Origin of the sequence: Tenacibaculum sp. (genome assembly GCF_048269885.1) — a bacterium.
Lineage (GTDB): Bacteria > Bacteroidota > Bacteroidia > Flavobacteriales > Flavobacteriaceae > Polaribacter.
This window is the reverse complement of sequence record NZ_JBLWTZ010000001.1, coordinates 230,687-311,570: the sequence shown is the minus strand read 5'-3', so window position 1 is coordinate 311,570 and position 80,884 is coordinate 230,687. Positions and strand designations below refer to the sequence as shown.

Genomic DNA, 80,884 nt, shown 5'->3' with positions numbered 1-80,884 from the left:
TACTGCCTGATTTCTCTCCACCAATACCACAGTTGTCTGTCCACGTAGTGCTTACCACTTCTGGCCATGCTTGGTTACATTCCTCTAGCATGATATCCTCTTGATCGGCAATTACCGGAGCTTCATCATCTGGTGTAACTGTAAATGTTCTTTCACAAGAAACCACTTGTTCACATTCATCAGAAACCTCATATTTTAAAACGATACTTCCTCCACAAGCATTGGGTGCTTGAAGAGCATTTACATCGACTTCATTTTCACCTATGTAATATTTCTCTACTACTGTTCCATTTCCTCCTGAAGTTGAAAATCCAGATAACCAAATACCAAAAGCATTATTAATATTTGCTTGTGATGTACATTCTGGTATTGTTTGATTTTCTGGACAAACTTGATTTAACGGTATTAAAGGCTCTCCATTTACTTGAAATACATCTTCTGCTGTACATCCTACAACACCTGGGGCAAATTGTAATGTTGCTGCTACTTTATAAGTTCCTGCTTCTGTGACTTGCAATGTACCTTCTGTTTCTCCATTTATCTCTACATCGTCTTTATACCATACATACGTAAAAGTATTTCCTTCTGGTGTTGCGTTTGCGGTTAGTGTTATACTTTCTTCTGTACAAGCTATATCTTCCCCTTCTATTACCACGGTTACTTCAGGTGTATCTGCTAAACTAAACGGTCCTGCTAAATCTTTTAGCTCAGCAGTAAATGAATCAGAAGATCTTGTTTTTACAATTACACTTCCTAATGGGCTAATACAATCTATACCAGGAGAACTACTAGAATCAAAACCTAATGCTGATGCGTTAATTGCTATTTCTGCAAAAGTATTTTGTTGATAATCGGATACTATATTTCCTCCTTTATTAATTGTCCCCCAAGGGCCAGCTGTTACAGAGCCTCCATCATTCACTTGAGAAAAAACTGCTTCAGGTGCTCCTTGTCTTAACTGTATTTCAGCATACCCATAATTTCCTGCTCCATTTCCTCCATCATATTGTATATATCCGTTTTGATCTTTCTTAAACTCAAATGGTCTAAAAGGCAAGGTGTTGTGTGTATCAAAATAAGAGTCTGGAACCCCTACTAATTCAACCCAAACATATAGTTTAATAATCGCATTTGCTCCTCCATTAGCATAATTCACAGAAAGGATAATATCTCCATGTTGTAACACCGAACCATCAGGGTTAAACACATATGGAGTTCTTCCTCCTGTAGCTGATAAGTCCACCACTGATTGAATAGTACCTCCTACTAAATTTACTTTTTCTCTAAAATATTCAAAGTCTAAATAACTATCTCCGCTATCATTTCTTGTTGATGCCCCTAAAAAAGCCCATTCATCTGTTCCTACTGTAGCTCCTTCTCTTCTTAAATGTCCAAAAACATCTATAATGTCATTTTTTTGAGGCACAGAGGCATCAGTAATTGTCCAAGTATTCGGATTGTCATTATTTTTATCTGACCCTCCTGTAAACACATTTGAATCTGTATTGTTACCTTGAGCGTTTTGATCTCTAATAAAAACAGCATCGATCCAAAGTCTTCCATCAACAACTGTATAAATAGGAACACTCATTCTAATTTCAGCAGAAGCATTATCATCTACTAATAAATTTGCTGTTACTGCTGTGGAAGTTTCGTCTATTACTCCTTTCCCTGAGTCTCCTAAAAACCAATCATCAGTTCCAAATGGGAAGACTGCTCCATTTGGAAAAGATACTATTCCTGAATACACATCAGCATCAACACCAAAGTTGGCTTGAACTGTAGTTTCTGTGTTCACTAATTGTGCATTCACTGCATTTGTTGAAAACAAAAAAAGCACGACAAGAAAACCTGTCATACTATATAGGCGCCTTTTAAAACCTTTATCAATGCAGTTTTTTAACGTTTTTAACCCTCTCCTTTTACAGGCAGGTTCTGTATCATTAAGCAACATATTGTAATATTTTACATGGTATTATTCTTTAATTTTTTGTTATTAAAGGGGTTACACATCTAACCAACATAAAAACAAGCTGGTTGTAAAATATCTAGTAAAGAGGTTATCAAATAACTAAAAGTATTTTTTTAGCTTAAGAGAGGTTACAGAAACAAAGAGGTTAAAGGGATATTTCGTTGAGAGATTAAAACTCATATAAGAATTATGAGTTAGGGAAGCAAAGTTAATCAATTAACACTTATTTAACAACCATCCGTATTGATGCTGATAATAAAAAAGGGGTTTTCCCCCTAGGATCTAATGCCCCCCATAAAGTTATTTAATCTCTACGGAGCCATTTTTTGCCGAAAGAAAAAACAATTCTTTTTTCAGGTAAAAAACTTAATTACTACAGGTTTTAATTAAGGTTTTTATACACTTTTACTAGTTCCTCAGCTTCTCTTTGTGCGCTCCATTTTTTTTCGATTTCTCTTCGAGCGCAATCTCCTAAATGAGGAAGTTTCTTATGTATTAGGTTTGCAATTATTTTTTGAAGTTCTGTTTTATTTCCCGGGGTAAACAAATAGCCAGACTCTGAGTCTGTTATTAACTCTGAATGCACTCCTACATTCTTTGTAGCCACAACTGTATTTGCGCATGCCATTGCTTCAGCACAAACTAGAGAAAAACCCTCTGTAAAAGAAGGAACCACCGAAATTTTAGCTGCTTGGTAATAAGAAATAATATCTGATGTTTCATCAACAAAATAAACTTGGTCTTCAACCTTGTTTTTTTTAACTATTTCTTTTAATTCTTCTAAAAACGAGGGGGTGTCTACTTTACCAACTACAACCAATGCCCATTCTTTGGTTTCGTTTAATTTGGGTGCTACAGCTTCTAGTAATATTTTTTGTCCTTTTGCTTTTCTAACTCTACCTGCACAAAGAATAATATTTTTTTGAGCAATATTGTTTAATTTCTTTTCTGGATTAGAAATAAAAAGGCTTGTGTCTACACCATGTGGTACCATTACGTTAGATATCCCTAAGCTCTTATGCATCGAGCTTGTTAGCGTGACAACCTCATCTGATTTCTTCAATAGAAACTTGGTAAATCCTGACGGCTCTGTTTCAGCATGTCGTGTTGCTACTAATTTGAACTTTGCTCCTAACACTCGATACCATAGCATTTTTAAAATTTCATTGTTACGATGACAATGAACAATGGTGTTTCCTTTAGAAAACAATAACTTTTTTAACTGAGAAGTTGTTATTTTATCTCCTTGAATACCATAACCATACAAATAGGTTGTACACAGTTTTTTTAATTGAGGAAGTACATTTTCAATACTTCTTGTAACACCAGTTCTTCTGTTGTGAAAGTGTGTATGTACAACTGTAAAGTTAGAATCCATCTATGCAAATCTTCTTTCAATGATCTCTAACAGTCTATTTTCATATTCTTCTTTTTCTGACCAATCATAATCAGGTTTTATCATTTTATTGATAAATTTTTTTGCTTCTTTTTCTGTTTTAATGGTATTCAGTTGAGAAATAACTCTATTAAAATCGTTTTGATCTCCATCGAAAAGATGTTTTACAAAAGCTATTCTATCATTTAAGTCAATTTGAATGGTCTTTTGAAAGTAATCATTAATCGTTTTCTTAGGTGCTGCTTTCGTAAACAAATCTGTCATAATATCTACTGAAATCGTATCTTGTAACTCATCTTCTAACGTTGGCGTTTTTCTTTCTCCAACATCTTTCACATCGTTTTTAGTAGTTTCAACCTCACCGTGCAATAATTCTTCTAACTCATCAAAAGGCTGTTCTATAATTTGATTCGAGATTACTTCTTCATTAATTCCTTCAATTACTTTTTCAGCTATTTCATCTGCTTCTTGCTCAAAACTATCTTGTAAATCTTCTTCTAAATGGTGTACTTTTCTTTCTTCTACAAGTTCTTCTTCCTGTGCTATTTCTTCTACTTCTTTTTTTGTAGGTATTTCTATTTCTTCTTGAACTCGTTCTTCCTCCGTTTTAAAATCATCGATAGTTTCTTTCTCTAACTTAATTGCTACTTTTTCTTCCGTAGATGAAACTTCTTCAACAACAGCTTCTACCTGTTTTTTCTCTTCAGCTAACAATACTTCTTGCAACAACTCCTCCTTAGTTTTTGTAGGATTTGGAGTATTATTTATATACTCTTCCACATACGCTAAAACCGAAAGTTTTTCATAAACTTCATATGCCTTTTGCTTTAACTCAAACACATTTTCTTTATTTTTCATTTGTAAAATACTGTGTGCTAAACTGGTTAAATCTGATGCTAGTTTTTTGTGCATAAGTTGTCGTTTGATTTTAATTTTTGCTGTTAAATTTTAATAAATTTGTTCCTCATTCGAAAGTAATACAAAAATCAATAATTAGAGCTTAAAATTACAAAATGTTTCTTGAAAATACAGTAAATCATACAGAACAATTTGGTTGGATTGAGGTAATTTGTGGCTCAATGTTTTCGGGTAAGACCGAAGAATTAATTCGTAGACTTAAACGTGCACAATTTGCTAAACAACGCGTTGAGATATTTAAACCAGCAGTTGATACTCGTTATAACGATGAGGAAGTAGTATCACACAACAAGAACAGCATTCGTTCTACACCAGTTCCTGCATCTTCTAATATTAGGTTATTAGCTAATGATGTTGATGTTATTGGAATAGATGAAGCTCAATTTTTTGACGACGAAATCGTAGCTGTTTGTAATGATCTAGCGAATAGAGGAGTTCGTGTTATCGTTGCAGGTTTGGACATGGATTTTAAAGGAAACCCTTTTGGACCTATGCCTGCATTAATGGCTACTGCCGAATATGTTACGAAAGTACACGCTGTTTGTACTCGTACGGGCAATTTAGCTCATTACAGCTACAGGAAAGCACAAAGTGACGATTTGGTATTTTTAGGAGAAACCCAAGAATACGAACCATTAAGCAGGGCGGCTTACTATAAAGCCATGAAAGAGCAACAAACTCATAACAAAGAAGAAGAAAGCAACAATGAATAACAATCACGTTACTGTATTAGAAATCGACTCGGAGGCTGTATTACACAACCTTGCTTACTTTAAGCAAAAACTACAACCACAAACTAAAATCTTGGCTGTTGTTAAAGCCTATGGTTACGGAAGTGAATCTGTTGAAATTGCTAAAATTGTAAAAGATCAAGTTGATTATTTTGCTGTTGCCTACTCTAACGAAGGCATTGCACTACGTGAGGCAGGAATAACAACTCCTATTTTAGTGTTGCAACCTCAAATTCAAAACTTAAAAGAGCTTGTAAAATACCGCCTAGAACCAAGTCTATACAGTTTTAAAATTTTTGATGCTTTTATGCAACTTGCTGATGAGACTCCTTTGATGAATTACCCTATTCATATAAAGTTCAATACTGGATTAAATAGGTTAGGGTTTTGGCATACAGATGTACCAGCTTTAATTACTGCATTAAAAAAATCTAACAATGTAAAAGTTGAATCTATTTTTTCACACTTAGCAGCCAGTGAAGACCCTTATGAACAAGAGTTTACTGTTGGTCAGATTAACAATTTTGCCTATATCGTAAAACAAATTTATTCGCATCTAGGGTATGAACCTATGATTCACATTTTAAACACTTCTGGCATTATCAATTATCCCCAAGCTCAATTTGACATGGTTCGTTTAGGAATAGGATTGTACGGTTTTGGGAACGATGATCAAGAAACTGCTCAATTAAAAAATACGCATACTTTAAAATCTATCATTTCTCAAATTCACTTAATTCAACCAGGTGAAACAGTGGGTTACAACAGGGCTTTTGTTGCCAACCAACCTACAAGAAGTGCTACGATTCCTATTGGTCATGCAGATGGTATTTCAAGAAGACTAGGGAATAAAAATGGTTTTGTTTTTATTAACAATCAACCAGCTCCTATTATTGGAAATGTTTGTATGGATATGATTATGGTAGATGTTACTCAAATTGATTGCAATGAAGGTGACGAGGTTATTATTTTCAACCATCAACAACATGTGGAATACATGGCTCATAAGAGTGAAACTATCCCGTATGAAATACTCACTGCTTTATCTCAACGTATAAAAAGATTGGTTAAGAGTTAATTTTTTTATACTTTTCAATTCATTTAACTATTAAAATTCAAATATATGGGAATGCTTAAAGAATTTAAGGATTTTGCAATGAAAGGAAACTTAGTTGACATTGCAGTAGGTTTTGTAATGGGAGCAGCTTTTAAACAAGTAGTAACTTCTTTTACAGGGGGAATTGTATCGCCGTTAATTGGGCTTATATTCAAAGCTGACTTTAAAGATATAAAATACGTAATAAAGGAAGGAGTTGCGGATGAAGCAGGTAAAATAACAGGGGAGGTTGCTATTATGTATGGCGAGTTTTTAACCCATGTTATCGATTTTATTATTGTAGCTTTTGTAATGTTTACGGTTGTGAAAGCGGTAAATGCCATGAAGAAAAAAGAAGAACCAGCTCCTGAAGCTCCAAAAGGGCCTACTCAGGAAGAATTATTAGCCGAAATTAGGGATTTACTTAAAAAATAATTCTTATAAATACTTACTACCAAGGCTCGCAATTGCGAGCCTTGGTAGTTTTAATAATTTTAGTTACACATGTTTTCCTTTGTTCCATCCATGTTTTCCTAAATATTGCTCACCACTTTCAACAGCTCCATCTTCAATACTTGTTCCCATAGAGTCATTCCAACGATTTAAATACCCGAAAAGAGAAATCACACCTAACATTTCAACTATTTCTCCTTCATTCCAATATTTATACAATTCTTCTTTTATTTTTTCATCTACCATATTTGGAACCATCGAAGCAGCTAATGAAAAATCTAACGCAGCACGTTCAGCATCAGAAAATGCAGAGTGAGTTTTATACTCCCATATATTATCTAATTGTTCTTGTTCTGCTCCATAACGCTCTGCTGCACGAATTGCATGTGCTTGACAATAACGGCAACCTGTAGCGTTACTACTTACCCAAGCAATCATCCTTTTTAAAGCAGAAGTTACACGACCATGGTTAGCCATTACCGCTTTATTTAAATTAATAAATGCTTTGGATATTTCTGGACGACGTTGCATCGTTAAAACCGAATTCGGACAAAAACCTAAGGTTTCATTATAAAAATCAGATAATTGTTTCGTTTCTACATCATGATTCGGATCTAAAGGAGTTACTAAAGGCATAGTTTTATTTTTTAAGTTTTTAATACTAACTTTTTACTGTAAGTTTGTGTTATTATTTAAATAATTAAGTCGGAATACACATTGACTTGCTTACGCAATAAACAAAAAAATATCAAGATATGGCAACAAACACAGTTACAACCGTTTGGAAAGAAAACATGCAATTTGAAAGTGACAATCCTAGTGGGCACTCAATAGTAATTGACACTTCTGAAGAGCATGGTGGCAATAATACTGGATTACGCCCCAAAGCTATGATGCTTTCATCGTTAGCAGGTTGTTCTGGTTTAGACATTGTTCCTATGCTAGAAAAAATGCGTGTGAAAATTGATGATTTTAAGATTGTTGTTACGGGTGAATTAACTGAAGAACACCCAAAGTATTACCACAAAGTTTTAGTTGATTATCATTTTTACGGAAGTGATTTAGACGAGAAAAAAATTAATAAAGCAGTAGACTTATCGATAGAGAAATATTGTGGTGTTATGGAAATGTTTAGAAAATTTGCGGATGTAACTACCGCTATTCATTTACATAACAACTAATTTATTCTTGATTAAATTGCTATGCGCTGGACATTAAAACCACAACCAGACACTATTAAAGTAAAAAAATTGGCTAAAGAATTAGCTGTGGATACAACCTTGGCTAAAATCTTAGTACAACGTGGTATAGAAACCTTTGATGAGGCAAAGCATTTTTTTCGTCCTTCGTTGAGCGACTTACACAATCCTTTTTTAATGAAGGATATGGAAATTGCTGTACAACGCATAGAAAAAGCCATAAGAAACAACGAGAATATTTTAGTTTTTGGTGATTATGATGTTGACGGAACCACAGCGGTTTCTTTACTGTCTTCTTATCTAAAAACAATTCATTCTAAGATTGCAACCTATATTCCCGACCGATATAATGAAGGGTATGGAGTTTCTTTTCAAGGAATTGATTTTGCTGAAGACAATGGATTTTCTCTCATCATAGCTTTAGACTGTGGAATTAAAGCTATTGATAAAGTTGCCTACGCTACTGAAAAAAATATCGATTTTATTATTTGTGATCACCACAAACCTGGGAGTAAAATTCCTAAAGCAGTTGCTGTTTTAAATCCTAAGCAAGTAGATTGTAGCTATCCGTATGATGAATTATGTGGTTGCGGTGTTGGTTTTAAGTTGATTCAAGCATTAGCTTCAAAAAGAAACCAAACGATTGAAGACTTACTTCCGTATTTAGATTTAGTAGCTACAGCAATTGCAGCCGATATTGTTCCGATGACTGGTGAAAATAGAGTGTTAGCTTATCATGGATTACAAGTTATTAACTCTCAACCTCGAAATGGTATCAAAGCCATTATTCATCAGTTACAAAAAAAAGAACTCACTATTACTGATGTAGTTTTTATCATTGCTCCGCGAATAAATGCTGCTGGTCGTATGAAACATGGAAACTACGCTGTCGAATTATTAACCGAAATGGATTTTGACTCAGCAGTAGAATTTGCTTCTGCAATAGAAAAATTTAATTCCGACAGAAAAGAATTGGATAGAGCTATCACCCAAGAAGCTTTACTTCAAATTGAAAACAACAACGAGCAAGAAAATTACACCACAGTTGTTTTTGATGAAAATTGGCACAAAGGCGTTATTGGTATTGTAGCTTCTCGTTTAACCGAAACCTACTACAGACCTACTTTGGTCTTTACTAAAAGTGGCGAAAAATTAGCTGCCTCTGCTCGTTCGGTAAAAGGATTTGATGTGTATAATGCCCTAGAAGCATGTTCGGAATTTATTAAACAATTTGGCGGACATAAATATGCCGCAGGTTTAACCTTATTACCTGAGCAATATGAAAACTTTAAAAAGAAATTTGAAGAAGTAGTTGCTTCCACAATTGACAAAAATTTGTTAACACCAGAGATTACCATTGATGCTGAAATTGACCTATCAGAAATTACTCCCAAGTTTTTCCGCATCATCCAACAAATGGCTCCATTTGGTCCACTTAATATGAAACCTATTTTTACGACTACCGCTGTGAGAGACAATGGTTACGGAAAACAAGTAGGAGCTGACAGTAGCCATTTAAAGTTGAACATCATTTATGGCTCTGACCAAAAAACATACAACGCTATTGGATTTGGTTTAGGCACTAAAATATCAGCTGTACAAAACGACTTTGACATTGCTTACACATTAGATGAAAATACTTGGAACGGTTATACCTCTATACAATTAATGTTAAAAGATTTAAAATAGTAAAAACCGTATTTTTTTATTTAGAATAATTCCAAATAATACCATATATTTGTTATCATAATAGACAGTTATGGACGGAATTACTAAAATATACAACAACAACATAGGTATTTCTTTTCATTGGAAAGAAAACAATTCAAACTTAATTCAATTAATATTTAGAGACACTGGGTTTCATCTAACCGAACAAGAGATCGAATTATTTTTAGACAAGGTAACGGACTCTAAACTTCAAAGAAATTGTGCCACTTGTAGTAATGGAAAAGACTGTAGATCTATTCTACTTCAAACTCCCTCAAATAAAGTGAGCATGGCAGTATCATCAGTTGAACTATGGCAAATTGACGACCTTTTAAAAGGTACTTTGTTTCAACTAAGAATGAATACTTACCTAGATGACGTATGTAAAAATTAAAAGGCTTGCAAAATTGCAAGCCTTTTATATTATTTATCTTCTTTAATTAAGTACATATATACTGGGTAATGATCACTATACCCTCCAGTATATCTCCCATAAGAAAAACTTCTGAAAGGATACCCCTTATAGCGTCCACTCTTTTGGGTTAAAAAACGCTTATTAAAGATACCTGACTTAAACATTTTGTATGTTGAAAAATCTTTTTTCCCTTTGTCTAATAACGGAGAGGTAAACATAATTTGATCAAACAGGTTGATATTATCTCTATAGCCTAATGTATTAAACCCACGACGAAACATATCTTCGTATGGATTATAAATATCTCCTTCTTTTACATTTTTTTTCTTGCTCTTCGTTTGTAAAACTGTTTTGAAGCTCGAATTGATAGGATCGTCGTTAAAATCTCCCATTATTAACACTTTTGGGTTGGGATCGCTTTCTTTAATTTTTTCTATAATTTGCTTTACTTTATACGCTGCTTTTTCACGTAAAGGCCTACTTTTTGCTTCTCCTCCTCTGCGGGATGGCCAGTGGTTAACAATCACATGTATTAATTCATCATCTAAATAACCTGATACTAGCAAAATATCGCGCGTGTATACTTTTTTATTTTGATCGTAAATATTAGGATTGAATGCCTCGAAATGAATAGGTTTAAAATACCGTGGTTGATATAGCAATCCTACATCTATCCCTCTTTTATCAGGAGAATCAAAATGAATAATACTATATCGTTTCTTGTTTAACTTTTCAGACGCTACTAAATCTTCTAAAACTTTTTTATTCTCAACCTCAGCAACTCCTAAAATTGCAGGACTGGTCTTAGCCTTTTCTGCTCCCAATTGAAAGATAACCTCTCCCAATTTATCAATTTTATCCAAATAAACCTCTTCCTTATCCCCTTTCATTTCCATTATCGGACTTGCTTCATCATTCTTTTCAGGATCATTCTTAGTATCAAAAAGATTTTCTAAGTTATAAAAACCAACAGTTCTTATTTTGTATTTTTTTGCCTCTTGTTGTGCATGTGAAGAAAAAACACCAAGAGTTAAAACTAAAAGTAAAGCTATATTTCTCATTTAATAAATTTTACGCGACAAAAGTAAAAACAATTTTCAAGCCAAAACCTATAATTTACACAAAACTAAGTTTCATAACTTTAACTTAATATTAACATAACTATAATTTTCGTAATTTTGCCTCCCTTTTGCCGTATTTTCGGCCTGGGGAATTAATATATTCAAATATTTTATAAACAATCATTTATGAGAAATTTTACGATAACAATGTTATTGCTTTTTTCAGGTTTATTTGGCTTGAATGCGCAGAATATTGTAAAGGGGATCGTAATAAACGGCGATTCTGAAAATCCTATGCAAGGTGTTTCTGTAAGTGTAAAAGAAGCAAACGTCTCGAGTACTACAGACGCTAGTGGAGCTTTTACACTGAATGGTTTACCAAACGGAAGGCAAATTGTAACGGTATCATTAAACGGGTATGAGACCCAAAACTTTCCAGTAGAATTATCTGGAAAAACAGTAGATTTAGGAACAATCTTTATGTATGAAGATTTGTCTGAAGATCAAGATTTAAGCACCATCACTATTACAGATGATGAATTAAATGATGATACAAGTGCTGCTGATAACATTTCTGGTTTACTACAAGCCTCTAGAGATGTATATTTACGTACTGCTGCTTTTGAATGGAGTGGCTCTTTTTACAGAGTACGTGGTTTAGATTCTGAAAACGGTAAAGTTTTGATTAATGGAATTGAAATGAACAAGCTATACAACGGAAGACCTCAATGGAGTAACTGGGGTGGCTTAAACGATGTATTGCGTAATCAAGAATTTAGCAATGGACTGACTCCTTCAAATTACGCATTTGGTGGTGTTTTAGGTTCTACAAACATTAATACTAGAGCTTCAGAATACAGTGAAGGAGGTCGTGTTTCTTATGCATCCTCTAACAGAAGTTACAACCACCGCTTAATGGCTACATACTCTTCTGGTTTGTTAGCTAATGGATGGGCAATAACTGTTTCTGGTAGTAGGAGAGCTGGTAACGAAGGCTATGTAGATGGTACTTTTTACGATGCCAATTCTATCTTTTTATCACTTGAAAAGCAAATTAACGAAGCTCATAGTTTAAACTTAACAGTGATTGCCGCTGAAAATGAGAGAGGAAAATCTTCACCAAACACTCAAGAAGTTTTTGACATTAAAGGAATTCGTTATAATTCATATTGGGGGAAGCAAGGAGATAAAAACAGAAACTCTAGAGTTAAAAGGTTATACGAGCCAATCGTTATGTTAAACCACTATTGGAATCTTTCTGATAACACGAGATTAAACACGAATATTGGTTTTCAATTTGGAGAAATTGGCAACAGTCGTTTAGATTATAACGGCGCTAACAATCCTGATCCTACGTACTACAGAAAATTACCAAGTTGGTATTTATCAGACCCTAATGGACCTGATTATGAAAATGCCTACAAATCGTTAACTGGTTTTCAAAATGATGGTCAAATTGATTGGGATGAATTATATATTGGAAACGAAGGTAGTCCTGAAAATGCTCGTGTAATTTTATATGAAGATAGAAACGACGATCAACAATTAACTGCTAACATGATTTTATCTTCAGAATTAAATGAAAATATTACATTAACAGCTAGTGGTGAATATAGAAAGTTAAAGTCTGAAAATTTTGCTTCTCCAATAGATATGCTTGGAGCTACAGGTTATTTGGATGTAAATACTTTTGGCGATAATTTTGATCAACAACAAAGTAACCTTTTAACTCCTAATAGAACAATTGGCTTAGGAGACCGCTTTAAATACAACTATATCTTCAATTCTGAAGTATATGGTGGTTTTGCTCAATTACAATTCAAATACAACAAAGTTGATTTTTATGTTGCAGGACAAGCGAACAATACCACCCATCAAAGAGAAGGTTTATTCCAAAACGGATATTTCCCAACCAACTCTTATGGAAAATCAAACAAATTAGATTTCTTTAATTATGGAGCTAAAGGTGGATTGACTTATAAAATCTCTGGTCGTCATTTAATTGATGTAAACGGAGGTTATATAACCAAAGCACCATCTTTACGTAATTCTTTTGCTAACTCAAGAGCTAACAATGTAACAGTAGCTGATGTGGCTGAATTAAATAGTGAAAAAATATTATCTGGAGATATTAGCTATGTATTTAGAAGCCCTTTAATTACTTCTAAAGTTACAGGTTACTTTACCGATATAAAAGATGCTACCGAAATTTCTTTCTTCTTTGCTGACGGTATTGGAGGAGATACTTCTGCATTTATTCAAGAAATCTTAACAGGTATAGACAAAAGACATTTTGGTGTTGAATTAGGTATTGAAGCACAAGTTACTCCTACTATTAAATTAAAAGGAGCTGCAAACATTGGGCAGTACACCTATAACAACAATCCTAATTTGGTTATTACAACTGAAAATGCTTCAACCCCTGGTTTTACAAATGGTAAAAGAGACATGGGAGCAGCTTCTCTTAAAGATTATAAAATCGCCGCAGGACCTCATAAAGCATACTCTTTTGGTTTTGAATATAGAGATCCAGATTATTGGTTTGTTAGTGTAACAGCAAATTATATGGATGAAGCTTATGTAGATGTTTCTCCTATTAGAAGAACTAGTAACTTTATTAGCGACGCTGATGGAGCTGCTTTTGCAGATTACGACCCTGTGTTAGCTAGACAACTATTAGCTCAAGAGCAATTTGATGACTACATGGTTGTGAATGCTATTGGAGGAAAATCGTGGAAAGTAGGCGATGGTAAATACATTGGTTTATTTGCTAGTGTTAGTAACCTATTTAACGAAGAATACAAAACAGGAGGTTTTGAACAAGGTAGAAATGCAAACTACCGTGAACTACGTGATGACAACGCTAACGGAACACCTACCTTTGGAAATAAATATTGGTATGGTAGAGGTACTACTTATTTCTTAAACTTAAATTATAGATTCTAAAAAACACTCAAAATGAAAAAAATAAATTTATACAAGATTTTTGCAATACTTTTTATTGCAATTTCTGCTTCATGTGTTGACAATAACGATTTTGAATTACCAACTATTGGACCAGATAAACAATACGAAAACTTAAAGTCTTTAGACGAAATTATTGCCCAGTACAATGGTGACCCTGTAGAATTTACCGAAGACGTTACTGTTTATGGTTATGTAATTTCTGACGACAGAGAAGGAAATTTTTTCAAATCAATCATAATTCAAGACAAACCAGAAAACCCAACTGTTGGTTTAGAAGTAAGAATAGATGATACCAATTTAGGAGCTCGTTATAATGTAGGTAGAAAAGTTTACATTAAATTAAAAGGACTTGTTTTAAGTAAATACTTCGCCTCTTTTCAAATAGGTGTTTTAAACGGAAGTAGTACGGATAGAATTGACGCAAACGATTATATCAATTTTATCGACAGATCTTCTGAAATTACTGAAATAGTACCAACCAACTTAACAATTGGAGAGTTAACTGATGCTCACATCAATACATTAGTTAAAATTGAAGGGTTACAATCTGAAGAAAAAGGACTAACTTATGCTAATCCTGATGATACTTTTTCTGTAAACAGAAACTTCGTAAGTTGCGAAACTTTTGAATCTATTATTATGAGAACTAGTGGTTTCTCAACCTTTAAATCATACCCTATTCCAGATAAAAAAGGAAGTATTACTGCTATTTTAGGAAAGTTTAGTAGCGACTACCAATTATATATTAGAGATACAAACGATGTTGATTTTACCCAAGAATACGGTTGTAATAACAACCCTACAGAGGCTTCATTAGCTGAAGTAAAAGCATTGTATACTGGTAGTGAAACTACTGTTACTCAAAACTTAAAGTTAAAACTTGTAATTACTTCAGACCTTTCTACAGAGAATATTTCAAATCAAAATGCTTTTGCTCAAGACGCAACAGCAGGTATTGCTTTACGATTTAGTGATGCTTACGATTTAAAATTAGGAGATGAAATAGAAATTGCTGTTGGAGGAGCTAAACTAAGCGAATATAACGGTTTATTACAATTAAACATCTCTCCATCAAGTATTATTAACACAACTGCTGGAACGTTACCTACCCCTGAAGTAATTACGATAGCTCAAGCGTTAACTGGTGATTACCAAGGAAAATTAGTACAAATTGAAGGTGTACAGTTTAAAGATATTACAGGAACTTATAATGGTTCTAATGTTTTTACCTCTGATTGTACCGATGAATTAACAACTTATGTTAGACCTCAGGCAACATTTGCTAGTAACTCTGTAAGTGATAAAAAAGGAACCCTTACAGGAGTAATGAGTGATTTTAACGGAGCTCAAATTTACCTTAGAAATGAGGCTGATGTTAATTTTACTGAAGATTACGCTTGTGGATCTACAGGTGGAGGTACTGGAACTGCAGCAGCATTATTTTTCTCTGAATACGCAGAAGGAAGTAGTAACAACAAGTATTTAGAAATATACAACCCTACATCTGAAACTGTAGATTTAAAAGATTATGCATTTCCAAATGTATCTAACGATCCATCAACTGTAGGAGAGTACGAATTCTGGAACACATTCCCTGATGGTGCTACAATAGCTCCAGGAGCTACTTATATTATTGCTCACGGTAGTGCAGACCCAACTATTTTAGCAAAAGCTAATCATACTTTTAACTTTTTAAGTAATGGTGATGATGGTTTTGCTTTAGTATACGGAACAGAAACTAGCTATACGGTTTTAGACTGGCTAGGTGATTGGAATGGTGACCCAGGTTCTGGATGGGATGTAGCTGGTGTAACTGCCGCTACAAAAGATCACACGCTTGTTCGTAAAGCTTCAATAACTGAAGGTAACCCAGATTGGGCAGCAAGCGCTGGTACAGATGCTGCTTCTTCTGAATGGGAGGTTAAAGATATAGATGATTGGACCTCGTTAGGAGTTAGGTAATTCACAACTCGTTGATAAATTAAAAAAAACCCAAGTTTTAAAACTTGGTTTTTTTTTATTCTCTTTTTTAACCTACTTTTTTACTAATTGTTTAGTATACTTTTTCCCTGTGTTACTAAGAGATACAAAATAAATCCCCGCTGATAACTTTGAAACATCTATATTGTTATTTCTAGAACTCATTTTTACTTTTTTAAGTAATTTTCCATTTGTATTGTAAATAGTAACATCTTTGCTTTTCCACAATTCATTATTAACCTCTAAAGCAATAAAACTTCCTTCTACAGGATTAGGTGAGCAAACGATTACATTTTTGTCATTTACTAAAGTTTGTTTTGTGTTTGACTTAGTCGTTTTAGCGCTTCCACAACTTCCAATAGTACGCCATCCGCTTGAAGTTCTCTCGTATAAAACATCAAAATAAACAACTCTATCACCTACCTGATAGCTTTGAGAAGAATCATATTGAGCTACACCATCGCAAATATTTGTACTCGTCCCTCCATCTCCTTCAATAATATGCACAGTATAATCTTCCACCTCACCATAATCAAACGTTCCACAAGAAGAGGGTGTCGTATTATATCGCATAGACACTCTCATTCTTGTGTTCCCTAATTTTGCACTAGCAGGAACAGTAAAAGTACCGTTGACTGAACCATCAGAAGAAGCACTTTTAACCCATACCTGCTCTCCACTATCCTCAAAATCAGAATCCTGATTATAGTCAATCCAAACAGCATATCCTTCATTATAAACTGTACCTGTCCATTTTGGGGTAACGGTAATCGTGTTGGAACTTCCTTGCTCCAAGTTAGTGGAAATACTAGTAAAATCTTGATATCCATTTGTAGCTCCTGAGCTGTTATTAATACTCCCTAATGTGACCTTCTGTATATATTCATCATTTACATTATTTCCTTTTGAATCGCAATAGGTTGGCACACTAACACTTCCCTTGCTTTTGGCCACTTCAATGATATACTCTAAACCAAGTTTTGCAAATTTTGCTGCATGGGTAGCATTTGCCGTTGGAAACCGATCAGATGTGTCGTTCACCGTATGAATATAAGGACTTGAACCATTAAACGATGCTTCAAAAGGGAAAGCTGCATCATATCCTTGTTGTGCCCAACTGTAATGATCGGAACAACCGTAATTACATCGTGTATAATCGTAAGTAAATTGATGACTTCCTGATGCGTTATAATGATCCATAAGACTTGCTAAAAAAGCATTAAGAGTACTACTGTTATAACTATCATCAGAAATATAAACATCTTTTGGTGATCCTTTGTAATTTGTCATATCAAACTGTACATACGACAACACATTAACATTTCTGTTTTTATAATCTTGCGCAATCTCTTTTGAACCTCTTAATCCAACTTCTTCTGCTGCAAAGGCCATAAACTCTATAGTTCTTTTTGGTTGAAAGTTCATTTCATAAAGCACTCTTGCCATTTCTGTAATTGTAGCAATTCCTGATGCGTTATCATCAGCACCAGGTGCATTGGTTTCTCTTTCTGGGCTAACAGAATCAATATGGCCACCTATTAGTACATATTCATTTGGTAAATCGCCACCTTGTATTGTCATAACTACAGAAGGCATTCCAGTACTACTATGGTTAACTATCCTAACACTTACGTCTGACCTACCATTTGCCATAGCTTCCCATTTTTGTTTTAAATCTTGAACAGCTTGCGTTGCTTTCTGAGTTGTGTGATACCTGGTCCCATAGTTTTCAAGTGCTACAATATGATTCGCAATATTTGTATTATTCACCAAACTTAAACTTTGATTTACAAGTTGATCTTCACTAATAGTATAGGATGCTCTTTGTTGATACGCTTTTTTACTTTGTAAATTTTGAATTGTTTGTAAAGCACTTTCTTCAGAAGGTTCATAAATAAACCCTGGGCCATGAGTTAAAATCATGTGATGTAACTTTTCTGCTGCATGGTGACTTAACTTTACAGCACTAAAACCATTTGTGGAAGAAAGAATTTCAATGTCGGAGGGGGCTACTTTTTGTAATTTTAAGGCATCGTTGGTTTCAATAGTACCATAAAACATTTTTTCTTGACTGTAACCATTAGAAAAACTAAGGCACACCAATAGTAACGAAAGTAGTAAATACTTTTTTTTCATTTTTGAAGGGTATTAATGTTAATTATAAATTCCTTTGTAAGTTATTAAAAATTAACATTATACAGGTAAAATATTTTTATCCTCTTGTTAAATTATAAATCAACAGTGAGCTTTTTTATTCTTATCCTCAACAAGTTTTGTGATACATTTTATTTTTTCGCATCTTTATATGGACATAAATTTTCACCATAAATGTTTTCAAAACATAGAATAAATAAGGCTTTTAAAAAAGCAAAAAAACTTCCTTTAAACAAAAACTCTAAATACATCTTATTTTCTGATTGCCATAGAGGTGATAACAGTTTTGCAGACGACTTTGCACATAATCGAAAAATATATCACTATGCGTTATCTCAATACCTTCAAAGTGAATTTACTTATATTGAGTTGGGTGATGGAGATGAGCTTTGGGAAAATAAATTTATAAATATTTTCAATACGAATAAAAACATTTATTTATTACTTCAAAAGTTTCATCAACAAAACAGGCTACATTTTATTTGGGGTAATCATGATATGAATTATAGAAAACCTAAAAACGTTGCTAAGAATTTTAATTTTTATTACGATACTATTGATGGAAAAAAGAAAGAGTTAATGCCCAATGCTTCTTTTTCAGAAGCAATTAAATTGATACAAGAAGATGGGAAGTCTATTTTTTTACTCCACGGCCATCAAGCTGATTGGTTCAACTATACTTTTTGGAAATTAAGCAGGTTTTTAGTTCGTGCTTTATGGCGACCATTACAAATACACGGAATTAAAGACCCTACCAGTCCTGCTCAAAACTTTAAAGAATTGATAAAGGTAGAACGTCGTTTAGAAAAGTGGATTTTAAATAACAACCAACAAATGATTGTTACAGGACATACTCATCGTCCTAGATTTCCTTCTGAAAATGAACTTCCTCATTTCAACGATGGTAGTTGTGTACACCCTAGATGCATTACTGGTTTAGAAATTGAAAACAATGAAATTACTCTTATCAAGTGGCATGTCGTTACCAACGAAGATGGTACCATGCAGATTACAAGAACCGTTCTTGAAGGGCCTAAAAAAATAGCAAACTTTATCTAACTACTTAACCCTTTCTTAACTTAATCTCGTACTTTACATAACAGTTTATTAAAACATACTTAATACTTGCGTTAAAAAAAGAGAATACCTTTGACTTACCTCAGTTTAGAGGTGTAGAGTCATTATAAATTTATTAGTTTTTGTCGACTATTTATGTGACTTACCACATACTGCCTTGAAAACAAGGCAGTTTTTTAATATTCACTTAACTTTAAATTAACATTAGGGTTGGTAATTTGCCGCGACAAAAACTAATAAATTACCCTTAATGTATTACAAAAAAATACTTACCCTTGTAAGTATATTTATGTTGACGTATACACATGCACAACACGAAAAATCCACAAAATTTGGTAACGGCTTACTTAATATTATAGGAAAAGACAGCACTTGGTCTATGAAAATGAGTGCCCGAATGCAATTTTTAGCAACAGGAGAATGGGATTCTAACAAAGATGGTTTGTACAACCCATCTTCTTCTATGTTAGTGAGAAGAGCACGTTTAAAATTTAAAGGATTTGCTTTTTCTCCTAAGTTAAAGTATAAAATGGAGCTTGGTTTATCTAATAGAGACATTAGCGGTGCTTCAGAACATACAGGAAATGCTCCAAGATATATTTTAGATGCTGTTTTAAAATGGAATTTCTACCAAAACTTCGAACTATGGTTTGGACAAACCAAACTACCGGGCAACCGTGAACGAGTTATCTCTTCAGCAAACATGCAATTAGTAGATCGTTCTTTATTAAACAAACGATTTAATATTGATAGAGATATGGGAGTACAGTTAAGACACCATTTCAATTTATCTGATAATTTCATAGTAAGAGAAGCTCTGGCTTTTTCACAAGGAGAAGGAAGAAATGTTACGATAGGAAACTTAGGAGGTCATCAATATACCGCTCATTTAGAACTTTTACCTTTTGGAAAATTTGAAGGAAAAGGAGACTATATGGGAGGAGACTTAAAAAGAGAACAAACACCTAAACTTGCTATTGGTATGAGTTATGATTTTAATAACAATGCTGTAAAAACAAGAAGCAACCAAGGAACGTATATGGTTACTGATGACGGGTATTATCAAACAAACATTTCAACCTTTTTTATAGATACTATGTTTAAGTATAAAGGGTTTTCTTTTATGGGAGAATATTCATACAGAAACGCAAAAGATCCTATTGCAAAAAACTCAGATGGAACTCCTACAGGAGAAATTGTGCAAGTAGGAAGTGGTTTAAATCTACAGTCGGGATATTTATTTACTAAGAACTGGGAGGTATCTGGTCGTTTTACCAATATTTCTTTAGACGAAAACATTACAGGTAAAGGAACTGAAAATCAATACACAATAGGATTATCAAAATACATTGTTGGTCATAAATTAAAGGTTCAAACCGATATCAGCTACTTAGACATAGCAGCAGCTACAAATCAATTAATGTATAGATTACAAGTAGACATACACCTTTAAATGATAACATAAACATAACATGAGAGCATTCTTGTGTAACTAAATTTGCAAAACTTAATTAAAAACTAAAAAATGGGAGATCCATATATTTTGATGCTAGTCGCTTTAGCTGTTTTAGCTATTGTTGACTTGGTTGTTGGAGTTAGTAATGATGCTGTAAACTTTTTAAATTCAGCAATCGGTTCTAAAGCAATTAAAGTAAGAAATATTATGATAATTGCGAGTGTTGGGGTGTTTTTTGGGGCAGTTACTTCAAGCGGAATGATGGAAGTAGCGCGTAAGGGTATCTTTAACCCTAGCATGTTTATGTTCCAAGACATCATGTTTATTTTCATGGCAGTTATGATTACTGATATTTTACTGTTAGATATCTTTAACTCATTAGGAATGCCTACCTCAACAACAGTTTCTATTGTATTTGAATTGTTAGGAGCTGCTGTATGTGTGTCATTAATTAAAATTGCAGCCAACGACACCCAATCAATTTCAGACATTTGGAACTACATTAATCATAAAAAAGCTATTCAAATTATTAACGGAATACTGCTCTCAGTAGTAGTCGCTTTTTCTGTTGGAGCTGTAGTGCAGTTTATTTCTCGTTTAATTTATTCATTTAACTTTGAGAAAAGACCTACATATATTAACTCATTATTTGGTGGTTTTGCAATTACTGCTATTACGTATTTTATCATTATTAAAGGAATGAAAGGAACTCCTTTTTATAGTGATATAAAACACCTTATTGAAGGCAATACTTTGCTTATTATAGCTGGAAGCTTTGTTTTTTGGAGTGCGGTATCTCATCTTTTAATACAGTTCCTAAACGTTAATATTTTAAAATTGATTATTGGTATTGGAACCTTCTCTTTGGCAATGGCCTTTTCTGGTAACGATTTGGTTAACTTTATTGGAGTACCAATTGCTGCGTGGAACTCATACCAAGCTTGGGAAGTATCTGGCATTGCTCCTGACGCATTCTCTATGGGGATTTTAGCAAAGAAAGTACCTTCTAACGTATGGTTACTATTATTAGCAGGAGCGATTATGGTTATTACTTTATGGACTTCAAGCAAAGCGAGAAATGTTATTAAAACAGGTATCGATTTATCTCGTCAAGGTGACGGACATGAAAAATTTAAACCAAATCCATTATCAAGAGTGGTAGTAAGAAGTGCTATGGGGATTAACTCTGTTGTTAATTTTGTTGTTCCTAAAAAAGCCTTAACCTTTATAGATTCTAAGTTTCAAAAACCTGTAATTGAATTACCAAAAGACAAAACTTATGAAATGCCTGCTTTCGATTTAGTAAGAGCCTCTGTAAACTTAATTGTTGCTGGTATTTTAATCTCTATTGCAACTTCAATGAAATTACCATTATCTACCACTTATGTAACATTTATGGTAGCAATGGGTACCTCTTTAGCTGATAGAGCTTGGGGACGCGAAAGTGCTGTTTATAGAGTTGCTGGTGTAATTAATGTTATTGGCGGATGGTTTTTAACAGCCATTACAGCTTTTTTAACAGCTGCTTTGGTAGCTTACTTAATTAGCTGGGATATGGTAATGATTCCTGTATTGTTATTAGTAGTGGCTCTTTTAATTGCAAGAAATACATTACAACACAGAAAAAAATCTAAAGAAGAGAAGAAACAAGTACATATGGAACGAGCAGAATTAATCACTATTAATGGTGTGATTGAAGAAAGTTCAGATCATATTGCTGGTGTTGCTAATCGCATTAACAAACTATACTCAAGTGTGGTAAAAGACCTTGCTACACACGATTTAGTGAAGTTACGTAAAACAGATAAACACGTTACCAAACTAAACGATGAAATTGACAGTTTAAAAGACGGTGTATTCTATTTTATTAAATCATTAGATGACACTTCGGTACAGGCAAGTAGATTTTATATCTTAATTTTAGGGTATTTACAAGACGTTGCACAATCTATTAGCTATATTTCAAGAGCAACATACAAGCACGTTAATAACAACCATAAACACCTTAAAAAAGGACAAATTAAAGATCTTAAAAGTATTGACAATACTCTTTCTAAGTTATTAGATGATATTGCTAATACATTTGAAAATAGAAGTTTTGATAATTTAGAACATATTATTAACGAAAAGAAAGAATTATTAAAGGATGTATCTAAATCTATTGAAAAGCAAGTAGATCGCATTAGAACAGACGAAACAAGTCCGAAAAATACTACCTTATACTTTAGTATTTTAATTGAGACACAAGATTTAGTCTCTGGATTAATGAGCTTACTAGAAACCTACGAAGAGTTTCATATCAGTACCAAAACAGCTGAAATAGAAGCTTAATCAAACAAAAAGCCGAGTTAATTAACTCGGCTTTTTTATTTCTTATCTAGATTAACTAGTACTTTTTTTCATGGGACGCATTAAACCTTCTTGTGCTACCGAAGCAATTAATTTACCTTCTCTAGTATAAATATTTCCACAAGCAAAACCTCTTGCTCCATTAGTATTAGGACTTTCTACCGAGAACAACATCCAGTCATTAAAATCAAAGTCACGGTAAAACCACATAGAGTGATCTAAACTTGCCATTTGTGTATTCCCAAAATTGGCTACACTGGCATTTGGATTTAAACATGCGGTTAAAATATTATAGTCTGATATATACGTTAATATTTGCTGTTTAATTCCTAATGGCAAATCAGAAGCTTCTCCTTTTAATTTAAACCAAACATCAACCACAGGAGGTAAATCTTTTCGATCTAACGGATTTACAATTTGTACAGGCTTAAAATCAATAGGGCGCTCAATACTTAAAAAGTCTTTCATTTTCTTTGGTAAAAAAGCTCCAAATTGATCTAACATATCTGTCCAGCTCAACAACTCTTCCGGTTGTTTTAAGTCTTTTTTTATAGGCATTTGATGCTCGTAACCTTCTTCTTTTTTATGAAAAGAACAAGACAAAATAAAAATCGTTTTATCTTTCTGGTGTGCCGTTACTCTACGTGTAGAAAAGCTTCCTCCATCACGAATGATTTGTACATGATAGGTAATTGGTAACTCTAAATTCCCTGCTTCTAAAAAATACGAATGCAACGAGTGTAAAATACGTTCTTTAGGAGTTGTTCTATATGCTGCATTTAATGCTTGTGCCAATACTTGACCTCCAAAAACATTTGGACTTCCTATATCTCTACTTACTCCGTTAAAGTTCCCTTCACCTAAATCGTCAAGAGTAAGTATGTTTAATAATTCTTGTGTGTTTTTCATTTCTTACTGCAATAAAGATTCAATTCTTTATACTTTTGTTTTAAAAGGTCTTATACGCCTAAATTCTGTGGGCTGAATTCTATTCAAAAATAAGCTTAAAATACGATTTGGAATACTTTTTCTATGTCGTAGATAAATTGTTAAATCTTGTGGTACTGCTCCTACCGAACTTTTTATTTCACTGGCTGTTCTTCCAAAATTAATGGTTTGTATATTGCCATCAATAGCCAATGCTATATAATCATACAACATTCGTTGGTAAACGGCATGACTTCTATTAACAGTATAATCAATACCTACAAAGTGGGCATCTAGCGAGTGTTGATTTATCATTCCAGACAAAAAGCCAACTAATTTATCTCCTAACCAATATACTTTTATAACATAATCATCTTTTAAGTTTTCCTTTAAAGATATGTAGGTTTCTATATTAAAGTACCCAAGATTAAAACTCGCCTTATTTGAAACATTCTTATATAGTAACATCATCTCAGGTAATAATTGCTTTAAAGACTCGAAAGTTAGGTCTTCCGTTCGTAGATCCTTACTTTTATCTAAAGCTTTTTTAGCTTTAACTCTGTACTTAGTTTTTAAAGCTGCTAAATAATCATCAAAAGTATTCCAACTACTGTCTAGTGTCAACACCATATTAGGATCTACATTAAATGAATTGTACCCTACGCTATGAAGTGCGTCTGTAATAAAAAGAGAGGCATTTACAAAATCTTTCAGCATAAAAGCATCAATTGTTTCTTTTGAAATGTCTTTTTCAAAAGCCACAATAGCTTTTGCTAATTGTTTTACAACTTCTTTTTTATCTTGATTTGGTTTGATAAAAATTCCGTGTTCTCCACTTACAAAAGTATTACCACATGTAAGTATTTTAAAAGGTTTTTGAGAAGACAACAACTGTAATTTCCTGCCCATACATCGCATCCATTCTACAACCGATTGTAAATTATTTTGAACACTGTGTAAGTAAAAATCGATTAGCTTAATGGTAGCAAAGGCTATTGCTTCTTTATTTTCATCAAACAATACAATATAAGAGAATTGTATTTGCTCATTATTCTTTTCTAAAGCTTCTAAATACGCAGGTTGAAAGTACAAGTTGCTTGTACATTCAAGCTCTTCCCAAACCTTTATTGGTACCTCTTTTACTGAAGAGAAGTAACATGTATTGGATATTTTTTTTTTACAGGATAAAATAATTGTGGTTTTTTACGATTTGTATTTGTGTAAATTAGTAAAAGTTTGTCAAATACCCTATAAATTATTTTAAACAACTCCATTATTCCAAACAGGCACTTTTAAAAACCGACTTATTTTCACCATATCACTTAACAGATACTCTTTATCTCCATGGTTTAACAAGTTATGGCGTTTGCCACTTTGAGTAACTAAATTTACCTCGTAACAATAATACCCTCCAGAGTTATTTCCTTGGACAAATTTTGACAATACTTGTAATGCATATACTTGTTGAAAAGCTATGATTTCTCCATCAATCAACACCTTTCTTTTTTGCGAGTTTAGCTGTACCTTAGTGCCAAAAGAAAACAACAAAAAGATTCCTATCAATAAAAAAGGACCTCCAGAGGTAAAAAACATTTTTCCTCCCTGCATAAAGGTTAATGATTCTTTTGAAAACTCAACAAACTCTATATAAGACCAAGCCACATAGTTTCCCCCCATTAAAAAGAAACTCCAAGCTATAAACTTCATATAAGAGCTAGAGGTTATTTTATAACCAGAAGTTGTTTTTCGTAAACGTTCACTTAAAAAATTACTTCCTGATCCTTTCAGCGCATCCCATGAAATATGTTGTCCAATAGCATCGGCTGTAAAGTCGTCAAAAGAAAACGCTATTTGTTTATTGGTTGGTAAGTTTTTCTTCCTTTTTACCCAATAACTAGCACCAAACATGCCAATAAACATAAAAGCCAATACTGCTAACATTCCACCTGTTTTATAGTAAGTGTATCGTTCTTTTCTTATACCTAACTTTTGAATTGGAACGCTTATTTCAAGGCGTTTGATAGTATTTAAATCTCTTCTGGCAGGATTAGTAATCTGTTGTAACGAGTCTAGCTCTCGTATACTTTGCTGGACTTCTATTTCCCTTTTGTGAAAAAACTCATAGGTATTTTGTAACTGAGGTAGCACCACAAAAACAAAAATTCCGATTGGAATTATTGCAAAAAACCAAGCATTATTGAGGGATACTTTTTTCATATTTTATTTTTTGGAAAGCAAATTTGAGAAAAGTTTTTAATCTTTTACATAAAAAAAGCTTTTACGTTCAGGTAAAAGCTTCTTACATTGATATTGTTTTTTTGTACTACTCGCAAAAAGGAACTGTAAAAAAGCCCTCTATTGAGTTATCGTTACTTGAAGTTGCCTTTATTTTTAACGTAAGTTCATTGTTTGTAAACCTAACAATCTCAACAACTCCTTGAAGGTAGTTTAAAGGAGTGGATCCTTTCTTATTAAAAACTACATTCACATTATTATAAGTTCCTAACTCTGCTTTCACATAAGTTGTAATTTCTAACTCATAGTCAAAAATATCTGAACTGCAAGCTGCTTGAATGTTGGTAATATGTACCGAAAGCTCATTGTTTCCAGACATGAATGCTTTCCCTCCTTCAGCCGTAAAACTTGTTCCAAATACTTTTCCTGATAATTTTGTGTTTGCGATTCCTGCTGGATCATTATCGCTGTCAGAACAGCTGCTCATCACTAAAGTTAGGGACATCAAAACCGCATAGCTAATTTTAAAAATCTTTTTCATTCCTTTAAAAATTTAATTTGTTTTTACTGGCTGCGAATTTAGTTTAAAAATAAAGACCCACAAACAATTAATTGTTTGTGGGTCTTATATATTTTATAAGGTGAGTTTACCCTACAATGTTTATAATTTTTCCTGGAACGACAATCACTTTTTTAGGCTCTCTTCCTTGTAATTGTTGTTGCGTTTTTTCGTGTGCCATGACCGTTTTTTCTATTTCGTCTTTGCTCATATCTAACGGTAGCTCTAAGGTAAAACGCATTTTTCCATTGAAAGATACTGGATAGTTCTTAGAACTTTCAACCAAATGCTTTTCTTCAAATTTTGGAAAAGCTACGGTTGCAATAGACTCACTGTGTCCTAACTGACTCCATAATTCTTCTGCAATATGTGGTGCATACGGAGAAATTAGCACTAATAATGGCTCTAGTATTTCTCTTTTGTTACACTTTTGAGCAGTCAACTCGTTTACCGCAATCATAAAGGTAGAAACTGACGTATTGAACGAGAAGTTCTCTATATCTTCTTCTACTTTCTTAATCGTTTTATGTAAGGTTTTTAACTCGTCTTTCGTTGGTTCTGCATCAGAAACGTTGATACCATTTTCATCCGTAAATAATTTCCATAATTTCTTTAGGAAAGAATACACTCCTGAAATCCCTGATGTTTTCCATGGCTTGGTTTGCTCTAACGGACCTAAAAACATTTCGAATAAACGCAAACTGTCTGCTCCGTATTCTTCACAAATCAAATCTGGATTTACAACGTTGTATTTCGATTTCGACATTTTTTCTACCTCGCGTCCCACAATGTATTTACCATCTTCTAAAATGAAATCAGCGTCTTTAAAATCAATGTTTAATGGATGATTTTTAAATGCTTCAATATCTAATTCATCAGAGGAGTTTACTAATGAAACATCTGCATGAATAGCTTGTACTTTTTTATCACCTACCAATCCTTTAGAGACAAAAGTATTCGTTCCTTCAACTCTATACACAAAAGCAGAAGTTCCTAAAATCATACCTTGGTTGATGAGTTTTTTAGCAAACTCATCTACTGGTAACAGTCCTCTATCAAACAAGAATTTTTGCCAAAAACGCGCATATAACAAGTGTCCTGTAGCGTGTTCAGAACCTCCAATATATAAATCTACCTCTTTCCAATACTCTACCGCTGCTGTGCTTACAAATTCTCCTTTGTTATTTGAATCCATATAACGGTTAAAATACCAAGAACTTCCTGCCCACCCTGGCATGGTGTTTAGTTCAAGAGGAAATACAGTTTCATTATCTATTAACTCATTACTCACTACTCTATTCTCAATACTATTCCACGCCCAAACCTCAGCATTTCCTAGTGGTGGTTTTCCATCTTCAGTAGGTAAGTATTTCTCAACTTCTGGTAATACGATTGGTAAATACGCTGCATCAATCATTTGCGGCATTCCGTCTTTGTAATATACTGGGAATGGTTCTCCCCAATAACGCTGACGACTGAATACTGCATCGCGTAAACGATAGTTTATTTTTCCGTAACCAAATCCACGTTTTTCTAATTCGTAAATCACGGTTTTCATTCCTTTTTTATAGTTTAAACCATCTAAGAAGTCAGAATTTGCCAATTTGATTCCGTCTTTAGCATCGTTTGCTTTTTCTGAAATATCAACATCTACAAAAATATTCGGAATCTCTAATCCGAAGTGTTTTGCAAAATCGTAATCACGTTGGTCACCACATGGTACCGCCATAACAGCCCCAGTACCGTAACTTGCTAATACATAATCACCAATCCAAATGGGCACTTGTTTTCCTGTAAATGGATGCAACGCATACGCACCCGTGAACACTCCTGAAATGGTTTTTACATCTGCCATACGATCACGTTCTGAACGTTTTGCTGTAGCCTTAATATATTCTTCAACAGCCTTTCTTTGCTCATCAGAAGCGATTCGCTTTACCAAGTCGTGCTCTGGAGCTAAGGTCATAAAAGACACTCCGAAAATAGTATCAGGACGTGTAGTAAACACGTCTATTTTAGCATCGTGTCCATCCACATCAAAAGAAACCATGGCTCCTTGCGAGCGACCAATCCAATTGGTCTGAGAATCTTTTAATGGTTGTGGCCAATCGATATTTTGTAATCCGTCTAATAAACGTTGTGCATACGCAGAAATTCGCATAGACCATTGGGTCATTTTTTTACGCACTACTGGATGCCCACCACGTTCTGAAACTCCGTTTACAATTTCATCGTTTGCTAACACCGTTCCTAGTGCTGGACACCAGTTTACTTCGGTATCTGATAAAAATGTTAAGCGGTATTGTAAAAGTATTTCTTGTTGTTGTTTTTCAGAGAAGTGTTTCCATTCTTCCGCAGAAAACACTCTAATATCTTCATCAGAAACTGCATTTACATTCGCATTTCCTTCTGCTTCAAAGGTCGCTATTAAAGTGGTAATATCTTCTGCCTTATCGATGTCTTTATTGTACCAAGAATTGAACAGTTGAATAAAAATCCACTGTGTCCATTTATAATACTCAGGATTTGACGTACGAACTTCACGAGACCAATCGAACGAAAACCCAATATTATCTAACTGACGACGGTAAGTTTTGATATTCGTTTCAGTAGTAATTGCTGGATGCTGTCCTGTTTGAATTGCATATTGTTCCGCAGGCAATCCGAAAGAATCATATCCTTGTGGATGCAATACATTAAACCCTTTATGACGCTTGTAACGAGCATAAATATCAGATGCGATATATCCTAACGGATGCCCTACGTGCAATCCTGCTCCTGATGGATAAGGAAACATATCTAACACGTAGTATTTTGGTTTATCAGAATTATTTTCAGCTTTAAACGTACCTTGATCTGCCCAGTACTTTTGCCACTTTTTTTCTATCTCTTGGTGATTGTATTGCATTTGTAATCGCTTGTTTTAAAGGATGCAAATTTACAGTTATTGTTGGTAAGTAAAAAGTTTAGTTCTTTTAATACTTTGTAAAGCTTTAAATAAGTACAAAAAACCTCACAAGCCTTAATAAAAGGTTTGCAAGGTTTAAAATTGAAATAAGAGAAATTTTTCTATTCTGCTAGTACAGGGTTTGTTAAAATTACTTGTAACGTTCCTCCACGCCCAGATCGTTGAATATTACAAATTCTTTCTGTTTGTGCAGGCCCTAATGGTAAGGTAGAACAAGGTTTATTACCTACCAACTGAATACAATCGGTACAATTTACTGGAAATACTCCTGGGTTTCCTGAGTTTTCTTGCAGTCCTTTGTTGTAAATTTTTGTAATGGGTGTTTTGTTTGGTCCATAATTCCAACCTCCATCTTTATCTACTTCCATCGCTATGAAGCTATTTACACCATTAACACAACTTATATCAAAAGCTTCTGCACATGGAGTATTGGGGTTTAAGGTAAACTCTGCGATACTTGTTCCTTGTGCCCCATGGTTAAAATCAGCTCCCGATACTGGACATTGTGGCTCTATATAAAAACAAATATTTCCACTAAAACATTCTCCATTTGGATCAAACTCTTGTGTTTTTCCTGCTCCCAATTCAAATTTTCCCATGAGTTTATTTACATTGGTTAAAAAACCAAAATCTGATACTCCAACCGGGGATGGACAACATTTATTGGCGCTATTGGAAGCGGCAAAAGTTACATAAACTTCTACTGGTTTTGGCGTTTGATTGGTAACAGATAATTTGGTGTATTTTGTAGACATAAGTATGTTTTTTAAGTTTTTAATTTGGTTAAAAGCAAGTGTAATAATTGCTTATTGTAAAGTATTAATTGTATAGTTACGAATGCTTGAAAATGCCTTTACTGATTGTTTTTTAGTAATGAGCGGTTCATTTTAAGTTTTTAAAAACATTTGTGTAAACAGGTTTCTTTTTTTATAACTGATTGTATTTTTATAATTTAGGAAACTTAACAACAAACCAAACTATGAACGAAAACAAAACTGCTTTTAATATTAAAAGAAAGGCCTCTGCTTTACTTAAAACGCCCATTAATCAACCAGAAATTAAAACCTTAATTGATGATGTATATTCTTATTTTAAAGAATTAACTCAACTTACGGGATTTGATCAAAAAATAGAACATTTAGCAGCTGTAACAACTGCAAAAGGGAAAGCATTAGGATTAAATCATGCAGCACAATGTTTATTAGATTATAAACGCACTGCGAAGTTTTTAAAGGCTCTGGTTAACGCTATTAAAGAGCAACAACAAAAACATCCAAACGAAACTATTTATGTTTTTTATGCTGGTTGCGGACCGTACGCTCCGTTTGTTACTCTAATTGCTCCGATTTTTAGCCCTGAAGAAGTACAGTTTTCTTTACTAGAAATTAATGATAAGTCTCTAGAATATGCCAAAACCCTTATTCAAAAATTGGAACTTACCAATTATGTAACAAGCCACTATACTGCTGATGCTGTTACTTTCAAAATCCCTGATGCTAAAAAGTATCATATCCTGTTTAGTGAAACTTTAGATGCCTTGTTATACAGAGAGTGTTATGTTCCTATTTTATTTAACCTATTACCTCAACTATCAGAAGATGTCACTGTAATTCCAGAAAATGTGTTGGTAAAAATGAGCTTATCAGTTGATCCAGTTACTGACTCCAAACACATAACTGAAGAAATTGACACCATTATTGATGTTAGGAAAGCCATTTCGTTAAACAATACTGATACAGTCCCTAGTCAACTTCCTGATAAAAAAATAGCTGTAAACTCAATTAACATTGAGCAATACAACTACTTAATATTAGACACATTGGTACATGTTTATGACGATATTTGGTTGACAAGAAATGAATCTTCCCTAAGCATTCCTCTTGAAATGGGAATTGAGCATCCTTTTCACTTTAATTCAATTGTTTACACTTATCAAATGGATCCAAGCATTGAGCTAAAATACTCTTTAGAAAAGTAGATACTGTTTAATAAAAAAACCTCTCAAAAGAGAGGTTTTTTGTATTGTTAAAACTGGTATCCAACAGAAATTTGAAAAGAACCGTTTTTAATATCCGGATTTTCTTGAATTGCCGTTAGTCCTAAATTATATCGTGTTTGTACAAATAAACCTTGTTTAAATTGGTAACCTAAACCAAGGTTTGCGCTTAAATCATAGTTTTCTATATCTGGGTCTAAGCTTCCACCATCATTTGTTTTTACAACATCATCTACTAAAAAAGATATTTGAGGACCTAGCTCAAGGGAAAAACCATCAACAATATAATATTTAGCCATGACTGGCAACGAAATGTAATCTATTTTTAATTGATTAGCATCGTTTTCTGTACCCATTTGTGAGTACAGAACTTCTGGTTGAATAGAAAATGAATCTGATAATTTCAATTCCACTAATCCACCTACATGAAGTCCCAATTTCGAATCGGTATTTAAGTTTTCTCCATGAATCGTAGCAACATTTAACCCTGCTTTTACTCCAAATTTAACTTGTTGTGCTTTAACTCCTGAAAATGCGATTATGCATAAAATCACAAGTACTGTTTTTTTCATCATCATAATTTTAATTTATATAGAGAGACTTTGGAACAATCATCATGCCAACTTTCTTAATGTTTTGTTGAAGCTTGGGGTATCTTTCTTTATGAACTTCAATATAACCCACAAAAAAACAGGCATTTAAAAATGCCTGTTTTTTTTATATACTTAATTATATATTATCCTTTTATAGGAACCGTAACAATAACATTATCCCACCCGATGTACATATTAAATGCATCGTCTTCTCCTTCAAAAACAATAGAAAAAGCTTCAATTGTTTCGTCTGATTTAGAAGTAGGTGCGATTACTCTAGCTACATCTTCTCTTTCATTATAAAAGTAAGATCCCCAAACATTTTTGGCAGTATTTAAAATAAGAGTCCACTCTTTTTCTCCTGGAATCGTAAATAGTGTATATGTTCCTGCTTTTACTTTTTGGTCTCCAAAAACTACATCTTTATAAAATGTAATTTCAGCCGCTTCATTAGCACCTGTTCTCCATACTTTTCCCATGGGAGCTAATTTTGCTAATGATCTTCCTTTTAATTGAGGACGACTATAAACAACTTTTACTTTCTTATCTGAAATCCTGTAACTACTTGGATAGGCAGCCACATCCATAGGACTTTTATCTAAGCTTACAAATTTTTGAGCCGCTGCATCGTTTGTAAATACTAGTGCTACAGCAAATATGATAATTGATAAAATTGATTTTTTCATGTTCTTATTTTTAATTATTAACTGAGGATTCGTCACCAAATTTAAGAATCCTTACGTAAAATCTATTATTTTTTTAAAACAATGATCGCTTTAACTCCCAAGATAACAAAGAACAGTCTTCTTAAAAATTGTAATTCAGGTAAATAGCCGACCTGTACTTTACCTCTATGGTTCCTTGTGCTAAATTTTGCTGAATTGGATACATTGCTAAGACACCTATTGTTAATTTTTTTGCATTGTATTCTGCTCCTAAATTAGAAAACAATGCATAACCTTCTGTATCTTTCACTTTTAAACCTATCGTTTTATTACTAGCAAAAACCTCTCCAGAAATTCCTACCGATGGCACAAAGCTATTTTGCTTACTATCTTTAAACATATAAAAAAAGGTACTGTTAAAGTTAAATTGATTTCCAAATCTGTATTCCTCTTTATTTGTTGTTTTTATATAGTAATTAAAATAATTTGTAATTCCAAAATCGTTTCTTTTATACACATATTGAAAGTTGGTAATTATATCTATACTTCCAGTTCCCAACTGAAAGCTAGGATTAATAGAATTATTTATTGCCTCGTTGTACGTTCCGGTAGGCAGTTTCATTCCAGCTCCAATTTTTAAGAGATGATTAGAAGAGATGATCTTATCTTTTTCTTCTTTATACTTCCCAGTAGTTTTATTCAAAAATGTATAATTAATTAAGAAAGAAATATCTCCTAAGCCTTCAATAGCTGTAGTTTTATCGATATAGTCTCTTGTATGAAAATGGAAAGGCACAAAAACTTGTGCTTCTAAATACTCGTTGATAATAGGAATTCTAGACCATACTTGTACTGTATTAAAATACTCGTTGATAATTGGTGAATTCTTAAAAATCCCGTCTTTAGACTGATATTTTTGATGTAGGTAACGCACTCCAACAAAGTTATTGTCGATAATTCCTCCCATTCCTAAACTACCTCCACTATTACTGCATCCACAAGCATCACAATCTAAAAATAGTTCGTAACGCTCTGGGAAAGGGGTATTGGCTTGTATTTGTACTGAAATAAGTATTCCTAGAATAAACATTCCCTTATTCAGCAAATCTTTTGTCTCTGATAAATTCTTCATCTGTTAGTGTTTTTAAAAAGACTATAATATCTTCCTTTTCTTGTTCGTTTAAGGGTATTCCCCATGTTCCATCTTCCTTTTTAAGGATTGGGTCTACGTTTTGAGTTTCTTGAACTCCTGTTGCATAAAAATTCAATACTGATTTTAGAGATCCAAATCGACCATCGTGCATATATGGAGCGGTAAGCTCAATATTTCTAAGACTTGGTACTTTAAACTTGTATTTGTCACCTTCCAACAAGGTTACTGTCATTCTACCTATATCATTAAGTGCTGGATTAATTGGTAAACCATTATTTCTAAAAGCATCATCCGTAAACAAATCTGATACGTGGCAAGAGGCACATTTAGCATTGAAAAGTTCTAATCCGTTTTTTTCTTGTTCAGAAAATGCTCCTCCCTTTTCCACTCGAACATATTTATCGTATTTTGAATTTGCAGAAACCATCATAAGCATGAATTGAGACATCGCTTTAAATGTATGATCTGCATTGATTTGTCCATCTTCGAAGGCTTGACTAAATAATTTTCGGTACGCTGCATCTTGCCTTAATTTTTCTAAAATATTAGTTACGGTTTCATCCATTTCAACAGGATTGGTAATGGGTATTATAGGAAACATATCTAAATGAAAAGCTGCTCCGTCCCATGAAAACTGTTTTTGAAATGCCATATTTTGAATTGGTGGTGTATTTCTTGTTCCTTCTCTATCTTCTACTCCGTGACTTAACTGATGTCCGTGATGAGTAAACGCAAATTTTTGTTGATGACAAAAAGCGCAAGAAACCACGCCATCAGAAGATAATTTTCCATCATAAAAAAGCTTTTTACCCAACTCAAAACCTTTTTCTGTAATTGGATTTGATCTTAGATTATAATGAGGTGTTGGAAAATTGCTAGGTTGTTCCAATACTAGCTCAACATTTGTATATACATCTTCTTCTTTACAGCCATACAAAACACTTACGAGCAATACAATCATTAATTTTTTCATTACGTACGGTATTAAGAGTCAATTGAAAACAATTGACTTGTTATACTTAAAAAAACTAAAGAACAGTGTTTTACCACTATTCTTTAGACATCCTTAATTATTAATGATGATTGGTATGGTGTACATGATGTACCATAAACATGTTCGTATAATTTTCGGCTATTAAAGAGGCCTTATCTCCCCCCATAATTGTTGCACCTTCAGATAACTTAACCTTAGAAACTCCGTCTAGCATTGTATTTGCATCTACTTTAATATGTAATTGAGGTGATTGTTCCTTACTAACAATAGCAACATCCATTGGTAATACTACCTCTTTGTATAAATCAACTGTTGTTCCTCTACTTGCAATATGCAACATAAATGGGTTCTCATCAACAGCCGCTGCTTCTTTGTAATTTCCTTCTAAAACGACAAACTTGTATCCAGCTTGCCAGTTCCAAGTTAAGTTATAGCTCTCAGCCAAAGTCCAAAAATCTTGCTGTACAGCTTGCCCCTCTTTAAATCTTTCTTGGTCAATTCCAATTCCGAATTTAATTTGTGTATACTTACCCGCAGGTACCTCTTTAAGCGATATTTGAACTTTTTTTACCTTATCTCCTCCTCCTTCACTTATTATAAAGTAACTTTTTTCTTTAGGATATACATATTCTTCTCCTTCTTCTGTTATGAGCACAAAATTACTTACGATATAATCGAAAGAGTTTATTGTTAATGTTTCTCCGTTTCCGTTTGTGTAAGTTGAAGTTCCTAACAAAAGTTTGTCTTCAGCAAAACCATTATCAAACTCTATTACTACCTCATTTTCCCCTTCTAATTTATCGTTAATCATCTCATCATCACTACAAGAAGTGAACGCTATAGCCAAAGCTATGAAAGCTAATATTTTTTTCATCTTTTAAATTTTATGTACTACAGTACTTCTTTAACAATGCGGAGCATCATTAAAGATTTTACTTGTAAATTGTTTTAATCTTGTTTTTATTTTACAATAGTCTACCATTTTGATTACGTTATTTGTAACCAATTAGTAGTAATTATAGCTAAGTATGAAGATTAAATAATAGGAGGATGAAATACTTTTTGATTAAATAGGTAGTAATAGTTTTTCTTATAAGAAAATAATTCTTTTTCTTTTACAAAGTGTTTTTCTTCTAAATCTAAATTTAAGATTGAAACAAACCCTATCGGATATTCTTCCATTGCAATTCGCAACGATTTAAAATCATCGTCTTGTTGCTTTTCAAGTTCCATCATTAACTGACATTTACCATTACAGTTTAACTCTGGTTTATCTTTGTTAATACACAAAACTTTTGAGATATAATCATAATTTATTGCGTACTCTACAAAAGGAGCTATTGGGCGTAACATGGCTATCATGTACAATGCAACAAAAAAATATATGCTTAGTTTCTTTAACAAAAAAGGGCTTTTTTACTAACACAAAGATACGACTATCTCTACTGATAACCAATGGTAAAAACACAAGTTTTTTGTTTTATTTTAATTTATTCTAAATAAAAAACTTATATTTGCACGGATTTTACCAATAGCAAATGATTGTTTTTTATACTGAAACCAAGAAAGTAACCTCTGTCAAAACATTACAGAGAACAACTATTTGTAGTTCTTCCTGTGCTAGCAACTGTATTAAACCTAAAAATAAATGCTGCAACAAATATCAAAAGAAAGGAATTAATTGTAAAAGATGTCCGTTAACGTTTGATTTAAGAGCAGTTTCATAACAATAATTTCCCCCGTTTGTTTATATATTACAAACAAAAAAAACCTTAAAGAAATTTCTTTAAGGTTTTTTTAGTATATCTAAAAGCTATTTAAGCTACTTTTAATAAAAAGTAATTTTTCTTACCTCTTTGTAATAACACATACTTATCTGCAATTAAATCTTTGGAAGTAATTACAAAGTCTTCACTTACTTTTTCTTTATTTACAGATATTGAATTTTCTTTTAAGGCTCTTCGAGCATCTCCATTTGATTTTAAAAAGCCTGTTTTGGCTGCTAAAGCGGCAATCATATCCAACCCACCAGTTATGTCCTCTGTACTAACTTCTGCTTGGGGTACGCCATCAAACACATCTAAGAACGTTTGCTCATCTAAGTTCTTTAAATCTTCAGCTGTAGATTTTCCAAATAAGATATTTGAAGCAGCAATTGCTTTAGCTAATTCTTCTTTTGAGTGTACAAAAATAGTTACTTCCTCAGCTAACTTCTTTTGTAAAGCTCTTTGATGTGGCGCTTCTTTATGTTCAGCAATGAGAGCATCAATAGTTTCTTTATCTAAAAACGTGAATATTTTGATATACTTTTCCGCATCTTCATCTGAAGTATTTAACCAAAATTGGTAAAACTTGTAAACGGATGTTTTAGCTGCATCTAACCAAACATTTCCTCCTTCAGACTTTCCAAATTTAGAACCGTCTGCTTTTGTAATTAATGGGCAAGTAGCTGCAAATGCTTTTGCATCTTCACCTGGTGTCATTCTACGAACTAACTCTGTACCTGTGGTAATATTACCCCATTGGTCAGACCCTCCCATTTGTAATTTACAATTTAAGGTTTTATATAAGTGATAGAAATCATACCCTTGAATTAATTGATACGTAAACTCTGTAAAACTCATTCCGTTACCAGCTTCTCCTGTAATACGCTTTTTTACAGAATCTTTTGCCATCATGTAGTTTACAGTAATTCTCTTACCAACATCTCGCACAAATTCGATGAATGAAAAATCTTTCATCCAATCGTAATTGTTTACCAATAAAGGAGTGTTTTTAGCCCCGTTATCAAAATCTAAAAAGCGACCTAAAGTTCTTTTTAAACCTGCTACGTTTTTTGCTAAAGCTTCTTCATTTAATAAATTACGCTCATCTGATTTTCCTGTTGGATCACCGATCATACCTGTTGCACCTCCTACTAAAGCTACTGGCTGATGCCCTGCTTTTTCAATGTGAACTAGTAAAATAATTGGAACTAAACTACCAATGTGTAACGAATCTGCAGTTGGATCAAAGCCAATATAAACCGACGTCATTTCTTTTTGAAGTTGTTCTTCGGTTCCTGGCATAATGTCGTGTATCATTCCACGCCATTGTAATTCTTCTACTAAATTCTTGGTCATTTTATTCTATTTTTAAAGAAGCAAAGATAAGTTTATCAGCCAAAATAAACTAAATTCGCTTTATGATTTTAGTTACAGGAGGAACAGGTTTAGTAGGCTCACATTTATTATATCATTTAAGCCAAAAAAACGACAAAATTCGAGCTATTTTTAGAACTGAAAAAAAGCGTGAACATGTTAAAGAAATCTTTTCTTTTTACACAGATAATGTGCAACAGTATTTTTCAAAAATTGAATGGATACAAGCTGACATTACAGATATTCCTTCCCTAGAACCTGTATTTAATAACATTACACAAGTATACCATTGTGCTGCGTTAGTTTCCTTTAATCCAAAGGATTATAGAAAAATGCGTCAGATAAATATCGAAGGAACTGCCAACTTAATCAATTTGGCTATTGATGCCAACGTAGATAAATTCTGTTTCGTAAGCTCCATTGCTGCGGTTGGGGATGCTATTAACGGAAAACCTATTAATGAAGAAAATGAATGGGTTGATAGTGATGAAAATCATGGGTATGCAATTACCAAGTACGGTGCTGAAATGGAAGTTTGGAGAGGTAGTCAGGAAAATTTGAATATCGTTATTGTAAATCCAGGAGTAATTTTAGGTGGTGGTTTTTGGAGGGAAGGATCTGGAAAGATGTTTACCCAAATAAGCGATGGATTTCCCTTTTACACGGAAGGCATTACTGGCTTTGTTGGAGTTAACGATGTTGTGAAAGCCATGATAGGCCTGATGGATTCAAACATAAACAACGAACGATTTATTCTCGTTTCAGAAAATAAATCGTTTAAAGATGTTTTATTCAGCATTGCTGACAACCTAAATAAAAAAAGACCTTCAATAAAAGTAGGAAAATTAGCTACTTCAATATTTTGGAAAATCGATTGGCTTTTAACAAAACTTACTAGTAAAGAGCCTTTACTAACTAAAAACACTGCTAAATCTGCTCACAACAAATCGTTCTATACTTCTAAGAAGATTACCGAACAACTTGGTTTTGTGTTTGAACCTATTGACCATGTAATAACTAACGTTTCTAAAGAATTTAAAAAACAAGTTACTTAAGACTCTTCTTTAAGTCTTTTTTTTCAAGTCTTCTATTTTCTTTATTTATCGAATCTTTAGGGTAATCGTTTACTAATAATTCTTTATTTAAAATAGTATCTTTTTGGATCCCTTTTATAGAGTCTTGAACTTCTTGTTCTTTCTTGTATAAAATGTCTAATGAATCAATGTTGCTCTTTACATTTTTTAAAATTCCTGCATACTCATCAACCATAGAGGTATAATATGTATTGCTAGCATCAAAACGAGTGCTATCAATTTTATATTTTTCGTACACCAAAATCATATAGTTTTTCTCTCTCTTTAACAACTTATTTTTTTGGTTTTTGGCTGAAGAGGCAATATACATATCCGTTAATAACGAAACCATTGAATCTTTAGGAATAAGATTCTCCGGTTTTTTATAAATCGTATTGCTATTACACGACACTATAAACAGCCCCAGACATATGTAAAAAAAAGATTTCATTTATCTATTAAATAATAATCGTTTTCCTTTAATTTCTTCATTAAACACCCCTTCATTGTACATTAAATTTCCATTTACGAATGTATGTGTTATCTGGTTTGAAAACTCAACTCCTTCGAAAGGAGACCATCCACATTTATACAATACATTTTCTTTATCTACAGTCCACTTCTTATCTGCATCAACCAAAACTAAATCGGCATAAAAACCTTCTTTTATAAATCCTCTTTTTTCAATTTGGAAAATCTTTGCTGGATTATGGCTCATTTTTTCTACTGCCTTTTCAATTGGCAACACCCCTTCTTTTACTTTTTCTAAAATCGCTGGAACAGCATGTTGTACTAACGGTCCTCCACTAGGGGCTTTTGTATATACGTTATCCTTTTCTTCTAAGGTATGAGGTGCATGATCGGTTGCTATGATATCAATTCTATCATCTAGCAGCGCCTTCCATAAACCATCTTTATCTTTTTGAGTTTTTACCGCAGGGTTCCACTTAATATACATCCCTTTTGTATCGTAATCAGCATCGGTAAACCATAAGTGATGTACACAAACCTCAGCCGTAATTTGTTTTTCTTCTAAAGGAATATCATTTCGGAATAAGTGGGTTTCTTTTTCTGTAGATAAATGAAAAATATGTAAACGTGCTCCTGTTTTCTTTGCTAATTCAATTGCTTTTGAGGATGATAAATAACATGCTTCTTCACTACGAATTAACGGATGGTATTTTACAGGAATATCATCACCGTATTTTGCTTTGTATTCTTCTGTATTTTTTCTAATGGTAGCTTCATCTTCACAATGTACAGAGATTAACATTTTAGTTGAAGAAAATATTTTCTCAAGCACCTCTTCATTATCTACCAACATATTTCCTGTTGAAGAACCTAAAAATAACTTGATACCAGCAACGTTTTTAGGGTTTGTTTTTAATAACTCTTCTAAGTTATCATTCGTTCCACCAAACATAAACGAATAGTTTGCGTATGATGTTTTACTTGCCATATCAAACTTATCAGCTAGTAATTCTTGAGTGGTTGCTTGAGGCACTGTATTAGGCATTTCAATGAAAGAAGTAATTCCTCCTGCAATTGCAGCCTTACTTTCGGTAGCAATATTTGCTTTATGTGTTAACCCTGGTTCACGAAAATGTACTTGATCGTCAATCATACCTGGAATTAAAAACTTTCCTTCAGCATCAACCATTAATACATCATCGGTAGGAAGTAAGTTTTCTCCTATTTCTTTAATAAATTCTCCTTCTATTAAAACATCGCCTTTAAAAACCTTGTTTTCGTTTACGATTTTTGCGTTTTTAATTAAATATGCTTGCTTCATTTTCTATTAAATTTCCATTTTCATGTTAATCAAACTCTTATGAAAACCAAAGCGCTCATAAGATTTTATAGCCCCTAAATTATCTTTATAAACATCTAGCCTTAGTTCTTTTAGTTCTTTACTCTTTGCCCAACTTTTTAAAGACTCTAAAATTAACGAACTGATTCTTTGGCCTCTAAAATTTGGTTTTACATACATAAACCCAATATACCCATTTTGTTCATTTTTACGATAACTTCGAGATTTTTCGATCCTAAGATAACCTGAACCTACAATTTCCTCTTCAGCCATTGCCACGATTAAATGTACATTTTCAGCAAAAATCATTTCCTCTAAATTGTAGTAGTTAATCTTTCCCTCTTTTAAGGATGAATCAAAAGGTCTTTCTGCTTCTATAACTCCTTGTTCAAACGCTAACAAGGTTTCCATATCTTCTTTCCTTGCTTCTCTTGTAGTAATTATAGTCATGCTCTTATTTCGGTAATCCGTTAATTCTCATTTTTATCACACCAAAAACAGCTTCTTTGATTATGCCTTTGCTTAGTTTTGACTTTCCTAATACTCTATCAGTAAAAATAACTGAAACTTCTTTCACATTAAACCTGTGCTTCCAAGCTTTATATTTCATTTCTATTTGAAATGCATAGCCTACGAACTTAACCTTATCTAATTGAATGGTTTCAAGTACTTTTCTTTTGTAGCATACAAAACCCGCTGTAGTATCGTGAATAGGTATTCTGGTAATTAGTCGTACATATTTTGATGCAAAATAAGATAGTAACACCCTACTCATTGGCCAATTAACTACATTAACTCCCACTGAATATCTTGAGCCTATAGCTACATCTGCTCCTTCCTGAACACACTCATTATACAATCTAATTAAATCGTTAGGGTTGTGCGAGAAATCGGCATCCATTTCAATAATATAATCGTATTGTTTTGCGATTGCCCATTTAAAACCATGAATATATGCAGTACCTAATCCGTTTTTTCCTTTCCTTTTTTCGATGAAAAGTTGACTTGGAAACTCTTCTTGTAAACTTGCTACAATGGCTGCTGTTCCATCAGGGGAGTTGTCATCCACAACCAACACATGAAACGCCTTTTCTTGACTAAAAGTTGCTCGAATAATAGCTTCGATGTTTTCTTTCTCGTTATACGTAGGAATTATGACTAAAGCGTCTGACTTCATGTAATTTTCATATAATTCTAGGCAAAGATACACTTATTTATTACTAATTTTGTGTTAATTAAAAAGTATAAAAGCAATTGCAAGCAGTAGAACGAATTACAAACCATGATAGTTGGATTACTTTAGTTATTGTATTAGCTATTGTGTTATTGGCTATGATGAAATCGTTAAAGCCTACCAAGATATACGGGTATGCAATTGCTTTTATTACTCCTGGTTTTTTTCATAAAAGAATGGAAGAAGGGATTTCTTTTTTTACCCCTTTTAAACTGTTGCTTTTTTCTTTTTCAATAATTGTTATCTCGTTGTTTTTATTTCTAACTTTAATATCAGAAATATACTCTCATAGCTTTTTAACTTTTTTAGGGTTGTTAATATTTGTTACTATATATTTCTCTTTGCGCTTTATTATAGATTATACTTTGACTAATACTTTAGGGCTATCATCAATTGTACGTTATTTTTTACATACAAAATCGGGGTATTTGTATGTTCTTAGTATCTGGCTACTTCCCATTATTATACTGTACCAATATACTTTTACCAACAAACTTTTTTTAATTTATTCTTTTGGTATCTTGCTTATTTTTAGAGCGTTTTTAATTTTAACCAACAATAAAAAACTTGTAATTAACAAGTTGTTTTATTTTATTTTGTACTTTTGCACCCTTGAAATAGCACCGCTATTAATTCTTTATAAAACAACAACTACGTAATAAAGAGAAAGTTTATGAAAGTTAAAACTATTTTAGTCTCTCAACCTAAACCAAAGACAGAAACATCGCCATATTTTGACTTGGCGGAAAAGCAAAAGGTTAAGGTTGACTTTCGATCGTTTATTCATGTCGAGGGAATTCCTGTAAAGGAAGTAAGAGCTCAAAAAGTTGATTTAAACAATTACACAGCCATTATACTTACCAGTAGAAATGCTGTCGATCATTTTTTTAGAATCGCTGAAGAAATGCGTTTTACTGTTCCTGATGATATGAAGTACTTCTGTCAGTCTGAAGCTGTGGCCTATTATTTACAGAAATACGTTGTGTACCGTAAACGTAAAATTTATGTTGGTAATAGAACATTTCCTGAATTAACTAAATTGATCAAGAAACATAAAGACGAGAAGTTTTTACTTCCTTCTTCAGATAAATTAAAACCTTTAATTCCTGAAGAATTGGATAAATTAGGGGTTGACTGGAAACGTGCTGACCTATACAGAACCGTAGTCAGTGACTTATCTGATTTGGAAGATGTTTTTTATGATATTTTAGTATTCTTTAGTCCATCAGGAATTGATAGTTTATTTGAAAACTTTCCTGATTTCAAACAAAATAATACTCGAATAGCTGTTTTTGGCAACACTACTATTAAAGCTGTTGAAGATAGAGGTTTACGTGTAGACATTGCTGCTCCAACACCTGAGACACCTTCAATGACTATGGCTTTAGAAAAATACATTAAAGAAGTTAATAAAAAATAAGCAACCTACTTGCTCTTAAAAGCCGCTAATTAAATTAGCGGCTTTTTTTGTAATGTCAATCTATTTCTTGCGACTTTTCCATTTTATTATAATTAATGGAAAGTCCATAAATGTCAAAACAACAGCCCAAAATAGCTATTCTTATTTTTGCAAACTCTTCTAAAAGAGAAGCTGAACATAAGTTTTTAGGAAAAGGGCAAGAATTATTTGACTACTTAAATAAAAAGATAGTTTTTGAAGCTTCAAAAACAAACGCTCAAATATGTATTTGTAATGAAACTCACCAAATAGGAGCAACTTTTGGTCAGCGTTTTACAAACGCTTTAGAGCACACTTTTGCCAAAGGGTTTCATAACATAATTGTTGTAGGAAATGACAGTCCAAATTTAAACGCTTCTCACCTACAAAAGGCCATTGATCACCTTCAAAACGACCTTCCTGTTTTAGGTCCCTCAATAGATGGAGGTATTTATTTACTCGCCATTAATCGAAAACATTTTAACAAGAGAAGTTTTGCAACACTCCCTTGGAAAACTCCTGAGTTATTTGGTGCGCTTAAAAAAACACTTGAAAAAAACGAACACTCTGTATTGCAACTTGCATACTTAAAAGATATTGATTCAGAAAACGATTTAACCTATTTTTTAAATCGTTATTCAACGAATAACTTCTTAAAATATTTAATTAATAAGATACTTCTCGTATTGAGAAAAAGTTTTTACAACACCTCATACAGGCACAAGTATCAATACACTTCAGTGCTTTATAACAAAGGTTCTCCTAAAACTTCACGAAGAACACCCATCTTTTCTTAAGTACAGTAACATCATAACAATCATCCTTTTAGTGGTAAAACGCTTCGCTTTTACTTACTCTTTGATGGTTCTCAATATGAAACAAAATTTATAAAAACACATGAAACAAATCTTACTCGGGTTGTTATTATGCGTAACCACCTTTGCGAATGCTCAATATACAATTGGAGGGAAAGTAATCTCAAAAAACAATGGAATTCCTATCCCTTTTGTTAACGTAACTATCAAAAACACAACGAAAGGAACAATTACAGATAATAGCGGCAACTACTCTTTAAAAATAAAGAGTAAAAACGACAGACTAATCTTTTCTTCTATAGGCTATAAAACAGTGGAAATTGAAGTTGGTAATCAAAAAAATATCTCTATTTATTTACAAGAAGAAAATACAGGATTGGACGAAATAATTATTACTGCTTTAAATAAAAAAAGAGAGTCTAAAGAACTAGGATATGCTATTCAGAGCATCCAACAAAAAGATATTTCGGAAGTTAAATCAGTAAATTTTTTAGATAATTTATCAGGAAAATTAGCGGGTGTGAACATTACCAGTGGTGGGGCCACTGGTGTTGGCTCTTCTTCAAAAATCGTTATACGTGGCGAACAATCTTTCACCAACAACAACCCCCTTTTTATTGTAGACGGAACCCCCATAAACAATCATACTATTTTTAATAGTACTAACGAAGCAGCCGCAGGTTTTCAAGAAGCTGATTTTGGTAACGGGGCCATGGAAGTAAACGCCGATGATATTGCCTCAGTTTCTGTATTAAAAGGGGCAAGTGCTGCTGCTTTATACGGTACTAGAGCTTCTAATGGAGTTATCATCATCAACACAAAAAAAGGAAGCAATGCTTTTCAAATGAGTGTTAACTCTTCTTTATTCATTGACACAGCTTTCCAACTTCCTCAGTTTCAAAACGAATACGGACAAGGAAACTCTGGTCGTTTTGAATTTATTAATGGATTAGGTGGAGGAACTAACGACAATATTTCCTATAGTTGGGGACCAAGATTAAACCAAGGCACTTTAATTCCTCAATTTGACAGTCCAGTATCTCTACCCGATGGCACTACGGTTAGAGGAGGTGATACCGCTTTGTATAGCGGACTCCCTATTACACCTACTCCATTTATAGCACACCCTAACAACGTAACAAATTTTTATAAAACAGGTATTACAACAATTAATAATATTGCCATAGCATCGGGATTTAATCAAGGGAATTATCGTTTATCATTGACCAATGTTAACAGCGAATCAATTATACCCGGTGTTAACTTACAGCGCAAAACAGTTGCTACTAATTTGCAATTCATCCCTTCAAAAAACACTACCATTACTTCGCATGTTAATTATGTACATAGTAATAGCGATAACAGACCTTCTAACGGATACGGGTCTGAAAACGTGAATTATTCATTAGTAGCTTGGGGACCTCGATCGTTAAACATTAACAGTTTAAAAAATTATTGGCAACCAGGATTAGAGGGTAGGCAACAGTATTCGTTCAACTATACTTTTTTTGACAACCCATATTTCATATTACACGAAAATAGAAATGAATTTAACAGAGACCGTGTTTTTGGTAATATTTCAGCAAAACAACAAATTACCAACAACCTAAACCTAACACTAAGAACAGGAATGGATTACTCTAATGAAAACAGGCGTTTTTTAAGAAACTTTAGTTCCAATCGATTTAGGAATGGTGCATACGCTGAACACAAAGTAACCTACCGAGAAATTAACACCGATTTTTTAATTAATTATACCCCAAAAGTTGATAATGTTACTCTTGACATTTCCTTAGGAGGAAATCGCCTTGATCAAAGAGCTAGCACACAACAAACACAAACTACGCAATTAGCACAACCTGGTATTTTTAGCTTTAACAACGCCGCTTCTCCTATTGAAACTTTTGATTTTTCATCAGAAAAAAGAATCAACAGTTTATATGGCTTGATAAAATTAGGGTATCACAATGTCTTCTTTTTAGATATTACAGGTAGAAATGATTGGTCTAGCGCGCTTGCTACTCCAATTACCACCACTAATACTTCTTTCTTTTATCCTTCGGTTTCTACCAGCGTCATTTTAAGCAAATTATTTCCCCTTCCTACAACGGTTTCATTTGCAAAAGTTCGTGCAAGCATTGCTCAGGTTGGTAACGACACCAATCCATATCAAACTTCAAGAACTTTTATCCCCACAACAAATGTACATGCACAACCCGCATTTACAAGTCAAGATTTTATTGCCAACCCTAACTTACGTCCAGAAAAAACAACTTCTTTTGAAATAGGGGCTGATCTTCGTTTTTTTAATGATCGTTTAACTTTTGATATTACTTATTACAACGCACTTACCAAAGATCAAATTTTATCACTTCCAATTCCTATTTCATCAGGTTTTAAACAACAAGTAGTTAATGGCGGAAAAGTACGTTCTGAAGGGGTAGAACTTGTTATTAATGCCACTCCTTTTAAAACCAATAACTTCAAATGGAATACTACTGTAAACTTTAGTAAAAATGTTGCCACCATTGAATCGTTACCTCAAAACAGTGGACGAATTACATTGGCGTATTCAAGAGTGTACAACAATCCAGATCAAACCGTTTGGTTTCAAGTAGAAGAAGGCGGACGCATTGGTGATTTCTACGGAACTGGTTATTTAAAAAATGAAAAAGGTGATTTTGTCTTAACATCTGAAGGACATTTTATTGCAGACCCTACACTTAAAAAACTAGGAAATTACAATCCTGACTTTGCAATAGGACTCAACAATAGTTTTTCGTACAAAAACTGGAATTTGAATTTTCTTTTTGATTGGCGACAAGGAGGTGAATTAGTTTCGAGAACCTTAGCTTTGGCAGGGGTTGCTGGTCAATTAAAAGAAACAACTTACCGACCAACATCAGGCATTATTGCGCAAGGGGTTATAAATACTGGAACTCCAGAAAACCCAATATATGCCCCAAACACAACCGCAATAACTCCCGAAAGTTATTACAGACAATTTTACGACAGAAATCATGAAGAAAATAATGTGTATAATGCCTCCTATTTAAAGTTACGACAATTTGCCCTCAGTTATACCTTCAATTTAAAAAACAATGTCTTTGGCTTTGTTAAAAACGGAGCTGATATAACTCTTTCTTTTATAGGTAAAAATGTATTTGCAATTAGTAACATTCCTCATTTTGACCCAGAACAACTAGCGGTGCAGGGAAATAGAATTGTTAGTGGTGTAGAAGATATGTCGTATGCTACCACCAAAAGCTTCGGATTTAAACTAGGTGTAACCTTTTAAAAAACAATGTCATGAAAAATTACGTATCTCTCTTCCTATTAGTACTCATAACAAGTTGTACTAGTGATTTTGAAAAAATAAATACAAACCCCAACTTTCCTGTCGATGTAGAACCCAGTTTATTATTTCGTAAAGTTATTTACAATTATGGAGAAGCAATGTCGTATGAAGGTTTTGTTGCAGGTAATTTATTAAGTCAACAACTTACTGCTTTAGATTTTAATTTATTTGATCGTCATGCTTTAAAATCACCACAATTAGGTGGGAATCCATGGCCTGTATTTTACACTAATCTAAGAGACAATGAAATTATCCTAAACAAAGCCAAAAATAATCCAACATTTAAAGTGTATGAAGGCCCTGCTTTAATTTTTAAGGCATATATGGCTATGGCTTTGACAGATCTTTTTGGAGATGTTCCCTATAGTGATGCTTTTAATGGAGATAACAAAACTGTTACTCCCAAATACGACACACAAGAAGCTATTTACTTAGCAGATGGAGGTATTTTAGATAGTTTAAAAAAGGGAATAATAGCAATTGAAAATTACACGGGTAATTTACCGCTAACGGGCGATGTTTTATACAACGGAAATCTAGATAGCTGGATTTTATTTGCCAACTCATTACGAATAAAAGCACTTATCCGTATTTCATCAAAACAAAACATAAACAAAGAACTTCAAGAAATTGTAACCGATGGCAACTACATTGCCAACAATGCTCAAAATGCTATTTTTAATTTTACAGATGGAGAGCCTAATAACTTTAGAATGGCGCGTTTACGAGTAGGAGATTTTAACAACTTTGTAATGTCTAAAACTATTGAAGAGATTTTAAAAGAGCTAAATGACCCTAGAATTCAAACTTTTTTTAGACCTTCCAGTACTCCTCCCAACAATTACAACGGGTTAATTAACGGAATAGATGCTTCAAAAACCACTATTTCATTGGGGAATTATTCATTAGCTGGCTTTATTTTTAGAGAACATGCCGGAAATTTGCAAGCCAATTATATGACCGCTTGGGAAACTAATTTTTTATTAGCAGAAGCAGCACACAAAGGATTTATTACCCACAATGCCAAATCATTATACGAATTAGCTACCACGCAAGCCTTTCGTTATTGGAACACTAACATACCTAATGATTACCTTACGACAACTGCTAGTTTTGACGACACAAAAGCCCTAGAGCAAATTATAACGCAAAAATGGATTGCTAACATTATTAACGGCTATGAAGGATGGATAGAATATCGTAGAACTGGTTTTCCTAACCTGAATCCCATTTCAGCTAGTTTAAATAACAATTTAATTCCTGTAAGAATGCCCTATCCTGCAGAAGAGGCCTCTTTAAACAACACAAATTATGAACTAGCTGCTCAAGCTACTAATGGTAATAGTATTAATTTTGGTGTTTGGTGGAATAACTAAAGTAAGAAATTAAAATTCTCTCAGAATACGTATAACCAATGAAAGAAACAATATACATTTGGCAATGGGGTTTACTACTTAGTACCAGCTTAATATTTTTAATACTTTCCCCTTTTGCCCAAACCAATCAAACCTTCTTTAAAGCTACACACAATAAAAAAGCACCCAATACATTATTGCTCACAGGTAGCTTAGTCATCTCTTGGATTTTTGCGAAAAGCATTACCAATGCGGCTAATTTAGGCTTGCAATTCGGACTTGTAGGAGGGGTTGCATATGCACTGTATTACCTTTCGTTTGCCGTTGCTGGAATAATTATATACCAACTACGTACCCAAGGAGGTTTTAAAAGCATTCATCACTTTTTAAATATTCGATTTGGCAATACCGCTATTCTTGTATTTTCTGTTTTAATTCTCATTAGACTATTTAACGAAGTCTGGTCAAACACCATGGTTATTGGTTCTTATTTTGGAGCTGTAGGTAGCTCCTCATACTACACATCTATTGTAGCTTTTACACTTCTAACCTTAGCTTATGCTTTGAAAGGAGGCTTGAGCAGTAGTATTTTTACTGACGCAATTCAAATGTTGTTTTTCTCGGTACTTTTAGCAATTATTCTTTGGAATATCTGTTCCTCTGAAGGTATAAATTACGTAGCAATTTCAAACTCTGGTGAGTGGACGATGGCTTTAGGAGGAAACTTAGCTATTGCTGCTTTTTTACAATCGTTTAGCTATCCTTTTCACGATCCTGTATTAACCGATCGTGGCTTTATAAGCAGTCCAAAAACAACTCTAAAAAGCTACCTTTGGGCTACTGTTCTTGGGTTTTTATGTATCGTTTTATTTAGTTTTGTAGGTGTCTTCGGGAAAATCAACGGTCTTGATGGGCAAGCAGCTGTTGCATTTAGTAAAACATTAGGTATTGGAATGTTATTAGTGGTTAATTTTATCATGATTACCTCAGCTGCATCTACCTTAGATTCTACATTTTCATCAACGGCCAAGCTTTTTGCTATTGACTTAAACATTCAACCCTCTGTTTCATTTGGCAGAATAATGATGCTACTCATTGCTGTCACAGGAACCATTCCTGTATTTTTAGATGCCTCAATTTTATCAGCAACCACTATTAGCGGTACTATGGTTATTGGGCTAGCTCCAGTTTTTATGCTATGGAAGTTAAAACCCCCTAAAATTAGTTACTACTTATCTGTAGGTACTGGTATTTTTATTGGCTTTTTATTAGTTTTTGATGCTTTTCCTTCTTTATTAATTTTTACTTCTGGCAAGTATGCTAATTTATTATGGAGCAACATTTGGGGAAGTATTCTTTGTTTCACTCTTTATTTAGTTCCGTTATGGATACAAAAACAACATATATAAATACCGTAAAGGGAAAAGCACTTTTATTTGGAGGAATTTACAGCAACTTACAAGCTTTAGAAGCTCTAATTAAAGTTGCTGAACAGGAGAATATAGCGCCTGAAAACTGTTTTTGCACTGGTGATATTGTTGGCTATTGTGCACAACCAGAAGAAACAGTACAAACCTTTATAAACTGGGGAGCACATAGTATTATTGGAAATGTAGAACAACAGTTACGAAATGGGGAGATTGATTGTGGTTGCGATTTTACAGAAGGTTCTCGTTGTGATGTTTTTTCAAAAGCATGGTATCCTTTTGCTCAAAACCACCTTTCAGAAACATCAATTAACTGGATGCAAACCCTACCCGATTATATCTCCTTTACATACGCAGATAAAAAGGTCGTCTTGGTACACGGTTCGTATCATGATATTTCTGAATTTATTTTTAAATCTACTGCATGGAAAAATAAAACTCCATCGTTCAATGAAACTAATAGTGATGTAATTGTTGCGGGGCATTGTGGACTTCCTTTTGCAGATAAGAAAGGTTCACTTCTTTGGTTAAACCCAGGGGTTATTGGCATGCCCGCTAACAATGGAAAATCCCATGTTTGGTATGCCATTTTAAATGACACTAATGATTTTTCATACACTTTTCATACACTTTCTTATAATTATAAAAAAGCAAATACATTAATGACTGAACAACAGTTACCTCCTGCTTATGCACAAACATTACTCACAGGTTTTTGGGACAATATGGAAATTTTACCCAAAGAAGAACGACTATGGAAAGGACGAGATTTATTTAAAATTATAACTCATTAATTCATTATTTTTATTGCTAAAATTTATAGCACCCATGGAAAGATATCTGGAAATTATAAAGAACTCATACACAGGTTATTGGAACTATCTAAAACAATCTGTTTTGTTTGAAATTCAATGGGATAATTATTTTTATGGCTTACTTCTAATTTCTCTTGTTGTTTGGGGATTGGAAATTGTATTTCCTTGGCGTAAAAATCAGCCTTTGTTTCGTAAAGATTTTTGGCTAGACACTTTTTACATGTTTTTTAATTTCTTCTTATTAAACCTAATTGTGTTCATTGCCTTGTCGAATGCTACGGAACAATTATTTAACGACCTCCTTGGTTTGATTGGTTTATCCGTTGCTAGCTTTCAACTTTTTGATATTACTACGATTCCTTATTGGGCAAGGATTACAGTTTTCTTTATTAGTATTGATTTTGTGCAGTGGTTTACACACACCTTACTACACCGATACGAATTTTTGTGGAACTTTCATAAAGTACATCATTCCGTAAAACAAATGGGCTTCGCAGCGCACCTTCGCTATCATTGGATGGAACCCGTAGTTTACAACTCTATGAAATATATTCCCCTAGCTATTATGGGGGGGTTTACTGCACAAGATGTAGCCATTGTTCATTTTTTCAACATCACTATTGGTCACTTAAATCATGCCAATATTAACTGGGATTACGGTTGGCTAAAATACATTTTAAACAATCCAAGAATGCATATTTGGCATCATGCAAAAGAACTTCCAGCCGAAAGAAAAATGGGGGTTAACTTTGGTATTACACTGAGTATATGGGACTACATTTTTAAAACAAACTACATACCGTATAACGGTCGTGATATTGAGCTAGGATTTGATGGCGATGAAAAGTTCCCAAAAGATTTTATTCATCAAGAGTTATATCCTTTAGGCAAAAAATAATGTTTTAAGCCTTTTTTAACCTATTACTTTATGCTGTGAACAAGCTAATTTACGATCAATTCGTATCTTTAGCTTTTTAAAAACAAACAAATGAAGTATATAAAAATTCTATTCTTATTTATTGTCGTTCAAGTTACTGCACAACAAGGAGGTATGTGGATTCCTTCTCTTTTAGAAGGAATGAATGAACAAGAAATGACCTCTTTAGGAAGCAAACTTACCGCTAAAGACATTTACGATGTAAACAATTCTAGTTTAAAAGATGCCATTGGGCATTTTAATGGAGGTTGTACTAGTGAAGTGATTTCTCCTGAAGGATTAATTTTAACCAATCACCACTGTGGATTTGGACAAATCCAATCCCACTCTTCTTTAGAAAACGATTATTTAAAAGATGGTTTTTGGGCGATAAACAAAAAAGAAGAATTGCCTAATAAAGGGCTATATGTTGAATTTATTGTTCGTATTGATGATGTAACTACCAAAGCATTGAATGGGGTTACTGATACTATGACTGAGCGTGAAAAGCAATCGACTATTGATAAAAACATCAACGAAATTCAAAAAACAGTACAAAAAGAAGTTTGGCAAGATGTTAAAGTAAAACCTTTTTACAAAGGGAACCAATATTTCTTATTCGTTACTGAGAAATTTGAAGACATACGCTTAGTAGGCGCACCACCAAGTAGCATTGGAAAGTTTGGTAGTGATACCGATAACTGGGTTTTTCCACGTCATACAGGAGATTTTTCATTGTTCAGAATTTATGCTAACAAAAACAATCGTCCAGCTAAATATAGTAAAGACAACGTTCCTTACAAGCCAAAACACTTTTTACCTGTTTCTTTAGACGGAATTGAAGAAGGTGACTTTACGATGGTTTTTGGATTTCCTGGCCGTACCAATGAGTACTTACCAGCCGTTGCTATTAAGCATATTACACAAGAGTTTAATCCGAGTAATATTGCTATTCGTGAGGCTGCATTAAAAGAAATTGACGCACAAATGAAAGCTAGTGACGCTGTTCGTATTAAATATGCATCTAAGCAAGCACGCATTGCAAATGCATGGAAAAAATGGATTGGTGAAAACTTAGGGATTAAAAAGAGCAATGCAATTACAGAACGCCAAGCTTTTGAAACTACTTTCAAAAAAGCATTAAAAGAAAAAGGGTTAGAAAATATCTATGGAAATATTCTTCCTGAGTTTGAAAAATTGTATGCAGACTTTGCTGATATTAATGTTAAAAGAAGAAATTTTATTGAGGTTTTCTTAGTTACCAACGAATTGATGCAAATAACTTTTAGAGCATATCAACTAGAACAAGTGGCTTTAAATAAACCTGAGGAATTTGAGGAAGCTAGAACGTCGTTAGTTAATAGAATTAAAGCAATTCACAAAAACTTTGATACAAATGTAGATAAGGGAGTATTTAAGAATGTGATGCCATTATACAACGCTACTAATGTAGATGCTTCTATTTACGATAAAACAAGTTTTACTGATTTAGATAAAGCTTTACAGTTATTAGAGGGAGACGCTAAAAAAGTGGTGAAAAATTTAAACAAGGATGCTGCTTACCAATATGCAAAACCTATGATTGAAGAGTTTTACACAAAAATCAATCCAGAGTTTCAACAGAAAAATCAACCAATTACGGCCTTGCAAAAAACATACATGAAAGCATTGATGGAAGCATTACCAAATACACGCTATTTTCCTGATGCTAATAGCACATTACGTGTTACTTACGGTCAAGTTCGTGGGTATTCTCCTAGAGATGCCGTATATTACAATCCTGTAAGTTATTTAGATGGTGTTATTGAAAAGTACGTTCCTGGTGATTATGAGTTTGACGTTCCTCAAAAATTGCGTGATTTATACGACGCTAAAGATTTTGGACAATACACTGATAAAAATGGAAAAGTTCCTGTTTGTTTCTTAGGAACCAATCATACCACAGGGGGTAACTCAGGAAGCCCTGCAATTGACGCACATGGAAACCTAATTGGATTAAACTTCGACCGTGTTTGGGAAGGAACGATGAGCGACATGAATTACGATCCTGAAATTTGTAGAAATATTATGGTAGATGTTCGCTATGTATTATTTATTGTTGATAAATACGCAGGCGCAAAGCACTTAATTGAAGAGATGAAGTTAGTACACCCAAAGAAAAAATAAAACATTTTTCTACATAAGAATAATATAAAAGCGAGGTTGTAAAATACATACCTCGTTTTTTTATACAAATAAACAGTTGCAGATTGAACTCTTAGTTATCTCCCTGCGATTAAAAATATTGACCTATCCCAAATACAAATCCTTTTGATGCATTCTTTGTAAGTCCATGTCCGTAATCAATTCTAAAAACTGCATTAACTATTTTTTTATTAATAAAGCGTAAACCAATACCAGAGTACATTCTAACATTATCACTATCTATAAAATCACTCAACGCTCCTCCTGGTTTTCGCCAAGTTCCTACATCTGTAAAAACATTTCCTTGCAAAACAAACCATTTCTTTTCATACAAAGTATAACGGTACTCTGTATTTAAAACAATACTTCCCGTACCACGATCAACCAAAATACCAACACCTCTTAAATTTACATTATTATCCAATGCGAATGGAGCAAAAGGGGTATTGTCATTAGACGACAAACCAAAGCGTAGCCTATTTGCCCAATTCCCTTTTTTTCCTAGCCTTTTAAAGTAAAAAAAGTCGTTCCAAAAAATTAAAAAATCATTCTGATATTCATTTTCAGACGTTACGTATTGTGCATGAAATTCATTTTTTAATCCGTTGATATATTGGTAATGATAATCTAGATTATCAAAAGTATAAATTAGCTTCAACAATTTTTTATCGACGCTTAACTCAGTTGGAACATCCGATGAAGTGCTTCCGTTCAAATAATTATATTTTTCCTTAAAAAAATTAATTCCAAATTGGAATTGATGTTTAAAATCGTGCTGATATAAAGCCAAAGCTTCATAAGAGATATTCTGATATGTATAATTGGCCGATTCACTATCAAAGTATAGCGGTTCTTCACTTGTCCAGTTTTGATGACTTAATGATACTCCCCATTTTGCTGAAAATAACGTAGGCGCCCTAAAGTTAATTCCATAAGAATCAAAACCATTATATTGATAAAACCCTCCTAAGGTTATATTCCTCCCCAAAAAGTTATACTCACCCACTCCTATTCTGTAGGCTAGTTTTTGATTGATAGTTTTGTGAAAGTTGACTTCTGGAATTATGGTAAAATTCTCTTCTATAGTTACAACAATATTACACTTGTTATTAGAACATGATGTTTTAAAATACGCATTAGAAATTGCTGGTAAGCGCTTCAAACGAATTATATCTTCTTTTAATACAATTGAATCAAGTACTTTATTTTCTTTTGATGTTAGTATTTTCTTTAAGACCTGAGTTTTCGTTTTTTTAGCTCCTAAAAAAGTAATTTTTTCTATGTGCTTTTCTTGTGAATACGAATTTATAGACAAGCAAAATAGAGCTAAAATAATGATTTTAAAAAAAGACAAGTGTGTGTTTATATTTTTCATTTACTCTTTTCATACATTTTTTGTATCGTCTGTTCTGCGGGTTTGTTTTGAGGTGTAAATCTATTGTTCTTTTGTCCTCCAACTTCTTTATGATTATAAAACCATTTCCAAACAAAACCGCCAGCAAACCAATCTTCTTTCCAAAATTGGTTGTACAAAGCTTGTAATGCCCTTTGCTGATTTTCTAAATTGACATTCCCATCAATTCTACTTGAATCCCAAGGTTTTTCTCCTGTAAAATTTACACTTCTGTATCCGTATTCAGTAAATAAAACAGGTTTATTAAACTTACTTTGAACCTGAATAACTTCATTTTTGTGAGGTTGCCAACCTTTTTCAAAATCTTTAAGAGTAGGCGATTTCTGATTACTTAACGGAAAATAAGCATCAATTCCGATAAAGTCTAAATCTTCCCAAAAATCTACTCGCTTGAATTCATCCCAATTTGCTGCGTAGGTCAATTTTCCCGAATATACTTTTCTAATTTTTCCAATAAGCCTTATCCAATATTCTGGCCTGTTTTTCACAAACTGCTCTAACTCAGTACCTATACAAAAAATTTCTGCGTTAATTTCTTCTGCTACTATGGCAAAAGCAAGAATGAAGTCTTCATACGATTGCTCTAGTGTTCTCCACTTATCTTCAGAATTCATTTTTATAGTTCCTGTATACACCCCATTCCAAACCCAAATTTGTGGTTTCAACATGATTTTTATCTTGCTTTGCTGAAACTCTTTGGCATATTGTTTTACTCCCTCTTTTGTTTCTCCAAACCATTGCTTTTGGGAGTTATAAATTACATTTGGAGAAGATAAACTTTTAACAAAACCAAAAGGCATCAGCGTAACATAATTTGCTGATACCTTTTTTACATCATCAATATGTTGAGTTGTTATCTCCTTTGAAGAAGCAACAAAACTAACGCCATTTATCTTATTTGACTGACTCGTACAAGAGCTTCCCAAAAAGACACAGCCTATAAAAAGGAGTTTTAGAGTTTTCATTACTCCTCTAATTTACTACTTTTAAAATAATGCTCTTAATCCTACATTAAAACTTTGCCCTAACCCGTTGTTGGTTCCTCTAACAAAGTTACTGTACAATACCTCCAAGTTTAAAACACTAGTTAATTGATATTTTCCTCCCAAACCCAAAGCTGTATAATCTTGTGTAAAATCTCCAAACCTTTGTGAGTGTTGAGAAAACACTAATACGGTGGACTTTTGATTAGGAAAATAACTGAAGAAAAAACCCGGAGCTAACAAAAAAGTATTGTTCGCAAAACTATCATCATCACCAAAATTATATTCAGTATTCAACTCAGTAAATAATTGCCATTTTCCACTAGAAAAAGTATAATCATAAAAAAATCGGTTTTGGAAAGTCCACGCTGTTTGGTCTAAAAACACGCCATTCTCTGTTTCATTACTCACTAAAGGAATGTGTATTGCTGATTGAACGGAAAAATTTCCAATATTTTTTAATGGTTGAAATTTAATAGCCGGTGCTATTGAAGATATTCCTTTTCTTTCAGAGTTTGGGCTGTCTTCTAAACTAAATACAGATAGTGCTTGACGCCCTCCAATTGTGTTGGAACGAAACTCTACAATTGCTCCTATATTGATTCGGTTATTTTCAGAAATTCCTGTAAATGCTTCCAAAGTAGTAGTAAAGTAGTTTTCTCTTAATTTCGATTTGGTGTTGCTACTTGCATCTGCAAATTTTGTTTCTGTATATAAATTATTAAACCATTTAATATCCCACTGCCCACTATTTAAAAGCTTGGATGGGGTATAGGTTTGAATGTTTGATTTTTTTGCTTTATCCTCTTGAGCATTTGAAAGTTGTACTACAAAAAAAAGCAAAATTGAAAGGCTTACTAAAGGTTGTTTCATAAGGTTCATTTTTAATACAAAACATAGGTCGCCTAAAAAAAACTTCACTTACAAAGCTTTATTATTTAAAATCATTCTAAATTTAATTCCTTTATTAAGTTCTTAACTTTAACAACGACCTAAACCGCAAATCAATAATTATGGAACACATTGTTATTATTGGTAATGGAATTTCTGGAGTTACAGCTGCAAGGCATATTAGAAAATTATCAGATAAAAAAATTACCATTATTTCTTCTGAGACTGATGAGTTCTTTTCAAGAACTGCATTAATGTATGTGTATATGGGACACATGAAATTTAAGCACACACAACCTTACGAGTCTTGGTTTTGGAAAAAAAACAGAATTGATCTTAAAAAAGGGTTTATTTCAAAAGTACATGCATCGGAAAAAGAAATAGCTTTTAGTACTGGAGAGAAATTATCTTATGATAAATTAATTATAGCCACTGGTTCTAAGCCTAATAAATTTGGTTGGCCAGGACAAGACTTAAAAGGTGTTATGGGAATGTACCATAAGCAAGATTTAGAAGCTCTTGAAAAATATGCTCCCAATAACAAAGCATGTAAAAGAGCCGTTATTGTTGGTGGTGGTTTAATTGGTATTGAACTTGCAGAAATGCTTCATAGCAGAAATATTCCTGTTACCTTTTTAGTTCGAGAAGATAGCTTCTGGGACAAGGTATTGCCCATGGAAGAATCAGCCATGATAAATCGTGAAATTATAGAAAATCATATCGATTTACGTTTGGGTGTAAATCTAAAGGAAATCAAATCCGACAAAAACGGACAGGTTACATCTGTAATTATTGAAGAAACAGGTGAAGAAATACCTTGCAATGTTGTTGGTTTAACCGCTGGTGTTTCTCCGAATGTTGACTTTTTAAAAGATTCAGAAATTGTGCTGGGTAGAGGCGTTAAAGTGAATCGTTTTTTAGAAACCAATATTAAAGATGTATATGCTATAGGCGATTGTGCTGAGCAGCATGAAGCGATTGGTTTGCGTCGTCCTATTGAAGCTGTTTGGTACACTGGTAGAATGATGGGTGAAACCGTTGCACAAACTATTTGTGGCAATCGAATTGAATACAAACCAGGACATTGGTTTAACTCTGCAAAGTTTATTGATATTGAATACCAAACTTATGGTTGGGTATGGCCCCTGCCTAAAGAAAATGAAGCACATTTTTACTGGGAGCACGAAAGCGGTAAAAAATGTATTCGAATAAACTACGATAAAAACACACAGGAATTCTTAGGTATAAATGTATTAGGAATCCGCATGCGTCATGAATTTTTTGATACGATTTTGAATGAAAAACAACCTGTAACTTATACTTTAGAACATTTAGCAGACGCTAACTTCGATCCTGAATTCTATAAACTTCATGAACCGGAAATTGTAGCAAAATTCAACAAAGAAAACAATACAAATATTCAATTAAAAAAGAAAAGCTGGAAACGAATTTTCAGTAGAATGTAAAATGAAAGTAATAAAACAAACAGGTTTACTTCTATTCTTAATAGGGTTGACCATTTTTTCAGGAGTAATTTTTACGGACTCTTTTAATTTAAATCAATCAGCGTTAGATTCATTTATAGCTGAGAAAGGATATAAAAATGAACTGATAAAAGAAGAACTCAATAAGGCTATTGTTACCGATGAAAACTTGAATATTTTTGAGTTTTCTAGTCGAGTTAGAAATGCCTACGAAGCATCTAACAATCATTACAACGCTTTAATTGCTAAATACGACGCTGAAAAAAACTGGGATAAAAAAGGAGAGCAGTACCAATTTTTAATTTACGGTAAACCTCATACCTTGAGTTACGAGTTAGCTAAAAAATCAGGAAATGGTTTTGTAAAAAACAATTCGGGTTTTCTATGGTTACTTACTTTTGGTTTAGGTATTCTTGGGGCGCTGTTATTTATACTTCCTAACTTTGTTTTACTAGGTCCTAAAGGAATTAAAAACAACGGTATTTTTTTAGAAGCTAGTACAAACCGAGGATGGATAGCTTGGTTCGTTTTACTGTACCTCGTTGTGTTTTACTTATTGCTTTATTTTTTTCCTGATTATGTGGTGAACTGGACTTTTATAGTAGACCCTATCAGTAAATTTTTAAACGGTGGAGAAGCCAGTCAATGGTTCGTTTACGGTTTTTTATACTGTGTAATTATGCTTACAATGGGAGTAAGAATGTATATAAAATACAGGCACAACAAATATCAAGTTATTAGAACAACTTCTGTTTTATTCTTTCAAATTGTATTTGCCTTCCTTATTCCAGAAATCATGACCAGTTTAAATATGCCTGGATATGATTTTAAGAATGCTTTTCCACTAGATTATGACTTCTTTTTTGAATGGAATTTAGATAGCTTAAGAAGTAGTGGAGCCATTGGTTTATTTATTTTAGTTTGGGGTATTATACTTACATTGGTTATTGTACCAGTAATGGTGTATTTCTTCGGAAAAAGATGGTATTGCTCTTGGGTTTGTGGTTGTGGTGGTTTAGCTGAAACCTTAGGAGATCCATACCGTCAACACTCAAACAAAAGTATGAATGCTTGGAAACTAGAACGCTGGTTAATACATAGTGTATTGGTATTTTCGTTGGTAATGACCATCGTAACACTATACTGTTACTTTACTGGAACACAATCTTTTCTTGGAATCAACTCTCAATGGATTAAAGATACCTACAGCTTTTTAATAGGAGCTTGGTTTGCGGGAGTTATTGGTACTGGATTTTATCCAATTTTTGGAAACCGCGTTTGGTGTCGTTTTGGTTGTCCCTTAGCCGCTTATTTAGGTATTGTACAACGTTTTAAATCGCGCTTTAGAATTACAACCAATGGTGGGCAATGTATTTCTTGTGGAAATTGTTCTACCTATTGTGAGCAAGGCATTGACGTTCGTTCGTATGCCCAAAAGGGAGAAAATATTGTTCGTGCAAGTTGTGTTGGTTGCGGAATTTGTTCAGCAGTATGTCCTCGTGGAGTATTAAAATTGGAAAATGGTCCAGAAAAAGGACGCATCAATCCAACAGAAGTTTTATTAGGCAACGATGTAGATTTAATGAACCTAGTAAATGAAAAATAATATTTTCATTGTATTTTTTTTTATTTCTTTTTCTTTAGTCGGACAAAAAGTGTATCATAAATCATTTTATGCAAATGGAACACTAAAAGAAGAAGGTTGGCTTGATAACAATCAGAAAACAGATTATTGGATTTTTTATTATAAAAATGGAACTGTAAAAAAAGAAGGTAGTTTTAAAAACAACCTTCCTGTGAGATACTGGTATTACTTTTATGAAAACTCTTTAAAAGAAAAGGAAGGACATTTTATTAACGGCTTACAAAACAAATGGTGGATTTTTTATACTAACAAAGGAAACATTTATCAAAAATGCCAAATCAAAAACAATAAAAAAAACGGCTACTGTTTGTTATACAAAAAACATAAATTAACAAAAGCTATAAAATTTAAAGATGGAGTAAAGTTAAAGGAATGGAATAATTTGTCTTCTTTTGCAAAAGAAAACAACCTCAACGACCTAAAATAATTAATGGATCCACTTATAAAAGTTATCATTCCTGCATATAATGAACAAGACTCTATTGTGCAGGTAATTAATGACATTCCCCCTATAGTAAATGAGGTAATTGTTATTAGTAACAATTCAACAGACGATACCGAAATTAATGCCCAAAAAGCAGGAGCTACTGTACTAACTGAAGATAGAAGAGGCTACGGATATGCTTGTTTAAAAGGGATGGAATACCTTTCTCAAAAAAATGAAAACGTAGATATCCTTGTTTTTTTAGATGGTGATTATTCTGATTACCCTGAACAACTCACGGAGCTTATTGCCCCAATAATAAACAATCAGATTGATTTTGTAATTGGTGCTCGTGTACAACGACTACGTGAAAAGGGATCTATGACTCCTCAGCAAGTTTTTGGTAATTGGTTGGCAACAACTTTAATGAACTTGTTTTTTGGAGCAAAGTTTACCGATTTGGGGCCATTTAGAGCCATTAAGTATGATAAACTACTTGCTTTAAACATGGAGGATAAAACCTATGGGTGGACAGTGGAAATGCAATTAAAAGCCCTAAAACAAAAACTATCCTATACAGAAGTTCCGATGAAATATAGAAACAGAATTGGCGTTTCTAAGGTTTCAGGAACCGTAAAAGGTAGTATCTTAGCGGGCATAAAAATTTTAGGTTGGATTTTTAAATATAGCTTTAAATAATGGTTTTAGAATACATAATAATTACGCTATACACTATATCATTAGTACTAATATTACTATACGCAATAGCACAATTAAACTTACTTATCAATTATTTAAAAGCTCAGAAAAAAAAGGAGAGTTCACCTATTTTAGATTTAACTGATCTTAACCATGTTCCGTATGTAACCATACAGCTACCCGTTTATAATGAGTTATATGTAATGGAGCGTTTATTAAACAATATTGCTCAATTAAAATACCCTCACGAAAAGCTAGAAATTCAAGTATTAGATGATTCTACCGATGAATCAGTTGAGAGTACGGCTACTCAAATTGAAGAACTTCAAAAAACGGGATTAGACATTCAACATATTCGACGTGAAAACCGTGAAGGATTTAAAGCAGGTGCTTTAAAAGAGGGATTAAAAACAGCCAAAGGTGAGTTTATTGCTATTTTTGATGCCGATTTCTTACCTCAAGAAAACTGGTTGCTTGAAACCGTTCCGTATTTTAAAGATCCTGAAATAGGGGTAGTTCAAACTCGTTGGGGACACATTAACAGAAATTATTCCACCTTAACAAAAATTCAAGCGTTTGCTTTGGATGCTCATTTTACCTTAGAACAAGTAGGAAGAAATAGTCAAGGACATTTTATTAATTTTAATGGTACTGCAGGTATTTGGCGTAAAGAATGTATTTACGATGCTGGAAACTGGGAGGGAGACACCTTGACAGAAGATTTAGATTTAAGTTATCGCGCCCAGTTAAAGAACTGGAAATTCAAATACCTAGAAGACGTTGTTACTCCTGCTGAATTACCCGTGGTAATTAGTGCTGCACGCTCGCAACAATTTCGATGGAATAAAGGGGGAGCTGAGAATTTTCAAAAAATGTTAAAAAGAATAATTACAAGCCCTACTATTCCTTTTAAAACAAAACTTCACGGAACGCTGCATTTACTAAATAGTTCAATGTTTACTTGCATCTTTTTAGTAGCTGTACTAAGTATTCCTATGCTGTATATTAAAAATGAATACGCTCATTTAAAAATTTACTTTTTAGTAATGAGCTTTTTTATTGTAAGTACCTTTATTTTCTTTATCTGTTACTGGTTTATGTATAAAAGGACCTATGGAGGAGGTTTTTGGAACTTCATCAAGTATATTGGTGCCTTTTTCGCTTTTTTCTCTATTGCCATGGGCTTCTCTTTGCACAATACAATTGCTGTTCTAGAAGGACATTTGGGTAAAAAAAGTGAATTTGTAAGAACTCCTAAGTTCAATATTAAGTCATTAAAAGATAGTTGGAAAAATAATAAATACATTCGTAAAAGACCTTCTTTACATGTAATTATAGAAGGGGTCTTAGCTCTGTATTTTGCTTTTGGTATGTACAGTGCTTTTATCGTAGGAAATCAAGGAGGTGACTTCGGACTCTTCCCTTTTCACTTAATGCTATTTGTTGGTTTTGGATATGTGTTTTTTAAGTCGATTTTCTCAAAAGCCTAAATGTCTTTTTTTAAAAAACATAGTTCAATTATACTAACTTTGGTTAGTGTAGTGCTGTATTTTTTATTTGCTTATACAACTGAACGCACAGAGTTTAATAAATTGCTTTTTCTATGGATAAGCCTATTTACTTGTTATTTTGTTCTTTTACGTGATCAACAATTATCGTTTGCTTATTTAACCAGAATTGCAGTCTTATTTCGGTTAGTTTTCTTGTTTGCTACTCCAAATTTATCACAAGATTTTTATCGTTTTATTTGGGATGGACGCATGATTTTAGAAGGGTTAAACCCTTATTTAACCTTGCCTCAAACATTTATTGAGCAAAACAACTATCCCATAAACCAAGCTAACGAGTTATATAAAGGAATGGGAGTTTTAAATGGTAGTCATTATACCAACTACCCTCCAATTAATCAACTGTGCTTTTTTATCGCTGCTTTGTTTACCAAAAACAGTATTATTGGAAGTATTATTGTAATGCGAGTACTAATTATCCTAGCTGATATTGGTATTTTATACTTCGGAAAAAAGCTTTTAGAAAGGCTACAATTACCTGTTAAAAACATTTTTCTATACATTTTAAATCCTTTTGTGATAATTGAACTTACCGGAAACTTACATTTTGAACCAGTAATGTTATTTTTTTTAGTTTGGAGTATTTATACCTTACAGCAACATAAATGGTTTTTAGCAGGCATCTTATTGGCTTGTTCGATCTCGGTAAAACTTATTCCATTACTTTTTTTACCTCTATTTTTTCAATGGTTTGTAAAAGGGGATATTTCAACTCTTAAAGGCTTCAAAAAATTAGTGCTTTTTCATTTAACCACAATTTTCACTGTTTTTTTACTCTTTCTCCCTTTTTATTCTTCTGAATTAATTTCAAACTACACCAATTCTGTTGGTTTATGGTTTAGAAATTTTGAGTTTAATGCTAGCTTTTACTACGTTGCTAGAGAAATTGGCTACCTCTTTAGAGGTTATAATGAGATTGCCATTATTGGTAAGATAATACCTGTTCTTACTATTTGCTTTTTATTAATGCTTACTTTTTTCAAGAAAAACAAATCGGTAAAACAGCTAATTGTAAGCATGCTTCTTACATTATCTTGCTATTACTTTTTAACAACAACAATGCACCCTTGGTATATTGCAACGCTTTTAATTTTATCTGTATGTACTCAATATCGATATGCTGTTCTGTGGAGTTTTGTTGTAATATTAAGTTACCAAGCCTATGCTAACTCTCCTTGGAAAGAAAACCTTTGGTTAATTACTTTAGAGTACGCTCTTCTATACACTTACTTTATTTGGGAAGTTTTTATAAAAAGAAAACCCACTCAAAATTGAGTGGGAAAAATTGCTATGAAAAAGAAAAAGAAAGTGGTTTAAAAACCACTGTTCAAATATAATTAAGATTTTTCTATTCGCAAATATTTTTTTTATCTTTTTTTACTTTTTCAAAACATTTGCTTAAAGTTTTCTTAACTCGTTGTTTTTCAGGACATATTTTTCTCCACTTTCTGGGCAAGTAGCCAAGCCTTTTTCATCAAAGTTTAAACGATGCCCGTATTCACTAATCCACCCTATTTGTTTTGATGGATTACCTACAACTAACGCATAAGGTTTTACTTCTTTAGTTACCACCGCACCCGCTCCTATAAAAGCGTATTCTCCAATATTATTACCGCATACTATTGTTGCATTTGCCCCTATACTTGCGCCTTTTTTAACAATCGTTTCTAAATACTGATCCTGTCTTTTTATGGCACTACGCGGATTAATTACATTCGTAAAAACCATAGAAGGGCCTAAAAAAACATCGTCTTCGCATGTTACTCCTGTATATATAGAAACGTTGTTTTGAACCTTTACATTATTCCCTAAAATAACTTGTGGTGACACTACTACGTTTTGTCCGATATTACAATTACTTCCAATAATGCAAGTAGGCATGATATGGCTAAAGTGCCATATTTTGGTTCCCTCTCCAATTTTACAACCGTCATCAATAACTGCTGTTTCGTGTGCAAAAAACGTTTTATCTGTATTCATATATAACAAAAATAAAAAAAACTCAACCAGTTGATTGAGTTTTTACTTTTTATTCTACCCTAAAAGTAATAGGCAAAGTATATTTTACTTTTACTTCTTTATTATTCTGTTTACCTGGAATAAATTTTGGAATTTTATTTACTACTCTGTTTGTTTCCTTTTTTAATTTAGTATGGGGTGCTCTAATTTTAACATCAACTACATCTCCTTTTTTATCAATAATAAACTGCGTTATTATTTTATACTTTCCTGAATTTAATCCTACTTCTTGTGCTAATTCTGAATTAAAATTACGTTGTATATGCTGTTGTATTTTTCTTTCAAAGCACTTTATATTTTCTTCTTCTGAGAGTCCTTCACAACCTTTAAAAACTGGAGTATTTTGTACATTGTTTATTGAAACTGGATCATCACTATCTTTTATAGTTTCAGTTTCTTTTAACTCTGGAATTTGATTTAAATCAATAGGTGCTTCATCTACAGGTAAATCTATTACAGTGGTATTTTCTGTATTATTATCTACTACTTCTGGTTTAAATACTTCTTTAATTACACGCTCTGGCTTTGGCTTTTCAATTTCTTTTACTTTTCTTTTTATAATAACAGGGGTATCAAAAGTGTAAACTTTCTCATAAACTTGTGCATTGGTAGGTTCCACTATTGCGACATCTTTAGCTGTTTCGTGTTCTAAAACAAGGAAAACGACAAACAACGTTAGGACCAAGCCTAGTTGAGTAAAAATAGTTGAGAATTTTTCTAGCTGCTTTTTAGCATGTTTCTTTGGTGTTTTCATAGTATTCTATTTTTATGTTAATACTTTGTTAAAGACAAGAAACGTGCCAATAAAAAAAAGCAATCCTAAATGGATTGCCTTTTTTTATCTTTTTAGTAAGTTTTTACTACTCTACATTAAATGTAATAGGTAAAGTATAACCTACTCTTACTGGTCTACCTCTTTGTCTACCAGGTTTCATTTTAGGTATCTTTCTAGCAACTCTTTCTGCTTCCTTTTTTAATCTTGGATGCGGAGCTCTTGCAGTTACATTTGTAATAGAACCATCTTTGTCAATTTTAAACTGAACGTAGATTCTTTTCTTCCCAGGAGTTAAACCTAACTCATTCGCAAGTTCAGCATTAAAGTTACGTTGGATATGTTTTTGTAACTTTTTATTTAAACATTCTTTCTTTTGAGCCTTAGTTCCACTACATCCAGGAAATACAGGAACTTCTTCAATAATTGCGAAAGGTACGTCTTCTACTACTTCTTCTACCTCTTCTACTTCTTGAATATCTTCTACTTCTACAGCTTCAGTTTCATCCGTTTCAGTAGATTCAATTACTGTTTCTTCAATCTCTTCTTCGTCTTCTACTACTTCAATTTTTTCAGGAGCTGGTGGTGGAGGTGTATTTGGCTTTGGCTTTGGTGGTTCAATTTGAAGCTCGATAGTTTCCTCTTCAATATCAGAAGCCATGTTAGCCATACCTAACTCTCCATACTCTTTATCATATGTCTTATTTTCAATAGCAACATACGTTACAAATAAAGCTAAAACCAAACCTATTTGCATAAATAGTTTACTATAGTTTTCTAAGTTTGATTTTGGATTTTTCTTGATTTCCATCCTAAATGTTTTTAATAGTTCGCTAATTTAATTAATTTATTTCAACTTTTACAAGCATAATCTTTAAATAGCTTTATTTTTATTAAAAAAAGAGTTGTAAACTATAAAAGCTATTAAAATACCCGTCGTGTTTGCCATTATATCTAAAATCTCTCCTGATCTATATGACGTGGTTGTAACTTGTAAAACCTCAATAATTATGCCGTAAAAGAAACAACAAAAAACGATAATATATTTATTAATTTTTGTTGTTTTTAAAGCTAGCAACCATACCAAACTTAACACAAAATAAGCAAAAGCATGTTCTAACTTATCTATATGATTAACTTGTATAGGAGCTTTTTCTAGTTTTATTAAACTAATAATAGCAATACTTAAAGTTATTAGTATTGCTATTATTAGTTTACCCTTTAATAAGTTCTTGATATGCTTCAGCACTTAATAAGTTTGCTACTTGTGAATCGTCAGATAATTTTACTTTTATCATCCACCCATTTCCATAAGGATCTGAGTTTACTAATTCTGGTTCGTCTTCTAACGCTTCGTTAAACGCTACTACTTCTCCTGATAAAGGCATGAAAAGATCTGAAACAGTTTTTACTGCTTCTACAGAACCAAAAACTTCTTCAGCTTCTAATTCCTCATCTAATGTATCTACATCGACATATACGATATCTCCTAGCTCTCCTTGTGCAAAATCAGTAATACCAATAGTTGCTACACCGCTTTCAACTTTAACCCACTCGTGGTCTTTGGTGTACTTTAATTCTGATGGAATGTTCATTGTAATGATTTTTTATTGTGTTTGTTTTAATTTCCTAAGTTGTATACTAAATTAATTCCTGCATTAATAGATTGTCTTGGAAAAGTGGTAGAAACTGCGTATTCAAACGTTTGGTGATTGTAATAAAAAGATGCTGTTAAATTGCTACTTAAATTATAATCAGCAATAAATTTTAATCCAAATAATTTCTCGCCTCCTGTAATCTGACTATTCTCTTCATCTACGCTTCTTATCAATGTTAAGTTGTCTCTTAACGAAATATCAGCTCTTAAATTTATATCTCCTTTTAAGGTTTCTTTCTTTCCTGTAAATCTGGTGACAAATTTAACATCTCTAATCTTATATCCAAATCCTAAAACATATTCTGTTCCTTTAATATCTGTTAAAGTATTGTTGTTAAAATTTAATGTTAACGATCTGTCTCTTCTTATCTCTCCTTTGAATGAAACTGAATTTTTCATTCTAAAATCTACTTTTACTAATGGTGAAAACTCATCAATTAAAGTTGCCGACGAAATTAAGAGTTCTGATTGATAATTACCAGAAGTATTTGTATTTGTTGGTGCGTTTGAATCGTACTGTAAATTATTGGTATAATTACCTATAGTATACGAAGATTTGTATCCATGTGATAAGGTAAAAGACGTGAAGTTTTTCTTAAACCACTTATACTTCATAAACCCATTATAGCGTAATGTCCAGTTTGGAATTGGTATATTTTTAAAGATTCCTGTACTTACAGAATTCGGACTATTTCCAGAATATGCTGCAATAAAGGCTGGGAGCATTGCTTGTTGTCCATTTTCTTTAAACCCAGGATTGTTATTATTTCTATCAAAATCGTTTACCGCTATTCCTCGTTCATCAGCAATTCTTCCTGAAATAGTACTTCTATAGTCTAAAAAGTTTTGATACAGCGTTTCATTATCTGTAAAAATAGTTCCTAACATAAAATGGCTTATGCTATAATTACCTGTTTCAAAAGGTTTGATATTTGGGTCTTGTTCAAAACCTCCACTACCATCTGAAACTACGTCTAACTGTTGTGTTAAATTGCTTGTTTGAATTCTGCTTCCTCGTAAGTCAATAGTTAAATCTCTAAGTGGTTTTACAGATACATTATAATCTAATTTTTTATACCTTGTTTTAGTGTAATTCTTACTATAATATTCGTCTCCAGCATTTCTAGTAATTAACCATCCATTCTCGATAGCTGTATTTAAAATATCTGTTTGACTCCCAAACACAAACCCTAATGTTGGAGCTAAACCGCCATCAAAATTATTTCTTCCTAAGAATCCAACTGAAGGTTTGTATCCTTGCAATAAAGTTCCGTTATTTTGAGAGTAACTAATCTTTGCTCTTTTTACCGAGGTTAATACATCATATACTCCTTTTCCTAACTTCTGTCCAAAAGTAGCTTTCTTTTTAAGTTTTGGTTTTTGTGCTACTTGATCTCCTCCTAAGATAGCTGCTCCTTTTTGCGTAGGCTGTTTCTTCGTTCCTTTCAGTAATAATTTATCTACTCCAACAATTTTATAAAAACGACCAAAATCTATATTCGTATTTAAGTTATGAGTATTGGCATTTTGAATCATGTTTCCAACTTGTTCAATATAACTTTGCGATCCTGCCTTCCAATCAAAATCTGCTGTATATCCATAATCCGCATTGATAAAATTCAAGAACGGGAACTTGTCTAAAGGTAATTTATAGGTTGTATTTAACTTTTGATGGTAATTGTCAGGTCTTCCGATACTAAAAAACTGATCGTAAACCTCTAATTCTTCATCTTCTCCAAAACTATCATATATATAGTTATTCGTTGCATTGAAGTTTAATTGTAGCGATTTGGTTAAATCAAAACCGATTGTATAATCCCAATTAAATAAAAATCTTCGCTGAATTAACTCTGGCTGTGCAGGTAAAGGATTAATAGGATCTATGATTAAGTTCCTAGATTGTTGGCTATTGTAGTTTCTGTTTATTCTTGAGTTTAACGCTACTGTTTTAGGTACTGGATTAAAATTTAAGTCTCTTATAAATTGTAGGTACCTGCTTTTAAAGCCTTCTGATTTTTTAAATGGCTCGATATTAAAAGGGACAAAAGTAAAATTATAACTGGCCCCTGCCATTACATTTTTGTTTACATAACTTTCAATATTGTAATCTTTATGAAACTCATCACTATGTGCATACGAGGCAGAGAAATTCTCTACATCATAAAATTTAGGTTTCTTCTTACTTTCAGGATTTCTATTCTTTTTTACATTGATAAAACTAATGCTTTTTCTTCTTGTATAATCTTGAGCATTTTTACTATTTGGGTTTTTGTCAATCGCATCTTCTAATGTTACATCTTGAAATTGTGGATCGTATTTTGGGTCTCTAAATTCCTCTCCATAGCTATAGTTCATTGGCACTTGCATATTCCATTTTTTGGGCATCATTTTACCTAATTGGATATTTGTAGCTACACTATATTGTTTTATTTCTTCAATGCTTCTTTGTTGTACACGGTCTTCTACATTACCAAAACCTATGGTTGACATTCTTCCTGCTAAAGACACATCCATCACATCGGCCATATTAGCATCTGCATTTACCACTGCTGCCCATCCTCCTTTATTATCAAAACCTACAGCACGTAGTTCGTTAAACCAAACCTCTATCGTTTTAGTGTCAACTACTTCTTTATTCTTCACCCCTAACATTACCGTTCGTATTTGTGCTAAGGTTGGGTTTCCTTTTACAGAGATTTTTAGTTTCCCTCCTTCAATGTGTGGATCATCTACCTCCCCAGAAAAAATTTCAGAAATATTAACTCCTGCGGGTCTTTCAATTTTTAAATTAGCTAATTCTTGTAATGGTACTTCTAAGTTGTTCTCTGTTGGCCAAATATGAGTTGGTGTATCACTGGAAGTTGACCACTTTAATGGCTTCTCTATTTCGTAATAATTATCATTTAAGTCAGTACCTAAACGAATAATTACCACTGCATTTGTTGGGTCTTCTTCTTTCGCTACTTTATTAGGATCTTCTGCGTGTAAAAACATACGCAATTTTTTATACCTACGCATATCAATACTAATATTTTTATAAATAGTCCTAGCTTTATCAGCTTCTAAATCGGTTACTTTTAAGGTAACAGACTGTTCATTCTGACGCTGAATTCTGTTAGTTCCCTGTAAACGTTCTCTTTGAATTCCTGGTGGTAAGTCATAGCGATCAGGGTTTTGTTCAATACTTACTACTCCTACTTCAAAATTATTTAAATCATCGGAATCCAAATTTTCTGGTGCTCCTGTTTCTGGTAATGTTTTGGTATAACGACGCCAATCGCCTCGCACCAATTCTAACTCTCCAAAACGCAATACAACAGGCATTTTAAACTGGGTAAGAAACATTCTAATGAAACGGATACTATTAAAATCGGTTATATTAATTTTTTGAAACTCTTCTACATTCTTAATCGGGATTCTAAATTGATACCATGTACTATTCCTTTCTTCTCCGTTTAATAAAACAACTTTTTGGCTTTTTACGTCAACAATGTGGTTTTGCCCCAACACTAAATCATTTTCATTTAATGAAACCTCATACTCAAAATAACTATTTACAGGATTCATTGTTTGATCCTTATTAATATCTTCTGTATCTGGGTAAGTGGTAGATGATGTCGGATAAGATTCTCCTGATTGACTCGCTGTGGGTGAGTTTCCTTCTGTTCCGTTAAAATTTTTATACCTAGATAAAACTGATGGGTTAGTACTTTCAATAGCTCCCCCTCTAAAAAACTGAAAGTTATCTCCAGCAGGGTCTTCTAAACCAGCAAAGGCTGGGTATTTTGCTCTTTCCTCTTCATCGTTCAATCCGTCTAAACCAATATCTTGATTTGTTCTTGCATCGTTACTAGAGTCGAAAGCATATAAAATAGAAGGATTTATAGGTGTATCTCCCCAAATAGATGTTTGAATGTTACCTCCGTCTGCCTTTTGTCCATCGGCAGGTAGTCCGTTTTCGTACTGCTTTCTTCCGTCTTTTAAAATATCTTCGGAAATATTACCTAAGTTAATGAATAATTTCCCCACTCGATTTGTTGGATCACTTGGATTAATTCCTGCTGGTAAACCTTCTTCTGTTGTGATTGAGTAATTTTCATATGGATCCATTAACCAAAACTGGATATACTCAACATTTGCTTGTTCAAAATTGTTTGTTGTTAACGATCGCATAATACCTCCCCAACGCTCCTCAGCGGTTACGGTATTTGCATTCTCATTATAGTTATACGGTCCTCTTTCTGCTGGGTAATACGCTAAATCTAACGTTCTAACTAAATTTTGTTGTGTAATATCTAGATCTGTATTCGGGAATAATTCGTTGTAGCGAATTTGACGTACCTCATCTCTAGACAGTTCATTTTCATCAATATTATCTGGTCGGTTTCCACTACCATAAAATAGTTGATCAATGTTGTACCAAGCTAATTTTCCTCTTTTGTAATTATACTCTAAACCAAAAGTTCCCCCATCAAAACCTTGAGATTCTGGTGTACTGGCTAAAAACCATTGCTGTGGGGAGCTCAAGTTAATCGGTATTTGTGAAGCTTCAAAATCATCTAAATACGAAGTTGCAGTACCGTCTACATTAATTCCACTAGGAGATCCTGGTAATAAATAGGCCATATCTGCTCTAACTGAAACATTCGACGGTGCTTCAGTTTCAACAAAAGGTAACTTGTTGGCTAACTTCGTTAAATAGGGCACTTCTGAAGAATAATCTAAGTTCAACCCTAACATAATATTATCTATAGGTTCTCCTCCTAAATTTACCTTAGGTGTAATTGGTTTTTCACTAACATTTAAAAAAGTTCCTCCTAAAATAAAATCTTCAGAAAAACGGTGTTCAACATCTATTCCTATAAATGTTTTTCGTTGCTGATTAAAAAATGTATTATTTTCTACAGAAGCATTAATCGGGATTCCGGATGCTTCTAAACCTGGGTCTAAAATTTGCACACGCCCCAACTGATAGTCAACCACATAATCAATCCCTTCAACCAGTTGCCTTCCTCCTGCTGTAACTCGTACTGATCCTCTTGGCACATTGAAGGCTCCAAGAGAAATTCCTCTACTCGTTTCTGATTTAAAATATCCTTTTAAGAAGAATTTATCTAAGTTCTGGTACTCGTTTTTTGCTTGGACTTTTGTGGTTAAGTATAATTCTTCAAACACATACTTATCTTGGTCTGTTGGATTGGTAAGTTCATCTTTTAAATCATTTCCAAATGGTTCTGGTTCAGGAAACAAAATATACCCTCTTTCAGAATTTACTGTAATTCCTTCAACATAATCAAAGAAACCATCTCCGTTAGGAACAGCATATTCACTTTGATCTAATTTATCTAAGTTTAAAATACGTAATAATGGCTTATCTGTTATCCCGGGTGTTTGTGCTTTTTGTAGAGTATTTTGCAAAGTTCCTGTTTCATCATCACGGTACAATAATTCAAAACGAAATCCATCACGTTGTAATGGGAAAGCTCCTAAAGCATATACGTTTTTCATCATCAATCTCCAAGTTGGAAAAGCTTCCGTATCATCTCCTGGTCTTGTCGTATTTAAAATTTCACTACGTAATAACTTAACGGCAATATTTGCTGGTGCTACAATTCCATCGTTTGAAAACTCTCCTACTTTAAATACTGTTTCACTATTAGAGGCTCCTACCACCGTATATTCAAAAGCCACCGCTAAAACCTCTCCATCATTCAACCTTCTATTTAATGAGATGAAACCTAACTGCGGGTGCAGCCTAAATTCATTTGGTTGTAACCTACGAGCATTTTGCAAGTAGGTATAGTTAAACCCTTGTCGTGCTGGCACTCCTATTCCATTAATAGCAGCATCAATGGTTGCTACATCTCTGATGCCTCCTGAATTTGCAGCTAATAATGAGCTTAAATTATTCACTCCATTATATGGTATAATTTCTGAGTTTACTGATATGGCTCCTGGTGTTGTTGTAATCTCTGCTGGGTTTACCTCGTTTGCATCATCAGATTCTCCTAAATCGGCAAAAGCTACAATGCTACGGTAATCACTTACATTTTGGTTTCTGTTAGTTACCCAAACCTCTACTCTAGTAATATTTATAGGGCTATTAATTAAAGGATAATTCTCTAAAGCTTCTTTGTAATTTTCTCTAAAGTATTGTGATAAGAAGAAGTGTCGATCATTATCGTAATCAGAAGCTCTTAATTCAAAAGGTTCTATGGTTGCTCCTCCTTCTGCTACCACTGTTTTAGATTGCGAGTTTTGTTGCGAAAAAGCAGCAGTTACGTATGTTTTACCAAACTGTAATTCTGTTTTTACCCCAAATAACGATTGTGCTCCATTAATCAGTGAATTTTTAATTGGCATGCTAATATTACCTGCCTCAATATTTCTAATGATGTCGTCTTCAGTCGGAGTATACTCTAATTTGATAACATTCTGAAAATCAAAAGTAGATTGGGTATCATAATTTGCAGTTACCGTTAATCGTTTACCTACCTTCGCTTGTAAACTCGCACTAATTTGTTGGTCAAAATCAAATGTAAAGCTGCTTTGATTTTCAACAGAAATCTGAGGGTTTTCGTTGTTTTGATATACTCCTCCTAGTTTAATATTAATTTGCCCTGTTGGATTTACCTCAACGGTATTTCCTCCAAAAACAGACTCAAAAAACTTAGAGTTTACATAATATTTAGGTAATAAGTTTTTACGAGCTGCTTCACTCCCTTTCTTTTTAGGGTTAGTAGCATCTACTTTTTCTTTAAAGTAATCTTTTAAATCGTTTTTTAAACGGTACTCATTATACTCTTTAGGAGTCATAAAAATAGGAGTTCCTACATAATAGTCTCCTATTTTTTCAACAATCATAAACTTATTCAACGCCTTATCGTAAGTTACCACTTTTTGAGAAGGATTGTTTAAGTAAAGTGTTCCGTTTTGATTGTATTTAAAATTGTATTTGAGGGGAGTTACAGTGTCTTTTTTAACAGCGTTAGTGTTATTCTTTTGAGTGTTTTGTGAAAACGAAACAACACTTACCAAAACAGTAAGTGCCGTAAGTAATCTATTCATAACTGCTTTTTCCAACCTTTTTTATAAGTTTTTTAACGCCTGCTTTATAAGTTTTTCAACACTTGCATCAGGTGTTTCTTTTAATATATTCCCTATTACCTTGTCTGCTTGCTTTCGTGCAAACCCAAGAACCTCTAAAGCAGATAACGCTTCTTCTTTATTTGTATTGTTCTGTACCACAGAAACTTCATCTACATCAAAAGTTTTCAACACCTTATCTTTTAAGTCAACAATAACCCGTTGTGCAGTCTTCGCTCCAATGCCTTTTACTGTTTGTATCAGTTTTACATTTTCCGAAGCTATGGCATGCGAGACTTCTTGTGAAGTCATTGAAGACAGCATTGTTCGTGCAGTACTTGGTCCTACACCTGAAACCGAGGTTAACAATCGAAAAACCTCTCGCTCTATTTTGGTTGAAAACCCGTACAATGTATGAGCATCTTCTCTAATAGATAAGTGTGTATATAACAACACATATTCATCGTTTGGTAATGATGAATATGTGTTTAAAGAAATATGCATTAAGTATCCTACACCACTGCAATCTACAACAGCGTATGTAGGATTTTTTTCCACAAGTTTTCCCCTTATTTGTGTTATCATCCAGCTATTTTTTCTATTCGTCTAAAATAGACAAAAATATCTTTTAAAAAAATTTCTCTCTAAGCTATTGAGAAACCTTGTTTTTGGCTTTCATTTCTTTGTTTTGAGCGTCCACCACTGCTACTGCAGCCATATTTACCATTTCGTCAACACTTGCCCCCAATTGTAAGATGTGTACTGGCTTACTCATTCCTAGTAAAATTGGCCCTATTGTTTCTACTTCATCAACAGCTTTCATTAATTTATAAGTAATGTTAGCCGACTCTAAATTTGGAAAAATTAATACGTTTGCTCTTTTTCCATTTAATTTAGAGAAGGGAAACTCTTTTGCTAACAACTCTGGATTCAAGGCAAAATCTGCTTGCAACTCACCATCTACTACAACATTTGGATAATGACGGTGAATGTAAGAAACAGCTTCTCTAATCTTAGTTGAACTTTCAGATTTTGATGATCCAAAATTTGAAAACCCTAGCATTGCTACATTTGGTTTCATTCCAAACATCTTAGCTAATACAGATGTTAACTGTGTAATTTTAGCTAAATCTTTTGCTGTTGGATTGATATTAATTGTGGTATCAGCTAAAAACATCGGCCCTTGCTTCGTTAGCATCATATTTGTTGCTGCAACCCTTGTTACTCCTTGATCTTTTTCAATCAATTCCAACATTGGTTTCACTACAGAAGGGTAAGGTCTTGAATATCCTGTAATTAACGCATCTGCCTCACCTGAATTAACCATCATTGCTGCAAAATAGTTACGTTCACGCATCCATTTTTGAGCTTCTAAAAAGGTAACCCCTTTACGCTGTCTTGATTTCCAAAATATTTCAGCATATCGGTTTCTTCTTTCTTCTTCCTCGTCTGTTTTAGGATCAATAATCGGCACATCAGCATCGAATCCTAACTCCGTTTTCAGTTCTAAAATAATTTCTCTTCTTCCTAATAAAATTGGTTTTCCAATTTTTTCTTCATACACTCTCTGTGCCGCTTTTAACACATCTAGATGATCTGCTTCTGCAAACACCAACCTCTTAGGATTCTTTTTAGCTCTGTTGTGTAGTAAGCGTACTTCTTTACTTCCTGTTCCCGAACGATCCATTAACTCCTCTCGATACTTATCCCAATCATCAATAGGTTCCTGAGCAACCCCAGAATCCATCGCAGCTTTTGCAATTGCTGGTGGAATTTCATAGATTAATCTTGGGTCAAATGGTTTCGGAATAATATATTCTTTTCCAAAAGAAAGACTTACTTCGTCGTATACGATATTTACCTGTTCTGGCACCGACTGTTTTGCTAAATCTGCCAATGCAAGTACAGCAGCCATTTTCATTTCTTCATTTATTTTTTTGGCGCGTACGTCTAATGCTCCACGAAAAATAAAAGGAAAACCTAGTACATTATTTACCTGATTAGGATGGTCTGATCTTCCAGTTGCCATAATAATATCGTCTCTAGTAGCAATCGCTAAATCGTACTCAATTTCTGGCTCTGGATTTGCCATTGCAAAAACGATAGGGTTTTTAGCCATTGACAATAACATTTCAGGAGACACCACGTTTCCTTTTGACAAACCAATAAACACATCAGCATTTAACATTGCCTCTTCTAATGTGTTTACATCTTGATCTGTAGCAAATTCCGCTTTTTGTGATGTTAGGTTGCCTCTATCTTTTCTAATAACACCCTTACTATCACACATAATTACATTTTCACGACTTGCCCCTAAGGCCAAGTATAAACGCGTACATGAAATTGCTGCGGCTCCTGCTCCGTTCACAACAATTTTTACATCCTTAATGTCCTTTTCATTAATTTCTAATGCATTTTTTAAGGCTGCGGCTGAAATAATTGCTGTACCATGCTGATCATCGTGCATTACAGGAATGTCTAACTCCTCTTTTAATCGTCTTTCTATTTCAAAAGCTTCAGGAGCTTTAATATCTTCTAAGTTAATTCCTCCAAAAGTAGGAGCAATAGCCTTAACAGTTTCAATAAATTTATCTACATCTGTAGTATCTACTTCAATATCAAAAACATCAATATCAGCAAAAATTTTAAAAAGCAGCCCCTTTCCTTCCATGACAGGTTTGGATGCTTCAGGACCAATATCTCCTAATCCTAAAACCGCTGTTCCATTTGAAATAACAGCTACTAAGTTACCTTTTGATGTATATTTATAAACGTTGTTTTTGTCTTTAGCTATTTCTAAACAAGGCTCTGCTACTCCTGGAGAATATGCTAACGATAAATCGTGTTGAGTTGCATATTTTTTAGTAGGTACTACTGCTATTTTCCCGGGCTTCGGCTTGGCATGATAAAGTAGTGCTTCATGCCTTTTTCTAGAATCTCTCATAGGTTCGTTCTTGTTTGTTTGAACTCACAAATATACATTTTGTTATGAAGTAAAAAGAATTTGTAACCTGATAAAAGTCATATTTCGTCTTTAAAAATTTCCTGAATTTTGCCCTAACCTTAAACCAAATAAAAAATGGAAACTACACATAGACACATTATTGACGAAGAAGTACAGTGGGATAAAACAAAAACCATTGTAAGTAAAACTGATGTTTACGGAACTATTTTATATGCTAACGATGTTTTTTCTAACACTTGTGAATACAGCACTATTGAATTAGTTGGTGAACCTCATAATATTATTCGCCACCCAGACATGCCTAAAGTGGCTTTTAAAGTATTGTGGGACGCTCTTAAGAAAGGCGAAAACTTCCATGCTATCGTTAAAAACCTAACAAGAACCGGTAGGTATTACTGGGTTATAACCGATTTCACTATTGACAAAGATGATGAAGGTAAAATTGTAGGATATACAGCTCGAAGAAAGGCCGTTCCTAACGGAGTTGTAAAAAAGATTGAGCCTATATATAAAACACTGTTAGATATTGAAAAACTAAAAGGCGAAAAGGCTAGTGAAATGTATTTTGATGCCTACCTAAAAGAAGAGGTTGGTAAAACTTACAATGAATTTGTTGTTGATTTATTTAATGAAGAACTCTCTAAAGAGGAAACTGAAAAAATTAAAAACGAAACCAACCCTTTAAAGAAAGGACTGAACTGGTTTTTCTTCGGGGAGACAAACCCGACGTAAAACTTATTATTCCCCTAAATAATCCTCTTAAAAAACATTTTTCCAAAAAGGATTGAGATAGTCATCTCAATCCTTTTTCTTTTAAAATTATCCCAATACTCATTCTTTATTAAAATAACACGATTCTATCATTACAAAATAAAAACTAATACAATACAATTATCTAACAATCAATTTTTTAGACCAAATAAAAATTATCTTCTTTTACCTCAACTAAAAATTCATTCAAAACATACTCCTCCATCAAAAACCTTATATTTGTTGATTATTTTTAAGTAAACCACCCCGAATAACTATTAAAACAAAAAAAATGCACACAAACAATGCTCTTAGACCTTCCAAAGTTATAGATGAGGAAGTAAAATGGGACAAATCAAAAACAATTATTAGCAAAACAGATCCTGTAGGAACTATTTTATACATGAATGATACTTTCGAAGAAGCTTCGGAATACAATAAAATAGAACTTATTGGGGAACCTCACAACGTTATTAGACACCCCGACATGCCTAAAGTGGTTTTCAAAGTTTTATGGGACAACTTAAAACAAGGAAACAACTTCCACGCTATTGTTAAAAACTTAACAAGAACTGGTAGGTACTACTGGGTTATTACTGATTTCGATGTAGAAAAAGATGATAGCGGAAAAATTACTGGATACACAGGAAGGAGAAAGTCTTTACCTGAAAGTGTGATAAAAAAAATAGAGCCTTTATACAAAACGTTATTAGAAATTGAAAAAGTTAAAGGCGAAAAAGCAAGCGAATTATACTTTAATTCATATTTACAAGAAGAGGTTAACTCTTCTTATGAAGATTTTGTTGTAAATTTATTTGAAGGAGGAGATACAGCCAACATAAAAGAAGCAGACAAACAAGCTCCTACCAAAGAAAGCGGAATGATTAAAAAAGGGCTTAATTGGTTTTTCTTTGGAGAAACCAATCCTAAATAATTTTCAAAAAACATAAATAAAACCGCTTTTAAAAGCGGTTTTATTTATTTTATAAAGTCAATGTTTCTTACTAGACCTGAAAACTTAGTACGTTTGACTGCCGATTTTTTAAACACTTTGCTAAAGGTTTCTTGTGTAAGCTCTTGCCAATCACGTTTATTCATTTGTAACAGGCTTTCTTGAGGCCTAAACAAATTCTCTTCATGCGGTTGTGAAAAACGATTCCACGGGCATACATCTTGGCATACATCACAACCAAACATCCAATCTTGCATTTCCCCTTTAAATTCTGATGGAATTGCATCCTTCAACTCAATTGTTAAATACGAGATACACTTACTTCCATCAACTGTATTGTTAGGTAAAATGGCCTGTGTTGGACATGCATCAATACAACGGGTGCAACTACCACAATGGTCGGTTTTAAAAGGTTCGTCGTATTCGAGTTCTAAATCGATAATTAATTCCGCCAAAAAGAAAAACGACCCTTGTTGTTTTTGAATTAACAACGAATGTTTTCCATTCCATCCCAATCCCGATTTGGTTGCCCAAGCTCGTTCTAACACAGGAGCAGAATCAACAAAACACCGCCCAGAAACTTCTCCTATTTCATCATTAATCAATTGTAATAATTCATGTAATTTATCTTTAATAATATGATGATAATCTTGACCGTAAGCATATTTAGAGATCTTATAACTTCCTTCTTGCTGAACTTCCGAAGGAAAATAGTTGTACGACAAAGAAATTACCGATTTTGCACCTTCTACTAGTAGTCGTGGATCTAAACGTTTATCAAAGTGGTTTTCCATATAATGCATTTCACCGTGATACCCATTTTGTAACCATTTTTCTAAACGAGGAGCTTCCTCTTCTAAAAAATCAGCTTTGGCAATACCACAGCCCAAAAAACCCAAACGTTTTGCCTGTGTTTTTATAAAGTTAGTATACTGCTGTTTCTGACTCAAAATTCGCGGTTTAAAAACCACAAAATTACCAAAAGA

General features: G+C 33.3%; 64 protein-coding genes and 1 pseudogene. 30 read left to right on the top strand and 35 right to left on the bottom strand.

The genetic code is table 11. From position 1 onward, the window contains the following. The 3 genes and pseudogenes from ACN0WY_RS01300 to ACN0WY_RS01290 form a co-directional block, all read right to left on the bottom strand. Positions 1 to 1,858 (bottom strand): annotated as a pseudogene (locus ACN0WY_RS01300) (hypothetical protein); the annotation flags it as partial. A gap of 496 nt (positions 1,859 to 2,354) precedes the next feature. Continuing rightward, complete coding sequence (locus ACN0WY_RS01295; RefSeq protein WP_417799302.1) at positions 2,355 to 3,350, bottom strand: glycosyltransferase family 4 protein; 996 nt, start codon at positions 3,348 to 3,350, stop codon at positions 2,355 to 2,357. After that, a complete protein-coding gene (locus ACN0WY_RS01290) occupies positions 3,351 to 4,280 on the bottom strand; it encodes a hypothetical protein (RefSeq protein ID WP_330489001.1) in 930 nt (309 codons plus the stop codon). A gap of 101 nt (positions 4,281 to 4,381) precedes the next feature. On the opposite strand from ACN0WY_RS01290, the gene ACN0WY_RS01285 reads away from it, so the two are divergent. The 3 genes from ACN0WY_RS01285 to mscL are packed head-to-tail and all read left to right on the top strand — an operon-like array spanning position 4,382 to position 6,548. Further along, positions 4,382 to 4,999, top strand: coding sequence for a thymidine kinase (locus ACN0WY_RS01285; RefSeq protein ID WP_330489000.1), 618 nt, complete (start codon positions 4,382 to 4,384; stop codon positions 4,997 to 4,999). Continuing rightward, the gene (gene alr, locus ACN0WY_RS01280; protein WP_417799301.1) at positions 4,992 to 6,095 is read left to right on the top strand and encodes an alanine racemase; all 1,104 of its coding nucleotides are present in this window, start codon (positions 4,992 to 4,994) and stop codon (positions 6,093 to 6,095) included. The genes ACN0WY_RS01285 and alr overlap by 8 nt, the downstream gene beginning before the upstream one ends. A 51-nt stretch (positions 6,096 to 6,146) precedes the next feature. Then, positions 6,147 to 6,548: a large-conductance mechanosensitive channel protein MscL gene (mscL, locus tag ACN0WY_RS01275; RefSeq protein WP_330489004.1), complete on the top strand. Its 402-nt coding sequence runs from the start codon at positions 6,147 to 6,149 to the stop codon at positions 6,546 to 6,548. Between the two features lie 63 nt (positions 6,549 to 6,611). Here mscL and ACN0WY_RS01270 read toward each other — a convergent pair whose 3' ends face one another. Then, positions 6,612 to 7,202 carry a carboxymuconolactone decarboxylase family protein gene (locus tag ACN0WY_RS01270; protein WP_417799300.1) on the bottom strand — a complete coding sequence of 197 codons (591 nt, stop codon included), beginning with the start codon at positions 7,200 to 7,202 and terminating at the stop codon, positions 6,612 to 6,614. A gap of 119 nt (positions 7,203 to 7,321) precedes the next feature. On the opposite strand from ACN0WY_RS01270, the gene ACN0WY_RS01265 reads away from it, so the two are divergent. From ACN0WY_RS01265 to ACN0WY_RS01255, 3 genes are all read left to right on the top strand, one after another. Further along, a complete protein-coding gene (locus ACN0WY_RS01265; RefSeq protein WP_120186037.1) occupies positions 7,322 to 7,747 on the top strand; it encodes an OsmC family protein in 426 nt (141 codons plus the stop codon). Positions 7,748 to 7,768: 21 nt separating this feature from the next. Next, the gene (recJ, locus tag ACN0WY_RS01260) at positions 7,769 to 9,454 is read left to right on the top strand and encodes a single-stranded-DNA-specific exonuclease RecJ (RefSeq protein ID WP_417799299.1); all 1,686 of its coding nucleotides are present in this window, start codon (positions 7,769 to 7,771) and stop codon (positions 9,452 to 9,454) included. Positions 9,455 to 9,524: 70 nt separating this feature from the next. Next, positions 9,525 to 9,869 carry a hypothetical protein gene (locus ACN0WY_RS01255; RefSeq protein WP_330488996.1) on the top strand — a complete coding sequence of 115 codons (345 nt, stop codon included), beginning with the start codon at positions 9,525 to 9,527 and terminating at the stop codon, positions 9,867 to 9,869. Positions 9,870 to 9,898: 29 nt separating this feature from the next. Here ACN0WY_RS01255 and ACN0WY_RS01250 read toward each other — a convergent pair whose 3' ends face one another. After that, on the bottom strand, positions 9,899 to 10,951 hold the full coding sequence (locus tag ACN0WY_RS01250) for an endonuclease/exonuclease/phosphatase family protein (RefSeq protein ID WP_330488995.1): 1,053 nt from the start codon (positions 10,949 to 10,951) through the stop codon (positions 9,899 to 9,901). Between the two features lie 186 nt (positions 10,952 to 11,137). Between ACN0WY_RS01250 and ACN0WY_RS01245 the strand changes: the two genes are divergently transcribed. Then, positions 11,138 to 13,897 carry a TonB-dependent receptor gene (locus ACN0WY_RS01245; protein ID WP_330488994.1) on the top strand — a complete coding sequence of 920 codons (2,760 nt, stop codon included), beginning with the start codon at positions 11,138 to 11,140 and terminating at the stop codon, positions 13,895 to 13,897. A gap of 12 nt (positions 13,898 to 13,909) precedes the next feature. After that, on the top strand, positions 13,910 to 15,880 hold the full coding sequence (locus ACN0WY_RS01240; protein ID WP_330488993.1) for a DUF5689 domain-containing protein: 1,971 nt from the start codon (positions 13,910 to 13,912) through the stop codon (positions 15,878 to 15,880). Between the two features lie 72 nt (positions 15,881 to 15,952). Here the strand turns inward: ACN0WY_RS01240 and ACN0WY_RS01235 are convergent, their stop codons facing one another. Then, positions 15,953 to 18,034: a M20/M25/M40 family metallo-hydrolase gene (locus ACN0WY_RS01235; RefSeq protein WP_417799298.1), complete on the bottom strand. Its 2,082-nt coding sequence runs from the start codon at positions 18,032 to 18,034 to the stop codon at positions 15,953 to 15,955. Between the two features lie 192 nt (positions 18,035 to 18,226). Here ACN0WY_RS01235 and ACN0WY_RS01230 point away from each other — a divergent pair, with 192 nt between their 5' ends. The 3 genes from ACN0WY_RS01230 (at position 18,227) to ACN0WY_RS01220 (ending at position 22,916) form a co-directional block, all read left to right on the top strand. Then, the gene (locus tag ACN0WY_RS01230) at positions 18,227 to 19,111 is read left to right on the top strand and encodes a metallophosphoesterase (protein WP_417799297.1); all 885 of its coding nucleotides are present in this window, start codon (positions 18,227 to 18,229) and stop codon (positions 19,109 to 19,111) included. Between the two features lie 307 nt (positions 19,112 to 19,418). Then, positions 19,419 to 20,582, top strand: coding sequence for a porin (locus ACN0WY_RS01225; RefSeq protein ID WP_417799296.1), 1,164 nt, complete (start codon positions 19,419 to 19,421; stop codon positions 20,580 to 20,582). Positions 20,583 to 20,654: 72 nt separating this feature from the next. Then, entirely contained in the window at positions 20,655 to 22,916 is a 2,262-nt protein-coding gene (locus ACN0WY_RS01220; RefSeq protein ID WP_330488989.1) for an inorganic phosphate transporter, read from the top strand. A 51-nt stretch (positions 22,917 to 22,967) separates the two neighbouring features. Here the strand turns inward: ACN0WY_RS01220 and ACN0WY_RS01215 are convergent, their stop codons facing one another. The 6 genes from ACN0WY_RS01215 to ACN0WY_RS01190 all read right to left on the bottom strand — a co-directional run bounded on the left by ACN0WY_RS01215 (position 22,968) and on the right by ACN0WY_RS01190 (position 30,378). After that, positions 22,968 to 23,843 (bottom strand): acyl-CoA thioesterase, encoded by an 876-nt coding sequence (locus ACN0WY_RS01215; protein ID WP_417799295.1) that lies wholly within the window; start codon positions 23,841 to 23,843, stop codon positions 22,968 to 22,970. A gap of 27 nt (positions 23,844 to 23,870) precedes the next feature. Beyond that, positions 23,871 to 24,953, bottom strand: coding sequence for a GNAT family N-acetyltransferase (locus ACN0WY_RS01210; RefSeq protein WP_417799294.1), 1,083 nt, complete (start codon positions 24,951 to 24,953; stop codon positions 23,871 to 23,873). Positions 24,954 to 25,121: 168 nt separating this feature from the next. After that, positions 25,122 to 26,078, bottom strand: a complete 957-nt coding sequence (locus ACN0WY_RS01205; protein ID WP_417799293.1) for a hypothetical protein — start codon at positions 26,076 to 26,078, stop codon at positions 25,122 to 25,124. A gap of 106 nt (positions 26,079 to 26,184) precedes the next feature. After that, on the bottom strand, positions 26,185 to 26,637 hold the full coding sequence (locus ACN0WY_RS01200; RefSeq protein WP_417799292.1) for a hypothetical protein: 453 nt from the start codon (positions 26,635 to 26,637) through the stop codon (positions 26,185 to 26,187). Between the two features lie 106 nt (positions 26,638 to 26,743). Beyond that, the gene (gene leuS, locus ACN0WY_RS01195) at positions 26,744 to 29,563 is read right to left on the bottom strand and encodes a leucine--tRNA ligase (RefSeq protein ID WP_417799291.1); all 2,820 of its coding nucleotides are present in this window, start codon (positions 29,561 to 29,563) and stop codon (positions 26,744 to 26,746) included. Between the two features lie 161 nt (positions 29,564 to 29,724). Further along, the gene (locus ACN0WY_RS01190; RefSeq protein WP_417799290.1) at positions 29,725 to 30,378 is read right to left on the bottom strand and encodes a hypothetical protein; all 654 of its coding nucleotides are present in this window, start codon (positions 30,376 to 30,378) and stop codon (positions 29,725 to 29,727) included. A 224-nt stretch (positions 30,379 to 30,602) separates the two neighbouring features. Here ACN0WY_RS01190 and ACN0WY_RS01185 point away from each other — a divergent pair, with 224 nt between their 5' ends. Then, the gene (locus ACN0WY_RS01185) at positions 30,603 to 31,601 is read left to right on the top strand and encodes a phytanoyl-CoA dioxygenase (protein ID WP_417799289.1); all 999 of its coding nucleotides are present in this window, start codon (positions 30,603 to 30,605) and stop codon (positions 31,599 to 31,601) included. Positions 31,602 to 31,648: 47 nt separating this feature from the next. Here ACN0WY_RS01185 and ACN0WY_RS01180 read toward each other — a convergent pair whose 3' ends face one another. From ACN0WY_RS01180 to tyrS, 7 genes are all read right to left on the bottom strand, one after another. Then, positions 31,649 to 32,191, bottom strand: a complete 543-nt coding sequence (locus ACN0WY_RS01180; RefSeq protein WP_417799288.1) for a porin family protein — start codon at positions 32,189 to 32,191, stop codon at positions 31,649 to 31,651. Between the two features lie 164 nt (positions 32,192 to 32,355). Beyond that, the gene (locus ACN0WY_RS01175) at positions 32,356 to 32,898 is read right to left on the bottom strand and encodes a DUF2911 domain-containing protein (protein ID WP_330488980.1); all 543 of its coding nucleotides are present in this window, start codon (positions 32,896 to 32,898) and stop codon (positions 32,356 to 32,358) included. A gap of 121 nt (positions 32,899 to 33,019) precedes the next feature. Then, on the bottom strand, positions 33,020 to 34,009 hold the full coding sequence (locus tag ACN0WY_RS01170; RefSeq protein WP_417799287.1) for a transporter: 990 nt from the start codon (positions 34,007 to 34,009) through the stop codon (positions 33,020 to 33,022). Continuing rightward, positions 33,972 to 35,003 carry a cytochrome-c peroxidase gene (locus ACN0WY_RS01165; protein WP_330488978.1) on the bottom strand — a complete coding sequence of 344 codons (1,032 nt, stop codon included), beginning with the start codon at positions 35,001 to 35,003 and terminating at the stop codon, positions 33,972 to 33,974. Before ACN0WY_RS01165 ends, ACN0WY_RS01170 begins: the two co-directional genes overlap by 38 nt. Before the next feature lie 100 nt (positions 35,004 to 35,103). Next, entirely contained in the window at positions 35,104 to 35,898 is a 795-nt protein-coding gene (locus ACN0WY_RS01160) for an MbnP family protein (protein WP_417799286.1), read from the bottom strand. Positions 35,899 to 36,059: 161 nt separating this feature from the next. Then, a complete protein-coding gene (locus tag ACN0WY_RS01155; protein WP_330488976.1) occupies positions 36,060 to 36,428 on the bottom strand; it encodes a hypothetical protein in 369 nt (122 codons plus the stop codon). 413 nt (positions 36,429 to 36,841) lie between these two features. After that, the gene (tyrS, locus tag ACN0WY_RS01150; RefSeq protein ID WP_417799285.1) at positions 36,842 to 38,146 is read right to left on the bottom strand and encodes a tyrosine--tRNA ligase; all 1,305 of its coding nucleotides are present in this window, start codon (positions 38,144 to 38,146) and stop codon (positions 36,842 to 36,844) included. Between the two features lie 62 nt (positions 38,147 to 38,208). Between tyrS and ACN0WY_RS01145 the strand changes: the two genes are divergently transcribed. Next, positions 38,209 to 39,219, top strand: coding sequence for an NAD-dependent epimerase/dehydratase family protein (locus ACN0WY_RS01145; protein ID WP_417799284.1), 1,011 nt, complete (start codon positions 38,209 to 38,211; stop codon positions 39,217 to 39,219). Here ACN0WY_RS01145 and ACN0WY_RS01140 read toward each other — a convergent pair. Genes ACN0WY_RS01140 through ACN0WY_RS01125 form a run of 4 tightly spaced genes read right to left on the bottom strand, consistent with a single transcriptional unit; the run spans position 39,212 to position 42,224 of the window. Continuing rightward, positions 39,212 to 39,688, bottom strand: a complete 477-nt coding sequence (locus tag ACN0WY_RS01140) for a DUF4296 domain-containing protein (protein WP_330488973.1) — start codon at positions 39,686 to 39,688, stop codon at positions 39,212 to 39,214. The two genes, ACN0WY_RS01145 and ACN0WY_RS01140, sit on opposite strands and share 8 nt — an antisense overlap. Further along, entirely contained in the window at positions 39,689 to 41,029 is a 1,341-nt protein-coding gene (locus ACN0WY_RS01135; RefSeq protein ID WP_330488972.1) for a dihydroorotase, read from the bottom strand. A gap of 6 nt (positions 41,030 to 41,035) precedes the next feature. Then, complete coding sequence (locus ACN0WY_RS01130; RefSeq protein WP_330488971.1) at positions 41,036 to 41,497, bottom strand: GNAT family N-acetyltransferase; 462 nt, start codon at positions 41,495 to 41,497, stop codon at positions 41,036 to 41,038. Positions 41,498 to 41,501: 4 nt separating this feature from the next. Then, the gene (locus tag ACN0WY_RS01125; RefSeq protein WP_417799283.1) at positions 41,502 to 42,224 is read right to left on the bottom strand and encodes a polyprenol monophosphomannose synthase; all 723 of its coding nucleotides are present in this window, start codon (positions 42,222 to 42,224) and stop codon (positions 41,502 to 41,504) included. A 77-nt stretch (positions 42,225 to 42,301) separates the two neighbouring features. On the opposite strand from ACN0WY_RS01125, the gene ACN0WY_RS01120 reads away from it, so the two are divergent. The 9 genes from ACN0WY_RS01120 (at position 42,302) to ACN0WY_RS01080 (ending at position 54,571) form a co-directional block, all read left to right on the top strand. Continuing rightward, entirely contained in the window at positions 42,302 to 42,940 is a 639-nt protein-coding gene (locus ACN0WY_RS01120; RefSeq protein ID WP_417799282.1) for a DUF4271 domain-containing protein, read from the top strand. A gap of 14 nt (positions 42,941 to 42,954) precedes the next feature. After that, positions 42,955 to 43,701, top strand: a complete 747-nt coding sequence (locus tag ACN0WY_RS01115) for a uroporphyrinogen-III synthase (RefSeq protein WP_330488969.1) — start codon at positions 42,955 to 42,957, stop codon at positions 43,699 to 43,701. A gap of 110 nt (positions 43,702 to 43,811) precedes the next feature. Beyond that, positions 43,812 to 44,516 carry a TIGR04282 family arsenosugar biosynthesis glycosyltransferase gene (locus tag ACN0WY_RS01110; RefSeq protein WP_417799281.1) on the top strand — a complete coding sequence of 235 codons (705 nt, stop codon included), beginning with the start codon at positions 43,812 to 43,814 and terminating at the stop codon, positions 44,514 to 44,516. 100 nt (positions 44,517 to 44,616) lie between these two features. Next, the gene (locus tag ACN0WY_RS01105) at positions 44,617 to 47,832 is read left to right on the top strand and encodes a SusC/RagA family TonB-linked outer membrane protein (RefSeq protein ID WP_417799280.1); all 3,216 of its coding nucleotides are present in this window, start codon (positions 44,617 to 44,619) and stop codon (positions 47,830 to 47,832) included. A gap of 11 nt (positions 47,833 to 47,843) precedes the next feature. Continuing rightward, on the top strand, positions 47,844 to 49,268 hold the full coding sequence (locus tag ACN0WY_RS01100) for a SusD/RagB family nutrient-binding outer membrane lipoprotein (protein ID WP_330488966.1): 1,425 nt from the start codon (positions 47,844 to 47,846) through the stop codon (positions 49,266 to 49,268). A gap of 38 nt (positions 49,269 to 49,306) precedes the next feature. Continuing rightward, positions 49,307 to 50,656 (top strand): sodium:solute symporter, encoded by a 1,350-nt coding sequence (locus ACN0WY_RS01095; protein ID WP_330488965.1) that lies wholly within the window; start codon positions 49,307 to 49,309, stop codon positions 50,654 to 50,656. Further along, positions 50,632 to 51,468 (top strand): metallophosphoesterase family protein, encoded by an 837-nt coding sequence (locus ACN0WY_RS01090; protein ID WP_417799279.1) that lies wholly within the window; start codon positions 50,632 to 50,634, stop codon positions 51,466 to 51,468. Before ACN0WY_RS01095 ends, ACN0WY_RS01090 begins: the two co-directional genes overlap by 25 nt. A 34-nt stretch (positions 51,469 to 51,502) precedes the next feature. Beyond that, positions 51,503 to 52,387 carry a sterol desaturase family protein gene (locus ACN0WY_RS01085; RefSeq protein WP_417799278.1) on the top strand — a complete coding sequence of 295 codons (885 nt, stop codon included), beginning with the start codon at positions 51,503 to 51,505 and terminating at the stop codon, positions 52,385 to 52,387. A gap of 90 nt (positions 52,388 to 52,477) precedes the next feature. Beyond that, complete coding sequence (locus tag ACN0WY_RS01080) at positions 52,478 to 54,571, top strand: S46 family peptidase (RefSeq protein WP_417799277.1); 2,094 nt, start codon at positions 52,478 to 52,480, stop codon at positions 54,569 to 54,571. A gap of 109 nt (positions 54,572 to 54,680) precedes the next feature. Here ACN0WY_RS01080 and ACN0WY_RS01075 read toward each other — a convergent pair whose 3' ends face one another. Genes ACN0WY_RS01075 through ACN0WY_RS01065 form a run of 3 tightly spaced genes read right to left on the bottom strand, consistent with a single transcriptional unit; the run spans position 54,681 to position 57,859 of the window. Next, the gene (locus tag ACN0WY_RS01075) at positions 54,681 to 55,964 is read right to left on the bottom strand and encodes a POTRA domain-containing protein (RefSeq protein WP_417799276.1); all 1,284 of its coding nucleotides are present in this window, start codon (positions 55,962 to 55,964) and stop codon (positions 54,681 to 54,683) included. After that, a complete protein-coding gene (locus ACN0WY_RS01070; RefSeq protein WP_417799275.1) occupies positions 55,961 to 56,968 on the bottom strand; it encodes a glycoside hydrolase family 113 in 1,008 nt (335 codons plus the stop codon). The genes ACN0WY_RS01075 and ACN0WY_RS01070 overlap by 4 nt, the downstream gene beginning before the upstream one ends. Positions 56,969 to 56,989: 21 nt before the next feature. Beyond that, positions 56,990 to 57,859, bottom strand: coding sequence for a transporter (locus tag ACN0WY_RS01065; RefSeq protein ID WP_417799274.1), 870 nt, complete (start codon positions 57,857 to 57,859; stop codon positions 56,990 to 56,992). 140 nt (positions 57,860 to 57,999) lie between these two features. Between ACN0WY_RS01065 and ACN0WY_RS01060 the strand changes: the two genes are divergently transcribed. Genes ACN0WY_RS01060 through mptB form a run of 6 tightly spaced genes read left to right on the top strand, consistent with a single transcriptional unit; the run spans position 58,000 to position 64,972 of the window. Next, the gene (locus ACN0WY_RS01060; protein ID WP_330488958.1) at positions 58,000 to 59,343 is read left to right on the top strand and encodes an FAD/NAD(P)-binding oxidoreductase; all 1,344 of its coding nucleotides are present in this window, start codon (positions 58,000 to 58,002) and stop codon (positions 59,341 to 59,343) included. Between the two features lies 1 nt (position 59,344). After that, complete coding sequence (locus tag ACN0WY_RS01055; RefSeq protein WP_417799273.1) at positions 59,345 to 60,967, top strand: 4Fe-4S binding protein; 1,623 nt, start codon at positions 59,345 to 59,347, stop codon at positions 60,965 to 60,967. Then, positions 60,957 to 61,433 carry a toxin-antitoxin system YwqK family antitoxin gene (locus tag ACN0WY_RS01050; RefSeq protein WP_417799272.1) on the top strand — a complete coding sequence of 159 codons (477 nt, stop codon included), beginning with the start codon at positions 60,957 to 60,959 and terminating at the stop codon, positions 61,431 to 61,433. The genes ACN0WY_RS01055 and ACN0WY_RS01050 overlap by 11 nt, the downstream gene beginning before the upstream one ends. Positions 61,434 to 61,436: 3 nt before the next feature. Beyond that, entirely contained in the window at positions 61,437 to 62,129 is a 693-nt protein-coding gene (locus ACN0WY_RS01045; RefSeq protein WP_330488955.1) for a glycosyltransferase family 2 protein, read from the top strand. Further along, entirely contained in the window at positions 62,129 to 63,619 is a 1,491-nt protein-coding gene (locus ACN0WY_RS01040; protein ID WP_417799271.1) for a cellulose synthase family protein, read from the top strand. The genes ACN0WY_RS01045 and ACN0WY_RS01040 overlap by 1 nt, the downstream gene beginning before the upstream one ends. Further along, positions 63,620 to 64,972, top strand: a complete 1,353-nt coding sequence (gene mptB / locus ACN0WY_RS01035) for a polyprenol phosphomannose-dependent alpha 1,6 mannosyltransferase MptB (RefSeq protein ID WP_417799270.1) — start codon at positions 63,620 to 63,622, stop codon at positions 64,970 to 64,972. A 123-nt stretch (positions 64,973 to 65,095) separates the two neighbouring features. Here the strand turns inward: mptB and ACN0WY_RS01030 are convergent, their stop codons facing one another. The 8 genes from ACN0WY_RS01030 to ACN0WY_RS00995 all read right to left on the bottom strand — a co-directional run bounded on the left by ACN0WY_RS01030 (position 65,096) and on the right by ACN0WY_RS00995 (position 78,175). Continuing rightward, positions 65,096 to 65,677 (bottom strand): acyltransferase, encoded by a 582-nt coding sequence (locus ACN0WY_RS01030; RefSeq protein WP_417799269.1) that lies wholly within the window; start codon positions 65,675 to 65,677, stop codon positions 65,096 to 65,098. Positions 65,678 to 65,726: 49 nt separating this feature from the next. Further along, the gene (locus ACN0WY_RS01025) at positions 65,727 to 66,470 is read right to left on the bottom strand and encodes an energy transducer TonB (RefSeq protein ID WP_330488951.1); all 744 of its coding nucleotides are present in this window, start codon (positions 66,468 to 66,470) and stop codon (positions 65,727 to 65,729) included. Positions 66,471 to 66,576: 106 nt separating this feature from the next. After that, the gene (locus ACN0WY_RS01020) at positions 66,577 to 67,299 is read right to left on the bottom strand and encodes an energy transducer TonB (RefSeq protein WP_330488950.1); all 723 of its coding nucleotides are present in this window, start codon (positions 67,297 to 67,299) and stop codon (positions 66,577 to 66,579) included. Between the two features lie 63 nt (positions 67,300 to 67,362). Next, positions 67,363 to 67,737: a VanZ family protein gene (locus ACN0WY_RS01015; RefSeq protein WP_330488949.1), complete on the bottom strand. Its 375-nt coding sequence runs from the start codon at positions 67,735 to 67,737 to the stop codon at positions 67,363 to 67,365. Next, a complete protein-coding gene (gcvH, locus tag ACN0WY_RS01010) occupies positions 67,703 to 68,083 on the bottom strand; it encodes a glycine cleavage system protein GcvH (protein ID WP_417799268.1) in 381 nt (126 codons plus the stop codon). The genes ACN0WY_RS01015 and gcvH overlap by 35 nt, the downstream gene beginning before the upstream one ends. A gap of 26 nt (positions 68,084 to 68,109) precedes the next feature. After that, positions 68,110 to 75,213: a cell surface protein SprA gene (sprA, locus tag ACN0WY_RS01005; protein ID WP_417799267.1), complete on the bottom strand. Its 7,104-nt coding sequence runs from the start codon at positions 75,211 to 75,213 to the stop codon at positions 68,110 to 68,112. A gap of 21 nt (positions 75,214 to 75,234) precedes the next feature. After that, a complete protein-coding gene (ruvA, locus tag ACN0WY_RS01000) occupies positions 75,235 to 75,816 on the bottom strand; it encodes a Holliday junction branch migration protein RuvA (RefSeq protein ID WP_417799266.1) in 582 nt (193 codons plus the stop codon). A gap of 64 nt (positions 75,817 to 75,880) precedes the next feature. Then, complete coding sequence (locus ACN0WY_RS00995) at positions 75,881 to 78,175, bottom strand: NADP-dependent malic enzyme (protein WP_417799265.1); 2,295 nt, start codon at positions 78,173 to 78,175, stop codon at positions 75,881 to 75,883. A 135-nt stretch (positions 78,176 to 78,310) separates the two neighbouring features. Here ACN0WY_RS00995 and ACN0WY_RS00990 point away from each other — a divergent pair, with 135 nt between their 5' ends. Both ACN0WY_RS00990 and ACN0WY_RS00985 read left to right on the top strand, forming a co-directional pair. Next, entirely contained in the window at positions 78,311 to 78,928 is a 618-nt protein-coding gene (locus ACN0WY_RS00990; protein ID WP_417799264.1) for a PAS domain-containing protein, read from the top strand. 310 nt (positions 78,929 to 79,238) lie between these two features. After that, the gene (locus ACN0WY_RS00985) at positions 79,239 to 79,880 is read left to right on the top strand and encodes a PAS domain-containing protein (protein WP_417799263.1); all 642 of its coding nucleotides are present in this window, start codon (positions 79,239 to 79,241) and stop codon (positions 79,878 to 79,880) included. A gap of 44 nt (positions 79,881 to 79,924) precedes the next feature. Here the strand turns inward: ACN0WY_RS00985 and queG are convergent, their stop codons facing one another. Continuing rightward, positions 79,925 to 80,848, bottom strand: coding sequence for a tRNA epoxyqueuosine(34) reductase QueG (gene queG / locus ACN0WY_RS00980; protein WP_417799262.1), 924 nt, complete (start codon positions 80,846 to 80,848; stop codon positions 79,925 to 79,927). Between the last annotated feature and the right edge of the window lie 36 nt (positions 80,849 to 80,884).

Excerpts from the sequence above, each read along its gene's own strand:
- ACN0WY_RS01115 (WP_330488969.1), top strand. The coding sequence starts at position 42,955 with ATGAAAGTTAAAACTATTTTAGTCTCTCAACCTAAACCAAAGACAGAA.
- ACN0WY_RS01040 (WP_417799271.1), top strand. The coding sequence starts at position 62,129 with ATGGTTTTAGAATACATAATAATTACGCTATACACTATATCATTAGTA.
- recJ (WP_417799299.1), top strand. The coding sequence starts at position 7,769 with ATGCGCTGGACATTAAAACCACAACCAGACACTATTAAAGTAAAAAAA.
- ACN0WY_RS00995 (WP_417799265.1), bottom strand. The coding sequence starts at position 78,175 with ATGAGAGATTCTAGAAAAAGGCATGAAGCACTACTTTATCATGCCAAG.
- ACN0WY_RS01045 (WP_330488955.1), top strand. The coding sequence starts at position 61,437 with ATGGATCCACTTATAAAAGTTATCATTCCTGCATATAATGAACAAGAC.
- ACN0WY_RS01145 (WP_417799284.1), top strand. The coding sequence starts at position 38,209 with ATGATTTTAGTTACAGGAGGAACAGGTTTAGTAGGCTCACATTTATTA.
- ACN0WY_RS01230 (WP_417799297.1), top strand. The coding sequence starts at position 18,227 with ATGTTTTCAAAACATAGAATAAATAAGGCTTTTAAAAAAGCAAAAAAA.
- ACN0WY_RS01075 (WP_417799276.1), bottom strand. The coding sequence starts at position 55,964 with ATGAAAAATATAAACACACACTTGTCTTTTTTTAAAATCATTATTTTA.
- ACN0WY_RS01095 (WP_330488965.1), top strand. The coding sequence starts at position 49,307 with ATGAAAGAAACAATATACATTTGGCAATGGGGTTTACTACTTAGTACC.
- ACN0WY_RS01020 (WP_330488950.1), bottom strand. The coding sequence starts at position 67,299 with ATGGAAATCAAGAAAAATCCAAAATCAAACTTAGAAAACTATAGTAAA.
- ACN0WY_RS01050 (WP_417799272.1), top strand. The coding sequence starts at position 60,957 with ATGAAAAATAATATTTTCATTGTATTTTTTTTTATTTCTTTTTCTTTA.
- ACN0WY_RS01255 (WP_330488996.1), top strand. The coding sequence starts at position 9,525 with ATGGACGGAATTACTAAAATATACAACAACAACATAGGTATTTCTTTT.
- ACN0WY_RS00990 (WP_417799264.1), top strand. The coding sequence starts at position 78,311 with ATGGAAACTACACATAGACACATTATTGACGAAGAAGTACAGTGGGAT.
- ACN0WY_RS01070 (WP_417799275.1), bottom strand. The coding sequence starts at position 56,968 with ATGAAAACTCTAAAACTCCTTTTTATAGGCTGTGTCTTTTTGGGAAGC.
- ACN0WY_RS01065 (WP_417799274.1), bottom strand. The coding sequence starts at position 57,859 with ATGAAACAACCTTTAGTAAGCCTTTCAATTTTGCTTTTTTTTGTAGTA.
- ACN0WY_RS01025 (WP_330488951.1), bottom strand. The coding sequence starts at position 66,470 with ATGAAAACACCAAAGAAACATGCTAAAAAGCAGCTAGAAAAATTCTCA.
- ACN0WY_RS01055 (WP_417799273.1), top strand. The coding sequence starts at position 59,345 with ATGAAAGTAATAAAACAAACAGGTTTACTTCTATTCTTAATAGGGTTG.
- ACN0WY_RS01235 (WP_417799298.1), bottom strand. The coding sequence starts at position 18,034 with ATGAAAAAAAAGTATTTACTACTTTCGTTACTATTGGTGTGCCTTAGT.
- ACN0WY_RS01295 (WP_417799302.1), bottom strand. The coding sequence starts at position 3,350 with ATGGATTCTAACTTTACAGTTGTACATACACACTTTCACAACAGAAGA.
- ACN0WY_RS01285 (WP_330489000.1), top strand. The coding sequence starts at position 4,382 with ATGTTTCTTGAAAATACAGTAAATCATACAGAACAATTTGGTTGGATT.
- ACN0WY_RS01180 (WP_417799288.1), bottom strand. The coding sequence starts at position 32,191 with ATGAAAAAAACAGTACTTGTGATTTTATGCATAATCGCATTTTCAGGA.
- ACN0WY_RS01190 (WP_417799290.1), bottom strand. The coding sequence starts at position 30,378 with ATGTCTACAAAATACACCAAATTATCTGTTACCAATCAAACGCCAAAA.
- ACN0WY_RS01250 (WP_330488995.1), bottom strand. The coding sequence starts at position 10,951 with ATGAGAAATATAGCTTTACTTTTAGTTTTAACTCTTGGTGTTTTTTCT.
- ACN0WY_RS01100 (WP_330488966.1), top strand. The coding sequence starts at position 47,844 with ATGAAAAATTACGTATCTCTCTTCCTATTAGTACTCATAACAAGTTGT.
- ACN0WY_RS01135 (WP_330488972.1), bottom strand. The coding sequence starts at position 41,029 with ATGAAGCAAGCATATTTAATTAAAAACGCAAAAATCGTAAACGAAAAC.
- ACN0WY_RS01160 (WP_417799286.1), bottom strand. The coding sequence starts at position 35,898 with ATGAAAAAAATATTAGCTTTCATAGCTTTGGCTATAGCGTTCACTTCT.
- ACN0WY_RS01200 (WP_417799292.1), bottom strand. The coding sequence starts at position 26,637 with ATGAAAAAGATTTTTAAAATTAGCTATGCGGTTTTGATGTCCCTAACT.
- ACN0WY_RS01060 (WP_330488958.1), top strand. The coding sequence starts at position 58,000 with ATGGAACACATTGTTATTATTGGTAATGGAATTTCTGGAGTTACAGCT.
- ACN0WY_RS01165 (WP_330488978.1), bottom strand. The coding sequence starts at position 35,003 with ATGAAAAAATTAATGATTGTATTGCTCGTAAGTGTTTTGTATGGCTGT.
- ACN0WY_RS01125 (WP_417799283.1), bottom strand. The coding sequence starts at position 42,224 with ATGAAGTCAGACGCTTTAGTCATAATTCCTACGTATAACGAGAAAGAA.
- ACN0WY_RS01090 (WP_417799279.1), top strand. The coding sequence starts at position 50,632 with ATGGATACAAAAACAACATATATAAATACCGTAAAGGGAAAAGCACTT.
- ACN0WY_RS01220 (WP_330488989.1), top strand. The coding sequence starts at position 20,655 with ATGGGAGATCCATATATTTTGATGCTAGTCGCTTTAGCTGTTTTAGCT.
- gcvH (WP_417799268.1), bottom strand. The coding sequence starts at position 68,083 with ATGAACATTCCATCAGAATTAAAGTACACCAAAGACCACGAGTGGGTT.
- ACN0WY_RS01175 (WP_330488980.1), bottom strand. The coding sequence starts at position 32,898 with ATGAAAAAATCAATTTTATCAATTATCATATTTGCTGTAGCACTAGTA.
- ACN0WY_RS01140 (WP_330488973.1), bottom strand. The coding sequence starts at position 39,688 with ATGAAATCTTTTTTTTACATATGTCTGGGGCTGTTTATAGTGTCGTGT.
- ACN0WY_RS01215 (WP_417799295.1), bottom strand. The coding sequence starts at position 23,843 with ATGAAAAACACACAAGAATTATTAAACATACTTACTCTTGACGATTTA.
- ACN0WY_RS01225 (WP_417799296.1), top strand. The coding sequence starts at position 19,419 with ATGTTGACGTATACACATGCACAACACGAAAAATCCACAAAATTTGGT.
- ACN0WY_RS01030 (WP_417799269.1), bottom strand. The coding sequence starts at position 65,677 with ATGAATACAGATAAAACGTTTTTTGCACACGAAACAGCAGTTATTGAT.
- ACN0WY_RS01240 (WP_330488993.1), top strand. The coding sequence starts at position 13,910 with ATGAAAAAAATAAATTTATACAAGATTTTTGCAATACTTTTTATTGCA.
- leuS (WP_417799291.1), bottom strand. The coding sequence starts at position 29,563 with ATGCAATACAATCACCAAGAGATAGAAAAAAAGTGGCAAAAGTACTGG.
- ACN0WY_RS01245 (WP_330488994.1), top strand. The coding sequence starts at position 11,138 with ATGAGAAATTTTACGATAACAATGTTATTGCTTTTTTCAGGTTTATTT.
- ACN0WY_RS01105 (WP_417799280.1), top strand. The coding sequence starts at position 44,617 with ATGAAACAAATCTTACTCGGGTTGTTATTATGCGTAACCACCTTTGCG.
- ACN0WY_RS01080 (WP_417799277.1), top strand. The coding sequence starts at position 52,478 with ATGAAGTATATAAAAATTCTATTCTTATTTATTGTCGTTCAAGTTACT.
- mscL (WP_330489004.1), top strand. The coding sequence starts at position 6,147 with ATGCTTAAAGAATTTAAGGATTTTGCAATGAAAGGAAACTTAGTTGAC.
- alr (WP_417799301.1), top strand. The coding sequence starts at position 4,992 with ATGAATAACAATCACGTTACTGTATTAGAAATCGACTCGGAGGCTGTA.
- sprA (WP_417799267.1), bottom strand. The coding sequence starts at position 75,213 with ATGAATAGATTACTTACGGCACTTACTGTTTTGGTAAGTGTTGTTTCG.
- ACN0WY_RS01170 (WP_417799287.1), bottom strand. The coding sequence starts at position 34,009 with ATGAAGAATTTATCAGAGACAAAAGATTTGCTGAATAAGGGAATGTTT.
- ACN0WY_RS01290 (WP_330489001.1), bottom strand. The coding sequence starts at position 4,280 with ATGCACAAAAAACTAGCATCAGATTTAACCAGTTTAGCACACAGTATT.
- tyrS (WP_417799285.1), bottom strand. The coding sequence starts at position 38,146 with ATGACCAAGAATTTAGTAGAAGAATTACAATGGCGTGGAATGATACAC.
- ACN0WY_RS01085 (WP_417799278.1), top strand. The coding sequence starts at position 51,503 with ATGGAAAGATATCTGGAAATTATAAAGAACTCATACACAGGTTATTGG.
- ACN0WY_RS01185 (WP_417799289.1), top strand. The coding sequence starts at position 30,603 with ATGAACGAAAACAAAACTGCTTTTAATATTAAAAGAAAGGCCTCTGCT.
- ACN0WY_RS01265 (WP_120186037.1), top strand. The coding sequence starts at position 7,322 with ATGGCAACAAACACAGTTACAACCGTTTGGAAAGAAAACATGCAATTT.
- mptB (WP_417799270.1), top strand. The coding sequence starts at position 63,620 with ATGTCTTTTTTTAAAAAACATAGTTCAATTATACTAACTTTGGTTAGT.
- ACN0WY_RS01205 (WP_417799293.1), bottom strand. The coding sequence starts at position 26,078 with ATGAAAAAAGTATCCCTCAATAATGCTTGGTTTTTTGCAATAATTCCA.
- ruvA (WP_417799266.1), bottom strand. The coding sequence starts at position 75,816 with ATGATAACACAAATAAGGGGAAAACTTGTGGAAAAAAATCCTACATAC.
- ACN0WY_RS01270 (WP_417799300.1), bottom strand. The coding sequence starts at position 7,202 with ATGCCTTTAGTAACTCCTTTAGATCCGAATCATGATGTAGAAACGAAA.
- ACN0WY_RS01130 (WP_330488971.1), bottom strand. The coding sequence starts at position 41,497 with ATGACTATAATTACTACAAGAGAAGCAAGGAAAGAAGATATGGAAACC.
- ACN0WY_RS01110 (WP_417799281.1), top strand. The coding sequence starts at position 43,812 with ATGTCAAAACAACAGCCCAAAATAGCTATTCTTATTTTTGCAAACTCT.
- ACN0WY_RS00985 (WP_417799263.1), top strand. The coding sequence starts at position 79,239 with ATGCACACAAACAATGCTCTTAGACCTTCCAAAGTTATAGATGAGGAA.